Source organism: Mycobacterium sp. E787 (assembly GCF_001668725.1).
In the GTDB taxonomy this organism is placed as follows: Bacteria; Actinomycetota; Actinomycetes; order Mycobacteriales; family Mycobacteriaceae; genus Mycobacterium.
Window position 1 is genome coordinate 55,987 of sequence record NZ_LZKL01000025.1, and the last position, 111,970, is coordinate 167,956.

Below are 111,970 nucleotides of genomic sequence, written 5' to 3' on the forward strand. Positions count from 1 at the left end.
GTTCACGGCGTCCGCCGAGACGTTTCCGCTGATGCGGACGGTGGTCTGGCCGCTGATCTGGTCGCGCCCCTCGGCCTTGGCGTCGGTGAAGTTCGCGAGCACGTTGGGCAGGCCGGTGTCCGGGCTGAGGATCGCCGAGGGATCGTAGACCTGGGAGGCCGGACCCACGTCGGTCATCGTCTTGTCGCCCGGGTTGAGGGCGTTGGTGTACAGGTCACCGCCCACGACGACGAAGTCCGCACTGATGTCCTGGCCGCCGAGAGTGATCTGGGCGTTGCCCTGCGCCGCGGTGCTCGGCGACGTGGTGAGGTCACCGGACAGACTCCGCACGGCCAACCCCGGGATCTTCCCGTTCACCGTCAGCACCAGGTGCGCGCTCTTCAGGTTCTTGGTGGCGTCGGTGGACTGCTTGACCAGCGTGGCACCGTCGGGCAACGGGCCGCCGCTTTTCGACGAGCTGAAGGAGCAGCCCGCAACCAGGGCGGCGGCGAGGCCTAAGAAGGCAAGGACGGCCGACAGACGGTGGGGGGTTTGCATACCCTGCATCGTAGAGGGTGCTGGTGACCGGCTTTCGGAACGCGGGGCCCGCTTCGGCGCGCATCGGCCCGTTAACCTGGTGCAATGTTCACCGGAATTGTCGAGGAGCTCGGGGAGATCACCGGCCGGGACGTCCTGGCGGACGCCGCGCGGCTGACCATTCGCGGGCCCGTGGTGACCGCCGACGCCGGCCACGGCGATTCGATCGCCGTCAACGGCGTGTGCCTGACGGTCGCCGAGCTGAAGCCGGACGGCCAGTTCACCGCCGACGTGATGGGCGAGACCCTCAACCGGTCCAACCTCGGCCAGCTGGAGGTCGGCAGCCGGGTGAACCTGGAGCGCGCCGCGGCCATCAACAGCCGGCTGGGCGGGCACATCGTGCAAGGCCACGTCGACGGCACCGGCCGGGTGGTGGACCGCACACCGTCCGAGCACTGGGAGGTGGTGCGGATCGAGGTTCCCGCGTCGGTGGCCCGCTACGTCGTCGAAAAGGGGTCGATCACGGTGGACGGGATCTCCCTGACGGTGTCCGCCCTGGGATCCGAGCCGCAGGAGTGGTTCGAGGTGTCGCTGATCCCGACGACGAGGGAACTGACCACCCTCGGCCGGGCCCCGGTCGGCACGCAGGTGAACCTCGAGGTCGACGTCATCGCCAAGTACGTCGAGCGGTTGATGGCAGATAAACGCTGGTCACGAGCATAAACCGCCAAGGTGTCGTGCAGCGAGGCGGTAAGCCTGTCCCACTCGACGACCGTCGGCTCAAGGACACGCTGCTGCTCGTTGGACGTCACGCTATTGGCCCTGAGCTGGCCCTGCGCTGCAGTTGACGGCCTCGGCAATCCGGGTCTGTGGCCAGGCCATACGTCACCGGGCTCGGTGGCCATTTCCGTGACCGTTCAGGTAACGGCGCTGCAGCCGTGCGATAAGAATCTGTGCTTCGGAAATGTCTTGCCGCAGCGCGCCAGCTTCGCTCCGGATGGCGGACGCCCGTCCGTCCGTGCCGACTTCTTGATCTTCAAGCCACGCCAGCCGGTGGCTCATCGCGTGCAATTGCTCGCGCAACGCGCGGACCAGCTCCACAGCCTGCGCGACATCGCATGCATGGGCGTCGCCGGGCAGCGCCAGGCTCAAGCTGCGGCCGAAGCCCCATTCACGCATAACGCTCAAGCGTTCGCTCAGCGCCGATGAGCGCCTAGGGGCTTACGGCTTACGCGCCTAGGGCCATATGGCCCGTGGCGGCACGGCGAAATCGCAAAGTTCTCGGCAGGTTTTTCCTACACCGGCAGCTGAGCAGCAATCTCTTCTCAGCGACCCTAACGGGCAGTTGGGCCGTACTTCCGCAGCTTTTATGCGGCGGCCGGCGCTGATTTCAGCACCTTCGCCCAACCCTTCCGCGGGTTCCCCCGCTTTGCTTGAGCCGATGCCACACCTTTGGAATGCATGTTCCAATTCCCAGCTCAGCTAGGCGAATGCACTTGTTGGGCGGCGCTGCGCGAAGTTGAAGGAGGCCGCTGACAGCGGCGGGTTTCGCCTTGGCAGCGGCCTGCTTCCAACTCAGTGGTTTACAACGAGCGCCAGACGGGGCCGTCCCAGTAACCCCAGTCGTTCGCACCGGGGTTCCACACGACCTGGGCCCAGGGTGCCCACGGCGGAGGCGGCGGCATCGGCCGCGCCCACGGCGGGGGCGCACCGTAACCGGCCGGACCGCCGTAGTTGTCGTCCCAGTCACGGCAGTTGTTCCAGTTCTGGTAGGGGCCCCACCCGGGGTCCCACTGGTCGCCCGGGCACCAGTGGTGGTGATACATCGGTGCCGGGGGAGGAGCCGCCTGGGCGACGCCCGAGGCCAGCCCCAGCATGGATGCGGATATTGCACCGGCGGCCGCCGTGCCCACGCACAGGCGACGCCACAGTGGTGTCTGCGTTTCGGTATTCATGCCTCTCAGACTTCCCTATAGAAGAAGCCGAAAACGCCTCGCACCGCCGAGCCCCGCATCTCACACGTTCTACCCAGCCGCGGCACACGTGCGGCTTACGTCGCGCGCCGCTCACCCACCGATCGCGACCACCCTTCGCCAGGGAAAACCGTGGCAATAACCGCGCCGCCGCGGTGGTTCATACTGAATGCAACACTTGGGCTTCCCGGTGGGCCCCTACGAGAGCAGGCAGCAACGTGACGAGGTTGGACTCCGTCGAGAGGGCGGTTGCCGACATCGCGGCCGGCAAGGCCGTCATCGTCATCGACGACGAGGACCGCGAGAACGAGGGCGACCTGATCTTCGCCGCCGAGAAGGCGACGCCGGAGCTGGTGGCGTTCATGGTCCGCTACACCTCGGGGTACCTGTGCGTGCCCCTGGACGGCGCGATCTGCGACCGGCTGGGGCTGCTGCCGATGTACGCGGTGAACCAGGACAAGCACGGAACCGCCTACACTGTCACGGTCGATGCGAAAAACGGTGTGGGAACGGGGATTTCGGCCTCCGACCGGGCCACGACGATGCGCCTGCTCGCCGATCCGGCCAGCATCGCCGAGGATTTCACCCGGCCCGGTCACGTGGTTCCGTTGCGCGCCAAGGACGGTGGGGTGCTGCGCCGGCCGGGCCACACCGAGGCCGCCGTGGACCTCGCCCGGATGGCGGGGCTGCAACCCGCGGGCGCGATCTGCGAGATCGTCAGCCAGAAGGACGAGGGCTCGATGGCCCAGACCGACGAGTTGCGGGTCTTCGCCGACGAGCACGACCTCGCGCTGATCACCATCGCCGACCTGATCGAGTGGCGGCGCAAACACGAGAAGCACATCGAGCGGATCGCCGAGGCGCGGATCCCGACCCGGCACGGCGAGTTCCGCGCGATCGGCTACGCCAGCATCTACGAGGACGTCGAGCACGTCGCGCTGGTGCGCGGCGAGATCGCCGGGCCGAACGCCGACGGCGACGACGTGCTGGTCCGCGTGCACTCCGAGTGCCTGACCGGGGACGTGTTCGGCTCCCGTCGCTGCGACTGCGGGCCGCAACTCGACGCCGCGATGGCCATGGTCGCCCGCGAGGGGCGCGGCGTGGTGCTGTATATGCGCGGCCACGAGGGCCGCGGCATCGGCCTGATGCACAAACTGCAGGCCTACCAGCTGCAGGACGCCGGCGACGACACCGTCGACGCCAACCTGAAGCTCGGATTACCGGCCGACGCAAGGGATTACGGTATCGGCGCGCAGATACTCGTCGACCTCGGGGTGCGCTCGATGCGGCTGCTGACCAACAACCCGGCCAAGCGGGTCGGGCTGGACGGATACGGGCTGCACATCATCGAGCGGGTGCCGCTTCCGGTGCGCGCCAACGCGGAGAACATCCGCTACCTGATGACCAAGCGCGACAGGATGGGGCACGACCTGGTGGGATTGGACGACTTTCACGAATCGGTGCATCTGCCGGGCGAATTCGGCGGTGCTCTGTGAGCGGTGGCGGGGAGCCCGAGCTACCCGCGCTCAACGCGTCCGGCCTGCGGGTCGCCATCGTGGCCAGTACCTGGCACGCCCAGATCTGCGATGCGCTGCTGGCCGGCGCGCGCAAGGTGACCGCCGAGTCGGGCGTCGAGGACCCGACGGTGGTCCGCGTGCTCGGTGCGATCGAGATCCCGGTGGTGGCGCAGCAGCTGGCCACCAATCACGACGCCGTCATCGCCCTGGGCGTCGTAATCCGCGGTGAGACACCGCATTTCGAGTACGTCTGCGATGCGGTGACGCAGGGGCTGACCAGGGTCGCACTGGACGCGTCGACGCCCGTCGCCAACGGGGTGCTGACCACCAACACCGAGGAGCAGGCGCTGGCCCGCGCCGGGCTTCCCGCGTCGGCCGAGGACAAGGGGGCCCAGGCCGCCGGTGCCGCGCTGACCGCCGCGCTGACCCTGCGTGACCTGCGCGCCCGGTCGTGAGCGCGCCGGACGGCTGGGATGTGGAGCTGCGCCCACACCGGACTCCGGTGTTCGTCTATGCCGCGGCGTTTCTGATCGCGGCGGCGCACATCGTGGTGGGCCTGCTGCTCAAGATCAAGTCCAGCGGCGTCATCTTCCACACCTCCGACCAGGTGGCCATCGCCGTGCTCGGCCTGGTGATCGCCGGAGGTGTGCTGCTGTTCGCGCGGCCGCGGCTGCGGGTGGGTCCGGCCGGCCTGGCGGTGCGAAACCTGTTCGGCTACAGGGTGATTCCCTGGGCCGACGTGGTGGGCGTGTCGTTTCCCGCGGGGAGGCGGTGGGCGCGCGTCGACCTGCCCGACGACGAGTACGTTCCCCTGATGGCGATCCAGGCCGCCGACCGGGAACTCGCCGTCGACGCCATGGACACCGTGCGGTCGCTGCTGGCGCGCTACCGGCCGGACCTGCGGGCCTAGCGTTTCAGGCGTCGGCGGGGGTGGCGGCCGTGTGGGTGTCCAATACTTTCGTGTTGGGTATTGGTTGGTGTCGCAACACAGTGCGGCGTGAATGTTTTGCTTCGAGTGGTTGTAGAAGCCGGACTCAGCCTTCGCAGGCGATGCCGTCGTTGTCCCGGTCTAGCTTCTGCTGGTAAGCGGGGTCGCCCCTCGGAATGTTGTACCGGCCATCCTTGTGGGCCTCGGTGCAACTCTTGTAAGGCGGCTCGGCGGGGGCTGTAGGTGCGACGGATACGCCGATGCCCACGATTGCGGCTACCGCACCCATACTGGCCATGAGCTGGCGAAATGTCATTGGGCTCCATGCTCTCTTCCGTTAATGATCGATGAGGAGCTTAGGAAGGGGTTTGATTGTCGGTGGGGCGGAGTCTGCGATCTCATATGACACTCATAGAAGTTCGTGGCCGACCAAACTCGGTGCGGCCGGCGGGCCATGTCGGCGTGAACGAACGTGACTACGCAGAAGCTTGGAAGGGAATTCCGGTTTCCTCTGAAAACCAGGAGATGGCCACGAGGCCGAAGCCTATCCCGAAATATGCTGCACAGCAGCATGCTTCGAGTGATTCTCGTTCGCGGCCTTCGAAGACCTCAGGCGTCGTAGAACAGCGTCCCGGTATTGAGCGGGCTGTACGAGAGGTAGATCGGGATGGTCTCGAATGGCGAATTGCCGGTATTGAATAGGCCGTTCGCCCCGCTGACCACAACCGGGGCCGTGGGGGCGGCGCCGACCGTTTCGTGGTAGATGGCGACGTTGTTGGCGGTGTAGACGGTCAGCGTCGTTCCCTGCGGAACGTAGCCGCCCACCGAGCCGGTGCCCAGCGACGCGGGGATGTCTCCCCACAGGCCACCGGAATCCACGAACGCGTCGTTGACGGTGACCGCGGTGCCGCCGTTGACCGACACCTTCAGCGTGGTCACGGGCGCGCCCGACGACGAGGTGAGGGCGGTCAGCGGGTTGGCGCCGAACTGCGCGCTACCCGCGGGCTCGTTGAGGAGCACACCCTGGCCGAGGGTGTCCGGCAGGGCTTGCACGGGGCTGGTGGACAACGGCCCGACCAGATTGCTCCCGCCGATGCCCAGAACGGGAAGCCCGTCGGTGACCGGCAAATTCGTTGACATGCCGTTCTGCGTCTGTGTCACGGAGGTGACGACGGCAACCTGGGTCGGCTGGCTGACGATGCCGTTCCCGAAATTGACGGATGCCGAATACGTTGTGTACTTCTCGGTCAGGGTGTTTCCGCCGTCGCCGTAGGTGACGGTGCCGGTCCCGGTGGGCGTGCCCAGGGTCGCGAAATTGACGTCTTGCGGCGGAACGACCAGACCTCGAGATCCGGTGTCGAAGATCACCTGCGAGTTCGGCCCGCCGGCGATGGAGACGTCGACGTAGGGTCGGTTGATTTGCTGGTCCACCTGCACCGGGATGGTGGGCGCACCGCCGGTGCCGCCGGCGGCTCCGGGCAGGCCCAACATCCCGGCGGCGCCGCCGGTGCCGCCGGGACCGCCCGCGACCCCGCCTGGGCCGCCGGAAACCCCGCCGGTCCCGCCCGCGCCGCCGTTGCCGACGAGCGAGCCGCCGCGGCCGCCGATACCGCCGAGGCCGCCGAGCTCCCCGCCCAATCCGCCGGGGCCGCCGTTGCCGAACCACACCGCGCTGCCCCCGGCGCCCCCTGTGCCGAAGGGGCCGCCGATCCCGCCCGCGCCGCCGTTGCCCCAAAGCAAGCCGCCGGTGCCGCCGGGCCCGCCGGGCGCGTCCCAGCCGCCCATGCCGCCGGTGCCACCGAAGCCGATCAGCCCGGCCGGACCGCCCGGGCCGCCGGCTTGCCCGGTCGTTCCCGACCCGCCGCTGCCGCCGCTGCCCAGCAAGATACCGCCCGGCCCGCCGGCCTGCCCCGTCCCCGGCGCCCCGTTGAGGCCGTTGCCGATCAGCGGGCGCCCCACCAGCAGCTCGGTGGGCAGGTTGATCGCCCCCAGAACGTCCTGCCCGAGGAGCTGCAGCGGGTTGGTGCCGGCGGCCTCGGTCGCCGCATACGCGCCCGCGCCCGTGCTCAGCGCCCGGACGAACTGGGCGTGAAACGCCTCCGCCTGCGCGCCGAGCGCCTGATAGTCCAGGGCGTGGCCGGAAAACAGCGACGCGAGGGCGGCCGACACCTCGTCGCCGGCGGCCGCCACCACGGCGGTGGTCGAGGCCGCCGCCGCCCGGTGGGCCGCCGCCACCGACGATCCGATGCCCGCCAGGTCGCCGGCCGCATCCGCGACGAGTGCCGGCTCGATCAGCAACGACATTCTTCGACCCCCAGCGCTACCGGCCGCCCAGCGATACGCGGATGGTAATCCGCCGCAGCGACGAATTTCGCAGTTTTCACGGCCTGCCGCCGGGCTTTCCCGGTGCCCGTGCGACGGCTACTAGCCTGGGAACGTGCCAGATCCCGCAACGTATCGCCCCGCGCCCGGGTCCATCCCGGTCGAGCCCGGCGTCTACCGGTTCCGGGACGCGCACGGGCGGGTCATCTACGTCGGCAAGGCCAAGAGCCTGCGCAGCAGGCTGACGTCCTACTTCGCCGACGTCGCCGGCCTACATCCGCGAACCCGGCAGATGGTGACCACCGCGGCCAAGGTCGAGTGGACGGTGGTCAACACCGAAGTCGAGGCGCTGCAGCTGGAATACAACTGGATCAAGGAGTTCGATCCGCGCTTCAACGTCCGCTACCGCGACGACAAGTCCTACCCGGTGCTGGCCGTCACGCTGAACGAGGAGTTTCCCCGGCTGATGGTCTATCGCGGCCCGCGCCGCAAGGGTGTTCGCTATTTCGGCCCGTACTCCCATGCCTGGGCGATCCGCGAGACGCTGGATCTGCTCACCCGCGTCTTCCCGGCGCGTACCTGCTCGGCCGGAGTCTTCAAGCGGCACAAGCAGATCGACCGCCCGTGCCTGCTCGGCTACATCGACAAATGCTCGGCCCCCTGCGTCGGCCGGGTCAGCGCCGAGCAGCATCGCCAGATCGTCGAGGACTTCTGCGACTTCCTGTCCGGCAAGACCGACCGGTTCGCGCGCGACCTGGAGCAGCAGATGAACGCCGCTGCCGAGGAACTCGACTTCGAGCGGGCCGCGCGGCTCCGCGACGACCTCGGCGCGTTGAAGCGGGCCATGGAAAAGCAGGCGGTGGTGCTCGGCGACGGCACCGACGCCGACGTGGTCGCCTTCGCCGACGACGACCTGGAGGCCGCGGTGCAGGTATTTCATGTCCGCGGCGGCCGGGTGCGCGGCCAGCGCGGCTGGATCGTCGAAAAGTCCGGGGATCCGGGCGAATCCGGCGAGGAGCGGTTGGTCGAGCAATTCCTGACGCAGTTCTACGGTGAGCAGGCCGAACTGGACGGGGCCGCCGACGAATCCACCAATCCCGTGCCCCGGGAGGTGCTGGTGCCGTGCCTGCCGTCCAACGCCGACGAGCTGACCGCCTGGCTGTCCGGGCTGCGCGGGTCGCGGGTCGCGCTGCGGGTCCCGCGGCGCGGCGACAAGCGCGCGCTGGCCGAAACCGTGCAGCGCAACGCGAAAGAGGCGCTGCAGCAACACAAGCTGAAGCGGGCCGGCGACTTCAACGCCAGATCGGCTGCGCTGCAGAATATTCAAGAGGCGCTGGGGCTCGCGGATGCGCCGCTGCGCATCGAATGCGTCGACATCAGCCACGTGCAGGGCACCGACGTGGTGGGCTCGCTGGTGGTGTTCGAGGACGGCCTGCCGCGCAAGTCGGACTACCGCCACTTCGGCATCCGGGAGGCCGCCGGGCAGGGACGCTCCGACGACGTGGCCTCCATCGCCGAGGTCACCCGCCGCCGGTTCGCGCGGCACCTCAACGAGCAAAAAGACCCCAATATGCTTTCCCCGGAAGGGAAATCGCGCCGCTTCGCCTACCCGCCGAATCTGTTCGTCGTCGACGGCGGTGCGCCGCAAGTCAACGCGGCATCGGCCGTGCTCGACGAACTCGGCATCACCGACGTCGCCGTCATCGGCCTGGCCAAGCGGCTGGAGGAGATCTGGGTGCCGTCGGAGCCCGACCCGATCATCATGCCCCGCAACAGCGAGGGCCTCTACCTGCTGCAGCGCGTGCGTGACGAGGCGCACCGGTTCGCCATCGCCTACCATCGCAGCAAGCGATCCAAGCGAATGACCGCCTCGGCGCTGGATTCGGTGCCAGGATTGGGGGAGCATCGCCGCAAGGCGCTGGTAACCCATTTCGGATCGATAGCCCGCCTCAAGGAGGCCACCGTCGACCAGATCACCGCCGTTCCGGGCATCGGCGTGGCCACCGCCACGGCCGTCCTCGAGGCGCTGCGACCCGCGCCACCGGAAGTCGCCGAATGACAAGCCAGGACGAGTTCACCAACAACCGCCCGGGCGACGCCTACCCCGAAGACGGGGCCGGCATCGACGTCGTGCTGGTGACGGGGTTGTCGGGCGCCGGGCGGGGCACGGCGGCCAAGGTGCTCGAGGACCTCGGCTGGTACGTGGCCGACAACCTGCCGCCCCAGCTGATCACCCGGATGGTCGATTTCGGGCTGGCCGCGGGTTCGCGGATCACCCAGCTGGCGGTGGTGATGGACGTGCGGTCGCGGGGATTCACCGGCGATCTCGACGAGGTGCGCACCGAACTGGCCACCCGCAACATCACCCCGCGCGTGGTGTTCATGGAGGCCTCCGACGACATGCTGGTGCGCCGCTACGAACAGAACCGCCGCAGCCATCCGCTGCAGGGCGAGCAGACGCTGGCCGAGGGCATCGCCGCCGAACGCCGGATGCTGGCGCCGGTCCGCGCCACCGCCGACCTGATCATCGACACCTCGACGCTGTCGGTGCGGGGCCTGCGGGAGAGCATCGAGCGGGCGTTCGGCGGCGAGACCGGCGCGTCCACCAGCGTCACCGTCGAGTCCTTCGGCTTCAAGTACGGCCTGCCGATGGACGCCGACATGGTGATGGACGTCCGGTTCCTGCCCAACCCGCACTGGGTCGACGACCTGCGCCCGCTCACCGGCGAGCATCCCGCGGTGCGCGACTACGTGTTGGGCCAGCCCGGCGCGGAGGAGTTCCTCGACGCTTACCATCGTTTGCTGAACCTGGTTGTCGACGGCTATCGCCGGGAGGGCAAGCGTTACATGACGGTCGCCATCGGCTGCACCGGCGGCAAGCATCGCAGCGTCGCGATCGCCGAGGCGTTGATGCAGCTGCTGCGGGGCAACCCGCAGCTGGCCGTGCGGGTGCTGCACCGGGATCTGGGTCGCGAATGAGCTCGGCGACAAACAAGGGCATCGTCGCGCTGGGGGGTGGGCACGGCCTGTATGCGACGCTGTCGGCGGCGCGCCGGCTGACGCCCCACGTCACCGCGGTGGTCACCGTCGCCGACGACGGTGGCTCGTCGGGCCGGCTGCGCAGCGAACTGGACGTGATCCCGCCCGGCGATCTGCGAATGGCCTTGGCGGCGTTGGCATCCGACAGCCCGCACGGGCGGCTGTGGGCGACCATCCTGCAGCACCGATTCGGCGGCACCGGCGCGCTGGCCGGGCACCCGATCGGCAACCTGCTGCTGGCCGGCCTCAACGAGGTGCTCGCCGATCCGGTCGCGGCCCTCGACGAGCTCGGCCGCATCCTCGGCGTGAAGGGCAGGGTGTTGCCGATGTGCCCGATCGCGCTGCAGATCGAGGCGGACGTGTCCGGCCTGGAGACCGACCCGCGGATGTTCCGCCTGATCCGCGGCCAGGTGGCGATCGCCACCACGCCGGGCAAGGTGCGGCGGGTGCGGCTGTTGCCGCCCAACCCGCCGGCGACCCGGCAGGCCGTCGACGCCATCATGGCCGCCGACCTGGTGGTGCTGGGGCCCGGATCCTGGTTCACCAGCGTGATCCCGCACGTGCTGGTCCCCGGGCTGGCCTCGGCGTTGCGGGCGACCACCGCGCGGCGGGCCCTGGTGCTCAACCTGGTCGCCGAGCCCGGAGAGACGGCCGGCTTCTCGGTGGAACGCCACCTGCATGTGCTGGCGCAGCACGCGCCCGGATTCACCGTGCACGACATCATCATTGACGCCGAACGGGTGACCGGTGAGCGCGAACGCGAGCAACTGCGCCGGACCGCGACGCTGCTGGAAGCCGAGGTCCACTTCGCCGACGTGTCCCGACCTGGTACACCTTTACATGACCCGGGCAAGCTCGCGGCGGCGCTCGACGGGGTCCGAGCGGGCCACACATCTGGTTTACAAGGTGGCCCGAAAGGCCCGGGAGCCCCTTCGGCGACCACCACGAACGAGATCCGCGTCGACGGCGAGAGAGGTGACGACGCGTGGCGATGACGACCGAAGTCAAGGACGAGCTGAGCCGCCTGGTGGTGAAGTCGGTCAGCGCGCGGCGCGCCGAGGTCACGTCGCTGCTGAGGTTCGCCGGCGGGTTGCACATCGTCGGCGGCCGGGTCGTCGTCGAGGCCGAGGTGGATCTGGGCAACGTCGCGCGCCGGCTGCGCAAGGACATCTTCGAGCTCTACGGGTACAACGCCGTCGTGCATGTGTTGTCGGCCAGTGGAATTCGCAAGAGCACGCGCTACGTGCTGCGGGTGGCCAACGACGGCGAGGCGCTCGCCCGGCAGACCGGCCTGCTCGACATGCGGGGCCGTCCGGTGCGCGGGCTGCCCGCCCAGGTCGTCGGCGGCAGCATCGCCGACGCCGAGGCGGCCTGGCGGGGCGCCTTTTTGGCGCACGGCTCGCTCACCGAGCCGGGACGTTCGTCGGCGCTGGAGGTCAGCTGCCCCGGCCCGGAGGCCGCGCTGGCGCTGGTCGGTGCGGCGCGCCGGCTGGGGGTCAGCGCTAAGGCGCGCGAGGTGCGCGGTGCCGACCGGGTGGTGGTGCGCGACGGCGAGGCGATCGGCGCCCTGCTGACCCGGATGGGGGCCCAGGACACCCGGCTGGTCTGGGAGGAGCGCCGGATGCGTCGCGAGGTCCGCGCGACGGCCAACCGGCTGGCCAATTTCGACGACGCCAACCTGCGCCGCTCGGCGCGCGCGGCGGTCGCGGCGGCCGCCCGGGTGGAGCGCGCGCTCGAGATCCTCGGCGACACCGTCCCGGACCATCTGGCCTCGGCGGGCAGGCTGCGCGTCGAGCACCGGCAGGCGTCGCTGGAGGAGCTGGGCCGGCTGGCCGACCCGCCGATGACGAAAGACGCTGTGGCCGGCCGCATTCGGCGGCTGCTGTCGATGGCCGACCGCAAGGCGAAAGTCGAGGGCATCCCGGACACCGAGTCGGCGGTGACGCCCGACCTCTTGGAGGACGCCTGATCGGGGGGCTACGGTTCTCCCATGAAGCGGCTTTCGAGTGTCGACGCGGCGTTCTGGTCCGCGGAAACCGCGGGCTGGCACATGCATGTGGGCGCGCTCGCGATCTGCGATCTCACTGATGCACCCGACTTCAGCTTTCAACGCGTTCGCCAGCTGATCATCGAGCGCCTGCCCGAGCTGCCGCAGTTGCGCTGGCGCGTCACCGGCGCACCGCTGGGGCTCGACCGGCCGTGGTTCGTCGAGGACGAGGAACTCGACGTCGACTTCCACATCCGGCGCATCGCGGTGCCCGCGCCGGGCGGCCGGCGCGAGGTCGACGAGCTGGTGGGTCGGCTGATGTCTTACAAGCTCGACCGCTCGCGACCGCTGTGGGAGCTCTGGGTCATCGAGAATGTAAAGGGCAACCGGGTCGCGACGCTGACCAAGATGCACCACGCCATCGTCGACGGCGTCTCTGGCGCCGGGCTGGGCGAAATCCTGCTGGACGTCACCCCCGAGCCGCGGCCGCCGAAAGAGGAGACGGTGGGATCGCTGGTGGGATTCCAGCTCCCCGGCATCGAGCGGCGCGCGGTGGGTGCTCTGGTCAATCTGGCGGTGAAAACGCCGTTTCGGATCACCAGGCTGCTGGAGCAGACGGTGCGCCAGCAGATCGCCGCTCTGGGCGTCACCAGCAGGCCGCCGGGCTACTTCGAGGCGCCCAAGACCCGATTCAACGCGCCGGTGTCACCTCACCGGCGGATCACCGGCTGCCGCGTCGAGCTGGACCGGGCCAAGGCTGTCAAGGACGCCTTTGGTGTCAAGCTCAACGACGTGGTGCTGGCCCTCGTGGCCGGGGCCGCCCGAGAGTACCTCCTGAAACATGACGAGTTGCCGGCCAAACCGCTCATCGCGCAGATCCCGGTCTCGACGCGCACCGACGAAAGCAAGAGCGACGTCGGCAACAAGATCAGCTCGATGACCGCATCGCTGGCCACTGACATCGAAGACCCCGCCGATCGGCTGAGGGCCATCCATGAAAGCACCCAAAGCGCCAAAGGTATGGCCAAAGCGCTTTCGGCGCACCAGATCATGGGCCTTACCGAGACCACGCCGCCGGGATTGCTGCAGCTGGCCGCCCGGGCCTATACCGCCACCGGGCTGTCGCGCAACCTGGCCCCGATCAATCTGGTGGTGTCCAATGTCCCCGGCCCGCCCATGCCTCTTTACATGGCCGGCGCCAAACTGGAGTCGCTGGTGCCGCTCGGCCCGCCCGTCATGGACATCGCTTTGAACATCACCTGCTTCTCGTACGAGAAATACCTGGACTTCGGATTTGTCACCACCCCCGAAGTCGCCAATGACATCCACGAGATGGCCCGCGCCGTCGAGCCGGCGCTGACCGAGCTGGAGAAGGCCGCCGCGCGGGAGTGATCGCCGGCAACGTCCGGTAGCCGAGCGGGCTTTTCGCGATCACCGACGACATGTCGGGACTTTCTGCCCTAGTGCCTGCCCGCCCCGAGGCCGTAACTAGAACAAGTTACAGTTCGCATTTTATGCCGCTGTACAGCAGGAACAATGACATATTGGCCGAGATTGCAACGTTCTCTAGCCTTGTGACCAGCTCGCCCCGGAGGTAAGCAGTGACGTCCATTCAAGTACTCGATGCTCAATCCGTCTTGGCCGCCGTCGACGACCTGCTGCCCAAGCTGAGGCAGCGCGCGCCGGAGACGGAGGAGCTGCGGCGGCTGCCGGACGCGACGGTCAGCGAGCTGCAGGAGATCGGCTTCTTCCGGCTGCTGCAGCCGGCGCAGTGGGGTGGCATGCAGTGCGATCCGACGGTGTTCTTCGAGGCCGTCCGGCGGCTGGCCAGTGCGTGCGGGTCTACCGGGTGGGTGGCATCGATCCTCGGCGTGCACAACTGGCACGCGGCGCAATTCGACCAGCAGGCCCAGCAGGACGTGTGGGGCGAGGACCCGAACGTGCGGATCTCCTCGTCGTACGCCCCGATGGGCGCCGGTCAGGTGGTCGACGGCGGTTATCTGCTCAATGGCTCGTGGCACTGGTCGTCGGGTTGCGACCACGCCACGTGGACCTTCGTCGGCGGCCCGGTGATCAAGGACGGCCAGCCGGTCGACTTCGGCAGCTTCTTGATCCCCATCGGCGACTACCGCATCGACGACGTCTGGCACGTCGTCGGCCTGAAGGGCACCGGCAGCAACACCCTGGTGGTCAAGGACGTGTTCGTGCCCCGGCACCGGTTCCTGTCCTACAGGTCGATGAATGACCACACCGCCGGCGGGCTGGTGGTGAACACCGATCCGGTCTACCGAATGCCATGGGGCACCATGCATCCCACCACGATCACCGCCCCCATCGTCGGGATGGCCTACGGCGCCTACGATTCCCACGTCGAACATCAAGGCAAGCGGGTGCGCGCGGCGTTCGCGGGCGAGAAGTCCAAAGAGGACCCCTTTGCCAAGGTGCGCATCGCCGAGGCGGCCAGCGACATCGACGCCGCGTGGCGGCAGCTGATGGGCAACGTCGGCGACGAGTACGCGTGCCTGCTGGCGGGTCGGGAAGTCCCGTTCGAGCTGCGGGCCCGGGCCCGTCGCGACCAGGTGCGTGCCACCGCCCGCGCGATCGCCGCGATCGACCGCTTGTTCGACGCCTCGGGCGCCACCGCGTTGGCCAACAGCAGCCCCATTCAACGGTTTTGGCGCGACGCGCACGCCGGCCGGGTGCACGCCGCCAACGATCCCGAGCGGGCCTACCTGATCTTCGGCAATCACGAATTCGGGCTGCCGCCCGGCGACACGATGGTCTGACACCCACAGGAGACAGCGATGACCTGCCCGCACCTTCCCCCCGGTTTCGACCCGACCGACCCGGACATCTACGCCGAGCGCCTGCCCGTCGAGGAGCTCGCCGAGTTGCGCCGCAGCGCGCCGATCTGGTGGTGTGACCAGCCCATCGGCAAGGGCGGTTTCAACGACGGCGGCTTCTGGGTGGTGACGAAGCACAAGGACGTCAAGGAGGTGTCGCTGCGCAACGACGTCTTCTCCAGCTGGCTCAACGGCGCCATCCCGCGTTTCGCCGACGACATGAGCCGCGAGGACATCGACTTGCAGCGGTTCGTTCTGCTCAACATGGACCCGCCGCACCACACCCGGCTGCGCAGGATCATCTCCCGCGGGTTCACGCCGCGCGCGATCGGCCGGCTGCGCGACGAGCTCAACGAGCGGGCGCAGGTCATCGCCAAGACCGCCGCGGCGGAGGGCACCGGCGATTTCGTGGAGCAGGTCGCGTGCGAGCTGCCGCTGCAGGCCATCGCCGGGTTGCTGGGGGTGCCGCAGGAGGACCGCGGCAAGCTGTTCCGGTGGTCCAACGAGATGACCGGCGCCCAGGATCCGGAGTACGCGCACATCGATCCCAAGGTGTCGTCGGCGGAGGTGCTGGCCTACGCGATGAAGATGGCGGAGGTCAGGGCCGAGAACCCTTGCGACGACATCGTTTCCACGCTGCTGCAGGCGGACATCGACGGCGAGAAGCTTTCCGACGACGAATTCGGGTTCTTCGTGATGATGCTGGCGGTCGCCGGCAACGAGACCACCCGCAATTCGATCACCCAGGGCATGATGGCGTTCGCCGACTTCCCGGCCCAGTGGGAGCTGTACAAGAAGGAGCGCCCGGAGACCGCGGCGGACGAGATCGTACGGTGGGCCACCCCGGTGACGGCGTTCCAGCGCACCGCCAAGGAGGACACCGAACTGTCGGGGGTGACGATCAAGAAGGGGCAGCGGGTGTTGATGTTCTACCGCTCGGCCAACTTCGACGAGGACGTGTTCACCGATCCGTTCGAGTTCGACGTCTTACGTAACCCCAACCCGCACGTCGGATTTGGCGGCACCGGCGAGCACTACTGCATCGGCGCGAACCTGGCGAAGTTGACGATCAACCTGATGTTCAACGCCATCGCCGACCACATGCCCGACCTCACGCCCGTCTCGAAACCGGAGCGGATTCGGTCGGGATGGCTCAACGGCATCAAGCACTGGCACGTCGACTACACCGGTGGGTGCCCCGTCGCGCACTGATCGGTTCGGCTACCGGGGCTGCTCGACCTTCGTCCGCAGGTTCTCGTCCACCTCGGTGTGCCAGTGCTTGTTGGCGGCCGTGGTGTCGACCTCGTACTCGAAGCGGTCGGTCATCTCCGGCGTCACGTCGGCCGCATCCACATAGAACTGCTGATACCAGCGGCGCAGCTGATAGACCGGGCCGTCCTCTTCGACCAGCAACGGGTTTTCGATGCGGGTCTTGTGCTTCCAGATCTCGACGTCCTGCAGGAAGCCCATGCTGACGCCCTCGGTGAACGCCTTGGACAGCTTCTCGGTGTCGGCCTCGTCCATGCCCGCGGGCTTTTTCACGATGATGCCCCAGTGCAGCATGAAGGAGTTCTGCGTGACGGGGTAGTGGCAGTTGACCAGGATCGACTCGACTTTGTAGCCGCCGTAACTGTTGTGCAGCCAGTTGATCATGAACGACGGGCCGAAGTAGGAAGCCTCGGAATCGAGCAACTGCTCACCGGTGTAGTGCGACCCGCCGAGGTGGACGTCGGGCCGGCCGACGGTGCGCAGGTATTGCGACGCGATGTGGCCCTCGAAGACGTTCTTGAAGTACGTCGGGAAGCCGTAGTGCACGTAGAAGAAGTGCGCCATGTCGACGATGTTGTCGACGATCTCGCGGCAGTTCGAGCCTTCGATGAGCTCACTGCGCCATCGCCAGTCGGTCCATGCGTCACTGGCGGCCTCGGGGATGTCGGGGATCTGTAGTTCCGGTGACGGTGGGTTGCCCTCGTGGTCATGCCAGACGAACAACAGACCGTTATGCACCTCGGTGGGCCAGGTGCGGGTGCGCGCCATTCGCGGGGTGCGCTTGGCGTAGGGCACCTCCTTGCACCTGCCGTCGCCGCCCCACCGCCAGTCGTGAAACGGGCACGCGACGGTGTCGCCCTTGACGACGCCCTGCGACAGGTCACCGCCCATGTGACGGCAGTACGCGTCGAGGACCCGCAGGTTGCGTTCGGTGTCGGCGAAGACGACCAGCTTGGTGCCGAAGATGTTGACCGCGTGGGGCTTGCCGTCGAGGAAGTCCTTGGCCACGCCCAGGCAATGCCACCCGCGGGCGAACCGGGTCGGCAGCGTGCCGACGTCGATTTCCCGGACGCCGACCCCGGCGGTATCGATACTCACTTCGCGCCTCCACGTGCTCAGCGACTAGAACACGTTATAGTTTCGCCTCTGCGATGCGAACATCGATGCAGGCGAAAGCCCCTAAAGATGTGACTTATGGCCCTAGGTGATCACCGCGTGGGACTCGGCCTCCCACCGCGCCGAGCGTGGGGGTTATGCACGGCTTTCCCGAAATTTTCGTCCATATCACCCACGCTCGGCGGATGAAGTCCTAGTCGCGTTCGGGCGGGTTCGTCGCGTACACCCACGACAGGAAGCGCCCGACGGCCTCGGCGGAGCGGTGCGCCCGCGGGGAACTGAAGATGTCGAAAGCGTGTTGGGCGTGCGGCAATTCGGCGTACGCGACCGGGGACTTCGACACCGCGCGCAATTCCTCGACGAACTCCTGCGCCTCCCCGACGGGGATCAGCGAGTCGTCGCGGCCGTGCAGCACGAAAAACGGCGGGGCGTCGGCCCTGAGCTCGCGGATCGGCGACGCGTCGTGGTAGATGTGCCGGTGCGTGGCGAATTTCCGCTTGACGACGAACTTTTCGAGCAGCCCGACGAACTCGGGACGACCCTCGCCCTGGGTGGAGAACCAGTCGTAGCGCCCGTACACCGGAACCGCGGCGGTCACCGAGGTGTCGGCCTCCTCGAAGCCCGGCTGGAATTTGGGGTCGTTGGGGGTCAGCGCCGCCAGCGCGGACAGGTGGCCGCCGGCCGAGCCGCCCGTGATCGCGACGAAGTTCGGGTCGCCGCCGAAGCGGGCGATGTTCTCCTTGACCCAGGCCAGCGCCCGCTTGACGTCGACGATGTGGTCGGGCCAGGTGTGCACGGGGGACACCCGGTAGCCGATCGACACGCACACCCAGCCGCGGGCGGCCAGGTGGCTCATCAGCGGGTAGGCCTGGGGACGGCGCATCCCGATCACCCAGGCGCCGCCGGGGACCTGCAGCAGCACCGGCGCCTTACCGTCGCGCGGCAGGTCGCGGCGCCGCCAGATGTCGGCCAGGTTGGCGCGCCCGTGTGGGCCGTAGGACACCACGTTCGTCTTCTCGACATAGCGCCGGCGCGCCACGGTGTTGCCCAGCGGCAGGCTGCGCCGACCGCTGCGGGTGGGCTTCGTCTGCGGCAGCGCCTCCAGCGCCTCGGTGTAGTCGTGCCCCAACTGCTCGCGCAGGCCGGCCTCCAGCACCGGGCCCGGCGTGGTGACGCCGCGATAGCGGATCACCCCCAGCATGGCCCAGGACGCGGCCGTCATCGCCAGCGCCGCCTTGCCGCGTCGCCCGGCGAAGTCGCCACGACGCCCCCGTCGCAGCGCGTCCACCAGCGAGGCGGAAAAGTAGACCCCCGGCACCTCCGACGTCGGCCAGCCGAACCAGAACACCAGCACGGTGCTGTACCCCTTGCGGGCCAGCGGGCGTAATCCGTTGGCGGCGTTGGCCAATTCCAGTGCGGCGCGCGCCAGCGGCCTCGGCTGCCTGAAGCTGAATCGCATCAGCCGCCGACCCGGGCCTGCAACTCGTTGCGGAGGATCTTGCCGGTGCTGCCGCGGGGCAGCTCGTCGAGGACGGCGATCTCGCGGGGGACCTTGTAGTTGGCGAGGTTGTCCCGGACGTGCTGCTTGAGCGTGTCGGTGGTGGCGTCCGCGCCCGGGGCCAGCACCACGAAGGCCGCCAGCCGCTGGCCGTAATGCTCGTCGTCCACGCCGATCACCGCGGCCTCCGCCACGTCAGGATGCGCCGCCAGCGTCTTCTCCACCTCGATCGGGTAGACGTTCTCGCCGCCGGACACGATCATCTCGTCGTCGCGGCCGACCACGAACAGCCGCCCGGCGTCGTCGAGGTACCCGACGTCACCCGACGACATGAAGCCGTCGTGGAAGTCTTTGGTGGTGCCGGACGTGTAGCCCTCGAACTGGGTGTCGTTGCGCACGTAGATGGTGCCGACCTCGCCGGTGGGCAGCTCGTTGAATTCGGGGTCCAGGATGCGGATTTCGGTTCCCTCGGCGGGCCGGCCCGCGGTGTCGGGCGCCGCCCGCAGGTCCGCCGGGGTGGCGGTGGCGATCATGCCGGCCTCGGTGGCGTTGTAGTTGTTGTAGATCACGTCGCCGTACTGGTCCATGAACGCGATGACGACGTCGGGGCGCATCCGCGAGCCGGACGCCGCGGCGAACCGCAATGACTTGCAGTCGTACCGGTTTCGCACCTCGGCGGGCAGCTCCATGATGCGGTCGAACATCACCGGCACCACGGCCAGGCCCGCCGCCCGGTGGCGGTCGATGAGGTCCAGGGTGGCCTCGGGGTCGAATTTGCGCCGGGTCACCACGGTGCACGCCATCGACGCGGCGAAGATCAACTGGGAAAAGCCCCACGCGTGGAACATCGGCGCCACGATCACGACGGTCTCTTCCGCCCGCCACGGCGTGCGGTCCAGGATCGCCTTGAGGGTGCCGACCCCGGCGTTGCCGCCAGTTTGGTTGGCGCCCTTGGGCGTTCCGGTGGTGCCGGAGGTCAGCAGGATCATCCTGCCCTTGCGTGCGGTGCGGTGCGGCCGTTGGCCGGCGTGATCGGCGATGAGCCGCTCGACCGTCGGCTCGCGCGCCCCGCCGTCGGTCCACGCCAAGATGCGGGTCGCGTCCGGCTTGTCGGCCAGCGCGCGGTCCACCGTCTCGGTGAACTCCTCGTCGTAGACCACGGCGTCGACGCCTTCGCGATTGACCACGTCGGCCAGCGCCGGCCCGGCGAACGACGTGTTGAGCAGCACCACATCGGAGCCGATCCGCGCGGCGGCCACCACGGCCTCGACGAAGCCGCGGTGGTTGCGGCACATGACCCCGACGACCTTCGGTTGGCCCGAGGGCAGGCCCTGCAGCGCCGCGCCGAAGGCGTTGATCCGCTCGTCGAGCTGCCGCCAGGTCAGCGTGCCGAGTTCGTCGATGAAGCCGGGACGGTCCGGGCAGCGCGCCGCCGCGCTGGCGAAGCCCACGGTCATGCCCAGGCCCTCGCGGCGCATGGCGGCGGCCATTTTCAGGTAGCGGTCGGGGCGCATCGGCGCGATCATCCCTGCGCGCCACAGGGTGCCCAGTACCCCGAGCGCCTGATTGATGGGGGATGCCACGGCTCAGCCCAGGATCGGGAAGCGTCGCTTGGCGGCGAGCTCGGTGAGGGCCTGCTGCATCACCGACCGCACGTGCTCGTCGACCTCGTCGACGTCGGGGTCGTCACCGAACCGCGCGGCGATGTCGATGGGTTCCAGCACCCGCGTGACGATCTTGGTGGGCAGCGGCACGTTGGGCGGGACGACGGCGCTCAGCCCGAACGGGAAGCCGAACGACACCGGCAGAATTGCGCTGCGCAGCAAGCGCTTGACGCCCAGCCGTTCGGCCAGCCAGGTGCCGCGGGTCAAGTAGAGCTGGGTCTCCTGACCGCCGATGGACACCGCGGGGACGATGGGCACCCCGGCCTCGATGGCCGTGCTGACGTATCCCTTGCGGCCGTTGAAGTCGATGACGTTCTCCGAGAGCGTCGGACGGTAGGCGTCGTAATCGCCGCCGGGAAACACGACCACCACGCCGCCGGACCGCAGGGCCTTGGCGGCGTTCTCCCGGTTCGCCCGGATGTAACCGGTGCGCCGAAAGAGCGAGGCCGTGGGGCCGGTCATGAGGATGTCGTGGCTGAGCGTGTAGACCGGCCTGTCGTAGCCGAATTTCTCGTAGAAGTGAACGCTGAAGATCGGGACGTCCATGGGGAACATGCCGCCGGAGTGGTTGCCGACCACCAGCGCGCCGCCCGGCGGGAATGAATTCAGGCCGTGCACCTCGGACCGGAAGTACGTCTTCAAAAACGGGCGCATCACGCCCATCAGGCGCCGGGTCAGACCGGGGTCGAACTTGTCGATGTCCTCGATGTCTGGGCTGTCGCTGTCGCTCACATGTCTCCTTGTGGCTCCGGCGGGGCAGCATCGCCCCGTCGAGTCCCTCGATGGTAACGACCGAGGCGGGGGCCGCCGGCGTGATGTTTTGCCCGATTTAGTACCCAAGGCGGGTTTGGGCCAACCTACCGCGGAGGTATCCACTGCCCGGGCAGATGGTGCCGGTCGGAACGGGGGAGGCCAATTCACGATGCGGTGTTGGGGAAACGTTCGTTTTCTGGCCTGTATTGCGTCCCGGGCCTATGGCGCCGGTGCGATCGGGGGGTTATTGTTACCTCTCGCCAAACACCCAACTGCCAGCTGAAAGGGCCGAAATGGACGTCGCCGGTTTGTCCGACGAGCGCGGCACCCGCTTGGCTGCTGGGCACGGTTCGAGCGGTGTTCGGGACCGACGCGGGGGCAGGCCCCGCAGCAGCGCGGTCCGCCCAGGCCCCGTCAATGTCCGTCAAGGAGGGGCCATGCCTTCGGTGACCATCAACCGACCCGCCCGCGATGTCATGTCGGCTGCGGCGGTCGAGACGGCGGACCACCGCCAGGCCGACTACTTCCGCCGGTTGCTCGCCCAGAGCCGCCGCCACATCGACCACCGGCTCGGTGAGTACCAGAAGGCGATCGTGACCGCCGAAGCCGCCGGGGACGCGGAGGGCGCCGGCAGCCTTCGGCGCATGGCGCGGGCCGAAGAGCAGGATCGCCGAACCCTGGACGACCTGCTGGAAAACCTGCAGCGGCGATTCCCGCATCGGGCGCGGCCCGCATCCCGGTAACGCCGGGGCCGTCGGCGCCCCGATCAGGTTGCGCGGCAGCGATTCTCATTGACCCATACCGTCGGGTGCAGCGCTGCCGATAGATTGTATCCGCCAGCTGGTTTCACCTCCGACGGGAATGAGGCCGCCCATGGGATTCATGTCACCGGAGCTCCCGGACGTCGACCCCGACACCTGGCGGGCGTTGCCACGGGCAACGCGACTGCAGGTGGTGACCCGGCATTGGGCGGAACACGGCTTCGGCACCCCGTCCGCGGTGTACCTGCTGTACCTGCTCAAGATCGCCCTGTACGTCGCGGTGCCCGCCGCGATCATCTCGCTCACCCCGGGGCTGGGTGGGCTGGGCCGCATCGGCGACTGGTGGGCGCAGCCGATCGTGTATCAGAAGTTCGTCGTCTTCACGCTGCTGTTCGAGGTTCTCGGCTTCGGGTGCGGGTCGGGCCCGCTGACCGGGCGGTTCATGCCGCCGGTCGGCGGATTCCTGTACTGGTTGCGGCCCAACACGATTCGGCTGCCGCCCTGGCCGGGCAAGGTGCCGTTCACCGGCGGCGACACCCGCACGGTCGTCGACGTCGTCCTCTATGCCGTTGTGCTGGGCGGCGGCGTGTGGGCGCTGCTGTCGCCCGGCCCCCTGATCGACCCCGTCCGGGTCGCGCCGACGATCGTCGCGCTGGCGGTGTTGGGTCTGCGCGACAAGACCATCTTCCTCGCCGCCCGCGGCGAGCACTACTGGCTGAAGCTGATCGTGTTCTTCTTCCCGTTCGCCGACCAGATCGCGGCATTCAAGATCATCATGCTCGGGTTGTGGTGGGGCGCGGCGACTTCCAAGCTCAACCACCATTTCCCCTACGTCGTGTCGGTGATGACGAGCAACAACGCGCTGCTGCGGAGCAGGCTGTTCAACCCGCTCAAGCACGCCCTGTACCTCGACCCGGTCCACGACCTGCGGCCGTCGTGGTTGCCCAAGGTGATGGCGCACGTCGGCGGCACCACGGCCGAATTCCTGGTCCCCGGGATCCTGGTGTTCATCGCCGACGGGCACCCGTGGCGGTGGTTCCTGATCGCGTTCATGGTGATCTTCCACCTCAACATCCTGTCCAACCTCCCGATGGGCGTGCCGTTGGAGTGGAACGTGTTCTTCATCTTCTCGCTGTTCTACCTGTTCGGTCACTACGGCGGGATCCACGCCGTCGACCTTTCCTCGCCGCTGCTGCTCGCCATTCTGATCGTCGCGCTCGCCGTGGTGCCTATCGCGGGAAACCTGTTCCCGCAGAAGATTTCGTTCCTCCCGGCGATGCGCTACTACGCGGGGAACTGGGCCACGAGTGTGTGGTGCTTCCGCGCGGGCGCCGAGGACAGGATCGAGGCAAGTGTCGTGAAGAGCTCTGCGCTGGTGGTGAATCAGCTGGCCAAGCTCTACGACGCGAACACCGCCGAGATCATGAGCGACAAGACGGCCGCCTTTCGCGCGATGCACACTCACGGCCGCGCGCTCAACGGATTGCTGCCGCGCGCGATCGACAACGAGGCCGACTACAGCATCCGCGAGGGGGAGATCGTCGCCGGGCCCCTGGTCGGATGGAACTTCGGCGAAGGCCACCTGCACAACGAGCAGCTGCTCGAGGCGGTGCAGCGGCGCTGCGGATTCGCCGACGGGGACGTCCGCGTCATCGTGCTCGAGGGCCAACCGATCCACATCCAACGGCAGTGGTACCGCATCCTGGACGCCAAGGCCGGGCTGATCGAGGCGGGCTACGTCGAGGTCGCGGACATGCTGACCCGCCAGCCGTGGCCCGAGCCCGGTGACGAGTTCCCCGTCCACACCGCCACGCAGCGCGCCGCCCGTTGACGGTCGATCGGCTGTGGCGGCTCGCCGTGGCCAAACCGTGACAGAGATTTGACCAATTACGTACGCGCCCTTGCCCTTCCGCTGGTCACGGCACGTTTAGCATCCCTATTACAACTGTGTCAGTTGAAAGGGAATGTGAGCCATGCGGGCGGTTGTTCGGTGTGCGCTTGCCGTCGTCGGGATCGCTGCCAGCGTGGCTGCGGGGCCCGCCGACATCCGCTTCACCGCGGCGAGCCGGCCGTACGGCTCGGCCATCGCGTCGATATTGCCCGCGCGGGGCTCCGTGGTGGGGGTGGCGCACCCCGTGGTCGTGACCTTCAGCGCGCCGGTCGCCGACCGGCATGCCGCCGAGCGCGCCGTCCACGTCGCATCGGCGCCCCCGATGACCGGCAGGTACGAATGGCTCGACGACGACGTGGTGCGGTGGGTTCCCGACCGGTACTGGCCGGCGCACAGCACGGTGGCGCTCTCGGTGGGCGGCGTGGCCACGCAATTTCAGACGGGGCCCACCGTCCTCGGCGTCGCCAACATCGCCGATCACACGTTCAGGGTGAGCATCGACGGGGTCGACTCGGGACCGCCGCCGTCGCTGCCGGCGCCGCACCACCGGCCCCACTGGGGTGAAGCGGGCGTGCTGCCTGCCTCGATGGGCAGGCCGGAGTACCCGACGCCGGTCGGCTCCTACACCGTCCTGTCCAAGGAACGCACGGTGATCATGGACTCGAGCAGCGTCGGTATCCCCGTCGACGATCCCGACGGTTACCGGATTCCGGTGGACTACGCCGTCCGCATCACCGGCCGCGGCCTCTTCGTCCATTCGGCCCCGTGGGCCGTCAACGCGATGGGACTGGAGAATGTCAGCCACGGCTGCATCAGCCTGAGCCCCGAGGACGCGGAGTGGTACTTCAACACCGTCCACGTCGGGGATCCGGTGATCGTCGAGGACCGCCAACAGCCGGCCCCACAACCGGACCCGCAACGGCAGAAGCCGCCGCTGCTCTGGGAGGCTCCGCCCAGCTGACGTGCGAATGCGCGCGTTGCCGGACCCCCGCATACGAAACGGACCCGCTGTAGCTAACCAGCGGGTCCGTCAGGCGCGGAACCGACCTCAGTGCGCGGGGCCGGGTGCGATCGGCTGGCCGGGCGCGGGACCCCCGGCCGGCGGCGCGGCGACCGGGTCGCCCTTACCGGTCCCGGCCATGTCGATGATGGGAGCAGCGGCCGGCGCCGCGCCCTCGACGGGACCACCGGCCAGCGCGATCAGCGGAGCGCCGACCGGGACGACCGGCACCGGCGCACCCACGGGGATCGGCGCACCCACGGGAATCGGCGCACCTATCGGAACGGGCGCACCCACGGGGATGGGGGCGCCGACCGGAACCGGCGCACCCACCGGAACCGGGGCACCCACGGGCACCGGCGCACCCACGGGCACCGGCGCGCCGACGGGCACGGGCGCGGCGGCAGGCACCGGCGGCCCGAGCGCGATCAGCGGAGCACCGGCCGGCACCACCGGAACCGGCCCGGGCGCGACCACCGGAACACCGGACATGTCAGTGAGCGGGGCGCTACTCGTGCAGACCGTGGCGGCCGGTGCCGGTCCGCCGGCCGCGGGTGCGCCGGCCGCCGTTCCGCCCGCCGCGGGTCCGACCGCTCCCGGCGCGCCCGCGACCAGCGGTCCACCGGCGGCCGCCGGTCCGCCCGCTGCGGGCGCGCCCGCCTCGCCCGACTGTCCCTGGATGCACGCGTAGCCACCGGTTTTGAGCGGGGCGGCCGCCACATCCGGGCTCAACGCTATAGCGGCCCCGCACAGCCCGGCGATGGCGCCAACCGTGATGTTGAACCGATCAAAGCCCGTCATCAACCTCGACTCCTTAAGCATTCGCAATCAAATCCGGCAGCGTGACCGCACAGCCACACCGCGGCCGTGTCGAATGTATGGCTTGCCGTCGCTATTGGACACGCGACGATTCGGGGGCTTATCGAACCGATACAAAGGAGACACGCTCCGGTGACCGCAGCCGAGTGAACCTGGCCAGGGGCGGTGCAGGAGCCCGCGCTGTTACCGGCGCGCGGCGGCGCTTCCTGCTGATCTAGGCTGACGACGAGCGCGTAATCAGCGGACTCACGAAGACATCAGACGACAGGGAGAGACCAGTGACTGTCCGAGTAGGGATCAACGGCTTCGGTCGAATCGGACGCAACTTTTACCGGGCCCTTCTGGCTCAGCAGGAGCAGGGCTTGGGCAGTCCGGGGGCCGATATCGAGGTGGTGGCGGTCAATGACATCACCGACAACGCCACGCTGGCGCATTTGCTGAAGTTCGACTCGATATTGGGCCGCCTGCCCTACGACGTCACGCTGGAGGGCGAGGACACCATCGTGGTCGGCGCCACCAGGATCAAGGCGCTCGAGGTGCGCGAGGGTCCGGCGGCCATGCCGTGGAGCGACCTCGGCGTCGACGTCGTCGTGGAGTCCACGGGGTTGTTCACCAACGCGGCCAAGGCCAAGGGGCACCTGGACGCCGGCGCCAAGAAGGTGATCATCTCCGCGCCGGCCACCGATCCCGACATCACCATCGTGCTGGGCGTCAACGACGACAAGTACGACGGCAGCCAGAACATCATCTCCAACGCCTCCTGCACCACCAACTGCCTGGCGCCGGTGACCAAGGTGTTGCAGGACGAGTTCGGCATCGTCAAGGGCCTGATGACCACCGTTCACGCCTATACCCAGGACCAGAACCTGCAGGACGGCCCGCACAAGGACCTGCGCAGGGCGCGGGCGGCGGCGCTGAACATCGTGCCGACCTCCACGGGGGCGGCCAAGGCGATCGGGCTGGTGATGCCCGAGCTCAAGGGCAAGCTGGACGGGTATGCGCTGCGGGTGCCGATCCCCACCGGTTCGGTGACCGACCTCACCGTCGAGCTGTCCAAGGCCGCCGGCGCCGAGGACATCAACGCCGCGTTCAAGGCCGCCGCCGAGGGACGGCTCAAGGGCATCCTGAAGTACTACGACGCACCGATCGTGTCCAGTGACATCGTCACCGACCCGCACAGCTCGATCTTTGACTCCGGGCTGACCAAGGTGATCGACAACCAGGCCAAGGTGGTGTCCTGGTACGACAACGAATGGGGCTACTCCAACCGCCTCATCGACCTGGTCGCGCTGGTCGGCAAGTCGCTGTAATCGTGTCTGTACCAAGCCTGGAAGACCTTCTGGCCGAAGGGGTTTCGGGCCGCGGCGTGCTGGTGCGCTCCGACCTGAACGTCCCCCTCGACGAGGACGGCGCCATCACCGACGCCGGCCGCATCAGCGCGTCCGTGCCGACGTTGCGGGCGCTTCTCGAGGCCGGCGCCAAGGTCGTGGTCACCGCGCACCTCGGCCGTCCCAAGAACGGGCCCGACCCGAAGTTCTCGCTGGCGCCGGTCGCCGCGGCGCTCGGCGACCAGCTCGGCCGGCACGTCCAGCTGGCCGGCGATGTCGTCGGAGGTGACGCGCTGGCCCGTGCCGAGGGGCTGACCGACGGCGACATCCTGCTGCTGGAGAACATCCGCTTCGATCCGCGAGAAACCAGCAAGGACGACGGCGAGCGGTTGGCGCTGGCCCGGCAACTGGCCGAATTGGTCTCGCCCGACGGCGCTTTCGTCTCCGACGGCTTCGGGGTGGTGCACCGCAAGCAGGCCTCGGTGTACGACGTGGCCACCCTGCTGCCGCACTACGCCGGCACGCTGGTGGCCGAGGAGATCCGGGTGCTGGAGCAGCTGACCAGCTCGACCAAGCGCCCCTACGCGGTGGTGCTCGGCGGGTCGAAGGTGTCCGACAAGCTCGGCGTGATCGAGTCGCTGGCGACGAAGGCCGACAGCATCGTGATCGGCGGCGGCATGTGCTTCACTTTCCTTGCCGCACAGGGTCTTTCGGTGGGCACCTCGCTGCTCGAGAACGAGATGGTCGACACCTGTCACAGGTTGTGCGAGACGCACGCCGACGTGCTGCACGTACCGGTGGACATCGTCGTGGCGGAGAAGTTCGACGCCGACTCGCCACCCAAAACCGTGGCGGCTGACCGGATTCCGCAAGACAGGATGGGCCTCGACATCGGCCCCGAATCGGTCCGGCGGTTCGCGGCCCTGCTGTCCAACGCGCAAACCATCTTCTGGAACGGCCCGATGGGCGTGTTCGAGTTCCCGGCCTTCGCCGCGGGGACCAGGGGCATCGCCCAGGCGATCGCCGAGGCGACGCGCAAGGGCGCGTTCAGCGTGGTGGGCGGCGGGGACTCCGCGGCCGCGGTGCGCGCGCTCGGCATCCCCGAGGGTGACTTTTCGCACATCTCCACCGGCGGCGGCGCGTCGCTGGAGTACCTGGAGGGCAAGACGCTGCCGGGCATCGAGGTGCTGGGCCGGCCGCAGCCTTCTTGAAGCCAAGTTGAGCCAAGCGAAGGAGACTCGTGAGCCGCAAGCCACTGATCGCCGGCAACTGGAAGATGAACCTCAATCACTTCGAGGCCATCGCGCTGGTGCAAAAGGTCGCGTTCGCGCTGCCGGACAAGTACTACGACAAGGTCGACGTCACGGTGCTCCCGCCGTTCACCGACCTGCGCAGCGTGCAGACCCTGGTGGACGGCGACAAGCTGCGGCTGACCTACGGCGCCCAGGACCTGTCGCCGCACGACTCGGGCGCCTACACCGGTGACATCAGCGGCGCCTTCCTCGCCAAGCTCGGCTGCAGCTTCGTCGTGGTCGGGCACTCCGAGCGGCGCACGTACCACCACGAGGACGACGCGCTGGTGGCCGCCAAGGCGGCCGCCGCGCTCAAGCACGAGCTCACCCCGATCGTGTGCATCGGCGAACACCTCGACGTCCGGGAAGCCGGCAATCACGTGCCGCACTGCGAGGAGCAGCTACGCGGCTCGCTGGCGGGCCTGTCGGCCGAGCAGCTCGGCAAGGTCGTCGTCGCCTACGAGCCGGTCTGGGCGATCGGAACCGGCCGGGTGGCCAGCGCGTCCGATGCTCAAGAGGTGTGCGCGGCGGTCCGGAAGGAGTTGGCCTCGCTGGCGCCGCCGGAGGTCGCCGACGCCGTGCGGGTGCTCTACGGCGGCTCGGTGAACGCCAAGAACATCGGCGACATCGTCGCGCAGGCCGACATCGACGGCGCCCTGGTCGGCGGCGCGTCGCTGGACGGCGAGCAGTTCGCGACGCTGGCCGCCATCGCCGCCGGCGGGCCGCTCCCGTGACGGCGCGGCGGCCCCGGTAGGCTTGCCCCCATGCAATTGGCTCTGCAGATCACCCTGGTGGTCACCAGCATCCTGGTGGTGTTGCTGGTGTTGCTGCACCGCGCCAAGGGTGGCGGCCTGTCGACGCTGTTCGGCGGCGGCGTGCAGTCGAGCCTGTCCGGGTCGACGGTGGTGGAGAAGAACCTCGACCGGCTGACGGTGTTCATCGTGGGCATCTGGCTGGTGTGCATCATCGGCATGGCCCTGCTGATCAAGTACCGCTGACCCCGCTGGCCGCGCGCGCTTCGCTCGACGCGGCGCGGTCGATCCCGCTGCGGACGTCGCCGGCTCGATATTCGATGCGGGACAGATCCCGGCGCTCGGACGAACGCAGTTGCCACGGCACGCTGGTGACCATGACGCCCGGCTCGAAGAGCAGGCGCCCCTTGAGCCGCCACGAGCTCTGGTTGTGCAACAGGTTCTCCCACCAACGGCCGACGACGTATTCGGGGATGTACACGTTGATGACGTCCCGGGGCGCGCCGTTGCGCAGCCGCTTGATGTAGTCGACGACGGGTCGGGTGATCTCGCGATAGGGCGATTCGATGACCTTCAGCGGTACGTCGACGCTCAGGTTCTCCCAATCCTCGACCAACGCCGTGGTATCGGGTTCGTCGACCTTCACCGTCAACGCGGTGAGCGTGTCGGGATTGGTCGCCCGGGCGAACATGACCGCGCGCAGGGTCGGCTTGTGCCAACTCGAGACCAGCACGATCGCATGCACCCGGCTCGGCCGGACCTGCTCGTCTTCGTCCTCGATGCGCAGCTCCGAGCCCACGGCGGCGTAATGCCGTCGGATGCCCGTCATCAGCAGGCACAGCACCGGGATCGCGATCACCACAAGATAGGCGCCATGGGTGAATTTGGTCACCATCACCACGACCAGGACGACACCGGTGAGGCAGGCGCCGAACGCGTTGATGGCCCGCGCGCGGTTGACCTTGAGCCGTTGCGCTCGGGTGTCGGCGTCGCGCAGTGCGCGGTTCCAATGCCACACCATGCCCGTCTGGCACAACGTGAAAGAGGTGAACACGCCCAGGATGTAGAGCTGGATCAGCCGGGTCGTCGAACCATCGAACGCGTAGATCAGCCCGCCGGCGATCGCGGCGAGCAGAAGGATGCCATTGGAAAACGCGAGCCGGTCACCGCGGGTGTGCAGTTGCCGCGGCAGGTAACGATCCTGCGCGAGGATCGAGCCCAGGAGCGGAAATCCGTTGTAAGCGGTGTTGGCGGCCAGGATCAGGATCAGCGCCGTCGCGGCCTGCAGGTAGTAGAACATCACGCTGTTGTTGCCGAACACCGCGGCGGAGATCTGCGCGATCACCGTGCGCTGCGGGTCCCGGTTGCAATCGCCGTGAAACCCGATGAGATCGCAGGTGTTTTCCACGACACGCGTGTGCGCGATCAACGCCAGCGCGGTCACGCCGACAAACATCGTGATCGCCAGCGCTCCCATCGCGGACATCGTCCGTGCGGCGTTGAGCGCCTTGGGTTTCCGGAACGCCGGCACCCCGTTGGAGATCGCCTCCACGCCAGTGAGCGCGGTGCACCCGGACGAAAACGCGCGCAGCGCCAGCAGGGCGATCGCGAGCAGGGTGAGGCCCGACTGCTCGGCGTGGATGCCGTAGTGTGCGCTCTCGGCCTGCGGCGCGTCGCCGAGAAGAGTGCGAACCACGCCGATGACGATCATCAGCAGCACGCCGGCGACGAAGGCGTAGGTCGGCACGGCGAAGGCCCGGCCGGACTCGCGGACGCCACGGAGGTTCATCGCGGTCAACACCAGGATGAACCCCAAATTGACCGCTACCCGGTACGGATTCAGTTCGGGCACAGCGGAAATGATGTTGTCCACCCCCGCCGCGACGGACACCGCCACCGTCATGACGTAGTCCACCAGCAGCGCAGCCGCCACCACCAGCCCCGCGCGCGGCCCCAGGTTCCGGGAGGCGACCTCGTACGACCCGCCACCGCTGGGATAGGCCTGCACCACCTGCCGGTAGGACAACACCACGACGGCGAGCAGCAGCACCACCGCGGCGGCGATCCACGGCGTCAGGTACAGGTAGCTGAGGCCGCCGAGGGTCAGGATCAACAGGATCTCTTGTGTGGCGTAGGCCACGGAGGACAACGGGTCGCTCGCGAAGATCGCCAAGGCGATTCGCTTGGGCAACAGCGTGTGGTGCAGTCGGTCGCTGCGAAAAGGCCGACCCACGATCAGGCGCTTGACCAGCGAAGTCGGTGACGACACGGTAGGAGCGTAGTGGCGAATCCGCGCACGCGACCGCCGAGAGCCGTAGAGATTCCGTAAAAGTTCGGCCCGGGACCGTCTAGCTTTCGCAAGCGCCGCCTCCGCGGCCGGGCCGCCGTCGTAACATGCGCCGCCTCGGCGGGCGCACGACGTGTTTCGCACCGATACTGGACGCATGGCTGAGGGTCCCGACACCGCGCTGGAACCGATCGGCGCCGTCCAGCGCACCCGGGTGGGCAGGGAGGCGACGGAGCCGATGCGCGCCGACATCCGGCTGCTGGGCACGATCCTCGGCGACACCGTGCGAGAGCAGAACGGTGACGAGGTGTTCGATTTGGTCGAACGCGCGCGGGTGGCGTCCTTCCGGGTGCGGCGCTCCGAGATCGACCGGGCGGAGATGACGCGGATGTTCGACGGCATCGACATCCACCTGGCGATCCCGATCATCCGGGCGTTCAGCCACTTTGCGCTGCTGGCCAACGTCGCCGAGGACATCCACCGCGAGCGCCGGCGGAAGATTCACGTGGCCGCCGGCGAGCCCCCGCAGGACAGCACCCTGGCCGCGACCTACGCGAAACTGGATCTGGCCGAGCTGGATTCGGGCACGGTGGCCGCCGCCCTGAGCGGCGCCCTGGTGTCGCCGGTGATCACCGCCCATCCCACCGAGACCCGCCGGCGCACCGTGTTCGTCACCCAGCACCGGATCACCGAGTTGATGCGGCTGCACGCCGCCGGGCACACCGAGACCGATCACGGCCGCAACGTCGAGCTCGAGTTGCGCCGCCAGGTGCTCACGCTGTGGCAGACCGCGCTGATCCGCCTGTCGCGGCTGCAGATCACCGACGAGATCGAGGTCGGCCTGCGCTATTACCCGGCCGCGCTGTTCAAGGTGATCCCGCAGGTCAACGCCGAGGTGCGCGGCGCGCTGCGCACCCGCTGGCCTGACGCCGACCTGCTCGCGGCGCCCATCCTGCAACCCGGCTCGTGGATCGGCGGTGACCGCGACGGGAACCCGAACGTGACCCCCGACGTCGTGCGGCGCGCGACCGGCAGCGCCGCGTTCACCGCGCTGGCGCATTACCTGGCCGAGCTCACCGAGCTGGAACAGGAGCTGTCCATGTCGGCGCGACTGATCACGGTCACCGCCGAGTTGACCGCGCTCGCCGAGGGCTGTGACGACAAGGCTCGTGCCGACGAACCCTACCGGCGGGCGCTGCGGGTGATCCGGGGCCGGCTCACCGCGACGGCCGCCGAGATCCTGGACCGCCGACCGCAGCACGAACTCGACCTGGGCCTGCAGGCGTACTGCGCGCCGGGCGAACTGCGGGCCGACCTGGACGTGGTCGACGCCTCGCTGCGCACGCACGGCGCCGGTCTGCTGGCCGACGATCGGCTGGCCCGGCTGCGAGAAAGCGTGCACGTCTTCGGGTTTCACCTGTCGGGTCTGGACATGCGGCAGAACTCCGACGTGCACGAGCAGGTGGTCGGAGAGCTGCTGGCCTGGGCCGGGGTGCACCGGGACTACGGCTCGTTGGCCGAGGACGAACGCGTCGGGCTGCTGGCCGGGGAGCTCGCCATCCGGCGCCCGCTGGTCGGCGACCGCACCGCCCAATTGTCCGAGCTGGCCCGCGGCGAGCTGGGCGTCGTCGCGGCGGCGGCCCGCGCGGTCGAGCGTTACGGCCCGGCGGCGGTGCCCAACTACGTCATCTCGATGTGCCAGTCGGTGTCGGACGTGCTGGAGGCCGCGATCCTGCTCAAGGAGGCCGGCCTGCTGGACGCCTCGGGTCCGGAAACCTATTGCCCCGTGGGCATTTCACCGCTGTTCGAGACGATCGACGACCTGCACAACGGGGCGTCGATCTTGCAGGCGATGCTCGACCTTCCGCTGTACCGGTCGCTGGTCGACGCCCGCGGCGGATGCCAGGAGGTCATGCTCGGCTACTCCGACTCCAATAAGGACGGCGGCTACCTGGCCGCCAACTGGGCCGTCTACCGGGCCGAGTTGACCCTCGTCGAGGTGGCCCGCAAGACCGGTATCCGGTTGCGGCTCTTCCACGGTCGCGGCGGCACCGTCGGCCGCGGCGGCGGCCCCAGCTACCAGGCGATCCTGGCGCAGCCGCCGGGGGCGGTGAACGGGTCGCTGCGGCTCACCGAGCAGGGCGAGGTGATCGCCGCCAAGTACGCCGAACCGCAACTGGCGCGGCGCAACCTGGAGAGCCTGGTGGCGGCCACGCTGGAATCGACGCTGCTGGACGTCGAGGGCCTGGGCGAGGCCGCGGAGCCGGCCTACGCGGTGCTCGACGAGGTGGCGGCCCTGGCGCACCGGGCTTACGCCGAATTGGTCCACGACACACCGGGTTTCGTCGACTACTTCAAGGCATCCACCCCGGTCAGCGAGATCGGGTCGCTGAACATCGGCAGCAGGCCGACCTCGCGTAAGCCCACCGAATCCATCTCCGACCTGCGCGCCATCCCGTGGGTGCTGGCCTGGACGCAGTCGCGGGTGATGCTGCCGGGCTGGTACGGCACCGGATCGGCGTTCGAGGAGTGGATCGCGGCCGGCCCGGAAAGCGAAGGCGAGCGGGTGAAGGTCCTGCACGAGCTGTACGAGCGGTGGCCGTTCTTCCGCAGCGTGCTGTCGAACATGGCGCAGGTGCTCGCCAAGAGCGACCTGGGCCTGGCGGCCCGCTACTCCGAACTGGTGGCCGACGAATCGTTGCGGCGCCGGGTGTTCGACAAGATCGTCGACGAGCACCGGCGCACCATCGCCATGCACAAGCTCGTCACCGGCCACGACGACCTGCTCGCCGACAACCCGGCGCTGGCCCGGTCGGTGTTCAACCGCTTCCCATACCTGGAGCCGCTGAACCACCTCCAGGTCGAGTTGCTGCGCCGCTATCGATCCGGCGACGACGACGAATTGGTGCAGCGCGGCATCCTGCTGACGATGAACGGCTTGGCGAGCGCGTTACGCAACAGCGGATGACGGGCATCCACGTGGAATGGAACCGGCACAGGTGGCGCAGAACACCGTCTTCGAACGACTCGCCCGGGCCGGGTATGTCGTCAACGGGCTGCTGCACCTGATCGTCGGCTACCTCGCCTTCCGGATGGCCTTCGGCGACGGCGGCACGGCCGATCAGACCGGTGCGCTGGCGACGCTCGCGGCCAAACCGGGCGGTCCGGTCGCGCTCTGGGTCGCCGCGGCCGCCCTGCTGACGATGGGCCTCTGGCGGCTCGTCGAGACGGCCCTCGGCCGGTCCTACGACCGCAAATCCGAGGACGCGTCGTCAAGCGTGTGGGACCGGGCGAAGGCCTTCGGACTGGCCGCGGTCTATCTCGCGTTCGCCTATTCGGCTTTCGGGTTCGCGCGGGGTGCGGGAAGGCCGGCCGATCAACAGAATTCGAGCATCAGCGCCCGCCTGATGCAGACCACCGCCGGCACCCTTGCGCTGATCGCGTGCGGCGTGATCATCGTCGGCATCGGCGCCTATCACGTCTACAAGGGCGCGAGCCGCAACTTCGTCGGAGACCTCAAGGGCAAGTCGGGTGGCCTGGTGCGACGGCTCGGCGCGGCCGGCTATGTCGCAAAGGGCACGGTGATCGCCGTCACCGGGGCGCTGATCGTCGTCGCCGCCTGCCGCTCGGAACCGAAGAGGGCCACCGGGCTCGACGGGGCGCTGAAAACCCTCGGCGCGCAGCCCTACGGGGCGGCGTTGTTGATCGCGGCCGGCGCGGGAATCATCACGTACGGCCTGTACAGCTTCGTCATGGCCCGATCCACCAAGATGTAGGGCTAGCGGTTGCGCAACCGGTCCAGCATGCCGCGCACGGCGTGCTCGGTCATCGACAGCGGCGACATCATCGTCTCGCCCACCTTCACCATGTCGTCGATCCGCTGCACGATGGCCTCCACCGGCTCGACCAACACGATCAGCCGCTTGGCCAGATCGTCGAGGCTGGCCAGGGTCCCGTCCAGGTGATCCAGCCCAGCCTCCATGCGCTCCACGGTGGCGTTCAGGTTCGACAGCGAGCTGTTGAGCTCCGTCATCGTCCTGCTCAGGCCGTCGAGGACGTCCTCGACCTGTTCGACGGTCTTGTCGGCGTTCAGGGCGGCCTGGGTGAGGGTCTTGATCCGGCTTCGCTCGGACCCACCGCGCACGGTTCTGTCTGCCATGACTGAATTATGACTCCGACGCCTCAGCCGGGAAGCTTGGACGCGGCCTCTCGGTCGAGCAGCCAGAGCGTGGTCTCGCGCCCGATGGCTCCGGCCGCGGGCACCGACGCCGGCGCGGCGCCGCCGATGGCGGCCGCCGCCGCCTCGGCCTTGCCCGCCCCGGACACCATCAGCCACACCTCGCGCGAGCGCTGGATCGCGGGCAGCGTCAACGTGATTCGCTGCGGCGGCGGCTTGGGGGAGTCCTCGACGGGAAGCACCATGCGCGTCGTCTCCCGCACTGCGGGCGTGTCGGGGAACAGCGAGTTGATGTGGCCCTCGGGCCCCATCCCCAGCAGGTGGACGTCGAAGTTGGGCACCGGCTCGCCGGTTTCGGCGTTGGCGGCCAGCAACTGCTCGTAGGCCAGCGCCGCGGCGGCGAGATCGGCGCCGAACTCGCCATCGCTGGCGGGCATCGCGTGCACTTGGCTCGACGGGATGTCGATGTGATCGAGCAGGGCTTCCCGCGCCTGCTTGTCGTTGCGCTCGTCGTCGTCCTCGGGCACGTAGCGCTCGTCGCCCCAGAACAGATGGACGGTGGACCAGTCGATCGGCTGATCTCTGAGGTGTCTCAGCAGCCCGATGCCGTTGCCGCCGCCGGTCAGCACGATCAGCGCCCGTCCCCGGGCCGTCACGGCGGAGTGAATGGTATCCACCAGGCGTCCGCCCGCGGCTTCGACCAGGGCGTCGCCGTCCGGAAAAACCTCGACTTCGGGACTCATACGTACTGCACCTTCTCGATCCCTTCGAGCGCGGCAAAATAGATTTCGTCGGCGTCCAGCCGCCGCAGGTCCTCGGCCAGGCATTCACCGGTTTCCCTGCGCGCCAACGGAACCAGTGCGTCCGGCTTGGCGGTCCGGCTGAGCGTGGCCGTCCTGCCGTCCTGCGGCCTGCTCAAGACGACGGTCTCGCTCTTGCGTGTCAGCTCGACCTTGAGGTCGCCCACCGCGCGGCGCACCGGGCCGTCGATCCGGCTGGCGAGCCAGCCCGCCATGATGTCCAGGGCGGGCTCGGACTTCAAACCCGACACCAGGGCCGACTCGATCGGTTCGTGGGGCGGCTGGTCGACGGTGGAGGTCAGCAGCGCCCGCCAATAGGTGACACGCGCCCAGCACAGGTCGGTGTCGCCGGCGGTGTATCCGGGCAGCCGGCTCTTGATCGCCGACAACGGGTCGACGCCGTTGGTGGCGTCGGTGATGCGGCGGATCGCCAACTTGCCCAGCGGGTCTCGGGCGGGCACCTCCGGGGCGATGTCGGGCCACCACGCCACCACCGGGATGTCGGGGAGCAGGAAGGGAATGACCACGCTGGACGCGTGGCCGGCCAGCGGACCGGACAGCGTCAGGATCACCACCTCGCCGGCGCCGGTGTCGCCACCGGCGCGCAGCTGCGCGTCCAGCCGGGCTTCGTCGGCGTACGGATCGCCCCGCATCGTGACGATGATCCGGCTGGGGTGTTCGTGGCTGGCGGCGTTGGCCGCGGCGAGCGATTCCTCAAGCATGTCTTCGCTGTCGGGCACGATGATCAGCGTCAGCACCCGCCCCATGGTGACGGCGCCCACCTTCTGGCGAAGCTCGTCAAGTTTCTTGTTGACCGCGTTGGTGGTGGTGTCGGGCAGATCGACAATCATTGGCGCCGCTCCTCAGCATCACTGCGTTCTGCATCGTCGCCGGCGCGGATCATGGCCGCCGCCATTCCCGGCCCGTGCGGCGCAGCATCTCGAACGCCGACTCCGGACCCCAGGTGCCGGCCTCGTACGGGTCGGGCTTGCCGTGCGACGCCCAGTTCTCCAGCACGGGATCCAGTATCTCCCAGGCCAATTCGACCTCTTCGTTCACCGGGAACAGCGACGGCTCGCCCAGCAGCACGTCGAGGATCAGCTGCTCATAGGCCTCCGGTGATTCCTCGGCGAATGCCGAGCCGTAAGAGAAGTCCATGTTGACGTCGCGGACCTCCATCGCGGTGCCCGGCACCTTGGAGCCGAACCGCAGCGTTGTGCCCTCGTCGGGCTGCACGCGGATGACCATGGCGTTGGCGCCCAGCTCGTCGGTCATTGTGGCGTCGAACGGCAGGTGCGGCGCGCGCTTGAAGATCAGGGCGATCTCGGTCACCCTGCGGCCCAGGCGTTTTCCGGTGCGCAAGTAGAACGGCACGCCCGCCCAGCGGCGGGTGTCGACCTCGAGCGTGATCGCGGCGAACGTCTCGGTGGTGGAGTCTTTGGAAAACCCCTCCTCGTCCAGCAGCCCGACGACCTTCTCGCCGCCCTGCCAGCCGCCGGTGTACTGGCCGCGGCTGGTGGTCTCGTCGAGCGGTTCGGCGAGCTGCGTCGCCGAGAGCACCTTGATCTTCTCGGTCTGCAGCGCAGCCGGATTGAAGCTCACCGGCTCCTCCATCGCGGTCAGCGCCAGCAGCTGCATCAGGTGGTTCTGGATGACGTCGCGGGCGGCGCCGATGCCGTCGTAGTAGCCGGCCCGGCCGCCCAGCCCGATGTCCTCGGCCATGGTGATCTGCACGTGGTCGACGTAGTGGGCGTTCCAGATCGGGTCGAACAACTGGTTGGCGAATCGCAGCGCCAGGATGTTGCGGACCGTCTCCTTGCCCAGGTAGTGGTCGATGCGGAACACCGCCTCCTCCGGGAAGACGGCGTTGACGGTTTTGTTCAGCTCGCGGGCGCTATCCAGGTCGTGGCCGAACGGCTTTTCGATGACCACCCGGCTCCACCGGTCGCCCTGCGGCCGGGCCAGACCGGACTTGTGCAGCTGCTCGCACACCACCGGGAAGGCGTTCGGTGGGATCGCCAGGTAGAAGGCGTGGTTGCCGCCGGTGCCGCGCTCGGCGTCGAGCTTCTCCAGCGTCTCGGCGAGCCGGGCGAACGCCTCGTCGTCGTCGAAAGCGCCCGGCACGAAACGGAATCCCTCGGCCAGCCGCTCCCAGTTCTCCTCCCGGAACGGCGTGCGGCAGTGCTCCTTGACGGCCTGGTAGACCACCTTGCGGAAGTCCTGGGTCTGCCAGTCCCGGCGGGCGAAGCCCACCAGCGAGAAGGTCGGCGGCAGCAGCCCGCGATTGGCGAGGTCGTAGATCGCCGGCATCACCTTCTTACGGGCCAGGTCGCCGGTGACGCCGAAGATCACCATGCCGCACGGGCCGGCGATCCTGGGCAGACGCTTGTCCTGCTTGTCCCGCAACGGGTTCCGCCACGGCGTGGCGCCCCCCCGAGGGTCCGCTTTCGAGTTCGCAGGCGTCATTTGCCGTTGGAGTCCAGTTGCTTCTGTGTCTCTTCCAGCAGCTCCGACCAGGACTCCACGAACTTGTCCACGCCCTCTTTCTCCAGGACGATGAAGACATCGGTCAGGTCGACGCCGACGCCGGCCAGCTTGTCGAACACCTCCTGGGCGGCCGAAGCGGTGCCGGTGACGGTGTCGCCCTTGATGTCGCCGTGATCGGCGACGGCGTCAATCGTCTTCTCCGGCATGGTGTTGACCGTGTTCGGCGCTACCAGCTCGGTGACGTAGAGCGTGTCGGAGTAGTCGGGGTTCTTGACGCCCGTGGAGGCCCACAGCGGGCGCTGCACCCGCGCGCCGTCGGACTTGAGCGCCGCGTAGCGATCACCGCCCTTGAAGACCTCCTCGTAGGCGGCATACGCCAACCGGGCATTGGCCACCCCGGCCTTGCCGCGCAGCCCGAGCGCCTCCTCCGATCCGATCTTCTCCAGCCGCTTGTCGACCTCGGTGTCCACCCGCGACACGAAGAACGACGCCACCGAATGGATCTTGGACAGGTCGTGGCCGGCTTCGCGGGCCTTCTCCAGCCCGGCCAGGTAGGCGTCCATCACCGCGCGGTGCCGCTCGACGGAGAAGATCAGCGTGACGTTGACCGAAATCCCTTCCGCCAGAACGGAAGTGATGGCCGGGATGCCGGCTTCGGTCGCCGGGATCTTGATGAACAGGTTGGGCCGATCGACGATCTTCCACAGCTCGACGGCCTGCGCAACGGTCTTGTCGGTGTCGGCGGCCAGCCGCGGGTCGACCTCGATGGACACCCGGCCGTCGACCCCGTCGGAGCCCTCCCACTGGGGACGCAGCACATCGCACGCGCTGCGCACGTCGTCGGTGGTCACCGTGCGCACGGTGGCGTCGACGTCGGCGCCGCGCTCGGCGAGCTCGGCGATCTGACCGTTGTAGGAATCGCCCTCGGCGAACGCCTTCTGGAAGATCGACGGGTTGGTGGTCACGCCGACAACGCTCTTGGTGTCGATCAGCTCCTGCAGGTTGCCCGACTGCAGCCGCTCGCGCGACAAGTCATCCAGCCACACCGATACTCCCGCCGCGCTCAGCGCCGCGAGGTTAGGGTTCTGACCGGCCATGTGAATCACCCTTTCTCAGTTGTCCACTACCTGTTCCGCGGCGGCAGCGACGGCTTCGGCGGTAAAGCCGAATTCACGGAACAACGTCTTGTAGTCGGCCGATTCGCCGTAGTGCTCGATCGACACGATCCTGCCGGTGTCGCCGACCAGCTTGTGCCAGGACTGCGCGACCCCGGCCTCGACGGCCACCCGCGCCGACACCGACGGTGGCAGCACGCTGTCCCGGTACTCCTCGGGCTGCGACTCGAACCACTCCACGCACGGCATCGACACCACGCGGGCGACGATGTCCCTGTCGGCCAACAGGTTTCGCGCCTCGACCGCGAGCTGAACCTCGGAGCCGGTGCCGATCAGCACGACGTCGGGCTCGTCGCCGCCGTCGTCGCCGAGGATGTAACCGCCCCGCCCGACGCCCTCGAAGCTGGTGCCCTCCAGCACCGGGACGCCCTGGCGGGTCAGGATCAGGCCGACCGGTCCGCTGCCGTTGCCGCGGGCCAGGATCGTGCGCCAGGCGTAGGCCGTCTCGTTGGCGTCGGCCGGGCGCACCACCGACAGGTTCGGGATGGCGCGCAGCGCCGCCAGGTGTTCGATGGGCTGATGCGTCGGGCCGTCCTCGCCCAGGCCGATCGAATCGTGGGTCCAGACGTAGATGGTGTCGATGTCCATCAGCGAGGCCAGCCGCACCGCCGGGCGCATGTAGTCGGAGAACTGCAGGAACGTGCCGCCGTAGGCGCGGGTCGGGCCGTGCAGCACGATGCCGGACAGGATGGCGCCCATCGCGTGCTCACGAACGCCGAAGTGCAGGGTGCGGCCGTACCAGTCGGCGGTGTAATCCTTCGTCGAAATCGACGGCGGCCCAAACGATTTGACGTTGTCCATGGTGGTGTTGTTGCTGCCCGCCAGGTCGGCCGAGCCGCCCCACAACTCGGGCAGCTTCGGGCCCACCGCGTTCAGCACCTTGCCGGACGCCGCGCGGGTGGCCAGGGGCTTGTCTTCCGGCGTCCAGGCCGGGACGTCCGCGTCCCAGCCGTCGGGCAGCTGCTCGGCCGTCAACCGGTCCAGCAGCGCCTTGCGGTCGGGTTCGCGCTGCGCCCACGCGTCGAACTCGGTTTGCCACTTCTCGTGAGCTTCCTTGCCCCGGTCCACCAGCTTGCGGGTGTGGGCGATGACGTCGTCGCGCACCTCGAAGTTCTTGTCGGGGTCGAAGCCGAGGATCTTCTTGACGGCCGCGACCTCCTCGTCGCCGAGGGCCGCGCCGTGGGCCTTCCCGGTGTTCATCAGCTTGGGCGCCGGGTAGCCGATGATGGTGCGCAGCTCGATGAACGACGGCCGGTCGGTGACGGCCTTGGCGTTGGCGATGGCCTCCTCGATGCCGACGACGTTCTCGCCGCCCTCGACCCGCTGCACGTGCCAGCCGTAGGCCTCGTAGCGCGCCGCGGTGTCCTCGCACAGCGCGATGTTGGTGTCGTCCTCGATCGAGATCTGGTTGTGGTCGTAGAACACGATGAGGTTGCCCAGCTGCTGCACGGCCGCCAGCGACGACGCCTCGGACGTCACCCCCTCCTCGATGTCCCCGTCGGAGGCGATCACGAAGATGAAGTGATCGAACGGGCTGGTGCCCGGCTCGGCGTCCGGATCGAACAGGCCGCGCTCGTAGCGCGACGCCATCGCCATCCCGACCGACGACGCCAGGCCCTGGCCCAGCGGGCCGGTGGTGATCTCAACGCCCTTGGTGTGCCGGAACTCCGGGTGCCCGGGCGTCTTGGACCCCCAGGTGCGCAGCGATTCGATGTCCGAGAGCTCCAGACCGAACCCGCCGAGGTACAGCTGGATGTACAGCGTCAGGCTGCTGTGCCCGGCCGACAGCACGAACCGGTCGCGGCCCAGCCAGTAGGTGTCGCTGGGGTCGTGGCGCATCGTGCGCTGAAACAGGGTGTAGGCCAGCGGGGCCAGGCTCATCGCCGTCCCCGGATGACCGTTGCCGACTTTTTGCACCGCGTCGGCGGCGAGCACCCGGATCGTGTCAACCGCAGCCGAATCGATCTCGGTCCAGTCGTCGGGCAGGTGCGGTTGGGTCAGCGTGGAGATCTCTTCGAGTGTGGTCAAGACTCTGTCCTTGGGGTCATCGAGCTGATCAATCCCACCCTAGTGCGGGAGCGCCGGCTAATGCAGTGCAGGATCCGGGTACCCGCGGCCGGGCGGTGCGAAAATACGCGCCCGTTGCCTGCGCTTTGCAATTCGTTCGGAATTCTCGGAAGAATCTGCCTGAATGGACCCTGCGGGTCGGCTGCCGGTGGCCCGCGGTCTACCATCGTGCGTAGTAGATGCTGCGCGCTGCTGCGACCCCGAGGAGTTAATGCGTGAGCGTTCGCGGGCGCGTCGCGCCGAGTCGAGAAGCACCGAGCCGAGGCCATGGCGCCGCCCGGCGACAAGCCGGGCCCGAGAGCGGCCCGGTGCGGGGCGGGGCCATCGGCACAGTGCTGGCGTACCTGGCGCTGACCAAGCCGCGCGTCATCGAACTGCTGCTCGTCACCGCGATACCCGCCATGCTGCTCGCCCACCGCGGGACCGTGAACCCGCTGCTGATCCTCGACACCCTGATCGGCGGAATGCTGGCCGCCGGCGGCGCCAACACGCTCAACTGCGTGGCCGACGCCGACATCGACAAGGTGATGAAGCGCACCGCGCGCCGGCCGCTGGCGCGGGCCGCGGTGCCGACGCGCAACGCCCTGGTGCTGGGGCTGGTGCTCAGCGTTGGTTCGTTCTTCTGGCTCTGGTGGACGACGAACCTGCTGTCCGGGCTGCTCGCCGTCGCCACCATCGCGTTCTACGTGTTCGTCTACACGCTGTTGCTCAAGCGCCGCACGTCGCAAAACGTCGTGTGGGGCGGGGCGGCCGGTTGCATGCCGGTGATGATCGGCTGGTCGGCCGTCACCGGCACCATCGGCTGGCCGGCGCTGGTGATGTTCGCGGTCATCTTCTTCTGGACGCCGCCGCACACCTGGGCGCTGGCGATGCGCTACAAGGACGACTACAAGGCGGCCGGGGTCCCGATGCTGCCCGCGGTGGCGACCGAGCGTCAGGTCACCAAGCAGATCCTGATCTACACCTGGCTGACGGTGCTCGCGACGCTGGCGCTCGCGCTGGCGACCGGCTGGCTGTACGCGGCGGTCGCCTTCGTGGCCGGGGCGTGGTTCCTGGCGATGGCCCACCAGCTCTACGCGAGCGTGCGCGGGGGCGAGCCGGTCAAGCCGTTGCGGCTGTTCCTGCAGTCGAACAACTACCTGGCGGTGGTCTTCTGCGCGCTGGCGGTCGACTCCGTCGTCGCGCTGCCGACGCTGCTCTAGTCGATCGCCGAGCAGTCGCAAAAGCCCCTCATTCCGCCCCGAAAAGAGGGCTTTTGCGTCTGCTCGCGCTCTGAAAGCTAGGGCAACAGCACGATCGAGCCCGTCGTCTTGCGGCCCTGCAGGTCCTGATGCGCCCGGGCCGCTTCGGCCAGCGGGTACCGGCCACCCACTTCGATCGTGAGGCCGCCGGCGGCGATCGCGTCGAAGAGTTCGCCTGCGCGCCAATGAAACTCGTCGCCGGTCCGGATGAAGTGCGCCAGCGACGGCCGGGTCAAGAACACCGACCCGGCGGCGTTGAGGCGCTGCGGGTCGAAAGGCGGGACGGGCCCGCTGGCCGCACCGAACAGCGCCAGGGTGCCGCGGACGGCCAGGCTGGCCAGGCTGGCGTCGAACGTGGTCTTGCCCACACCGTCGTACACCGCCGCCACCCCCGCGCCGCCCGTCAACTCGCGGATCCGCTTGCCGAACTGTTCCGCGTCGTCGGGGTAGGAGAGCACCTCGTCGGCGCCGGCCTCCTTCGACATCCGCGCCTTCTCAGGCGTGGAGACCGTGGTGATGACCCGCGCGCCGAGCAGCCGGGCCCACTGCGTCAGGATCAGCCCGACGCCCCCGGCGCCGGCGTGCACCAGCACCGTGTCCCCGCTTTGCACCGGATACACCGACTTCAGCAAATAGTGCGCCGTCAGGCCCTTCAGCATCACCGAGGCCGCCACGTCGGACGTCACGCCGTCGGGCACCTTCGCGGTCAAAGACGCCGGGGCGGTGGCGAATTCGGCGTATCCACCGGACATTGCGGCGGCGGTGCCCACCCGGTCGCCCGCGCTGAACCCGTCGACCCCGTCGCCGGTGGCGACGACGGTGCCGGAGGTCTCCTGGCCGAGGATGAACGGCAACTCCCGCGGGTACTGACCGGAGCGGAAATAGGTGTCGATGTAGTTGACGCCGATCGCCTCGGCCTTGATCAAGACCTCGCCGGGACCGGGCGTGGGTTCGGGGACGTCGACGTAGCGCAGGACTTCGGGGCCGCCGGTTTCGCTGATTTCGATTGCGTACATGGGGATATCATGCCCGGGCATGAAGCTGGCCCGACCGGACGTCTTCCATCCGCGGATCGTGCTGGCGGCCGGTCCGCGATACCGCGACGACGCCGGGCTGCCGGCCGCGCTGCGAAAGCGCGGGCTGCACGCCCGCTGGCTGCCCTGGGACGATCCCGACACACTCGGCGCCGACCTGGTGATACTGCGCGCCACCGCCGGCGATCGGCGCGACGAATTCCTCGGCTGGATCCGCCGCGTGCGCCACCTGCTCAACCCGCCCGACGCCGTCGCGTGGAACCTCGGCGTGCGCTACCTGCGCGACCTGCAGGACGACGGCGTGCCGACGGCCCCGGGCGGGACGGCGGACTCGGCGTTGATCTTTCTGAGCGGGGAGCGGTCGCACGCCTGGCCGGTCGAGCCGGAGTTCGAGTCGTGGGACCTCGGTTACGCCGCGATCGCCTCGGCCGCGCGACGCTGCGGAATGCGAACGCGCGAGCTGCTGTATGCGCGCGCCGACCTGGCGGGCGATCGGCTGGTGCGCCTCGACCTCGTGGCGCCGTCGCTGGGTTGGTCGCACCTTGACATCGACACGCGTGAGCACGCCCAGCGCGAGTTCGCGCTGGGCGTGGAGTCAGCCTGCGAGCGCCTGGGGCTGGGCCCGCTCTCGCATCGAGGCCCATAGCGCCGCCGTCGCGGCGGTGCAGGCCGCCGCACCGGCGACGTGCACCGCGACGAGCGCGGCGGGCACGCCGGTGAAGTACTGCGCGGTGCCGACCGCGGCCTGCGCGCACACCAGCGCGAGCAGCACGCCGAGCCGCAGCAGGATGGGCCGGGCGGCGCGCACCGCCAGCAGCCCGAAGCCCAACCCGACCAGCAGCGCCAGGTAGGAGACCAGCAGCGACGAGTGCGCGTGCACCAGCGTGGTGATCTCGACCTCGAGCCGCGGCACCGTCCGGCTGGGGCTGCGGTCGCCGGCGTGCGGGCCGGCGGCGGTGACGAGCGTGCCGGTGACCAGCACGGCCGCCAGGTTCAGCGCGCTCAGCGCGGTCAGCGCGCGCAGCGGCCGCGCCACCCGGTCGCGGGCCACCCCAGCGTCGGGTTCGCCGATCTTGACGTAGAGCAGCACCGACAGCCACACCATCGTCATCGACGTCAGCAGGTGGATGGCCACCGTCCACCACAACAGCCCGGTGCGGACGGTGATGCCGCCGATCACCGCCTGCACCACCGTCGACACCGGCATCAGCCACGCGTAGACCAGGACCTCGGTGCGACGGCGAGCCCGGGTCACGGCCAGCACGGCCAGCACGGCGGCGATCACCACCGCGAAGGTGATCATCCGGTTGCCGAACTCGACGGCCTGATGAATCCGCGGCACCTCCGCGTGGGCCACCGGGGTGAAGCTGCCCGGGAAGCACTGCGGCCAGGTGGGGCAACCCAGGCCCGACGCGGTGACGCGCACGATCGCGCCGGTGACGGCGATGCCGCCCTGGGTCAGGATGACGAGCGCGGCGACGGCCCGCTGGACGCGCAGGCTCGGGTCGGGGAGCAGGTCGACCAACCGCCGCAGCGTTCGTCCGGGCACCGCCCGATGGTAAGCCAACGAAAACTACGGGCTGTAGTACGGTCCGCCGGCGCCCAGATATAAACCTCGCACACGCGCGCCGGCGTGTCGTCGCAAACGTTTACGTGTCGCGGCCACGCGAGCCGCCCCCGCGTCAGGTGAAGCGGAACCAGCGCCGCGCGGCCAGCGCCGCCGTCGCGCCCCACACCGCCAGGACGACGACGCCGAACCAGTCCACCGACAAGGCCATCGCCTGCGACAGCGCCTCGGTCAGCGCGCCCGACGGGGTGAGCCGGGCCGCCCACTTGACCCCGACCGGGATCATCCCGGTTTCCAGGGTCAGCGCGCCCAGCCCCGCGAACACGAACCACATCAGGTTGGCGACCGCGAGCACGATCTCGGCCCGCAGCGTCCCGCCGAGCAACAGCCCGAGGGCCGCGAAGCCCGCGGTGCCCAGCGCGATGACCGCCGCGCCCAACAGCAACGCCGCCGGGGCCGGCCGCCAGCCTAGCGCAAACCCGATGGCGCCCAACAGGATTGCCTGCAAGAACACGACGGTCACCACCGCCAGTGACTTGCCCGCGATGATGCCCCAGACCGGCAGCGGGGTGGCGCCGAGCCGTTTGAGCGCCCCGTAGCGGCGATCGAACGCGACCGCGATGGCCTGCCCGGTGAACGCGGTCGAGATGACGGCCAGGGCCATGATCGGCGGAACGAAGGTGGCGGCGCGGTTGTGCCCGAACGAGCCGAAGGGCAGCAGCGTCAGCCCGATCAGCAGCGTGATCGGGATGAACATGGTGAGCAGCAGTTGCTCGCCGTTGCGCAGCAGCAGCTTGAGCTCGAGGCCGTACTGCGCGGCGAGCATCCGGGGCACCGCGTTGGGCCGCGGGTCGGGGGTGAAGGTCCCCGCGGGAAAGACGCCGGTTTCGGTCTTGTTGTCTGTCAAGGCCGCAACTTCCTGCCGGTGAGGTCGAGGAAGACGTCCTCGAGGCTGCGTTGCTCGACGCGCATGTCGGTGGCCAGCACGTCGATCTGTGCGCACCACGCCGTCACCGTCGCCAGCACCTGCGGGTCGACCGGGCCCTCGACCAGGTACTCGCCCGGGGTCACCTCGGTGACCTTGTAGTCCTCGGGGAGGGCGGAGGCCAGCAGGGTCAGCTCGAGGCGCGGGGGCGCGCTGAACCGCAGCTGGTCTTTGGCGCCGGCGCGCATGAGCTCCGTCGGTGTGCCCGAGGCGACCGTCACGCCGTGGTCGATGATGACCAGGCGGTCGGCGAGCTCCTCGGCCTCTCTGAGCTGGTGTGTGGTCAGCACCACCGTCACGCCGTCGCGGCGCAGTGCGTCGATCAGCTCCCAGACCAGCAGCCGCGCGTGGGCGTCCATGCCCGCGGTGGGCTCGTCGAGAAACACCAGTTCGGGGCGGCCGACGAGCGCACAGGCCAGCGCGAGCCGTTGCTGCTGGCCGCCGGAGAGCCGCCGATAGGTGGTGCGGGCCGCGTCGGTGAGGCCCAGCGTGTCGAGCAGCCACGCCGGATCCAGGGGGTCGGCGGCGTAGGAGGCCACCAGGTTGAGCATTTCGTCGGCGCGCGCCGCGGGATAGCCGCCGCCGCCCTGCAACATCACCCCGATGCGTGCGCGAAGGCGGGCGTTGTCGGCGATCGGGTCCAGGCCGAGCACCTCGATGGTGCCCGCGTCGGGGCGCACGAAGCCCTCGCACATCTCGACCGTCGTGGTCTTGCCGGCGCCGTTGGGGCCGAGCAGCGCGAGCACCTCGGCCGCGCGCACCTCCAGATCGAGGTTGGCGACGGCCTCGATGGCGGCCGCGCCGGACCCGTAGCGCTTGGTGACCCCGCGCAGCCGCACCACCGTGTCGGGCGTTCCGGGGAGCGTGCTCACGTGGAATCAGCGTAGGCGTCGGGTGCCGCTTCGGAACTGGGGGTCTCGGCGGCCACCGGGGCGGGTGGCGCAATGACCGCCTCCCCGTTGCTGTCTGGGCTCATCGGCGGGAGCTGGCGCCACGGCAGGCGGGTGTAGGTCAGTGCGATCAGCCCGAGCACGATGACGCTGCTCGCCAGGGTGGCGTCCACGATCTGAAACAGCGCGAACCGGTCGCCGTTGGCGGTGGGGCCGAAGATTCCCACGATCAGGGTGATCACGATGACCGCCACGCGGAAGCCGGTGCGGGTGGCCCACGCGGCCAGCGGGATGATCGCCCACAGCAGATACCACGGCTGCACAACGGGAAACAGCAGCACGGTGATGCCCAGTGCGACGCCCAGGCCGCCGATCGGGTGCAACCGGCCGCGGAAGACCGCCACCAGCAGCCAAGCCACCATCACGGTGATGATCAGCACACCGATGGCACGGGTGAGCCCCAGCACCGCGGTGGTGTGGTCGCCCAGGCCCAGGAGAATCCCCACCTGCCCGGTCCCGAGCGCCAGCAGCGTCGGCGGCGACATCCAGCTGCGCACGACGTTGGCGGTGCCCAGGGTGTAGATCCAGCCGAACCCGAGCCCGCTGGCCCAGCCGACGAGGGCCGTCACGGCCAGCGACAGCCCCGCCATGGCGCCGCCGGACAGCAGCAGGGCCCGCACGCTGCCGCCACAGCGGTAGGCCAACGCCATCGTGACGAAGCCGAGCGCCAGCAGCGACGGCAGCTTCACCTGCGACGACAGCGTGATCAGGATCGCTCCGAAGAGGAGCATCGCCAGCGGTTCCCAGCCCGAGCCCGGCCGCCACGACGCGGGAAACAGCCGCGGAGAGTCAATGCCGCGCAGCGCGAACTCGGCGCCGGCCAGCATCAGTCCGAGCATCAGCGCCTCGTTGTGCACGCCGGCGACCAGGTGCATGATCAGCAGCGGATTGGCCGCGCCCAGCCACAGGGCGCTGACCTCGGCGACGCCGCACCGCCGGGCCAGCCGGGGGGTGGCCCAGACGATCAGGCCCACGCCGGCCAGCACGACGATGCGGTGGCAGAGCACCGCGGCGACGATGTTTTCCCCGGTGATCGACGAGATCCCGCGTCCGATCCACAGGAACAAGGGACCGTAGGGCGCCGGCGTCTCGCGCCACAGGGTGGGGACCGACAGCGTGAACACGTGCCCCAAGCCGAGCCCCGAGGCCGGACCCACCTTGTACGGGTCGAGCCCCTCCAGCGAGATCTGGCTCTGGGCCAGGTAGGAGTAGACGTCCTTGCTGTACATCGGCGGCGCGGGCAACAAGGGCAGCACCCACAGCAGCAGGGTGCGGTCCAGGTCGCCGCGCGACATCCGCCGTTTGCCGAGCGCGAACCGGCCGAGCATCAGCCAGGCGAGGGCCATCATGACCGCCCCGGTCGTCGTCATCGTCAGCGACACGGTCTGGATGCGCGACGGCAGGTTGAGCAGCCGGACCCCGAAGGTGGGGTCCTGCACGACGGGCCGGGCCCCGGCGCCCAGCGCGCCGATCGCCATCAGGACGGTGCCGGTGGCGCCGAACAGCCGGGTGCGGCGCAGCGTGGTGAGCTCGGTATCGTTCAGCGGCGAACCCACCGCTTGCTCGTCGCCGTGCAGGCTGGCGATCGACGAGCTCAGCGTGTGGTGGCGCGCTGCCATCAGAGCAGCGTAGCCGTCCGGCCCTGCGGCGATTGCAAGCGCGGCGTAGCCGGGCGCCGCGGGTCGCCGAGCGTTGCACGAGTGTGACCAGCGCAACGTGCGGACAGGGGAGCCTTGGTAGACCGATCCCCGGAATTGCGTCACACTGGTGTTGTGAAAATCCGAACCAGCCTCGACGAGGCAACCGCGGCCGGCGCCGCGGTTCCGGATGGTCACACCCGGCGCGCCATCGTGCGCCTGCTGCTGGAATCCGGATCCATCACCGCCGTTGAGATCGGCGACCGGCTGGGCCTGACGCCCGCCGGCGTGCGCCGCCACCTCGACGCGCTGATCGACGCGGGGGACGCCGAGTCGGTGGCCCCCGCCGCGTGGCAACAGGCGGGCCGCGGGCGCCCCGCCAAGCGCTTCCGGCTGACGGCGGCGGGCCGGGCCAAGCTCGACCACGCCTACGACGACCTGGCGGCCGCGGCGATGCGCCAACTGCGGGAAATCGGCGGGGAGGACGCCGTCCGCACGTTCGCCCGGCGCCGCATCGACGCGATCCTGGGCGACGTCCAAGCGGCGGACAGTCCCGACGACGCGGCGGTCGAGGCCGCCGCCGAGCGGGTCGCCGGCGCGCTGAGCAAGGCGGGCTACGTGGCCACCACGGCCCGGGTCGGCGGGCCGATCCATGGGGTGCAGATCTGCCAGCACCACTGCCCCGTGTCGCACGTCGCCGAGGAATTCCCCGAATTGTGTGAGGCCGAGCAGCAGGCCATGGCCGAGGTGCTCGGAACCCACGTGCAGCGGTTGGCGACCATCGTCAACGGAAACTGCGCCTGCACCACCCACGTACCACTTACTGTTCCGGTTTCCAAGGCGCCCAGCCCGCGTCGCGAAACCACCAGCATCGAAGGAGCGTCGTTATGACCCTCACGCCCGAGGCCAGCAAGACTGCAGCCGCGCCGCTGACCCAGGAGGAGGCCATCGCCTCCCTGGGCCGGTACGGCTACGGCTGGGCGGACTCCGACGTCGCCGGCGCCAGCGCGCAGCGCGGGCTGTCCGAGGCGGTGGTGCGCGACATCTCGGCGAAGAAGAACGAGCCCGAGTGGATGCTGCAGACCCGGCTCAAGGCGTTGCGGATCTTCGACCGCAAGCCGATGCCGACGTGGGGCTCCAACCTCGAGGGCATCGACTTCGACAACATCAAGTACTTCGTGCGCTCCACGGAGAAGCAGGCCGCGACGTGGGACGACCTCCCGGAGGACATCCGCAACACCTACGACCGGCTGGGCATTCCGGAGGCCGAGAAGCAGCGCCTGGTGGCCGGCGTGGCGGCCCAGTACGAGTCCGAGGTCGTCTACCACCAGATCCGCGAAGACCTTGAGGCGCAAGGGGTTATCTTCCTCGACACCGACACGGGCCTGCGCAAGCACCCGGAGATCTTCAAGGAGTACTTCGGCACCGTGATCCCGGCGGGGGACAACAAGTTCTCCGCGCTGAACACCGCGGTGTGGAGCGGCGGGTCGTTCATCTACGTGCCGCCGGGCGTGCACGTCGACATCCCGCTGCAGGCCTACTTCCGGATCAACACCGAGAACATGGGCCAGTTCGAGCGGACCCTGATCATCGCCGACGAGGGCTCCTACGTGCACTACGTCGAGGGCTGCACGGCCCCGATCTACAAGTCGGACTCGCTGCACTCGGCGGTGGTCGAGATCATCGTGAAACCCAATGCGCGCGTTCGCTACACGACCATCCAGAACTGGTCGGGCAACGTCTACAACCTGGTCACCAAGCGGGCGCGGGCCGAGGCCGGCGCCACCATGGAGTGGGTCGACGGCAACATCGGCTCGAAGGTGACCATGAAGTACCCGGCGGTCTGGATGACCGGCGAGCACGCCAAGGGCGAGGTGCTCTCGGTGGCGTTCGCCGGCGTGGACCAGCACCAGGACACCGGCGCCAAGATGCTGCACCTGGCGCCCAACACGTCGAGCAACATCGTGTCCAAGTCGGTGGCGCGCGGCGGCGGGCGCACCTCCTACCGCGGCCTGGTGCAGGTGAACAAGGGCGCGCACGGGTCGCGCTCGAGCGTGAAATGCGATGCGCTGCTGGTCGATACGATCAGCCGCAGCGACACCTACCCCTACGTCGACATCCGCGAGGACGACGTCACCATGGGCCACGAGGCCACCGTCTCGAAGGTCAGCGAGAATCAGCTCTTCTACCTGATGAGTCGCGGCCTGACCGAGGACGAGGCGATGGCCATGGTGGTGCGCGGCTTCGTCGAGCCGATCGCGAAAGAGCTGCCGATGGAGTACGCGTTGGAGCTCAACCGGCTGATCGAGTTGCAGATGGAGGGCGCGGTCGGATGACCGCTGCGATCAACAAGGGAGAGCTGTTCTCCTCGTTCGACGTCGACGCATTCGAGGTTCCGCACGGACGCGACGAGCTCTGGCGGTTCACCCCGCTGCGCCGGCTGCGCGGGCTGCACGACGGCTCGGCCAACGCCACCGGCAAGGCGCGCATCGATGTCAGCGAACAGCCCGGTGTCCACATCGAGACCGTCCGCCGCGGTGACGAGCGGCTTGGGCTGGGCGGTGCTCCCGCCGATCGGGTTGCGGCCCAGGCGTTTTCGTCGTTCAACTCGGCGACACTGGTCACCGTCGGCCGCGACAAGCGGATCGCCGATCCGATCAACGTCACCGTCACCGGACCCGGCGAGGGCGCCGTAGCCTACGGGCATCTGCAGATCCGCGTCGAGGAGCTCGCCGAGGCGGTGGTGATCATCGACCAGCGGGGCAGCGGAACCTACGCCGACAACGTCGAATTCGTGGTCGACGACGCCGCCCGGCTCACGGTCGTATGGATCGCCGACTGGGCCGACGACATGGTGCACCTGTCCGCCCACCACGCGAGGCTCGGCAAGGACGCGGTGCTACGGCACGTCGCGGTGACGCTGGGCGGTGAGATCGTGCGGATGTCGGCCAATGTGCGGTTCTCCGGCCCCGGCGGGGACGCCGAACTGCTGGGGCTGTACTTCGCCGACGACGGGCAGCACCTCGAGTCGCGGCTGCTGGTGGACCACGCGCAGCCCGACTGCCGCTCGAACGTGCTGTACAAGGGTGCGCTGCAGGGGGATCCGGACTCCGCGCTGCCCGACGCGCACACCGTGTGGGTGGGTGACGTGCTGATCCGCGCCGAGGCCACCGGCACCGACACCTTCGAGGTGAACCGCAACCTGGTGCTGACCGACGGCGCGCGCGCCGACTCGGTGCCCAACCTCGAGATCGAGACGGGGGAGATCGCCGGCGCCGGGCACGCCAGCGCCACCGGGCGTTTCGACGACGAACAACTGTTTTACCTGCGTTCGCGCGGCATCCCGGAGGACCAGGCGCGCCGCCTGGTGATCCGCGGGTTCTTCGGGGAGATCATCTCGAAGATCGCGGTGCCCGAGGTGCGCGAACGCCTGACCGCAGCCATCGAACACGAACTGGCCCTTACGGAGAAATCACCCCTATGACGACCCTGGAAATCAAGGACCTGCACGTCAGCGTCGACGACCCCAACGCGCCGGAGGGGGAACGGGAGATCCCCATCCTGAAGGGCGTGGACCTGACCGTGAAATCCGGTGAGACGCATGCGTTGATGGGACCCAACGGTTCCGGCAAGTCGACGCTGTCGTACGCCATCGCCGGGCACCCCAAGTACCGCGTGACGTCGGGCTCGATCACGCTGGACGGCGAGGACGTGCTGGCGATGAGCGTCGACGAGCGCGCCCGGGCCGGCATCTTCCTGGCCATGCAGTATCCCGTAGAAGTGCCCGGTGTATCGGTGTCGAACTTCCTGCGCTCGGCGGCCACCGCCGTGCGCGGCGAGGCGCCGAAGCTGCGGCACTGGGTCAAAGAGGTCAAGGGGGCGATGACGTCCCTGGAGATCGACCCGGCGTTCGCCGAGCGCAGCGTCAACGAGGGCTTCTCGGGCGGCGAGAAGAAGCGCCACGAGATCCTGCAGCTGGAGCTGCTCAAGCCCAAGATCGCGATCCTCGACGAGACCGACTCCGGTCTGGACGTCGACGCGCTGCGGGTGGTCAGCGAGGGCGTGAACCGCTATGCCGAGTCCGAGCACGGCGGCGTCCTGTTGATCACGCACTACACCCGCATCCTGCGCTACATCCACCCCGAGTACGTGCACGTGTTCGTCGGCGGCCGCATCGCCGAATCCGGCGGACCGGAGCTGGCCGACGAACTCGAGCAGAACGGCTACGTTCGCTTCTCCCCCGCAAGCGGGAGGGACCCCCAGCAAGCGGCGGCAACAGGGGCGTAGCCATGCTGGATGTTGCGGCGATTCGCGCCGACTTCCCGATCCTGAAGCGGGTGATGCGCGGCGGAAACCAGTTGGCGTACCTGGATTCCGGTGCGACGTCGCAGCGCCCCGTGCAGGTGCTCGACGCCGAACGGGAATTCCTGCTCACCTCCAACGGCGGGGTGCATCGCGGCGCCCACCAGCTGATGGAGGAGGCCACCGACGCCTACGAGCAGGGCCGCGCCGACATCGCGGCCTTCGTCGGCGCCGACGCTGAAGAGCTGGTGTTCACCAAAAACGCCACCGAGGCGCTCAACTTGGTGTCATATGTGCTGGGCGACAACCGTTTCGAGCAAGCCGTCGGGCCCGGCGACGTGATCGTCACCACCGAGCTCGAGCACCACGCCAACCTGGTTCCGTGGCAGGAGCTCGCCCGGCGCACCGGCGCCGCATTGCGCTGGTACGGCGTCACGGACGACGGCCGCATCGACCTCGACTCGCTGCAACTCGACGAGCGTGTCAAAGTCGTTGCCTTCAGCCATCATTCCAACGTGACCGGCGCCCTCGCGCCGGTCGACCAGCTGGTTGCCCGCGCCCGGGCGGTGGGCGCGTTGACCGTGCTGGACGCGTGCCAGTCGGTGCCGCACCGGCCGGTCGACTTCCACGCGCTCGACGTCGACTTCGCGGCGTTCTCCGGACACAAGATGTTGGGCCCCAACGGGATCGGGGTGCTGTACGGCCGCGGCGAGCTGCTGTCGACGATGCCCCCGTTCCTCACCGGCGGGTCGATGATCGAGACGGTGACCATGGCCGCCTCTACCTACGCCCCGACGCCCCAGCGCTTCGAGGCAGGCACTCCGATGACCTCGCAGGTGGTCGGATTGGCGGCCGCCGCAAGATATCTCGCGGCGATCGGCATGGACGCCGCCGAAGCCCACGAACGCGAACTTGTCGCCGCGACCATCGAGGGTCTGTCCGGCATCGACGCCGTGCGCATCATCGGCCCCACCTCGCTGGAGAACCGCGGCTCGCCGGTGTCGTTCGTGGTCGACGGCGTGCACGCGCATGACATCGGGCAGGTGCTCGACGACGACGGCGTCGCCGTGCGCGTCGGGCACCACTGCGCGTTGCCGCTGCACCGCAGGTTCGGGCTGGCGGCCACCGCGCGGGCGTCCTTCGCCGTGTACAACACCGCCGACGAGGTCGAGCGCCTCGTGACCGGCGTGCGACGGGCCCTGGATTTCTTTGGGAGAGACTGACGTTGCGCCTCGAGCAGATCTATCAGGACGTGATCCTCGATCACTACAAGCATCCGCAGCACCGCGGGCTGCGGGAGCCGTTCGATGCCCAGGTGCACCACGTCAACCCGGTCTGCGGTGACGAGGTCACGCTCCGGGTGACGTTGTCCGACGACGGCGAAACCGTCGCCGACGTCTCGTATGACGGGCAGGGCTGTTCGATCAGCCAGGCATCGACCTCGGTGCTGACCCAGCAGGTGATCGGTCACAGCGTCGGAGAGGCGCTCAAGACCACCACCGCATTCACCGAGATGGTGTCCTCCCGCGGCACCGTCGAGGGCGACGAGGACGTCTTGGGCGACGGCGTCGCGTTCGTCGGGGTCGCCAAGTACCCGGCGCGGGTGAAGTGCGCGCTGCTCGGGTGGATGGCGTTCAAAGACGCGCTGGCCCAGGCCAGCGCAAGCTTCGAGGAGGACCAGAAATGAGCGAAACCACCGCACCGGGCGACGAATTCCTCGCCGATGTCGAGGAGGCGATGCGCGACGTCGTCGACCCCGAACTGGGCATCAACGTCGTCGATCTGGGGCTGGTCTACGGCCTGAACGTGGAAGAGGGCGACGAGGGAACCGTCGCCCTGATCGACATGACGCTGACGTCGGCGGCCTGTCCGCTGACCGACGTGATCGAAGACCAGTCGCGCAGCGCGCTCGTCGGCAGCGGCCTGGTCGACGACCTGCGGATCAACTGGGTGTGGAACCCGCCGTGGGGCCCGGACAAGATCACCGAGGACGGCCGCGAGCAGCTGCGCGCCCTCGGCTTCACCGTCTGATCCGGCCGCCGCTGAGCCGATGGCGCCGGACGGCTTCGCCTGGCTGCGCCGCGCCCGTCTAGAGGTGGAAGGGCAGGTGCGGTAGGTGCGGCAGGTGGTGATGCGGGTGCCCCATCGGCGGGCAGGCCTCGAGGCTGATCGTCATCGCGTGCAGCACGCCGGCGTCCTGGGTGCCCTGGGCGCCCATGCACTTGCCGTTCGTGATCGCCTGGGAGTCCGACTGCGTCTGCTTCTGGTAGGACGTCGAGTTCGCGACCGTCACGGTCGTGGGTGTCGGTTGGGGACCGATGCCGTTGACCGCGATGGTGTTACCCGACACCGAGCTGACCGTGCCGTAGAACCCGGCCGGTGGCGGGCACTTGCCGTCGACGGCTGAGGTGACGGTCACGGCCTGCGCGGTGATCGAGCCCCCCGTGGGCGCGCTCTGCGGGGTGGCGCGCACGTTGACGCAACTGCCGGGCGTGACGTCGGTCAGCTGAGCCGGGGTGACCTCGACCACCCTCGTCGAGGGGGAGAAGTCCACCGTGGCGGACCCCGTCCGCGTCCTGAGCTGGATGGTGCCGCCCGACACCGACTCGACCAGGCCCTCGACGTAGTCCTTCGGGGCGGGGGGCGGCGGGGGAGCCGGCGGCGAGGGCGTGCCCGGCGCGGGGCCGGGCGGCAACGCCGTCACAGTCGGCTTGTTGCTGTTGCTCGCGGTGTTATCGGAGTGGCACATGGCGACGCTCAACGCGATAACCGCGATGACGCCGACGATCGCGACCTGCGCCAGGCGAGGCTTGACCGTGCTGGCAGACATCGACGTGGCTCCGATCGTGAGTTGTAGGCCTTATTGGATACCCACGGGAAACTCGTTTCCATGAGTTCATCCGAGATTTGTGGTGTGAATCTCGGGCCGCCGGGCAAAGGGCAAGAAAGGGCTTTGGCCCCTAAGGAATGTGAGGGGCACGCACTTACCGTCATAGCGGCGCCGACGCTAGGAGAAGCCGCTCAATGCCGATCGTGACCCCGTGGCCGTCTTCGCAACCGGGTCTCCCGGCGCACAGCCGAAAGAACGCGTGCCGCGCATGAACGCCGCGACGCCCGGCCCGGCACCCACGCGCAAAGGGGCGATCACTGTCGCCGGCGCGACAGCCATCGGCGTCGGCGGGATGATGGGCGCCGGGCTCTACACGCTGCTCGGGCTGGCGTCGACGACCGCAGGGGTATGGCTGCCGGTCGCCTTCCTGATCGGCGGCGTCGTGTCGATGTTCAGCGTGTACTCCTACGCCAAGCTCGGGGCGCGATACCCCAGCCGCGGAGGCGCGGCGCAATTCCTGGTCCGCTGCTTCGGCGACGGCGTGATCGCGGGCGGCCTCAATATCTTTCAGTTCCTCGGCTGGATCATTGCGATGGCGCTGTACGCCGCGGGGTTCGCCGGCTACGTCCGGGCCCTGCTGCCGTGGGACATCCCGGGCTGGTCGGAGAAGGCCATCGGCATCGGGCTGATCGTCGTCGTGGTGCTCGTCAACCTCGTGGGCAGTAAGTTCGTGGGCCGCTCGGAGCTGTTCGTTGTCAGCATCGAGCTGGCGATCCTGGTTGCCTTCGTCGGCTTCGGACTGGCCAAGAGCGATCCGGGGCGCTTCGGCCACAACGATGATCACAGGTTCATCGGCGTGCTCTTCGCGGCCGGCCTGCTCTATGTCACCTATGAGGGCTTCGGCGTCGTGACGAATTCGGCCGGCGATATGCGCGACCCCGCCTGGGAGCTGCCCCGGGCGATGTTCTCGGCGCTGGGCATCGTGATCACGGTCTACCTACTGGTCAGCGCGGTGGTGGTGATGACGATGACGCTGCCGGCCATAGAGGCCAATTCCGGACATGTGTTGTCCGAGGCCGGCCGCGAGGTTTTCGGCCGGGCCGGATTCATCGTCATCGGGCTCGCCGCGCTGCTTGCGACCGCTTCCGGCGTCAACGCCACCATGTTCGGCGACACCAACCTGGCATTCGTCGTGGCCCGGACCGGCGAGCTGCCGCGCGGCTTTGCCCGCGGCGTGTGGCACGGCGGCACCGGTGGACTGTTCATCGCCGCCGCGCTGACCGCGGCGTTCGTGCTGTTCTTTCCGCTCGCCGCGGTGGGCCAGATGGCCAGCCTGGCGTTCTTGATCGTCTACGGCACCGTCAGCGCAGGACACCTGCGGGTGTGGCGCGACACCGGCGCCAAGAGGTGGCTGCTCGTCACCGCCGTGGTGCTCAACCTGGGCCTTTTCCTCCTGCTGCTGGGCTACAGCATCCACACCGGCCCGCCGAGCACCTGGATCACGCTGATAGCCGTCCTGGCGACCAGTTTCGTCGTCGAGTATGGCTACCGGCGGCGCACGGGTCGCCGCCTGAAGCTGGATGCAGCCAGCCAACCGGCCTAACCACGACTCCCGTCGCGGCGCCCACCACCGCGGTCACCCGTGCGGCTTGCCCCCGCACTTGCCGTCGTTGGCCGCGCGCACCGTGATGCTGGTCGCCTGCAGCGCTCCGGCGTTGTCCATCGTCCCGCGGGCGTTGAGGCACTTGCCCTGGGTGACCGCGTCGGGGGTGGCGGTGGTCATCTTCGAGTACTTGGTCTTATCGTCGACCGTCACGGCCGTCTGGGTGGTGTTACCGCTGGCGTCGCTGCCCGCGACGCTGATGGTGTTCCCCGTCACGGACGCGACTGAGCCGCGCACGGGCTGCGGCTTCGGGGGCGCCGGCGTCGGCGAGCCCGAGGGTGCGGGCTCGCTGGAACCGGGGCCGGACGCCGGTCCGGGTTGCTTGGGCTTCGGGCAGGTGCCGTTGACGGACGGGCTGACCCTCACCGATGCCGCGGTCACCGGCTGCCCGTTTTGGGCTTCCCGGGTGGGCTGCACGGTGACGCAGCTGCCCGAGGTGACGTCGCCCAGCGTGGCCGGCGAGACCTCGGTGATCTTGGTCGTCGAGGTGAAGTTGACGGCGGCGTTGCTCTTGTCTTCCTTCGTGACCTGGATCGAGTTCCCCGCGACGGACGCGATCAGGCCGCTCACCTTGGCCTCGTTCTGGGCCTGCGCCGGCGAGGTGGTGGTGGAGGTCACTGTGGACGTGGATGTCGACGTCGACGTCGGAGCCGATTTGTTCGACGAGCCGCACGCCGCGACGGACAAGGCGGTGACGCCCGTGACCGCGAGGATGGCCAGCCGGGTGAGCCGGGGCGCGGGACAGCTTGCTGAGATCAACGTTTCCCCCATTCGTGAGTCGGACCACGAAAAGATGTACCCGATGGAGCTGTGGCCGAGCTGTGTAACGCGCGGTCAGAACGCGTCTTCGGGGACGCGCATGATGTCGTTGTCGATGGACTCGATGACCCTGCGCTGCGCGGCCAACCTGGGCAGCACGTTCTTGGCGAAGAACGTGGCGGTCGCGACCTTGCCCTGGTAGAAGTGCTTGTCGCTGCTCGACGTCGTGTCGGCCAGCGCGCGGCGCGCGATGCCGGCCTGGACCAGCAACCGCCAGCCGATGAGCAGGTCACCGACCGCGAGCAGGTAGCGCACCGATCCCAGCCCGACCTTGTAGATCTCGGTGGGGTGCTGGGAGGCCGACATCAGGTATCCGGTCAGCGCGCCCGTCATCGCGGTAACTTCGTCGAGTGCGGCTTGCACCAACTCGGCCTGCGGCTTCAGCTCCTCGTCACAGGTGTCGATGGTGCGGCTGATCTGAGCCGTCAGGAATTGCAGCGCATGGCCGCGGTCGCGCACGATCTTGCGGAAGAAGAAATCCAGCGCCTGGATGGCGGTCGTGCCCTCGTAGAGCGAATCGATCTTCGAGTCGCGGATGTACTGCTCGATCGGATAGTCGACCAGGAAGCCCGAACCCCCCAGCGTCTGCAGCGATTCGGTCAGCACCTCGTAGGCCCGCTCGGAGCTCACGCCCTTGACGATCGGCAGCAGCAGGTCGTCGATGCGATGCGCCATGTCCGGATCGGCACCCGAAACCCGTTGCGCCACATCGGGATCCTGATGGGCGGCGGCATACATGTAGAGCGCCCGCAGGCCCTCGGCGTACGCCTTCTGGGTCATCAGGCTGCGACGCACGTCGGGGTGATGGATGATCGTGACCCGCGGGGCGGTCTTGTCCGCCATCTGGGTGATGTCGGCGCCTTGTACCCGCTCCTTGGCGAACGCCAGGGCGTTCAGGTATCCGGTGGACAGGGTGCCGGCGGCCTTCACGCCGATCGTCATGCGGGCCTGCTCGATCACCGTGAACATCTGCGCGATCCCGTTGTGCACGTCGCCCACCAGGTAGCCGACGGCGGGCACATCGCCGTCGCCGAAGGTCAATTCACACGTCGGCGAGGACTTGATGCCCATCTTGTGTTCCAGCCCGGTCGCGAAAACGCCGTTGCGGGAACCGAGTTCGAACGTCTCGGGGTCGAACAGGTACTTGGGCACATAGAACAGGCTCAACCCTTTGGTGCCCGGGCCGGCGCCCTCCGGCCGGGCCAGCACGAGGTGGAAGATGTTCTCGGCGGTCTCGCCGACGTCACCGCCGGAGATGAACCGCTTGACGCCCTCGATGTGCCATGTGCCATCGGGTTGCTGGATGGCCTTGGCGCGGCCCGCCCCGACGTCGGACCCGGCGTCGGGCTCGGTGAGCACCATGGTGGCCTGCCAGCCGCGCTCCACGCCCGCGGCCGCCCACCGCCGTTGCTGCTCGTTGCCCTCTTCGTAGAGCGCCTGGGCCATGAACGGGCCGAAGTTGAAGAAGTTCGCCGACGGGTTGGCGCACAGGATCATCTCGTTGACCGCCCAGGCCAGCGGGGGCGGCGCCGGCATGCCGCCGATCTCCTCGGCCAGCCCCAGCCGCCACCACCCGGCCTCCTTGATCGCGTGCACCGTCTTGGCCAGCTCGTCGGGCACGCTGATCGTGTGCTCAGCGGGGTCGAAGACCGGCGGATTGCGGTCGGCCGCGGCGAACGATTCCGCGACCGGGCCCTCCGCCAGGCGAGCGGCTTCGGCCAAAATCGTGCGGACGGTGTCCTCGTCGAGGTCGCCGTAGCGTTCGGTGCCAAGGACGGCGCCGATTTCGAGAACGTCGAACAGGTTGAACTCGAGATCGCGGACGTTAGCGATGTAGTGGCCCAACGCGATTCCCTCCCGCCCGATTGGTCAGCGCCAAGTCTGTAGGACGCGGGAAAACGTACGCAACCGTAAGTAGGAGGGCCGCTACCCGGGCGCGCCGTGCGCGCCGAACAGGAGCCCGCCCGTGCCGCCGACACCGGGGTTGTGGGGAGGCACGGCGCCGGGGGCGTTGCCGCCGTTGCCGCCGTTGCCGACAAGTATCGCGTTGCCCCCGTTGCCGCCATCGCCAGTCACCGCTCCGCCGGGGCCGCCGTTGCCGCCGTTGCCGAACAACCCGGCCTGGCCGCCCGTCCCCCCGTTGCTCGTGCTTCCGCCGCCGCCACCGGCGCCGCCGTTGCCATAGAAGAACCCGGCGTTGCCGCCGGCGCCACCGCCGCCGAAGGACAGCGAGTCACCGCCGGTGCCCCCGAAGCCGAACAGGAGCGCCCTGCCGCCTGCGCCGCCCCCGGCGGCTCCGGCGCCGCCCGCACCGCCATTGCCCCACAGCAGCCCGCCGTTCCCGCCGGCCCCGCCGGTCCCGCCGGGCACGCCGGCGCCGCCGATGCCGCCACTGCCGAGCAGGCCGGCGTCGCCGCCCCTGCCGCCCGGCCCGCCATTACCTCCGTTTCCGAACAAGATTCCGCCACCCTCGCCGGCCTGGCCGATCGCGGTGCCGTTGTTTCCGTTTCCGATCAGGGGGCGGCCGATCAGCAGTCGGGTGGGCTCGTTGATCAGGTTGAACAGCGGCTTCAAGGGGTTGGTGCCGGCCGCTTCTGTGGCGCCATACGCTGCCGCGCCGCCAAGCAGGTTCTGCACGAATTGGTCGTGAAACGCCGCGGCCTGGGCGCTCAGCGCCTGATAGGTCTGGGCGTGCGCGCCGAATACGGCGGCGATTGCGGCCGACACCTCGTCGGCCCCCGCGGCGGCCACGGTGGTCGTCCGGGCCGCCACGGCCGAATTAACCTCATTGATTGTCGAACCGATGCGCGCCAGATTCCCGGCGGCCCCCGACAACAATTCCGTGTCCGCGACCAAAAATGACATCCCGCACCTCCTGCTGAAGCGGCGACGACGGCAAAAGCCTAACGCGATTTTGCAGCTGTGGGCGGTCTTTATTTGTCATCTGTTTAACTGGTGAATTCGATTGCACACGTATACATTTCACACAGTGTCGAATTGCAATCGAGGGGAGCCGAGGACCGCCGTAAATCGGGTGGTTCGACCGATGTAGCGATCGTTCTCGTCGCTGTGCCACCCGGTCGGGGCACGCTGGCCGACCGGCCCCTGCCGATATGGGAACATCGTGCCCACGAGCGACGTTAGGGGACTTGTGACAACACGCGATCTCACTGCTGAGAAGTTCAACGAAACCATCGAGGGCAACGACATCGTCCTCGTCGACTTTTGGGCGTCTTGGTGCGGTCCGTGTCGCCAGTTCGCGCCGACCTTCCAGGCGTCATCGGAGCAGCACCCCGACATCGTCTACGCCAAGGTCGACACCGAGGCCGAGCAACAGCTCGCGGCGGCCGCCCAGATCAGGTCCATTCCGACGCTGATGGCCTTCAAGAAGGGCAAGCTGCTGTTCAACCAGGCCGGAGCGCTGCCGCCGGCGGCCCTGGAAGACCTGGTACAGCAGATCAAGGCCTTCGACGTCGATGCCGCCGAGGCCGAGCAGGCCTGACCGGTCCGGCTACAGCGCGGCGCCGCTGCACAGCGGCGCCAGCGCGGTGCGGCCCTCGGCAACGCGGACGTAGAGGGATTTCAGCGTCTCGAGGTAACGGGTGACCGACTCGCGCGCGACCGGGTTGTTGGGGAAGAACACCATGGCGTGCGTCTCGTTTTCGTAGCGGTTGACCCGCAGGTCGAATCGAGCCGGCACCCCGCCGTCGTGGTGGATCTTGATGTTCGACCCGCCCCACTCGGACTTGACGATGGTGGACAGCGGAGGGCTGCTGGCGTCGAGGTGGAAGAGCAGCGGGACGCGCCTGTCGGGCATCCGCAGCCACGGCGCCAGTTCCAGCACACGACTGAACGGGACATTCGCCAGGGCTTTGCCCGAATCAAACGACTTCTGCGCGGCGCGGGCGGTGTCGCCGAACGATGATGCGTTGACCGGGATGGTGATCGGGACAAAGCCGGTGAACCACCCGATCGTCAGGAACTCCGCCCGGCTGCTGCGGGTGTCGCACGCGACAAGGCCGTAATACGTTTCGGCACCGGTCAATTCGTATTGGGCGAGCGCAGCGCACGCGAACACGCCGCCGCTGAAACGCGCGCCCGCGGCGATACAGGCGGATTCGAAGTTGGCCGTCTGCCGTTCGTCCATCACCGGCACGAACATCAGGTCGCAGGACCCCGAACCGTCGCCGAGCGATACCGGACACTCCGGAAGGGTTCCGTCATTGCTTTCGAAGAAGTCGACCCAGCCACGCACTTGCGGGGAGTCCAGGGTGAGGGCGGACGTGTACTCGTGTTGCCGCACACAGTAATCCGTGTAGCTACCCGGGGTGGGCAGCGCCGGCGGCGCCCCGCCGGCGAGCAGGGACGTGTACATCAGATAGAGCTCGAGGCGGATCGCGCCGAGGAACTGCGCGTCGATGTAGATGTGGTCGATCGCAAAGCAGAAGGTGAAGTGGTCGGCGCGCTGAATGATCGCAAACCTGAAGCAATCCCAGTCCAGGGGCGTCGGCGTGGCAACGATGTGCTCCCGGAAATCCTCCGGCGTCATCTCGCCGTGCCTGATCGGAACGCATTGAATGTCGCCGGGATTGGGAAGCGTGTGCCGAACGATGCGGTCGCCATCGGCAAACTCGAACCAGCTGTGATAGGTGTCATGCCGCCGAAGGTGCGTGTTGATGACGTAGGTGAGGACTCGAATGTCGCACTTGCCGGGCATGTCCCAGCTGCCGATGCACAGCCGCGACATATCCACCCCGCGGCTGGCGTGGTCGACGAAGTTATGCAGGTGCCGGGCTTGCTGATGGCTGGCCGGCACGGCGCTTACCGGAGCTCGCCGGATCTTGGCAAGCGAGGCGGGTGAGGGATGCCAACAGACAACCGAACCCGGCTCCGGCGCCCATTCGTCGAGGGCCCCGAAAGCCTCTTCTCCTGGGATGAACACATTCCCTCCCTATCGCTTCACCGCCTCGGCATAGCGGATTCATAGACTCGCCGACATTCGATTATTCGCGCACCCACCTCCACTGGTCGGAACTTGTTGCAACCCAGCGCATTCCACGCCAACGTCCGTGTCACTGTCGCGCGCGCGGCCCACCCCGGCCGTGTCGGCGAGCCATAGCCGACACGTATCCAACGGTGGCTAAAGGTAGCAGACCAAACGAACCCACGTGGGGCGTTTCGAAGACATTTAATGTAGGCGCCCACCGCCGTCACCACGACCCGGTTGCTCGCCACGCACGCCGGCCCAATCGCCCGGAACCGGAACCGCGACCCACCCCGGTCGCGGTAAAGTCGCGCCCATGTGGGGCACCGTGCTGGCATTGGCGCTGGTCGCCGGTGTGGACCCGGGACGCATCGGCATCGCCCTGCTGCTGTTCTCGCGGCGACGGCCGGTGCTCCATCTGGTCGCATTGTGGCTGGGCGGGCTGGCGGTCGGCGTCGCCCTTGCCCTGGGCGCGCTGTTCGGGTTGCACGACGTCGTGCTCGGGGTCATGGACAGGGTGGAGCTCGCCACGTCGAACTCCACGGCCGGCCGCATCCAGATCGCGATGGGCGTGTTCGCGCTGGTGCTGGCCGCGCTGATAGCGATCGGCTTTTCGGTGCGTCAACCGGCGGCGCCCGCCGGCGGCCCGTCGCAACCGGCCGGCTCGACGGCGCTCGCGCGGTTGTCGACGCGCGCCCTGGAGGCGCTGCGCGCCGGGCCGCCCTGGATCACCTTCCTGGTCGGGGTCGGCATCACGACCGATTTCCGGTACCTGGCGGCGCTCACCGTGATCCTGGCGTCGGGCGCCGCCCTCGGCACCCAGGTCACCGCGGCCGCGGCATACACGCTGGTCGGGCTGGCGTTCGCCGAAATCCCCCTGGTCTGCCACCTGGCGGCGCCGGAGCGGACCGGCGCGGTGATGTCGCGCGTGCACGATTGGGTGCAGGCCCGCAGGCGGGCCGCCCTGGGGCTCGTCGTGGCGGCGCTGGGCGTTTTCCTGATGACCGCGGGCCTGGGCCACGTCTGAGCCCGGGGGCGTTCGGGCACGCGTTACCTTTCACGGGTGAGTCTGGTACTGGTAGAGCAACCGCGGCCCGGTGTCGCGCTGATAACCCTCAATCGGCCCGAGCGGATGAATTCCATGGCGTTCGACGTCATGGTCCCGCTCAAAGAGGCCCTTGAGCAGGTCACTTACGACAATTCCGTGCGCGTCGTCGTGTTGACCGGGGCGGGTCGCGGATTCTCTTCCGGCGCCGACCACAAGTCCGCGGGCACCGTGCCCAACGTCGACGGGTTGACCCGCCCGACGTATGCGCTGCGGTCCATGGAGGTCCTCGACGACGTCATCCTGGCGCTGCGGCGCCTGCATCAGCCCGTGATCGCCGCGGTCAACGGCGCCGCGATCGGCGGTGGGCTGTGTCTGGCGCTGGCCGCCGACATCCGGGTGGCCTCGACCAGCGCTTACTTCCGCGCCGCGGGCATCAACAACGGCCTGACCGCCAGTGAGCTGGGATTGAGCTACCTGTTGCCCCGGGCCATCGGGTCGTCGCGCGCGTTCGAGATCATGCTGACCGGCCGCGACGTCACCGCCGAGGAGGCAGAGCGGATCGGGCTGGTGTCGTGTCAGGTGCCGGAGGGGCAGCTGCTGGACACCTGCTACGCCATCGCCGCACGAATCGCGGCTTTCTCACGGCCGGGGACCGAGTTGACCAAGCGCACACTGTGGAGCGGGCTCGACGCCGGTAGCCTGGAGGGGCACATGCAAGCCGAAGGCCTGGGACAGCTCTTCGTCCGCCTGCTCACCGCCAACTTCGAAGAAGCGGTTGCCGCGCGCGCAGAGAAGAGGCCGCCGGTGTTCACCGACGACAAATAGCCAGCTAGGAGAGCAATCGTGATCACGGCCACGGACCTCGAGGTCCGCGCTGGTGCGCGCATTCTGCTCTCCCCGGACGGACCGGACCTGCGCGTGCAGCCCGGTGACCGCATCGGGCTGGTCGGCCGCAACGGCGCGGGCAAGACCACCACCCTGCGCATCCTGGCGGGCGAGAGCCAGCCGTATGCGGGATCGGTGGTCCGCAGCGGCGAAATCGGTTATCTGCCACAGGATCCCAAGGAAGGCGATCTCGACGTGCTGGCCCGCGACCGGGTCTTGTCGGCGCGCGGATTGGATGTGCTGCTCACCGACCTGGAGAAGCAGCAGGCGCTGATGGCCGAGGTCGCCGACGACGACGCGCGGGACCGGGCGATCCGTCGCTACGGGCAGCTGGAGGAGCGGTTCGTGGCGCTGGGCGGGTACGGCGCGGAGAGCGAGGCCAGCCGCATCTGCGCCAGCCTCGGCCTGCCGGAACGCGTGCTGACGCAGCAGCTGCGGACGCTGTCCGGCGGGCAGCGCCGCCGGGTGGAGCTCGCGCGCATCCTGTTCGCCGCGTCCGACACCGGCGCCGGATCGTCCACCACGCTGCTGCTGGACGAGCCGACCAACCACCTCGACGCGGACTCGATCGGCTGGCTGCGGGACTTCCTGCGCGGCCACAGCGGCGGGCTGGTGATCATCAGCCACAACGTCGAGCTGCTCGCCGACGTCGTCAACCGGGTGTGGTTCCTCGACGCCGTGCGCGGCGAGGTCGACGTCTACAACATGGGCTGGCAGAAGTACCTGGACGCCCGCGCCACCGACGAGCAGCGCCGGCGCCGGGAACGCGCGAACGCCGAGCGCAAGGCCGCGGCGCTGCGCACGCAGGCCGCGAAGCTCGGCGCCAAGGCGACCAAAGCCGTTGCGGCCCAGAACATGTTGCGCCGCGCCGACCGGATGATGGCCGCGCTGGACGAGGAACGCGTCGCCGACAAGGTCGCGCGCATCAGGTTCCCGACCCCGGCCGCGTGCGGGCGCACACCGCTGACGGCCTCGGGGTTGAGCAAGGCGTACGGATCGCTCGAGGTGTTCGCCGGTGTCGACCTGGCCATCGACCGCGGCTCCCGCGTGGTCGTGCTGGGCCTCAACGGGGCGGGGAAGACCACCCTGCTCCGCATCCTGGCCGGCGTCGAGAGCCCCGACACGGGGGCCGTCGAGCCCGGACACGGTTTGCGGATCGGCTACTTCGCGCAGGAGCACGACACCCTCGACAACGACGCGACCGTGTGGGAGAACATCCGGCACGCCGCGCCCGACACCGGCGATCAGGAGTTGCGCGGCCTGCTCGGCGCCTTCATGTTCAGCGGTCCGCAGCTCGACCAGCCCGCGGGGACGCTGTCCGGCGGCGAGAAGACCCGGCTCGCGCTGGCCGGTCTTGTGGCGTCCACGGCCAACGTGTTGCTGCTCGACGAGCCGACCAACAACCTCGATCCCGCGTCGCGCGAACAGGTGCTCGATGCGCTGCGCAGTTATCAGGGCGCGGTGGTGTTGGTGACGCACGACCCGGGCGCGGCCGAGGCCCTCGACCCACAACGCGTCGTGCTGTTGCCCGACGGCACCGAGGATCACTGGTCCGACGAGTACCGGGATCTCATCGAGCTGGCCTGACGCCAATTTCGACCAAAGCCGCCCGCGACCGGCAACGGCTTCTTACGCTATGTGCCTGGGGGCGCAGTCCGGGGGCGGAGGGTCTCAACCACACTTCGGCTCGGCGCGCGAGTCCACGCGAGCGTAGCGTCACTGCGAAATCAAGTCCCCTCATTCGCAGTGGCGTTGCGTTTGCGCCCCGGATTACCAGAACCGTTGCGCCGCACGGACTTTTCCACCAGGTCGAGGACGGCGGCCAGTCGCCCGGGGTCCTCGCCGGACGCCAGCCGGGCCACCAGGCCGTCGAGCACCAGTTCCAGGTAGCACTGCAGGACGTCGCCGGGGACGTCGTCGCGCACCCGGTGCGCCTCCTTCTGCCGGCGCAGCCGATCGGTGGTCGCCGCCGCCAGTTCGGCGGAGCGCTCCGCCCAGCCCCGGCTGAACACCGGGTCGTTGCGCAGCTTGCGGGCGATCTCCAACCGGGTGGCCAGCCAGTCGAACTGGTCCGGCGCGGCGAGCATGTCGCGCATCACCTGGATCAGACCCTCGCGGGACGCCACCTCCGCCATCCGCTCGGCGTCCTCGTGCGCCAGCGCGAAAAACAAAGCGTCCTTGTCCCGGAAGTGATGGAAGATCGCGCCCCGCGACATCCCGACCGCCTTTTCCAGCCGACGGACCGTGGCCTTGTCGTAGCCGTACTCGGCGAAGCAGCGACGGGCACCGTCGAGGATCTGGCGGCGGCGAGCCGCCAGATGGTCCTCGCTGACTTTGGGCACAGGCGCTGTCGGCTATGACTTGAGCATGTTGCGCAGCACGTACTGCAGGATGCCGCCGTTGCGGTAGTAGTCGGCCTCGCCGGGCGTGTCGATGCGCACCACCGCGTCGAACTCGACCGGATCGCCGGACTCCTTGGCGGCCTTGACATGCACCGTCTTCGGCGTCTTACCGTCGTTGAGCGCCTCGATGCCGGTGATGTCGAACACCTCGGTGCCGTCCAGCCCGAGGTCTCCCGCCGTCTTGCCCTCGGGGAACTGCAGCGGGATGACGCCCATGCCGATCAGGTTGGAGCGGTGAATGCGCTCGAACGACTCGGCGATCACCGCCCGCACGCCCAGCAGCAACGTGCCCTTGGCCGCCCAGTCGCGCGACGAACCGGACCCGTATTCCTTGCCGCCCAGCACCACCAGCGGAATGCCTTGTGCCGCATAGTTTTGCGCGGCGTCGTAGATGAACGCCTGCGGGCCGCCGTCCTGGGTGAAGTCGCGGGTGTAGCCGCCGGCGACGTCGTCGAGCAATTGGTTGCGCAGCCTGATGTTGGCGAACGTGCCGCGGATCATCACCTCGTGGTTGCCGCGCCGCGAACCGAAGGAGTTGTAGTCCTTGCGGTCGACGCCGTGCTCGTCGAGGTACTGTGCCGCCGGGGTGCCCGGCTTGATGCTGCCGGCGGGCGAGATGTGGTCGGTGGTCACCGAGTCGCCGAGCAGGGCGAGCACGCGGGCGCCGGTGATGTCCTTGATCGGCTCCGGGTCGGCCGACATGCCCTCGAAGTAGGGGGGCTTGCGCACGTACGTCGAGTCCGGGTTCCACTCGAAGGTGTTGCCGCTGGGCGTCGGCAGGTTGCGCCAGCGCTCGTCGCCCTTGAACACGTCGGCGTAGTTCTTCGTGAACATCTCCTGGCTGATCGCCGACGCGATGGTGTCCGACACGTCCTTCTGCGACGGCCAGATGTCCTTGAGGAAGACGTCGTTGCCCTCCTTGTCGGTGCCGAGCGGCTCGCTCTCGAAGTCGAAGTCCATGGTCCCGGCCAGCGCGTAGGCGACCACCAGCGGCGGCGACGCCAGGTAGTTCATCTTCACGTCCGGGTTGATGCGGCCCTCGAAGTTGCGGTTGCCGCTCAGCACAGCCGCCACCGAAAGGTCGTTGTCGTTGATCGCCTTGGAGATCTCGTCGGGCAGCGGGCCGGAGTTGCCGATGCACGTGGTGCAGCCGTAGCCGACCAGGTAGAAGCCCAGCTTCTCCAGGTAGGGCCACAGGCCGGCCTTGTCGTAGTAGTCGTGCACCACCTGCGAGCCGGGCGCCATCGTCGTCTTCACCCACGGCTTGGAGGTCAGCCCCTTCTCCACGGCGTTGCGGGCCAGCAGGGCCGCGCCGAGCATCACCTCCGGGTTGGAGGTGTTGGTGCACGACGTGACCGCGGCGATCACCACCGCGCCGTGGTCGAGCACGAACTCGCCCCGTTCGTCGGACTTGACCGTCACCGGGTTGCTCACCCGGCCCTTCGCGTGCCTGGCGGCCGACTCCACCTTGGGCGCGTCGTCGGCATGCCCGTTCTCCAGCGCCCCCGGGTCGCTGGCCGGGAACGACTCGTCGACCGCCTCGTCCAGCTTCGAGTAGTCCTTCTTGTCGGGGTCGTCGCCGACGTAGCCCGGAATCTGTTCGCGGAACGTGGCTTTGGCGTCCGACAGGGCGATGCGGTCCTGCGGTCGCTTGGGCCCGGCGATCGACGGCACCACGTCGGACAGGTCGAGTTCGAGGTACTCGGAGAAGGCGGGCTCGCGCTTGGGGTCGTGCCACATGCCCTGCTCCTTGGCGTAGGCCTCGACCAGCGCGAGCTGCTCGGGCTTGCGGCCGGTGAACTTCAGGTAGGAGATGGTCTCCTCGTCGATCGGGAAAATCGCTGCGGTGGAACCGAATTCGGGGCTCATGTTGCCCAGGGTGGCGCGGTTGGCCAGCGGTACCTCGGCCACGCCCTCGCCGTAGAACTCGACGAACTTGCCGACCACGCCGTGCTTGCGCAGCATCTCGGTGACGGTCAGCACCACGTCGGTGGCCGTGACGCCGGCCTGGATCTCGCCGGTCAGCTTGAAGCCGACGACCCGCGGGATCAGCATCGACACCGGCTGACCGAGCATCGCGGCCTCGGCCTCGATGCCGCCCACGCCCCAGCCCAGCACCCCGAGGCCGTTGACCATCGTGGTGTGGGAGTCGGTGCCCACGCAGGTGTCGGGGTAGGCCACCCCGTCGCGCTCCATCACGACGCTGGCCAGGTACTCGATGTTGACCTGGTGCACGATGCCGGTGCCCGGCGGCACCACCTTGAAGTCGTCGAATGCGCCTTGGCCCCAACGCAAGAACTGGTAGCGCTCGCCGTTGCGCTGGTATTCGATCTCGACGTTGCGCTCGAAGGCGTCGGCCCGGCCGAACAGGTCGGCGATCACCGAGTGGTCGATGACCAGATCGGCCGGCGCCAGCGGATTGACCTTGGCCGGGTTGCCACCGAGGTCGCCGATGGCCTCGCGCATGGTGGCCAGGTCGACGATGCACGGCACGCCGGTGAAGTCCTGCATGACGACGCGCGCGGGCGTGTATTGGATCTCAATGCTGGGCTCCGCCTTGGGATCCCAGTTCGCGATGGCCTCGATGTGGTCCTTGGTGATGTTGCTGCCGTCCTCGTTGCGCAGCAGGTTCTCCGCCAGGACTTTGAGGCTGTAGGGGAGTTTCTCGGTGTTGGGGACGGCGTCGAGCCGATAGATCTGGTAACTCTTGTCGCCGACCTCGAGGTTGTCGCGGGCTCCGAACGAGTTCACAGAATCAGTCACTTCAACTCCCAAGGATTAAGTTCTCCCGCCGACGGGCCATGTCGGCGGCGGTGCTACTTTAACAGTACGCTTGTCCTGCATTACGGGCGGCACCCCATGGTCCAGTCTTGTCGCGTGCGCCGCGCGTTTAAACCCCTGGAACCGAAGTCGCGTACGGGCGGGCCGCTCGCCGAGACATAACACACCGCGACCGGGATCGGCGCGTCGTGTGCGAGGTTTACGTGTCGTGGAAAGCCGCGCGCGATGCGGCCGGGTGAAGTCGCGTACGGTGCCTGTAGCGCTGGGGTGCCAACGGGCAGGAGGGACACATGACCGGTCACGATTCCGTCGTGCTGCCGCTCTACATTCCGCAGGACGTCGACATGACGGCGATCAAGGCTCAGGTCGCCGCCGCCGGCGTCAGCGCGCCACCCGAGGCCATGCCCGGCCTGCTCGATGTGGTCAACCAGGCGCACGCCGACGGCATCAACCTCAAGATCGTGCTGCTCGACCACAACCCGCCCAACGACACGCCGTTGCGCGACATCTCCACCGTGGTCGGCGCCGACTACCACGACGCCACGGTGCTGACCCTCAGCCCCAGCTACGTCGGCACCTACAGCACGCAATTCCCGCGCGTCACCCTCGAGGCCGGCGAGGACATCGCCAAGACCGGTAATCCGGTGGTCTCGGCGCAGCACTTTTTGCACGAGCTGCAGTCGCCGGAATTTCCCTGGACAGGCCTGACCATATTTCTCTTGATCGCCGTCTTCGCGGCGGCCGCCGGCACCCGCTTCCTGCAGTTGCGCAGCCGCCGCGCAGCAACGCCGGCCGGTGCCCCCGGAACAACGGAGCAAGCGCCCACTAACGGCGCCTGACACGGGCATCCGGGTCGGGCCACCGCCTCGATCGGACGCCCGCGGCCCCCCGCGGCAAACGGGCCAGGTCACCATTCGGTCACATTAAACGCACGTCCAGAGTGCAGTTTGTGACTAACGTTTCCACGGCGTCTTATGTGACGTACGGTGCAAATGATGCCCGTGTTGTTCCTGGCGCTTTCTAGATATCCCTGCCTGGCGCCGCCCGTCCGCGTTGAGCCGTAGGAGACCTGAGCCGAATGAGACGTACCCGCTGGGGCTTCTCCTCGCGACCGGCCGCCCGGCTGGTCCGGCCGGTCGTACCGTCGCTGCTCAGCGTGGCGATGCTGGTGTGCACACCGGGCCTGGCGGACGCCGACCCCGCCGCCGACAGCCTGGCCGCCCTGATCGCCAACGTGGCCAAGGCCAATCAGCGCCTGGAAGACCTGACGGCCGAGATTCAGACGGAACAGGAAAGCGTCAACAAGGCCCTCGTCGACGTCGAGACCGCGCGGGACAACGCGGCCGCCGCTCAGCACGACCTGGAGGCCAGCCAGCGGTCGGTCACCGACGCCAACGCCGCGATCGCCGCCGCGCAGCACCGGTTCGACACGTTCGCGGCGGCCACCTATATGAACGGCCCGTCGGGCGGCTACCTGTTGGCGAGCAGCCCGGAAGACATCATCGCGACCGAATCGGCCGCCCGGACCCTGACCGCCAGTTCCCAGGGGGTGATGGACAAGCTGCAGCGGGCCCGCACCGAGCAGGTGAACAAGGAGTCCGCGGCCCGGCTGGCCAAGCAGAAGGCCGACAAGGCCGCGGCCGACGCCAAGGCCAGTCAGGACGCCGCGGTGGCGGCGCTCACCAACTCCAAGCAGAAGTTCACCGAACAACGCGAGCAGGCCGCGCGCCTGACCGCCGAGCGCGATGAGGCGCAGGCCAAGCTCGAGGCGGCCAAGCTGCAATGGTCGGCGGGCAAGGGCGGCGCCGCTGTCCCCGCCTCGGGCGACCGGTGGGATCCGGGCGCCCCGGCCGGTGCGTCGCCCGGTCGCGGACGGCAGTGGGACGGGCTGTGGGACCCGACGCTGCCGATGGTGCCCAGCGCCAACGTGCCCGGTGACCCGATCGCGGTGATCAACCAGGTGCTGGGCATCTCGGCCACGTCGACGCAGGTCACCGCCGGCCTGGGCCGCAACTTCCTACAACAACTCGGCATCCTCAAGCCCGACGACACCGGCATCACCAACGCCAACCCGGGCGCGACCGCCGGGCGGATCCCGCGGGTCTACGGGCGGCAGGCCACCGAGTACGTGATCCGCCGCGGCATGTCGCAGATCGGCGTGCCCTATTCCTGGGGCGGCGGCAATGCGGCCGGGCCGAGCAAGGGCATCGACTCCGGCGCCGGCATCACCGGGTTCGACTGCTCGGGCCTGGTCCTCTACTCGTTCGCCGGCGTGGGCATCAAGCTGCCGCACTACTCCGGTTCGCAGTACAACCTGGGCCGCAAGATCCCGTCGGCGCAGATGCGCCGCGGCGACGTCATCTTCTACGGCCCGGGCGGCAGCCAGCACGTGACGATCTACCTCGGCGACGGTCAGATGCTCGAGGCCCCCGACATCGGTTTGAAGGTCCGCGTTGCTCCCGTGCGCACCAGTGGGATGACGCCCTACGTGGTCCGCTACATCGAATGGTGACGACCGAGTACTGAACGAGGAGCTATGCGGCACAAGCGTTTTCGCCTGATAACCCTGGCCTGGGTCACCGCGATGGTGGCCGGGCTGATGTTGGCTGTCGCCGCCCCGGCACCCCCGGCCGTCGCCGATCCCGGGCAGTGGGACCCGACGCTGCCGGCCACGATCAGCGCCGGCGCCCCGGGCGATCCGCTCGCGGTCGCCAACGCGTCCTTACAGGCCACCGCCCAGGCCACCCAGACCACGCTGAACCTGGGTAAGCAATTCCTCGGCGGCCTCGGGATCAACCTCGGCGGCGATCCCGCCCCTGCCGCGGCGACCCCCACCAATCCCGGCGGCAAGATCCCCCGCGTCTACGGCCGGCAGGCGATCGAGTACGTGATCAAGCGGATGGGGTCGCAGATGGGCGTGCCGTATTCGTGGGGCGGGGGTGCGCTGGACGGGCCCAGCAAGGGCGTCGGCGATGGGGCCAATATCAACGGGTTCGACTGCTCGGGCCTGATGCGGTACGGCTTCGCCGGGGTCGGCGTGCTGATCCCGCGGTTCTCCGGTGACCAGTACAACGCCGGACGCCACATCCCGCCCAACGAGGCCCGGCGCGGCGACCTCATCTTCTACGGGCCGAACGGTGGCCAACACGTCACGATGTATCTCGGCAACGGCCAGATGCTCGAGGCGTCGTCACTGGCCGGCAAGGTCACCGTGAGCCCGGTGCGCAAGCCGGGCATGACGCCGTTCCTGACTAGGATCATCGAGTACTGATCGCGGCGCCGGCGAGCCATCAGCCGGGCGAGCGTCGACGGAAACCGGCAGGCCTGGAATAGTTGGACGAGGGCACGTCGCTGCCCGGCAGTCGTGTCCGAATGAGCGTGGAGGGTTCTTGATGACATCAGCAGGTGGGCCGCCCCCGGGCGCCAGCAGTTACCCGGGCCAGGGCGGGCCCTCCGGCCCGCCCGCCCACGAAGCGCCTCCCGGCGGCGGTAATGGCCTGGCCGCCGAGGTGCACACGCTGGAGCGGGCCATCTTCGAGGTCAAACGGATCATCGTCGGCCAGGACCAGCTCGTCGAGCGGATGCTGGTGGGCCTGTTGTCCAAGGGCCACGTCCTGCTCGAGGGCGTGCCCGGCGTCGCCAAGACGCTGGCCGTGGAGACCTTCGCGAAGGTGGTCGGCGGGACGTTCGCCCGCATCCAGTTCACCCCCGACCTGGTGCCCACCGACATCATCGGTACCCGGATCTACCGGCAGGGCAAGGAGGAGTTCGACACCGAGCTCGGGCCCGTGGTGGTCAACTTCCTGCTCGCCGACGAGATCAACCGCGCGCCGGCGAAGGTGCAGTCGGCGCTGCTCGAGGTCATGCAGGAGCGCCACGTGTCGATCGGCGGCAAGACCTTCTCGCTGCCCAACCCGTTCCTGGTGATGGCGACGCAGAACCCGATCGAGCACGAGGGCGTCTACCCCCTGCCGGAGGCGCAGCGCGACCGCTTCCTGTTCAAGATCAACGTCGGCTACCCGACGCCCGAAGAGGAGCGGGAGATCATCTACCGGATGGGCGTCAAGCCGCCGGTGCCCAAGCAGATCCTGAACACCGACGACCTGCTGCGGTTGCAGGACATCGCGTCCAACGTGTTCGTCCACCACGCGCTCGTCGACTACGTCGTGCGCGTCGTCACCGCCACCCGTCACCCCGAGCAACTCGGCATGAACGACGTCAAGACCTGGATCTCGTTCGGCGCCTCCCCGCGTGCCTCGCTGGGCATCATCGCGGGCGCGCGCTCGCTGGCGCTGGTCCGGGGCCGCGATTACGTCATCCCACAGGACGTCGTGGAGGTCATTCCCGACGTGCTGCGGCACCGGTTGGTGCTCACCTACGACGCGCTCGCCGACGAGATCTCGCCGGAGATCGTCATCAACCGCGTGCTGCAGACGGTGGCCCTGCCTCAGGTGAATGCCGTTCCGCAGCAAGGCCATTCGGTGCCGCCGGTGATGCAGACCGTGGCGGCCAGCGGTCGGTGACCGATGACAAGCCGGCGGTGCGCCATCCGCCCTCGTTCCAGCGGGGGCAGATCGACGACCCGAAGCTCACCGCGGCGCTGAAGACACTCGAGCTCACGGTCAAACGCAAGCTCGACGGGGTGCTGCACGGCGACCACCTCGGCCTGATCCCGGGGCCGGGCACGGAGCCGGGGGAGTCGCGCGAGTATCAGCCCGGCGACGACGTCCGCCGGATGGACTGGGCGGTGACCGCCCGCACCACGCACCCGCACGTCCGGCAGATGATCGCCGACCGCGAGCTGGAGACGTGGATGGTGATCGACATGTCGGCGAGCCTGGACTTCGGCACCACGGTCTGCGAGAAGCGCGACCTGGCGGTGGCGGCCGCGGCGGCGATCACCTACCTCAACAGCGGCGGCGGCAACCGGATCGGCGCGCTGGTCGCCAACGGCGCGACGATGACCCGCATCCCGGCGCGTTCCGGGCGCCAGCACGAGCAGACGCTGCTGCGTACCATCGCGACGACGCCCAAGGCGCCGGTCGGGGTTCGTGGCGATCTGGCGACGGCCATCGATGCGCTGCGCCGGCCGGAACGCCGCCGCGGAATGGCCGTCATCATCAGCGACTTCCTCGGCCCGATCAATTGGATGCGCCCGCTGCGGGCGATCTCGGCCCGACACGAGGTGCTGGCCATCGAGGTGCTCGACCCGCGCGACGTCGAGCTGCCTGACATCGGCGACGTGGTGTTGCAGGACGCCGAAACCGGCGTCACGCGGGAGTTCACCATCGACGCGCAGTTGCGTGACGACTTCGCCAACGCGGCCGCGGCGCACCGCGCGGAGGTGTCCCGCACGGTCCGCAGCTGCGGGGCCCCGGTGCTGACGCTGCGCACCGACCGCGACTGGATTGCCGACATCGTGCGCTTCGTGGAATCCCGTCGGCGGGGGGCGCTGGCGGGGCGGCAGTGACGTTGCCGCTGCTGGGCCCGATGTCGCTGTCGGGCTTCGCGCACTCGTGGTTCTTCCTTTTCCTTGTCGTGGTGGTCGGGTTGGCCGCGCTGTACATCGTGCTGCAGCTGGCGCGGCAGCGGCGGATGCTGCGGTTCGCCAACATGGAGCTGCTGGAAAGTGTTGCCCCGCAACGGCCGTCGCGATGGCGGCACGTGCCGGCGATCCTGCTGGTGACCTCGCTGGTGCTGTTCACCATCGCGATGGCGGGGCCGACGAACGACGTCCGGATTCCCCGCAACCGCGCGGTGGTGATGCTGGTGATCGACGTGTCGCAGTCGATGCGCGCCGCCGACGTCCCGCCGAACCGGATGGCGGCCGCTCAGGAGGCCGCCAAGCAGTTCGCCGACGAGCTGACCCCGGGAATCAATCTGGGGCTGATCGAGTACGCGGGCACCGCGACCGTGCTGGTGTCCCCGACGACCAACCGGGACGCGACCAAGAACGCGCTGGACAAGTTGCAGTTCGCCGACCGCACCGCCACCGGGGAGGGCATCTTCACCGCGCTGCAGGCCATCGCCACGGTCGGCGCGGTGATCGGCGGCGGCGACACGCCGCCGCCGGCCCGGATCGTGCTGTTCTCCGACGGCAAGGAGACTATGCCGACCAACCCGGACAACCCGAAGGGCGCCTTCACCGCCGCGCGCACCGCCAAGGACCAGGGCGTGCCGATCTCGACGATCTCGTTCGGCACGCCGTACGGGTTCGTCGAGATCAACGACCAGCGCCAGCCCGTTCCGGTCGACGACACCACCATGAAGAAGGTCGCCGAGCTTTCCGGTGGGAATTGGTACAACGCCGCGAGCCTGGCAGAGCTGAAGGCCGTCTACGCGTCGCTGCAGCAGCAGATCGGCTACGAGACGATCAAGGGCGACGCCAGCGCGGGCTGGCTGCGGCTTGGCGCGCTGGTGCTGGCGCTCGCGGCGCTCGCGGCGCTGCTGATCAACCGGCGCCTGCCGACCTGACGTTTCCCTCTCGCCGAGCGTCTTGCTCGGGTCCGCGAGCGTAACCAGGTTGCGGTTTCTGGCTTTGGTTTTCGCGGTGTGGTTACGCTCGCGAGGCGCGCGCGTCGGCCACGCGGTGGATTATGTCGACGGGGTGGTCCTCGGCGACGACCCTGACCACAATCCAGCCGTAGCGGCGCTCCAATTTCTCAAGCCGGTGGATGTCCTTGACGTAGTGGTAGCGACTGGATTGGTGTTGGTCGCCTTCATACTCGGCGGCGACCTTCAGGTCCTCCCAACCCATGTCCAGATAGGCGTCGGGCCAACCCCATTCGTTGCGAACCACGATCTGGGTCTGCGGCCGCGGGAAGCCCGCTCGCACCAACAGCAGGCGCAACCATGTCTCCTTCGGTGACTGCGCTCCGCCGTCGACGAGCGGGAGAGCCAGTCGTGCCGCCTTCATGCCCCGCCGGCCCCGGTACCGATCGACCAATTGGTCGATGTCGATCATCTTCAACTCGGTCGCCTGCATGAGGGCGTCGACGGCGGCGATGGCGGTGTCGGTCGGATGCCGGCGCGCGAGGTCCAGCGCCGTCCGGGCCGGCGTCGTCACCCGAATGCCGCCGACGACGGCGATCTCGTCCGGCTCGATGCGCTCGTCCCAGACCCGCACGCCCGCGAAACGGCGATGGTTGGTGTGAATGATCTCGGCGGGCCGCGAAGCGTCGATCCACTTTGCGCCGTGCAGCGCGGAGGCGGAGAAGCCGGCAAGGACGCCGCGCCGTCGCGAACGCAGCCAACATGCCTTGGCCCGCAGTACGGCCGTCAGCTCGGCATCTCTCGGCACATAGACGTCTTTGTGCAGCGACACATACCCGCTGCGCAGCTCGTAGGGAGTCAATGCGCCGGCGGCCAGGGCCTCACTGCCCAGGAACGGATCTTTCATGGCCGAGAGTGTGCTGAGTCACACCGACAAAGCCTCGCGAGCGTAACCGCACTGCGAGAATCCGGCCCGAAATTCGCAGCCCGGTTACGCTCGCGGGCTGGCAGGGGGGAGATGTCGGCTGCGCGTAACCCAGGCGATAGGTTGGCGGGGTGACTGATACAGCCACCGAGAACAGCACCGAAAGTGCTCCCGACTACGGCAGACCCGCATTCGTATCCCGTTCGGTCCTGGTCACGGGCGGAAACCGGGGGATCGGTCTGGCGATCGCGAAGCGGCTCGCCGCCGACGGCCACAAGGTGGCCGTCACGCACCGCGGATCCGGGGCGCCCGAGGGCCTGTTCGGCGTCGAGTGTGACGTCACCGACAACGACGCCGTCGATCGCGCCTTCAAACAGGTCGAGGAGCACCAGGGCCCGGTCGAAGTGCTGGTGTCCAACGCCGGCATCTCCAAAGACGCCTTCCTGATCCGGATGACCGAGGAGCGGTTCGAAGAGGTCATCAACGCGAACCTCACCGGGGCATTCCGCGTCGCCCAGCGGGCGTCGCGCAGCATGCAGAAGAAGCGGTTCGGCCGCATCATCTTCATCGGGTCGGTGTCCGGCATGTGGGGGATCGGTAACCAGTCCAACTATGCGGCCGCCAAGGCCGGCCTGATCGGCATGGCGCGCTCGATCTCCCGGGAGCTGTCGAAGGCCGGGGTGACGGCGAACGTGGTCGCCCCCGGCTACATCGACACCGAGATGACCCGCTCGCTGGATGAGCGCATCCAGGCGGGCGCATTGGAATTCATCCCGGCGAAGCGGGTCGGCACCGCCGCCGAGGTCGCCGGGGCGGTCAGCTTCCTGGCTTCCGAGGATGCGACCTACATCGCCGGCGCGGTCATCCCGGTCGACGGCGGCATGGGCATGGGCCACTAGGTTGTGGGCGGCGACCCCCAGCGCCCGACGCCGCCGGGCTTGTGATCGCCACTGAGGAACGATAGGACGGACATGGCAGGACTGCTCGAAGGCAAACGAATTCTGGTCACCGGGATCATCACCGACTCGTCGATCGCTTTCCACATCGCGCGGGTGGCCCAGGAGCAGGGGGCCGAACTGGTGCTCACCGGGTTCGACCGGCTGCGGCTGATCCAGCGCATCGCCGACCGGCTGCCGAACAAGGCCCCGCTGATCGAGCTCGACGTGCAGAACGACAAGCACCTGGAGACCCTGGCCGACCGGGTGACCGAGGTCATCGGCGAGGGCAACAAGCTTGACGGCGTGGTGCATTCGATCGGCTTCATGCCGCAGACCGGGATGGGTATCAACCCGTTCTTCGACGCGCCGTACGAGGACGTCGCCAAGGGCATCCACATCTCCGCGTATTCGTATGCCTCGCTGGCCAAGGCGCTGCTGCCGATCATGAATCCCGGCGGCGGCATCGTCGGCATGGACTTCGACCCGTCGCGCGCGATGCCGGCCTACAACTGGATGACCGTCGCCAAGAGCGCGCTGGAGTCGGTGAACCGGTTCGTCGCCCGCGAGGCCGGCCGGTACGGCGTGCGCTCGAATCTCGTTGCCGCGGGCCCAATTCGGACGCTGGCGATGAGCGCGATCGTCGGCGGCGCGCTCGGCGAGGAGGCCGGCGCCCAGATCCATCTGCTCGAGGAGGGCTGGGATCAGCGCGCGCCGCTGGGCTGGAACATGAAGGACGCGACACCGGTCGCCAAGACGGTGTGCGCGTTGTTGTCCGAGTGGCTGCCGGCCACGACCGGGACGGTCATCTACGCCGACGGCGGCGCCAGCACCCAATTACTGTAAGCCGCAATGAACTTCGACGCGGTCCTGCTGCTGTCCTTCGGCGGGCCGGAGGGGCCCGAGCAGGTGCGGCCGTTCCTGGAGAACGTCACCCGGGGCCGCAACGTGCCGCCGGAGCGCCTCGACGACGTCGCCGAGCACTACCTGCATTTCGGCGGGGTGTCGCCGATCAACGGGATCAACCGCGCCCTGATAGCCGAGCTCGAGCAGGAGCTCGACGTGCCGGTGTACTTCGGCAACCGCAACTGGGAACCATACGTCGAGGACACCGTCAAGGCGATGCGCGACGAAGGCATTCGGCGCGCAGCCGTGTTCACCACATCGGCGTGGAGCGGGTACTCCGGCTGCACCCAGTACGTCGAAGACATCGCCCGGGCCCGCCGGGCGGCCGGGCCGGACGCGCCCGAATTGGTCAAGCTGCGGCCCTATTTCGATCACCCGCTATTCGTCGAGATGTTCGCCGGCGCGGTGGCGGCGGCCGCGGCCACCACGCCCGGCGACGCGCGGCTGGTGTTCACCGCGCACTCGGTGCCGGTGGCCGCCGACGAGCGCTGCGGTCCCCGGCTGTACAGCCGCCAAGTCGCCTATGCCGCAAGGCTGGTCGCGGCCGCCGCCGGATACGGCGATTACGACCTGGCCTGGCAGTCGCGATCGGGGCCTCCCCAAGTCCCTTGGCTGGAGCCCAGTGTGGAGGACCACCTGTCGACGCTCGCCGGATCGGGTACCAAGGCCGTGATCGTCTGCCCGATCGGGTTCGTCGCCGACCACATCGAGGTGGTGTGGGACCTCGACCGCGAGTTGGCCGCTCAGGCCGAGGCGGACGGGATGGCCTTCGCCCGGGCCGCCACCCCCAACGCCGATCGTCGCTTCGCCCGGCTGGCCGCGGATCTGGTCGACGAACTGCGCTCAGGCCGGGCGCCGACCAGGGTCAGCGGACCCGACCCGGTGCCGGGCTGCCTCGCCAGCGTCAACGGCGCGGCGTGCGCTCCGCCGCATTGCGTTGCGCGGCAACAGGACCAGGCTTAGCGGCGATCGCGAGCGCGGCGAGCCGGGCGAAGCGGGTCGCCGCCATCAGGCTTAGTCCGCCCAGGCCGAGTGCAGGATCGCGGTGACCGCGGCCATCCGCGCCGAGCGCACCACCGTGGTCAGCGGTCGCAGCGCATCGGTGGCGATCCGCGCCTGCGACGACGATTGCGCACCGATCCCCGCGACGATGCGATCCGTCGGGGACTCGGACACCCGGCTGAGCCCGGCGCTGACCGCGATGATGGCGTCGACGTGCGCGGCGTTCTCCAGCACCCGCAGCGCGCGCGACGGCGCATGATCGGGAATGCGGTGTTGCCGTGACGATTCCAGCAACTGCTCGACGAGTCCCCGTGGATCGTCCACATCGGATGCGGCGGCTCCCACCCCGATCGCGCCGAGCGCATCGGCGGCCGACCGCACGGCCGAGCGCAGCGAGTACTCGGCGTCGCCGAGTTCGTGGTGTTCCAGCACCGGCGCACCGGGCAGGGAGTACACCGTCCAGGACAGCCCGCACAGTTCGGGCAAGCCCGCGTCGTCGGCCTCGTCGAGGTCGCCGTAGCTGAACTCCGGAACCAGGCCGACGGCGGTGGCCGGGTCGTCGGGATTGGCGATGATGACCGCCTCGCCGGCGGCCAGGGCGTCGGATTCGAACTGGGTTCCCGGGGCCAGGCCGCGCACGTCGCCGGGCACCGGCAGAACGATGTTGACGGTCCCCCGCAAACGGTCGGGGGCCGACGACCCCGCCGGCCGGCCGACCGCCGCGCGCAGGGTTTGCAGCAGCGTGACGGTGCCGGCGTCGTGGACATCGGGCCACGGCAGGCCGGTGTGGCCCGCGGCGACCGCATCATACGCGGTGACCGATTGCTTTGGCGCCCAAACGGATAACGCGTCCAAGACGTCGTCGGGCGCCGCCTTGCCCGCGAGCCAGGCGTTGGCCCACAGGGACAGCGAGACACTGGGACACCACATGATCTCGGAGTGTAGTTGTTCGATCCGGCAAAGGCGGATTACGCGTATTCTGACCGCATGCCCGCCGCGGTGATCTGGCTCATATTCGCGCTGGCGCTCGCCGGTGGGGAGGCGCTCACCGGCCATATGTTCTTGCTGATGCTGTCCGGCGGCGCGCTGGCCGCCGCCGGGAGCAGCTGGCTGCTCGGCGGGCCCGTGTGGATCGACGCGGCGGTGTTCCTTGTGATCTCGGTTCTGCTGCTGGTCGTGGTGCGGCCGGCGCTGCGGCGGCGGCTGACCCCGCCGAGGGTGTTGCCGACCGGCATCGAGGCGCTGCAGGGCAAGAACGCGCTGGTGCTCGAGCGCGTCGCACGCGATGAGGGCCAGGTGAAGCTGGACGGCCAGGTGTGGACGGCGCGGCCGGCCAACGAGGACGACGTCTACGAACCCGGCGACCGGGTGACCGTCATGCAGATCAATGGCGCCACGGCCGTGGTGTTCAAGGGCATGTAATACCTCTGGAGAAAACGGGAGGAAGCGATGGCTGGAATTGCTCTGCTGGTGGTGGCGCTGGCGCTGGTGATCTTCGGGATCATCGTGGTGGCGAAGTCGGTCGCGCTGATCCCGCAGGCCGAGGCCGCCGTGATCGAACGCCTGGGTCGTTACAGCCGCACGGTCAGCGGGCAGCTGACGCTGCTGGTGCCGTTCATCGACCGCGTCCGCGCGCGGGTGGACCTGCGCGAGCGGGTGGTGTCGTTCCCGCCGCAGCCGGTGATCACCGAGGACAACCTGACCCTCAACATCGACACCGTGGTCTACTTTCAGGTCACCGTCCCGCAGGCGGCCGTCTACGAGATCAGCAACTACATCGTCGGCGTCGAGCAGCTCACGACCACCACCCTGCGCAACGTGGTCGGCGGGATGACCCTCGAGCAGACGCTGACCTCCCGCGACCAGATCAACGGCCAGCTGCGCGGCGTGCTGGACGAGGCCACCGGGCGCTGGGGCCTGCGGGTCGCGCGCGTGGAGCTGCGCAGCATCGACCCGCCGCCGTCGATCCAGGCCTCGATGGAAAAGCAGATGAAGGCCGACCGGGAAAAGCGGGCGATGATCCTGACCGCGGAGGGCATGCGCGAGTCGGCGATCAAGGAGGCCGAGGGCCAGAAGCAGGCGCAGATCCTGGCCGCCGAGGGCGCCAAGCAGGCCGCCATCCTGGCCGCCGAGGCCGACCGGCAGTCGCGGATGCTGCGCGCCCAGGGTGAGCGCGCCGCGGCGTATCTGCAGGCGCAGGGCCAGGCCAAGGCCATCGAGAAGACGTTCGCCGCGATCAAGGCCGGCCGGCCCACTCCCGAGATGCTGGCCTACCAGTACCTGCAGACGTTGCCGGAGATGGCACGCGGCGACGCCAACAAGGTGTGGGTGGTGCCCAGCGATTTCAGCGCCGCGCTGCAGGGCTTCACCAGGCTCCTGGGCACGCCGGGCGAGGACGGCGTGTTCCGGTTCCAGCCTTCCCCCGTCGACGACGTGCCCAAGCACCAGGCCGACGACGACGCCGACGTCGCCGACTGGTTCTCCACCGAGACCGACCCGGCCATCGCCCAGGCGGTGGCGAAGGCCGAGGCGATAGCCCGCCAGCCCGTGGACGGCCAGCCGGGGACGCCGCCCGAGTTGACCCAATAGGCTGGGCGCATGAGTGCGCTGACTTCACCGAAAACCTATGCGGGACTTGCCGCCTTCCACGCCGTCGACGCGGTTGCCTGCGGATTTCAGGTGGCCCCCATCAAGAAGGTTCTGGACGACCTCGGAGTCCCCGACGAGATCCGCCCCGTCCTGCCGGTGGTGAAGGCGGCCGCCGCGATCGGGTTGCTGTCCGTCACCCGTTTCCCCACGCTGGCAAGGCTGACGACGGCGATGCTGACGTTGTACTTCACCCTGGCCGTCGGTGCGCACATCCGGGCGCACGACAAGTTCGTCAACACCATCCCGGCGGCGGCGTTCCTGGCCACCTTCGCGGTGATGACGGTCAAGGGCCCGGATAACAGCTGAGTCCGATGGTGGCGACCCGCTACGCCCGGCTTCGCCGCGCTAGCGATCGCCACCGCCGCAACGCAATTCGACCATCGGCAGTGGGCTTCCGGTGTCGGTGATCGGCGCGCCGAGCGTGCTTTCCAGCACCGGGCGGAACCGCTCCCACGCCCCGGGATGGCGTTCGCGGTAGGCGGCCAGCGTGCGGTCGGTCTCCTGTTGGCCGAGCACGCGCGCGGTGGCGCGCCGCGGCGCACGGCTGCCGACGTAGACCCGGACCCGCGGGTTGGCCTCAATGTTGCGAAACCACTGGGCCTTTCGGCCGAAGCCCGACGCGACGACATAGACGTCGGTGGCGGGACGATCGACGACCTCCAGCACCGCGTAGCGCGGCGTGCCGGACTTGCGGCCGATGTGTTCGAGCATCAGGATTCGCGAGCCGAACAGCGCACCCGCGCGGGACTGGTAGATCCAGACCGGCGCGCGCACAAAGCGGCGGGAACGCAGCAACCGTGCGCCGATCGCGGTGAAAATCGATCCGTTCGCAGTCCGCCCCATGGCCGCGATTGTCCTCCACATGGCGGGGTCGTCGCATAGTTGCGAACCGTTGGGGGTAAGTCATGTACCCAATGAGTCGAAAAGCGGGTGACGGACGCGGCGGGGCCCCGGTGGCCGATGCCCGCGCCACGCATCGGTCGATCCAGGGCACCGCGATCGGCAACTTCATGGAGGCCTACGACTTCACCCTGTTCAGCCTCGTCGCCACCATCCTGGCGCAGAAGTTCTACCCGGGAGAGAACTCCGGCGCGGGCAACCTCATCGCCACCTTCGGCACGATGACGGCGGGGTTCGTCGTCCGGCCGCTGGGCGGCTTCATCTTCGGGCCGCTCGGCGACCGCATCGGGCGCAAGCCCGTGCTGGTGATGACCATCTCGCTGATGGCGGTCTGCGGTGCCGCGACGGGTGCCCTGCCCGGCTACCACACCATCGGGGTCTGGGCGCCGATCCTGCTCACGGTCGTCCGCGTCGGCCAGGGGCTTTCCTCCGGTGGGGAGTACGCGGGCGCGATGACCTTCATCGCCGAGCACGCCCCGGACCACAAGCGCGGGATGCTGGCCGGATTCCTGCCGGTGGGCACGCTGGGCGGCTTCGTGGTGGGCGCCGCGCTGGTGACGGGCCTGCAGACGGCCTTGCCCACCGCCGACATGCTGAACTGGGGCTGGCGCATCCCGTTCCTGCTGGCCGCGCCGTTCGGCCTGGTCGCGGTGTACCTGCGCTCGAGGATCGACGAGTCGCCCGGCTACGAGAAGGTGCACAAGGTCGCGCTGCCCGTCTCCGTCCGCACCCAGTTCGTGCTGACCGTCGTGCGGCAGTGGAAAGGGCTGCTGATCTGCCTTGGCGTGGAGCTCGCGGTCACCGACACGAGCTACATGGTCAGTGGTTACGTGCCCACGTACCTGAAAAAGACCGCGGGCGTGGGGGACACCGCGGCGCTGGTCATGGTCCTGATCGTGCTGGCGGCCTTGACGGTCGGCGTGCTGTTCGTCGCGATGCTCTCCGACCGAATGGGCATCAAACCGCTGATGTGGACGGGGTGCGGCTTGCTCATCGCGGTGTCGCTACCGGCCTTTACCCTGATGCGGTTCGGCGGGGCGTATCCCATCAAGTTCGCCGGTGTGCTGCTGGTCGGCCTGCCCATGATGTTCTTGAGCAGCCTCGAGCCGGCGATCCTGCCCGCGCTGTTTCCCACCAACGTGCGCTACGGCGCGGTGTCGATCGGGTTCAACATCGCCGTGTCGGCCTTCGGCGGCACCACCCCGCTGATCGCCGAGACGCTGGTCACCGGCACCGGCAATCCGATGATGCCGGCGTACATGCTGATGTTCGCCGGAGGGGTCGGCGCGGTCACCCTGATCTTCGCCCCGGAGGTGGCCGGCAAGCCGCTGCTGGGCTCCGGGGCCGCCGATCTGATCGGAACGCGGCGCGGCGGCGGGGGCAAGGGCGCGGCGGGTGTGGGCGCCGCGGTGCCCGACACCGGCGGGGCCGGATAGACGCCACCCTGCCTATCCGGCGAAAGTCGCTTGACGTGCTTGACGGTGTAGCATTGTCATGCTTGACGCGATCTCGAGACCGGGAGTGGCGATGACGGACCTGGCGGTGCTGGAGCGGGAGATCATGCGGTCGGTCAGTCGCAAGGTGCATGATCGGCTGCGCAAGGCCGCCGCGGCAGAAGTGAGTCCCGAGGCGTTCGGCGATGCGGAAGCCATCGCCGAAGCCATGGTGGCGGCGCTGCCGTTGGGCCACGTGTTCGATGAGGTGTCCGGACCCTTTTACGACACCGCCGGGCTCGCCCGCTGGCTGGGGGTGTCGCGGCAGGCGCTGCACCAGAAAATTGCGCGCCATGCGCTGCTGGCCTGCCCGCTGGCCGACGGCGGAGTGGTGTATCCGGTATGGCAGTTCCTCGAGAGCGGCGCGACGATTCCGTCGCTGGGCGAGGTGCTGACGACGCTTGCGCAGGGCACCGACGACGCCTGGATGATGGCGTTGTGGATGCGCGCGCCCAGCGATCAGCTCGACGGCGAGCGCCCGAGTGAGTGGTTGCGCGAGGGGTGTGACCCCGAGCGGGTGATTGCGATGGCGCGCGAGGTGGCGGCGGGCTGGCGCGCGTGAGTGGTTCGCGCCAGCGGCCCGCGCTCGGCCTCCCGCCGCCGGCGCTGGCGGCGTTCCCCCGGACGCGGCTGAAGGACGACGTGCCGCTGTATCGGGCACACGCCGTCAACAAGTCTCCCTGGTGGTTTTCCTCCGACCTCTCGGGCCGGTTCGATCTGCCCTCGCCCAACGGAACCTGTCACCTCGCAACCGATTTGGCGACTTCCCTGCGGGAGCGGTTCGGCCACGACCTGGTGCGCCAGGGGCTGGTCACGTTCAAAGCGGCTGCGGGAACCCAGGTTTCGAAGCTCCGGATACCGGCGCCACGCTGGCTTGCCAATACCTGCGCGCGGAATGCCGTCGACTTCGGCATGACCCGCGAGATCGGAACATGCCCGAACTATGACATCCCGCAGGCCTGGGCCGCGGCCTTCTGGGGCACGGGCAGGCACGCGGGCGTCCGGTATCAGACCCGGTTCACGACCGGGCCGACGCCCAACGCGGTCGCGTTGTTCGACGACGCGGGGCAGCACAACTGGCCCACCGACCCTGCCGCGCTCGGCGGTGTGCAGGCATGCGTTCAGGCCCGCATCAAAGTAGAGCATCCGCCCGGCCGGCGGCAGGTGCGGATCGTGCCACCGCCGACGACTCGGCGGCGGAATGTGAAGCGAACCTGAAGAAAGCGGCTTACCGGGCCGGTCGCGCCAACGCGACGCTCACAATGGGGCATGGCGAGTTCCCCGGGCGCGGCCAGGCGCCCCAGCGTCGGCATTCCGCGCGTGCTGGTGGTCGAGGATTCCGAGACCATCCGCGAAATGGTCCGCGAGGCGCTGACCGACGCCGGCTACCACGCCGACGCCTGTCGCGACGGCGACGGTTTGGAGGAGGCGCTCGACGGCCTGCGCCCGGACCTGGTGGTGCTCGACGTGATGCTGCCGGGGCGCGACGGGTTCGAGCTCATCGACGTGGTCCGGGATTGGGGCGACGCCGGGATCGTGCTCATCACCGCCCGCGACGGGTTGCACGACCGAGTGCGTGGCCTCGACGGCGGCGCCGACGACTACGTCGTCAAACCGTTCGAGCTGGCCGAGCTGGTGTCGCGAGTGGGCGCGGTGCTGCGCCGAAGGGGACGGCTGCCGCGGGCGCTGCAGGTCGGCGACCTGGTGCTGGATGTCGACGCCGGGGTCGCGGTGCGCGCGGGTCACGAACTGGACCTGACCGCCACCGAGCTGCGGCTGCTGCACTTCCTGGTGCAGCAGCGCAGCCGGATCGTGAGCGCCGGCCAGATCCTGAACGCGGTGTGGGGCTACGACGCCTACGACCCCAACCTGGTGCAGGTGCACATCAGCGGGCTGCGGCGCAAGCTCGAGGCTCACGGCCCGCGGATCGTGCACACCGTCCGCGGGATGGGCTACCGCCTGCAGGCCCGCCCATCATGACGGCCGCCGCCGACCCCGTGACGCCGACGCCGTCGCTGCGGCGGCGGGTCGTCGTGGTCGTCATCGGGCTGCTCGCCGTCTTGCTGGTGATCCTCGGGGTCGTCATCGACGTCGGCCTGCGCGCCCAGGCCCGGCGCGACCTCCACGACCGGCTGCTGGCGGCCACGTCGCGCGCCGACGCGCTGGCCCTCGCGCGCACCCCGCCGCAGCAGATCGCCGCCCAGCTCAACGGCGGCGGGGTACGAGCGCTCGTGATCACCGCCGACGGCACCGCCTACGGCGACCCCGCGATCAGCCCGGACGCCACGGCAGGCGCGTTCGTTCCGCCGCCCGGGCCACCGCCGCCACCCGGCATCCCCACTCCCCCCGGCGGGTCCGGGACGCCCCCGTCGCCGCCCGCGCCAACCCGATGAACGAGCAGGAGAAAAGATCATGAAAATCAAGCGACTCATCGCCGCTTCCATGCTCGCGGGCGCCCTGGGGGTTGCCGCGACGGGCTTCGGTGCCGCCGTGGCCACGGCCGATCCCCCGCCGCCGCCACCGGCCCCGGGGCAACCCGGCCCGCCGCCGCCGGGGCCCGCGGGTCCGGGTGGACCGTTCGACGCGCCGCCGCCAGGTCCGGGCGGACCGTTCGGGCCGCACCCGGACGGACCGTTCGGGCCGCACCCGGGCGGACCGCCCCCGGCCCCCGGGTTCTAGACCCGCTGCGCGCCGGCCGCGCCCACCGGCAGGCTGAGCCGGAACTGCGCCCCGCCCTGGTGGGGAAGGCACGTCAGCTCGCCGCCGTGGGCGCGCGCCAGCGCGCGGGCGATCGGTAGGCCCAGCCCCGCGCCGCCATGGTCGCGGGATCGCCCGGCGTCTAGGCGCACCAGCCGTTCGAAGATGCGGTCACGCTCCTCGTCGGGAACCCCCGGGCCGGTGTCGGTCATGGTCACCTCGGCGGTGTGGCCGCTCGCGGACAGCTCGATGGTGATGGCCCCGCCCGCGGGGGTGTACCGGCGGGCGTTGTCGAGCAGGTTGGCCAGGATCTGCGCCAGCCGGTGCGGGTCGGCCCTGACCTCGAGCCCGGCCAGGCCGGTCCGTACGACGGTGACTCGTGGCGCCAACAGGGCCGTCCGGTCGGCCTCGGCGTCGACCAGGGCGGCGAGGTCGGCATCGTGCAGGTCAAGCGGCAGCCCGGCATCGATGCGGCTGAGATCCAGCATGTCGCCCACCAGACGTCCGGCGCGGCGGGCGTCGGACAGCAACAGGTTGGCGCGGCGGTGTTGAGCGCGCGCCTCGTCGCCCTGGTCCTGTGCGGCGTTGCTGACGAGTTGTTCCGCGGCGACCTGGATCCCGGCGATCGGGGTGCGCAGCTCGTGGGCGGCGTCGACGAGAAATCGCCGGGTGGCCGCCTCGGCGCGCCGGGCGTCTTCGGCCGCGAGCCGGGCCCGTCGCTCGGAGGCTTCCAGCGCTTCCAGCATTCCGTCGAAAGCGCTTGCGGCGCGGCCCAATTCGGTGTCGGTGCGCTGGGGGCGCAATCGCCGGCCACGGTCACCGGTCGCGATGTCGGTGGCCAACGCGGTCAGCCGGTCCAACGGCCGCAGCGCAACCCGGCTCACCGCCATCAACAGCAGCGCCGCCAACAGCAGCGTGACCAAACCCGCACCGATCATCAGCTGACGCAGCTGGCGGGTCACCTGGGTGGTCTGCGTGGTGTCGGCCACCAAGATCAGCCGGCTGCCGGCGGGCAGGGGATGCACCAGCTCGGTGGCGGTGGCATCCGGTGGCATGGGCGGTGCGCCCGGCGGCGGGGGCGGGTAGCCCGGCGGCGGAGGAGGGGCCCAAAGGCCGATCAGGGTGGCGGCCCCGAAGGCCCCGACGACGAGGCCGGCCAGCCCGGTGCCGACCGCGACGCCGACGGGATGCCGGTGGAGGACCGACGACGCGGGCGCCGGTTCCGGATAAGGCGCCGGGGTTGCCGGCTCGGGGGTGTGGGTGGATTCCTCGGCGGTCAATGTGCCTCCTTGTCGCTGACGTGATGCCGGCGACGCTAGGAAGCGGAGCTGAAGTCAAGCTGAAGAGCGGCGCTCGCGGCGCGGATCTTCAGGCCGGCTTCAGAATTGGGCGGGCACGGGGGGATTGCGCCGGTGGTGCTGCCGGTAGTGACGGATCTCGAAGACCAGCCCGGTCACGCCCAGGCTGCCCGTGCACAGCGACACCAGGAGCAGCATCGGGCTGGGGTGACCGGCGAGGGCGTCACCGAGGATCACCACGGCGGCGGTGCCGGGCAGCAACCCGGCCACCGTGGCCAGCGTGTAGGGCGCCAGGCGGACGGCCGAGGCGCCGGCGGCGTAATTGATCACCGAGAACGGCACGGCGGGGATCAGCCGCAGCGACAGGATGGCCAGCCAGCCGCGGGCGCGCAGGCGTTCGTCGACGGTGTGGATCGATCGGTGCCGAACCAGGCGGTTGAGCTGCCAGCCGGCCGCGCGCACGAGCAGCAGGGCCAGCACCGCGCTGGCGGTGCTGGCGACCACCGCGATGCCCACGCCCAACAACGGCCCGAACAGCAGCCCGGCCGCCAGGGTGAACGCCGTGCGGGGGACCGGCACCACCGTGGCCACCACGTGCGTGCCCAGGAAGGCCAACGGGAACCAGGGACCCACCGATTCCGCCCAGTCCCGCATCTGCACCGGCGTCGGCAGCGGAAGCCAACTCGCCGCCACGATCAAGACTGTGATACCGACCACTGCCGCCAGCGCCCGCGGTCGGGCCAGCTGCCGCGCCGCCGCGCCCAACGCGGCGCGGAGATCACGCAGGGTGCCGGTGATTTTGCAGGTGGCGGAAACCGTCACGCCTGTCAAGGGTACGGGCCGGAGGTGAATTATCCGTTTCCCGAGACGGGTGTTTCACGTCCGTCCCGGGACAACGCCCTCGAGGCCCGTTCCCGCGCGGTTTTTAGCCGGGAGCCCCGATCAATTAGCCTCATTAGTACGTGGCAGAGCCCCATTTGCTGGGAAAAAGGGAGCAATCGGTGTCCATTGATGTACCCGAGCTCGCCGACCTAGAACAGGTTCGCGGGCGTTGGCGCAACGCGGTCGCCGGTGTGCTGGCCAAGAGCACCCGCAAGGATCCCGAGCAGTTGGGGGACGAGCCGGAGCGCCTGCTGGAGACCCCGACGTACGACGGGATCGCCATTCGCGCGCTCTACACCGCGCTGGACGAACTGCCCGAAGCGCCGCTGCCCGGCGCGTGGCCCTACGTACGTGGCGGCGACGCGCTGCGCGACGTCAACGCGGGCTGGAAGGTGGCCGAGGCGTTCCCCGTTGCCGGCGGCGTCCCGGACAACGATGCGGTGCTGGCCGCGCTGAACGAGGGGGTGGGCGCGCTGCGGATCCGGGCGGGCAAGTCCGGGGCGGCGCCCGGGGAGCTCGCGCGGCTGCTCTCGGGCGTGTACCTGGACCTGGTGCCCGTGATCCTCGACGCCGGCGCCGACTACCCCGAGGCCTGCGACGCCCTGCTGGCGCTGGTCGACAAGCTGGGCCCGGACCAGCGCAAGGCCCTGTCCGTCGACCTGGGCGCCGACCCGCTGACCGCGACGCTGAGCGGCCGCGAGACCCCGCCGGTTGAGCAGGTGCTCGCGGTGGCGAGGCGTGTGGCCGGGAGCCACGGCGTGCGGGCGATCACCGTCGACGGTCCCGCCTTCCACAACCTCGGCGCCAACGCCACCTGGGAGCTGGCCGGCTGCATCGCGGCCGCGGTGGCCTACCTGCGGTTGCTCACCGACTCCGGGATCACCGTCGCACAGGCGTTGCGGCAGATCAGCTTCCGGCTGGCCGCCGACGACGACCAGTTCCTGACGATCGCCAAGCTGCGCGCCGCGCGCAGGCTGTGGGCGCGGGTCGCCGAGGTGGTGGGCGACCCCGACGGCGGCGCGGCCGTCGTCCACGCGGAGACGTCGCTGCCGATGATGACCCAGCGCGATCCGTGGGTGAACATGCTGCGCGGCACCGTGGCCGCCTTCGGCGCGGGAGTCGGCGGCGCCGACACCGTGCTGGTGCTCCCGTTCGACACGGCCATCCCGGGAGGGTTTCCCGGTGTGGCGAACGGCTTCTCGCGCCGCATCGCGCGCAACACCCAGCTGTTGCTGCTGGAGGAGTCACACGTCGGGCAGGTGCTCGACCCGGCCGGCGGGTCGTGGTTCGTCGAGGACCTCACCGAGCGGCTGGCCGACCAGGCGTGGCGGCAGTTCCAGGACATCGAGGCGCGCGGCGGGTTCGCCGACGCCCGCGACCACGTCGGCGAGCAGATCGCCCGCGTCGCCGCCCGGCGCGCCGACGACGTCGCGCATCGGCGCACGGCGATCACCGGCGTCAACGAGTACCCGAACCTCGAGGAACCGCCTCTGAAGCAAGGGGATTCGTCATCGGCGGTCCGGCGCTACGCCGCCGAGTTCGAGGCGCTGCGGGACCGGTCGGACGCGTACCTGGCCCGCACCGGCGCGCGCCCGAAGGCGCTGCTGCTGCCGCTGGGCCCGTTGGCCGAGCACAACGTCCGGGCGACGTTCGCGGCCAACCTGCTGGCCTCGGGCGGCGTCGAGGCGATCAATCCCGGGCCGGTCGACGCCGCCGGCATCGCGGCGGCCGTGACGGCAGCGGGATCGCCGGCGGTGGCCGTCATCTGCGGCACCGACAAGCGCTACCACGACGAGGCGGCGGGCGCTGTCGAGGCGGCCCGGGCCGCCGGTGTCGCGACGGTCTACCTGGCCGGACCCGAGCAGGCGCTGGCAGACGACGCCCCCGACCGCCCGGATGAGTTTTTGACCGCGAAAATCAATGCGGTGCAAGCCTTGTCGGACCTGCTCACGCGATTGGGGGCGTAGCCGCTATGACGATGACGACACCCGCGATCGGCAGCTTCGCCGACGTCCCGCTGCGCGGCGAACGCGACGTGCCGCGGCCCACCGAGTCCACCGTGGAAGAGCAGGTCGCCGCGGCCGCGTCGGCGCACGGCTATGCGCCCGAGCAGTTGCGTTGGCACACGCCCGAAGGCATCGACGTCAAGCCGGTGTACATCGCCGAGGACCGCGCCGCCGCGGTGGCCGAGGGCTACCCGCTGAACAGCTTCCCCGGCGAACCGCCCTTCGTGCGCGGCCCCTACCCGACGATGTACGTCAACCAACCCTGGACGATTCGCCAGTACGCCGGGTTCTCCACCGCGGCGGATTCCAACGCGTTCTACCGGCGCAACCTGGCCGCCGGCCAGAAGGGGCTGTCGGTGGCCTTCGACCTGGCCACCCACCGCGGCTACGACTCCGACCACCCCCGCGTCCAGGGCGACGTCGGAATGGCGGGCGTGGCAATCGATTCCATCCTCGACATGCGCCAGCTGTTCGACGGCATCGACCTGTCCGCGGTGTCGGTGTCGATGACGATGAACGGCGCCGTGCTGCCGATCCTGGCGCTGTACGTGGTGGCCGCCGAGGAGCAGGGCGTGCCGCCGGAGAAGCTGGCCGGCACCATCCAGAACGACATCCTCAAAGAGTTCATGGTGCGCAACACCTACATCTACCCGCCAAAACCGTCGATGCGCATCATCTCCGACATCTTCGCCTACACCAGCGCCAGGATGCCGAAGTTCAACTCCATCTCGATCTCCGGCTACCACATCCAGGAGGCCGGGGCCACAGCGGATTTGGAGCTGGCCTACACGCTGGCCGACGGCGTCGACTACATCAAGGCGGGCCTGGACGCCGGCCTGGACATCGACAAGTTCGCGCCGCGGCTGTCGTTCTTCTGGGGCATCGGCATGAACTTCTTCATGGAGGTCGCCAAACTGCGGGCCGGCCGGCTGCTGTGGAGCGAACTGGTCGCCGGGTTCGGCGCCAAGAACCCCAAATCGCTGTCCCTGCGCACGCATTCGCAGACCTCGGGCTGGTCGCTGACCGCCCAGGACGCCTTCAACAACGTCGCGCGCACCTGCATCGAGGCGATGGCCGCCACCCAGGGCCACACCCAGTCGCTGCACACCAACGCCCTGGACGAGGCCCTGGCGCTGCCCACCGACTTCTCCGCGCGGATCGCGCGCAACACCCAGTTGCTGCTGGCGCAGGAGTCGGGCACCACCCGGCCGATCGACCCGTGGGGCGGCTCCTATTACGTGGAGTGGCTGACCCACCGGCTCGCGCAGCAGGCCCGCGCGCACATGGCCGAGATCGCCGAGCACGGCGGCATGGCGCAGGCCATCGACGACGGCATCCCCAAGATGCGCATCGAGGAGGCCGCCGCGCGCACCCAGGCCCGCATCGACTCGGGCCAGCAGCCCGTGATCGGGGTGAACAAGTACCAGGTCGACGAGGACCAGGAGATCGAGGTCCTCAAGGTCGAGAACAGCCGGGTGCGCGCCGAGCAGCTGGCCAAACTGCAAGAGCTGCGGGCGAATCGGGACCAGAAGGCCGTCGACGCGGCGCTGGCGGAGCTGTCCCGCGCCGCTGCCGCCACCGGACGGGCGGGCGAGGACGGGCTTGGCAACAACCTGCTGGCGCTGGCCATCGACGCGGCCCGGGCCAAGGCGACCGTCGGGGAGATCTCCGACGCGCTGGAAAAGGTGTATGGCCGTCACCAGGCGGAGATCCGTACCATCGCCGGGGTCTACCGTCACGAAGCCGGAAAGGCCACCAACATCGCCACCGCCACCGAATTGGTCGAGAAATTCGCCGAGGCCGACGGACGCCGGCCGAGGATTCTGGTGGCCAAGATGGGTCAGGACGGCCACGACCGCGGCCAGAAGGTGATCGCAACCGCGTTCGCCGACATCGGGTTCGACGTCGACGTCGGGTCGCTGTTCTCCACGCCCGAAGAGGTGGCCCGCCAGGCCGCCGACAACGACGTGCACGTCATCGGGGTGTCCTCGCTGGCGGCCGGGCACCTGACGCTGGTGCCGGCGCTGCGCGACGCGCTGGCCGAGGTGGGACGGCCCGACATCATGATCGTGGTCGGCGGCGTCATCCCGCCCGGCGACTTCGACGAACTCTACGCCGCCGGGGCGGCCGCGATCTTCCCGCCCGGCACGGTGATCGCCGACGCCGCAATCGGCTTGCTGCACAAGCTCGCCGAGCGGCTGGGCTATGACCTGAGCCAGTGACGTCGGCAATGCTTCGCGCGAACGTGACGTCATGGCGGGAATCGGCCCGTTTTTTCGCCGTGACGTCACGCTCGGCGCGTGCCACATGAAGGGCTCCGTCGAGGACTTGGCCAAGGCCGTTCTCGGCGGCGACCGCGCGGCCCTGCCGCGGGCCATCACGCTGCTGGAGTCCACCCGCCCCGACCATCACGAGAAGGCGCAACGGCTGCTGCTCGAGTTGACGCCTCACTCCGGCAACGCCCACCGTGTCGGCATCACCGGGGTCCCCGGGGTGGGCAAGTCCACCAGCATCGAGGCGCTCGGCATGCACCTGATCGACCAGGGCCACAAGGTGGCGGTGCTGGCCGTCGACCCGTCGTCGACGCGCACCGGCGGCTCGATCCTCGGCGACAAGACCCGGATGGCGCGGCTGGCGGTGCACCCCGACGCCTACATCCGCCCGTCGCCGACGTCGGGCACGCTGGGCGGGGTGGCGAAGGCCACCCGGGAAACCATCGTGCTGTTGGAGGCCGCGGGGTTCGACGTGATCCTGGTGGAGACCGTCGGCGTGGGCCAGTCCGAGGTGGCCGTGGCGAACATGGTGGACACCTTCGTGCTGTTGACCCTGGCGCGCAGCGGCGACCAGCTGCAGGGCATCAAGAAGGGCGCGCTGGAGCTGGCCGACATCGTGGTGGTCAACAAGGCTGACGGGGAGCATCTCGCCGAGGCGCGGAAGGCCGCGCGTGAACTGTCCGCGGCGATCAGGCTGATTCATCCCGGCGAAACACTGTGGCGGCCACCGGTTCTCACGATGAGCGCGACGGAGGGAACGGGCCTGGCCGAGCTGTGGGAGACCATCGAGCGCCATCGCCGGGTGCTCGCTGACGCCGGTCAGCTCGACGAGCGCCGGCGGGCCCAGCAAGTCGACTGGACCTGGCAGATGGTCCGCGACGCCGTCCTGGACCGGGTGCTGTCCAACCCGGACGTGCGCAAAATCCGCGCCGACGTGGAACGCCAGGTCAAGGCGGGGGAGCTCACCCCGGCGCTGGCGGCGCAGCAAATACTCGAGGCCGCGTCGGATCAGTAGCCGGCCCGATCTCAGCCGGCCGGTGGGTTATGCCCTTGGTCCGTGATGATCGTCTGCAGCAGGTCGACGATCTGCTGCTGCCCGGCGGCCGCGGCGTCGAACTTGCCCCGCATCTCGCTGACTCTACGGTCGACGTGCTCCCGGAGGCCGCCGAACTCGAGAGCGGTGACGCGGGATTCAAGATTCCCGGAGTCCACAACCGGAGCGTATCCCTATCCGCGGGTACCCCACGTCCCCTTTTCCCCAGATCTCGGCCCCGGCGAGGAGATGGCGCCAGCCCCTGCGCAAAATCCGCGCCGACGCGCCGTGCCAGGTCACGGCCGAGACGGCGGGCCCACTCGGGGATTCCGCAAATAAAGACCGTCTCGCGGGGTCTAACGGAAAGGTAACTAAGTGGCTTTTTGCCCTACAGAAGGTATGAATTCTTAGTAACTTTGAGACTGTGACAATGGAGTCCCGGGTTGATCGCCGCGCGGTCCCTGTCCACGATGGTCCCGACGCAGGTCATCGTGTGTCCGGCGCGGCGGACCCACATTTCGCATGCGTCGTTCGTGCTTTTTCCACCATGTTCCCCGCGCGCCGGTTCGGCGGCGGGGCGCTGGCCGTGTACGTCGACGGTCAACCTGCCGTGGACGTATGGACCGGCTGGGCCGACCGGGGCGGTCAGGTGCCGTGGTCGGCCGACACCGCGCCGATGGTGTTCTCGGCGACCAAAGGCATGGCGGCCACCGTCATCCACCGGCTCGCCGACCGCGGGCTCATCGACTACGAGGCCCCGGTCGCCCTGTACTGGCCGGAGTTCGCGGCCAACGGCAAAGCCGAACTGACCGTGCGGCAGCTGATGAGGCACCAAGCCGGGCTGTCGGGCCTGCGCGGCGCCACTCAGGAAGACCTGCTGGACCACGTCCGGATGGAAGAGCGGCTGGCGGCGGCGTCGCCCGGACGCCTGCTCGGCAAGTCCGCGTATCACGCGCTGACCTTCGGCTGGCTGATGTCCGGGCTTGCCCGGGGCGTGACCGGCAAGGGTATGCGCACGCTGATCCGCGAGGAGCTCGCCGAGCCGTTGGGCACCGACGGGATGCACCTGGGCCGGCCGCCGGCCGAGTCCCCGACGCGGGCGGCGCAGATCATCATGCCGCAGACCATCATCGACAACCCGGTCCTCAACTACGTGACGCGCAAGGTCGCCAACGAGCTGTCCGGCGGATGGCGGTCCATGTACTTCCCGGGCGTGATCGCCGCCGTCCAAGGCGATATCGCGCTGATGGACGGCGAGATCCCGGCGGCCAACGGGGTGGTGACCGCGCGGGCGCTGGCGCGGATGTACGGGGCGATCGCCAACGGCGGCGAGATCGACGGCACCCAGTTCCTGTCCCGTGAACTGGTTGCCGGCCTCACCGGCCGGCGGAGCCTGCGCCCGGACCGAAACCTGTTCGTGCCGTTGGCTTTCCACTTGGGTTACCACAGCCTGCCCATCGGCAATGTGATGCCGGGATTCGGCCACGTCGGGCTGGGCGGTTCGGTCGGCTGGGCCAACCCCGCGGAGGGCGTGGCGTTCGCGCTGGTGCACAACCGGCTGCTGACCCCGTTCGTGATGACCGATCACGCCGCATTCGTCGGGATCTACAAGCTGATCCGCGACGCCGCCGCGAAGGTACGCAAGCGCGGTCTGCAGCCGGTGACCGAATTCGGGGCGCCGTTCTCAGAGCCAGGCGCAGTCGCCGGCTAGGGCCGGCCGACGAGAAACTCCCAGGCGTAAGCGGAGTTTGGCCTAGCCACGGCTTGTCGTCGGTAGCTCCTCACGCGAGGTCGTGCGATGTAGATTGGCCCGTTTGCTGAAAACGCCCATGCTCGAATAGACCGTGCTCGTACGCTCCAACCGACGGGATCCATCCACGTACGTATTTGCTCTTGTCGTGGTTCAACCCTTGGGGGCAAGGTTTGAGGCAAGGGGCCGGAGGGGGAGTCTGGCATGGTAGGTCAACCCGATAAGCGCATCTGCATCATCGGCGGCGCCGGGCACGTAGGGCTTCCATTGGCGCTAGTGCTTGCCGACGAAGGTTTCAACGTCGACATCCTGGACACCAACGCGAGCGCCCTGAAGACGATCATGGCCGGCCGAATGCCCTTCGTCGAGCACGGCGCCCAAGATCTGCTCAAGCGGTTGTTGCCGACCGGGCGCATCTCGGCGACCACCGATTCGTGGGCAGTCAGAAACTCCGACATCGTGATCTGCGTCGTCGGGACCCCGGTGGACGAGTACCTGACGCCGCAGGCGCACACCTTCTTTCGGATCATCGACGAGATCAGCCCGTACTTTCATGACGGGCAGACGCTGGTGCTCAGGAGCACCGTCTACCCCGGGTTGAGCCAACGGGTCCACGACATGTTCGCCGAGCGCGGGATCGGCGTTCACGTCACGTTCTGCCCCGAGCGCATCGCGCAGGGCCACTCGATCCGCGAGCTCCGGGTCATTCCGCAGATCATCAGCGGCTTCGACGCCGAAGGGCGCCGGATCGTCCGCGAGCTCTTCTCGCGGATAACCAGCGAGATCATCGAGGTGGAACCGCAGGAGGCCGAGCTCGCCAAGCTGTTCTGCAACGCCTACCGCTACATCCAGTTCGCGGTCGCCAACCAGTTCTACCTGCTCAGCCGCGAGGCCGGGCTCGACTTCGACCGCGTGCATCATGCGGCCACCTTCAAGAACAGTCGCGTCGACAGCCTGCCCAGGGCCGGGCTGGCGGCCGGTCCCTGCCTGCTGAAGGACACCATGCAACTCGCCGCGTTCAGCAACAACAACTTCATGCTGGGGCACGCGGCCATGCTGATCAACGAGGGCCAGCCGCAGTTCATCGTGAACATGCTCAAGCGGCGGGTCAATCTGCGCGACAAGACCGTTGGCCTTCTCGGCATGACGTTCAAGGCGGATTGCGATGACACGCGCGACTCGCTGAGCTTCAAGTTGCGGCACCTGCTCATGCTGGAGGCTAAGAAGGTGATGTTGCACGATCCGTTCCTGGACGGCCCGGATTACTACGCGCTCGACGCGGTTTTGGGCCGTGCCGATGTCATCGTCATCGGCGTGCCCCACTCGATCTACCGGGGTCTGCAGATCCCGGGGGACAAGATCGTCGAGGATGTCTGGGGCTGTCTGGACGTCAGCGAGGTCGAGGCGGACGCGGCGAACGGGGCCACGTTGGCGACCCTGGGTATGGGAACACCGGCCCCGTGAAGGTTCTCGTAACGGGCAGCGCCGGATTCATCAACGGCTACGTTGTCGACGAGCTGCTACGCGCCGGCCACGAGGTGGTCGGCATCGACAACTACTCCAAGTACGGCAAAGTCAAGAAAAGCTACGACGATCATCCCCGGTACCAGTTCGTCGAGGGTGACGTCAAAGACCTGGATCTGATGTTCTCGCTGATCGAGGGCTGCGACCAGATGGTGGCCAGTGCGGCCCGGATCGGCGGCATCACCTACTTCCACGAGTACGCCTACGATCTGCTGGCCGAGAACGAACGCATCGCCGCCGCGCACTTCGACACGGCGATCTACGCGTATCGCAAGGGCTGGCTCAAGAAGATCAACGTGATCAGCTCGTCGATGGTGTTCGAGAACGCCACCGTTTTTCCGACACCGGAGAAACACATCACCGAATGCCCGCCCCCGACAAGCACTTACGGCTTTCAGAAGCTGGCCTGCGAGTATTTCGCGCACGGAGCATATGAGCAGTACGGCCTGCCGTATACGATCATCCGGCCGTTCAATTGCGTGGGCACCGGCGAGCAGCGGGCGATCGGTGGCCGCGAAATTCCCAGCGGGAACGTGAAACTCGCCATGAGCCATGTCGTCCCCGACCTCATCCAGAAGGTGGCGAAGGGCCAGGATCCCCTGCGCATCCTCGGCGACGGCACGCAGGTGCGGCACTACACGTACGGCGGCGACCTGGCGCGTGGCATTCGTACCTGCATGGAGCACCCGGCCGCGCTGAACGGGGACTTCAACCTTTCGACGCCCGAAGCCACCACCGTGCTGGAACTGGCGGAGGTGATCTGGAAAAAGATGCGGCCCGACGCCCAGTTCCGCTACGAGAGCGATCCACCGTTCGAGCACGACGTCCAACTGCGCTCACCGGACGTGCACAAGGCGTCGGAGGTGCTCGGCTTCGAGGCGACGACGACGCTCGAGTCCATGCTGGACGAGGTCATACCCTGGGTGGCCAACGCCGTCGATGCCGGGACCATCTGACGTGCAACCGTTGTCGCAATGAACCGTCATGCGTATCGCGGGTAAGCCCGACCTTCAGCAGCTCTACCGGAATCGCTTCGGCCACGCCCGCGAATCGCGGTCAGCCATCTGGGCGGTATTGGTGCGGGATTTCTTCCAGGCGTGGATCAGCCGCAGCGATACGGTGGTCGACCTCGGCTGCGGCTACGGCGAGTTCCTGAATCACGTGAGCGCCGCGCGCCGGATCGGTGTCGATCTCAATCCGGAGAGCGCGAGCATGCTGGAACCCGGCGTCGAATTCCATCACGGTCGCGCCGACGACCTTGGCTTTCTCGAGGAGGAATCGGTCGACGTCGTCTTCACGAGCAACTTGCTGGAGCATCTGCGTAGCAAGGAGGAAGTCGAGCGGACGGTCGCCGCGGCCCGCCGAGTGCTCAAGCCGGGCGGGCATTTCATCGCGATGGGACCGAATATCCGTTTCGTTCCGGGTGATTATTGGGACTTCTGGGATCACACGGTGCCGATCAGCGACCGCTCCCTGACCGAGCTGCTGGTGTCGTGCGACTTCGAAATCCTGGAAAGCTACGACCGTTTCCTGCCGTACACGTCGTCGTCGCCGCTGCCGCAGGCGCCGGTCCTGGTGCAGTTGTATCTGCATTCGCGGGCGGCGTGGCCAATCCTGGGCAAGCAGTTCGTGATTCGCGCACGCAAGCCCACCCCACGGTCCGACGCAGACGACCAGCGCCTGGTGAGCGTGGTCATCCCCGTTTACAACGAGGGCGAAAACATTCAGCTCTGCATCAGGAGGCTCACGGAGGCGCTGGCCGAGACGCGGCACGAGCTGCTCGTGTGTTACGACTTCGACGAGGACAGCACGCTGCCGGCGCTCGCCGCCATGCCCGGCAAGCCGGCCACGGTGCGGCTGGTGCGTAACTCGCTCGGCAAGGGCGTGGCCAACGCGTTGATCGCCGGCTTCGCGGCGGCGCGCGGCGACGTGGTGGTCACCAGCATGGCGGACCTGTCGGATCCACCCTCGGTGATTCCGTTGATGGCGGCCAAGATTCGCGACGAGGGAGCCGACGTCGTCAGCGGGTCGCGCTACATGCCCGGCGGTAACCAGCGCGGCGGGCCTCGGGTGAAGACGCTGATGTCGCGGACCGCCGGACTCAGCCTGCATTACGTCGGCCGCATCCGGACCCACGACGCCACCACGAACTTCCGCGCCTATAGCCGCCGTTTCCTCGACGACGTCCCCGTGCAGAGTGGGCGCGGGTTCGAGGTGGGGCTGGAGCTCACGACGAAGGCGCACCTGCTCGGGTACCGGGTCGACGAGGTTCCCAGCAGCTGGGATGACCGGACCGCCGGCGACAGCAAGTTTGATCTGGTCGGCTGGCTGCCCGCGTATCTGCATTGGTACGGGTTGGCCATGCGCCGACCTATGTTGCAGTGGACGGGCGGCGGCCTGGCCTCGCTGGGGGCGCTTCAGCTGCTGCGGCGGTACAGGGGAGGCGGGCTACCGTCCGCCTGGGAGCGGAAAGCCTTGTGGTCGAGATGATTTGGCCCAGCGGGGGAGCGTAGTGAGATGCCTGAACACGTCGATGTGATGCCGAAAGCCGCGGCGGCAAGCCTGGAGGGGCGACCGAGCGCGGCAGACGGAGTAACCCTGAAGATTTCGCAGGACGCACCGCGGGACGCACGGCGACGGCGGAACGACACGATCGCCCTGCTGGCGGCGGTCGCCTGCATTGTCCTCGGTGTCAAGCTTCTCGTCATTGCGGTCCTCGGTTCACCGGTGCCGCTATCGGATCAATGGGACGGAGAGGCGATCCTTTATTCGCGGTACTTGCGGGGCGCGCTTTCGTTCGCTCAGCTCTTCGCGCCGCATAACGAACATCGCATCGTCGTTTTCCGCATGCTCGCGCTGCTGCACTTGGAGCTGGCCGGCGAGTGGAACACGCGCCTCGAGATGATCCTCGGCGCGATTGTTGATACCGCCGTGATCACCTGGTTCACGTCGCTACTGATGCCCCTCGTCTCGTCGCGGCGTCGGATGCTTCTGGGGTGTTTCGTTGCATTCCTGTTTGCGTTTCCGATCTTCGAGAACTCCCTGTGGGGGTTTCAGGACCAGGTGTATCTGGCGTTGTTGTTCGGCATTGCGGCGCTGGCTGCATTCGCCAGCGCGTCTCCCTTCTCCGCGCGCTGGTTTTGCGGGCTGATCGCCGCGATCCTCAGTTATTTTTCGTTTGCGACGGGGGTGGCCACGATCCTCGCCGCCGCTGTGCTGGTGGGCTTGCAGATCGCGACCAACGCGAGAAAGCGCTGCCGTCGTGAGTTCGCCGGCGTCATCGTCATCGCATCAACCGGCCTGGCGATAATCCTCTGGGCGTCGTCGAGCGCGCACCCGCTGAGCACACCGTGGACGGTGATCGAGGGATTGTTCCTGCTCGGCGCTTGCGTCATGGCCGCGCTACTCCCGATGGCCTGGTTCTGCTGGCACACCGTGTCGAAGCGCCCGGCGATCTCGGACCGCGCCTGGCCGGTGATCGGTATCGCGGCATGGCTCGTGATCCAGCTCGGCCTGCTCGCCTACGGCCGTGGGGCCGCCATCGCGGTGCGGTACATGGACGCCATCATGCTTGTATATCCACTAGGGCTAATGGCGATGTTCGCACTTGCCGACAGAGCGCGTGCCTCACGCTTTAGCCGATACACGCGTCCTGTCGCAATGGCGTGGGTGTTCACCGTAGTAGTGGCCTTCGCGCTCTTGGGCTACTACGGGGCGGTGCTCGGCGCCATCGATTGGAGCAAAGCGGCACGCGAAGAGACAGCCAAAATCCAGACCTACCTCGCCACAGGAAACGTCGACTATCTCAAGTCGACCGGTCGGGGCGGCCACGGGATAGAGCTGTCTTACCCGTACCCCGGACATCTGGCGGAGGTTCTAGGAGACCCCAATGTCAGGGCTATCCTGCCACCGGAAATCCGACCCAGCGATGCCGACAACGTCGGGGCACGCAACCGCATGTTGCTCAAAGGTTCATTAGCCGGTGCGACAGCCACTGCAGTCCGATTCATCTTCTCGGTGGGCCCCGCATTGCTAGCGCTAGGGGTGGGGCTCTTCTTCGGAGTCGAGGCGCAACGAAGCTTTCGCGCGCTGAAGGGACACCAAGGGTGGCATCGGCGACCTGACGCGGAACGCACCTCATGACGCCGGGCCTCGGTGCGTCGAAATGGGTGGTTCGCTCGGCTGACATACCCGGTAATGCCGGTGACATTTGAGGTGGTGCACCACTCGCGCCGAGTTGTTTGGGATGACCGATCACATCTCGGTGTTCAATCAAGGACCTTCGTAGCGGGCCGCTAGGAGACAGCAAGATCTCGAATTTCGGCCGGGATGGGCAAATCTGGATTATGCTCCGGGCGATTGGGGCGCCGACAGGCTATGCGGCCGCTAAGAGGTGGCGGAGGAGTTGGGGGAGCCGCGTGTATCGGCCACTTGAGACGCTGCGACGATTCGTGCCAGCGACCCGGCAGGCGGGACCGGAGGAGGTCAGCCGGGTAATGAGCACCTCGCCAGATGGCGATGCTACTGAGCTGCCGCATGAGGCGGCGCGAGCTGACCAGGACAAAACTCGCTCGATGCGTTGTCGATTCGATGATGTCGGTGGCAGTGGTGTTATATCCGAGCCGGTCGATGACACCCAGTCCAGCGGTGCGACTGCAGCGCCGGCAGGACGATTTGTTCGCTTCCTCGACCTGTTTGGGCGGCCTCGAGCGTTATCGGCCATCGTCGTTCTGGCAGCGCTCATCGCTCTGCCCACGGTGCTAATAGGCTTTTTCGCGGACGACTACAGTCTTATAGCTGAAGTTGAGCACAGCGTTCCTGCATTTGCGCATCACTCGCCGGTCGATCTTTATCGTTTTGCCGACGACCGCGTCGAACTTGAACGTCAGATCCGCAACGGGCCGCTTCCGTGGTTCACGGATCCTGGCTTCAGAATGCACTTTTTCCGACCTTTGACGAGTCTCTTGTTCACCTTGGATCACGCCGTTTGGGGCCACTTCGCGGCGGGCTATCACGTCACATCTGTTCTCTTGTACGCGGCGCTCGTGTTATCTGTAGGCCTTCTCTTTCGCGCCACACTCGGTGTCCGGAAACCAGGGCCCGCTGCGGTTACGGCGGGGCTTGCAGCGCTGCTCTTCGCCGTCGAAGCGTTTCACAGTGAGCCCGTCGGCTGGATCTCATCCCGCCATGTCCTGGTCGCCGCTATACCCGCGGTGCTAAGCCTTGTGGCACATTTGCGATACCTACGTGACGGATGGCGTCCAGGCGGATGGCTGGGCCCACTCGGCGTCGTCGCGGCCTTGCTGAGCAGTGAGACTGGCCTGGGCGCGGTCGCGTGCTGGTTCTGTCTCGACGCACTCGGTCCAGCGCCACCGGAACGGTCATCGCCGCGTTCTCGATTGCTTGCCAGCCTGCCGGTAATTGCAATCGCCGCCGGCTACGTCGGGATGTACACCTTCTTTAAGTTCGGCGCTGCCGGCAACATCTACCGCGGCCCCACCAGCGACCCACTTGGCTTCTTAGAGGCGGCGGCTGTGCGAGTTCCTACATTGGCCGGCTTCTCGCTGACGGGCTTTATTCCGGATTTACCACCGATCGGTTCCATGGTAATTGGTTTTGCTGCTTGCGCCGTGGCTTTCGGGCTCTACATGTTGGCCCGGCCTGCGATTTCCATCGATGAGCGAGTCACTCTACGTTGGTTGCTACCGGGAGCGCTACTGTCGATGGTCGTGGCTTCGGCTGGCGCTCCAAGCCCCCGCCTACTCCTTTTCCCCAGCATCGCAACTGCTTTCTTACTCGCAGTCTTCGTTTACCGCGGCGTCCAGGTACTCGCTAACCCCGGCCGTCGAAGATTACTTCGTGCCGGTTGCTATGCAATCGTGGCTCTGCACATGGTCGTTGCCCCGATCGAATTCTTAGTCGCCACTGCTCAGCTAGCCGATGTAGCCCGGCGGGGGAGCAACATCTTTTGGAACGCCGAGATCGATCACTCGGTGACGACCCACGTAATGGTATTGGCTGCACCAGATGCACACGCAGCGTTCTACCCCGCGGTGGTGGCCGAGGCGCTCGCGCCTCACACCACGAGTGCCTGGCAAATACTGTCCATGGCTAACGGCAACCATCGCTTTACCCGCACCGGGGCGGCAAGCTTCCGTCTCGACGTGATCGGCGGCGCCGCAACGTATAACCCAAGCGAGGAAATGTTTCGTTCGTCCCGGACGCCCGTTCGTGTGGGCGACCTCGTCAAACTCAGTGGCGCTACCGTGACTGTCCTTGCGGTCGATGGGCCGGAGCCCACCTCGATTGAGATAACCGTCGACGTTCCTCTCGATAACTCCGCGCTTGCCCTCTTAAGCTGGCGCGACGGACGCCTTGTCCGTCTGGTTCCGCCCCCGGTGGGCACCAGCATCAATCTTCCGTGGAGCCGTGCGATTTCAAAAAGTTGATGACCCTGGCGGCTCAGAGCACCGAGGCAGCAGTCCTCGCAATCAAGATGGCGGGGTCGAAGAAAAGCTACGCCTCCTGGGTGGTGCTGATCGATCAGATCCGTCAACGGCAACATTGATGCGGTACCTATCTAGCTTCATAGGGAATCTCCACCACGATCGAGTCCAGACCAGCACGAATCAGCGCTGTGGGGAACGCCGCGCGCGGCCGACGTAATCGCGTCTAGCTCAGGAAATCCCGCGAGCCCAGAGCCGAAAAGACGCAGGTCGTCGATAACGATAGTGATGCCCGCCGGAGTTACGTCTGCGAGCCGCCGGAGCGTTGACTCGGCTGGCTCCATCTCCTCACCCTCGGCCGTACCGGCACCGGAGAAGTGGCCGTTGAGGAATACCAGCGGTGGAGTCGGACAGTTCGCAACCACCTTTGGGATTTCGACAAGGGAGTCGCCGTGGACAAGAGTGACTTTGGTTTCATGGCTGAACCGCTGCTGGGCTGCGGCGAACAGTCCGTCGTGTAGCTCTACTGAGATCACCTGATCCACATGCGGAACGAAGAAAGCGGTCGTTTCGCCCCTGTAGGTTCCGGCCTCGACGAAGATCCGATGCCCGCGCGCCTGCAAAGCATGGAGTAGATGGCGCTGCTTTGCGATCGCGGGTGGAGAAACGAGATACTCGCCGTGAAACCAGGCATATGCAGCCGCGCGGCGGGTGGGTTCCAAAGAGGTCGTTTTGCGGCCCAGATTCAGCGCGGTGCCCCGCAAGCTATCCATGATCCTCGACATAACGGTGACAGTAACCGCGGCCCGTGCGTCGGAGGTCCAACCGTGTCATCGCGTGCCTGAAGGGACGATAGATGACTCGAATGATTGGACGCCGGGGACAAAGCCTAAGCGATGACCATCATGCAGGCATCGACTTGGCGATCGCGACTTCGAGCGCCACGGTCGGCTGGTGGGGCCCATCTTCGGCAGGTTCATGCTGAGGCTGGTCGGGTTGAGACGTCACCATTCAATGATCGCGGTTACGTCGCATGCGGATTAACTTCCGCCAGACACTCAGCTCTCGACGAAACATCTCCGATACCGACACATTGATGAACACCGGCAGCCGCTTTTTCAGCTCCTCGTCTTCCTTCTTGCTGACGCCGGAGACGTCGTTGTAGTTGGCAATAGTCATGTCCATGTAACGGGCGACGACCGCTGGGTTTGAAAAGCAGCGGATGTTGAAGTCCCAGTCAGCCCAGACCCGGTAGCGCAGGTTATATGGTCCTATACCAGCGAAGAGCTCACGCCGGTAGAAGATTGCCTGGTGACAGATGTTCTGTTCGAATAACAGACGGTCGAGGTCGAAAGCACCTGCGTAGCGGGAAGACTTCGATCGCAGCATCACGTCCCCATACACTATGTCGCTGGGGTCGTGTTCTCTAATGAAAGTGGCCACTCGGGTCAGGGTGTCATCAGCGTAGAGGGTGTCGTCTGCGCCCAGGAAGAATAACCAAGCTCCGGAGGCCAGCTCGACGCCGTGGTTCATGGCGTCGTAGGGGCCTCGATCTGGGCCCGAATGAATGATCAGTCTCCCACTGAGGCGCGCGGAGTAGCTATCGGCGATCTCGAGGGTCCGGTCTGTGGAGCCACCGTCGACAACGACCAGGTCGAAGTCACTACAGGTCTGTCGGGCAATGCTATCAAGGCAAGCAGGCAGGGTGTCTGCCACGTTGAATGTGGGAACGATGATTGAGAACAGCGGCGCGTCCAAAGCGCTACTCACTTAGTCATTCTCACGGAAGAAGACGCCGTCGGCCTGCAACGTTCGCCCATTGCGCATGTCGGTAAAGCAGGGCCGCAACCCCGTCGGCGTGAAGCCCAACGAATACGCGGTGTCGAGTGCCTCGCGAATCAGCATGCCTCCTTCGTACAAAGGCACGAAGGACAGTTCAAGTTGTACGCCGACGCAGTGGTCTCTCAACGTTGCACTGCAGCCGGCGAGCACCTGCTTTTCGAACCCTTGAACGTCGATCTTCAGAAAAATCTTGTCGTTCGGTCGCAGAAATTCCGACGCTACCGAATCAAGCCGGCGTACTGGGACCTCCTCGACGCCAACATAATTGGCCGGTGGATACGCATCCTGGTGAGCTTGCAGCATCGGCAGTACGGAACTGCTTTCGCCGGCGTTGCCTGCGACATTTATCGAGATGGTGCCATCGGTATCACCCAGCGCGGAGCGCCTGCACTCCCACAGCGGATCGGTCGAGGCTCTGCGCTCGAGGAGCGAAAACGGCTCGGACAGCGGCTCGAACGAAACGATCCGGGCCGTGTAGCCCGCGGCGCGCAGATCACTAGCGTACTGGCCCGAGTTGGCGCCCACATCAATAACCGTAGTTACCTGATGCGATTCCAGTTGGCATAGAAGATTTCGCTCCCAGTCCAGCTGAGGCTGATACCACGTCAGGTCGATGCCGGCGCGACGCGCGATTTTTCGAGCGCGCTGCATCAAGCTCATTTCAACTCCTTAACGCGTCGACGTTCTCGCGATACCACGTCACCGTTGCAGCGATGCCATCACGTAGCGCGATTTCAGGATGCCACCCCGCGCTCGTGAGGACCGAGACGTCTAGAAGTTTGCGCGGTGTTCCGTCCGGTTTGGTTGGATCCCAGTGTGTTTCGCCGTGGTAGCCTACCGCGGCTGCGACCATTTCGGCGATCTCACTGATGGTGTGGTCGATGCCAGTACCCACGTTGACGTGGGAAGGTCCGTCGAAGTGTTCCAACAAATACAGGCATGCACTCGCCAGATCATCGACATGCAACAGCTCACGGCGGGGAGTGCCGGTGCCCCAATTCATCACTTCCTGCGCACCACTGGCTTTGGCCTCGTCATACCTTCGGATGAGTGCCGGCAGCAGGTGCGAATCGGATGGAGAGAAGTTGTCGCCTGGTCCGTACAGGTTGGTTGGCATCGCGGCGATCCACGACAGGCCATATTGACGCCTAACGGCCTGCACCTGAAGAATGCCAGCGATTTTGGCAATCGCGTACGCGTCGTTGGTCGGTTCCAAAGGGCCGGTGAGGAGCGCCCTCTCCGGGATAGGCTGCGGAGCCATTTTGGGGTAGATGCACGAGGAGCCAAGGAAAAGGAGCCGCGGCACCCGCGCCGCCGCGGCAGCGTCGAGCAAATTGACCTGGATCTGGAGATTCTCTGACAAAAATTCAGCAGGATACGTGTTGTTGGCCATGATGCCGCCGACCCTGGCCGCCGCGTCGATGACAACCCGAGGCCTCGATTGAAGAAGGAAGTCGAACGTCGCGTCCCGATCCGTCAAATCGAGTTCCTTGCGCGACTGCAGCAGGAGATTGGTGAAGCCCGCTGCGCGAAACTTGCGTAGCAGGGCCGACCCAACTAACCCGCGATGCCCCGCGATGTAGACCGGACCCGAACGGTCTAGCTTGACAATAGGTGTGTCCGCGTTCATGCGCGGCCCGCGAGCATGGGCTTGTCAATCCACGGCTTGCCCTCGCATTCCAGTGCGGCGATGTCAGCGTCGACCATGATCCGCGCGAGTTCGCCGGTGTGGATCGAAGCCTTCCAGCCCAGTACCTCAGAGGCCTTCGTCGCGTCCCCAATGAGCGAGTCCACCTCCGTGGGTCGGAGATAGCGTTGGTCGAATTTCACATGCTTTTGCCAGTCCAGATTCGCGTGCTCGAATGCGGCCTGCGCGAACTCGCGCACGGTGAAGCCACGCCCCGTCGCAAGTACGAAGTCGTCGGGCTCGTCCGTCTGCAGCATCCGCCACATTCCCTCGACATACTCTGGGGCGTATCCCCAGTCGCGAACTGCGTCCAAATTGCCCATGTAGACGTCAGTTTGGATACCGGCCCTGATACGTGCTACAGCTCGAGTGATCTTTCGGGTCACGAATGTCTCACCGCGTCGCGGGGATTCGTGGTTGAACAAGATACCGTTGACGGCAAATAAGCCGTACGCTTCTCGATAATTCCTCGTGGCCCAATATGAGTAAACCTTGGCCGCGCCATATGGTGATCGCGGATAGAACGGCGTCAGTTCGTTCTGAGGTGGCGGCGACGCGCCGAACATCTCCGACGAAGACGCCTGATAGTAGCGGCACTGCACCTTGGAAAGACGGACGGCTTCTAGCAGTCGCATGGATCCCATGCCGGTCGTGTCGCCGGTGTGCACTGGTTCGTCGAAGCTGACCCGCACGTGCGATTGCGCCGCGAGGTTATAGACCTCGTCGGGTTCGATGGTGCCGAGCAAAGTCACTAATCGGGTCCCGTCGATGAGATCTCCATAGTGCAAGAACAGCCGTGGATTCGGCTCGTGGGGATCAACGTAGAGATGATCGATGCGCGACGTGTTGAATGTCGAGGCACGACGGATGAGCCCATGGACCTCATACCCCTTGCGCAGCAGCAGTTCTGCGAGGTAGGAGCCATCTTGTCCGGTAATTCCGGTTATGAGCGCTCGCTTCACGGGATTCTCACTTCTGTCGAAGAACTGGTCGCCACGCTTCCCCATGATTGGCCATATCGCTCCATTTTGTGGCACAACTGCGGGTGCCGCCGTCATGTCATCGTAGATGGCGCGCTCACGCCTGGACGAAAACCTTGGTCGAGTACGGACGTCTTACTGGCTCCTCAAGCCGACAGGGTTGACGCGGCATCCCCAGCCGGATGCAGGCGAGACAAATACGCCCTATGCATGTCATGAAAGCCTATCGCGCCGCAGGCGAGCATGGGCGAACTCAGCAACGGGCGCCCGGGCGACCGTCTTCACGCGTGCCCAGCGCTGCGGCCCGAATACTGCTGCTCGGAAGGCCAGAGCCAACCATGTAAGTGGCCATCGCATTCCGGCGATGACGCGGATCGAGGTCGGCGACGCCGGGTCGACGATAAGCGAAGTAAGAATCCGCAGCTGGTCAAGCCAGTTGCGCCCCGCTTTGACGATGTGCATCGATTCCGTCGTCGCCGTGTGGGTGCGCACCGACAGCTCTTGGGGCAGGAAGCAGACCGTCGACCGCACCATCAAGCGATACCAGAAATCTAGATCGACAAGCTGGTATATGTCGCTCCGAAACCCCCCGATGTCGAGTCCAAGCTGACGGCGGAACATCACACAAGTCGGTTCGCCGATCCAATTGCCCGCGCCGCCGCGCACAATGTGCTGCGCGACAAGCCAAGTTCCACGGTTCCGTTCGCGAAGCCGGAAAAAGTGTTTGTGCGCGGGACCAACTCGACGGCGCCACGGCAGGTTTTCGTCTTGAGCCACCCGCCTCGGGGCGAAGGCCAGTCCCACAGCGGGGTCGCCGAAGCAGGGAGCGAGGGTCTTAAGTGCCCCGGGAAGCAACCAGTC

Annotated in this window: 99 protein-coding genes and 3 pseudogenes (1 of these 102 cut by a window edge); 61 read left to right on the top strand and 41 right to left on the bottom strand. The window is 68.1% G+C overall.

All coding sequences use genetic code 11. The features are described from left to right. Positions 1–537, bottom strand: partial view of an LppX_LprAFG lipoprotein gene (locus A5705_RS04385; RefSeq protein WP_067880777.1) — the 5' portion only. It extends 177 nt beyond the left edge of the window; the window shows 537 of its 714 coding nt (coding positions 1–537); its start codon is at positions 535–537; the stop codon falls past the left edge of the window. Positions 538–621: 84 nt separating this feature from the next. On the opposite strand from A5705_RS04385, the gene A5705_RS04390 reads away from it, so the two are divergent. Next, entirely contained in the window at positions 622–1,239 is a 618-nt protein-coding gene (locus tag A5705_RS04390) for a riboflavin synthase (protein ID WP_068275663.1), read from the top strand. 162 nt (positions 1,240–1,401) lie between these two features. Here A5705_RS04390 and A5705_RS04395 read toward each other — a convergent pair whose 3' ends face one another. Both A5705_RS04395 and A5705_RS04400 read right to left on the bottom strand, forming a co-directional pair. Further along, complete coding sequence (locus A5705_RS04395; RefSeq protein WP_068275665.1) at positions 1,402–1,695, bottom strand: hypothetical protein; 294 nt, start codon at positions 1,693–1,695, stop codon at positions 1,402–1,404. Between the two features lie 404 nt (positions 1,696–2,099). After that, positions 2,100–2,471, bottom strand: a complete 372-nt coding sequence (locus A5705_RS04400) for a hypothetical protein (protein WP_068275667.1) — start codon at positions 2,469–2,471, stop codon at positions 2,100–2,102. 236 nt (positions 2,472–2,707) lie between these two features. Between A5705_RS04400 and A5705_RS04405 the strand changes: the two genes are divergently transcribed. From A5705_RS04405 to A5705_RS04415, 3 genes are read left to right on the top strand one after another with little or no spacing between them, the layout of a single operon-like run. Then, complete coding sequence (locus A5705_RS04405) at positions 2,708–3,985, top strand: bifunctional 3,4-dihydroxy-2-butanone-4-phosphate synthase/GTP cyclohydrolase II (protein ID WP_067880786.1); 1,278 nt, start codon at positions 2,708–2,710, stop codon at positions 3,983–3,985. Beyond that, positions 3,982–4,461 carry a 6,7-dimethyl-8-ribityllumazine synthase gene (ribH, locus tag A5705_RS04410; RefSeq protein ID WP_067880789.1) on the top strand — a complete coding sequence of 160 codons (480 nt, stop codon included), beginning with the start codon at positions 3,982–3,984 and terminating at the stop codon, positions 4,459–4,461. The genes A5705_RS04405 and ribH overlap by 4 nt, the downstream gene beginning before the upstream one ends. After that, complete coding sequence (locus tag A5705_RS04415; protein ID WP_067880792.1) at positions 4,458–4,916, top strand: PH domain-containing protein; 459 nt, start codon at positions 4,458–4,460, stop codon at positions 4,914–4,916. Before ribH ends, A5705_RS04415 begins: the two co-directional genes overlap by 4 nt. 124 nt (positions 4,917–5,040) lie before the next feature. Here the strand turns inward: A5705_RS04415 and A5705_RS04420 are convergent, their stop codons facing one another. Beyond that, complete coding sequence (locus tag A5705_RS04420) at positions 5,041–5,223, bottom strand: excalibur calcium-binding domain-containing protein (RefSeq protein WP_068275819.1); 183 nt, start codon at positions 5,221–5,223, stop codon at positions 5,041–5,043. Between the two features lie 320 nt (positions 5,224–5,543). Next, positions 5,544–7,238 (bottom strand): PecA family PE domain-processing aspartic protease, encoded by a 1,695-nt coding sequence (locus tag A5705_RS04425; protein ID WP_068275669.1) that lies wholly within the window; start codon positions 7,236–7,238, stop codon positions 5,544–5,546. 133 nt (positions 7,239–7,371) lie between these two features. Here A5705_RS04425 and uvrC point away from each other — a divergent pair, with 133 nt between their 5' ends. The 7 genes from uvrC (at position 7,372) to A5705_RS04460 (ending at position 16,337) form a co-directional block, all read left to right on the top strand. Beyond that, positions 7,372–9,315, top strand: coding sequence for an excinuclease ABC subunit UvrC (uvrC, locus tag A5705_RS04430; protein ID WP_068275673.1), 1,944 nt, complete (start codon positions 7,372–7,374; stop codon positions 9,313–9,315). Beyond that, the gene (gene rapZ / locus A5705_RS04435) at positions 9,312–10,235 is read left to right on the top strand and encodes an RNase adapter RapZ (protein WP_068275676.1); all 924 of its coding nucleotides are present in this window, start codon (positions 9,312–9,314) and stop codon (positions 10,233–10,235) included. The genes uvrC and rapZ overlap by 4 nt, the downstream gene beginning before the upstream one ends. Further along, entirely contained in the window at positions 10,232–11,290 is a 1,059-nt protein-coding gene (locus A5705_RS04440; RefSeq protein WP_068275679.1) for a YvcK family protein, read from the top strand. Before rapZ ends, A5705_RS04440 begins: the two co-directional genes overlap by 4 nt. After that, on the top strand, positions 11,287–12,264 hold the full coding sequence (gene whiA / locus A5705_RS04445) for a DNA-binding protein WhiA (protein WP_108637241.1): 978 nt from the start codon (positions 11,287–11,289) through the stop codon (positions 12,262–12,264). Before A5705_RS04440 ends, whiA begins: the two co-directional genes overlap by 4 nt. A gap of 21 nt (positions 12,265–12,285) precedes the next feature. Next, positions 12,286–13,674 (top strand): wax ester/triacylglycerol synthase family O-acyltransferase, encoded by a 1,389-nt coding sequence (locus A5705_RS04450; protein ID WP_067880811.1) that lies wholly within the window; start codon positions 12,286–12,288, stop codon positions 13,672–13,674. Between the two features lie 209 nt (positions 13,675–13,883). After that, on the top strand, positions 13,884–15,068 hold the full coding sequence (gene hsaA, locus A5705_RS04455; RefSeq protein ID WP_068275685.1) for a 3-hydroxy-9,10-secoandrosta-1,3,5(10)-triene-9,17-dione monooxygenase oxygenase subunit: 1,185 nt from the start codon (positions 13,884–13,886) through the stop codon (positions 15,066–15,068). Positions 15,069–15,086: 18 nt separating this feature from the next. Continuing rightward, positions 15,087–16,337 carry a cytochrome P450 gene (locus A5705_RS04460; protein ID WP_067880817.1) on the top strand — a complete coding sequence of 417 codons (1,251 nt, stop codon included), beginning with the start codon at positions 15,087–15,089 and terminating at the stop codon, positions 16,335–16,337. 9 nt (positions 16,338–16,346) lie between these two features. On the opposite strand, the gene A5705_RS04465 is transcribed toward A5705_RS04460, so the two are convergent. From A5705_RS04465 to A5705_RS04480, 4 genes are all read right to left on the bottom strand, one after another. Continuing rightward, positions 16,347–17,492 carry a Rieske 2Fe-2S domain-containing protein gene (locus tag A5705_RS04465; RefSeq protein WP_067880820.1) on the bottom strand — a complete coding sequence of 382 codons (1,146 nt, stop codon included), beginning with the start codon at positions 17,490–17,492 and terminating at the stop codon, positions 16,347–16,349. A gap of 211 nt (positions 17,493–17,703) precedes the next feature. Then, the gene (locus tag A5705_RS04470; protein WP_068275690.1) at positions 17,704–18,969 is read right to left on the bottom strand and encodes an alpha/beta hydrolase; all 1,266 of its coding nucleotides are present in this window, start codon (positions 18,967–18,969) and stop codon (positions 17,704–17,706) included. Next, complete coding sequence (gene fadD12, locus A5705_RS04475) at positions 18,969–20,591, bottom strand: acyl-CoA ligase FadD12 (RefSeq protein WP_067880826.1); 1,623 nt, start codon at positions 20,589–20,591, stop codon at positions 18,969–18,971. The genes A5705_RS04470 and fadD12 overlap by 1 nt, the downstream gene beginning before the upstream one ends. Before the next feature lie 3 nt (positions 20,592–20,594). Continuing rightward, complete coding sequence (locus A5705_RS04480; protein ID WP_067880829.1) at positions 20,595–21,404, bottom strand: 1-acyl-sn-glycerol-3-phosphate acyltransferase; 810 nt, start codon at positions 21,402–21,404, stop codon at positions 20,595–20,597. Between the two features lie 458 nt (positions 21,405–21,862). On the opposite strand from A5705_RS04480, the gene A5705_RS04485 reads away from it, so the two are divergent. From A5705_RS04485 to A5705_RS04495, 3 genes are all read left to right on the top strand, one after another. Beyond that, entirely contained in the window at positions 21,863–22,168 is a 306-nt protein-coding gene (locus A5705_RS04485; protein WP_231982362.1) for a hypothetical protein, read from the top strand. Between the two features lie 130 nt (positions 22,169–22,298). Then, positions 22,299–24,017 carry a DUF3556 domain-containing protein gene (locus A5705_RS04490; RefSeq protein ID WP_067880835.1) on the top strand — a complete coding sequence of 573 codons (1,719 nt, stop codon included), beginning with the start codon at positions 22,299–22,301 and terminating at the stop codon, positions 24,015–24,017. A gap of 142 nt (positions 24,018–24,159) precedes the next feature. Then, positions 24,160–25,038, top strand: a complete 879-nt coding sequence (locus A5705_RS04495; protein ID WP_082956293.1) for an Ig-like domain-containing protein — start codon at positions 24,160–24,162, stop codon at positions 25,036–25,038. A gap of 87 nt (positions 25,039–25,125) precedes the next feature. On the opposite strand, the gene A5705_RS04500 is transcribed toward A5705_RS04495, so the two are convergent. Then, positions 25,126–25,878, bottom strand: a complete 753-nt coding sequence (locus A5705_RS04500; RefSeq protein ID WP_068275697.1) for a beta-xylosidase — start codon at positions 25,876–25,878, stop codon at positions 25,126–25,128. 296 nt (positions 25,879–26,174) lie between these two features. Between A5705_RS04500 and gap the strand changes: the two genes are divergently transcribed. The 4 genes from gap to secG are packed head-to-tail and all read left to right on the top strand — an operon-like array spanning position 26,175 to position 29,514. Beyond that, a complete protein-coding gene (gap, locus tag A5705_RS04505; RefSeq protein WP_067880841.1) occupies positions 26,175–27,206 on the top strand; it encodes a type I glyceraldehyde-3-phosphate dehydrogenase in 1,032 nt (343 codons plus the stop codon). Positions 27,207–27,208: 2 nt separating this feature from the next. Continuing rightward, on the top strand, positions 27,209–28,435 hold the full coding sequence (pgk, locus tag A5705_RS04510; RefSeq protein WP_067880844.1) for a phosphoglycerate kinase: 1,227 nt from the start codon (positions 27,209–27,211) through the stop codon (positions 28,433–28,435). A gap of 29 nt (positions 28,436–28,464) precedes the next feature. Beyond that, entirely contained in the window at positions 28,465–29,250 is a 786-nt protein-coding gene (tpiA, locus tag A5705_RS04515) for a triose-phosphate isomerase (protein ID WP_068275700.1), read from the top strand. 30 nt (positions 29,251–29,280) lie between these two features. After that, positions 29,281–29,514, top strand: a complete 234-nt coding sequence (gene secG / locus A5705_RS04520; RefSeq protein ID WP_066929551.1) for a preprotein translocase subunit SecG — start codon at positions 29,281–29,283, stop codon at positions 29,512–29,514. On the opposite strand, the gene A5705_RS04525 is transcribed toward secG, so the two are convergent. Beyond that, positions 29,501–31,537, bottom strand: coding sequence for an APC family permease (locus A5705_RS04525; RefSeq protein ID WP_068275702.1), 2,037 nt, complete (start codon positions 31,535–31,537; stop codon positions 29,501–29,503). The genes secG and A5705_RS04525 overlap by 14 nt on opposite strands. A 175-nt stretch (positions 31,538–31,712) precedes the next feature. On the opposite strand from A5705_RS04525, the gene ppc reads away from it, so the two are divergent. Both ppc and A5705_RS04535 read left to right on the top strand, forming a co-directional pair. Next, the gene (gene ppc / locus A5705_RS04530; protein ID WP_068275704.1) at positions 31,713–34,523 is read left to right on the top strand and encodes a phosphoenolpyruvate carboxylase; all 2,811 of its coding nucleotides are present in this window, start codon (positions 31,713–31,715) and stop codon (positions 34,521–34,523) included. 16 nt (positions 34,524–34,539) lie between these two features. Further along, positions 34,540–35,331: a DUF1206 domain-containing protein gene (locus A5705_RS04535; protein ID WP_067880856.1), complete on the top strand. Its 792-nt coding sequence runs from the start codon at positions 34,540–34,542 to the stop codon at positions 35,329–35,331. A 2-nt stretch (positions 35,332–35,333) separates the two neighbouring features. Here A5705_RS04535 and A5705_RS04540 read toward each other — a convergent pair whose 3' ends face one another. Genes A5705_RS04540 through tkt form a run of 6 tightly spaced genes read right to left on the bottom strand, consistent with a single transcriptional unit; the run spans position 35,334 to position 42,222 of the window. Further along, on the bottom strand, positions 35,334–35,714 hold the full coding sequence (locus A5705_RS04540; RefSeq protein ID WP_067880859.1) for an ATPase: 381 nt from the start codon (positions 35,712–35,714) through the stop codon (positions 35,334–35,336). Between the two features lie 23 nt (positions 35,715–35,737). Further along, entirely contained in the window at positions 35,738–36,475 is a 738-nt protein-coding gene (pgl, locus tag A5705_RS04545; RefSeq protein WP_068275707.1) for a 6-phosphogluconolactonase, read from the bottom strand. Next, the gene (opcA, locus tag A5705_RS04550) at positions 36,472–37,383 is read right to left on the bottom strand and encodes a glucose-6-phosphate dehydrogenase assembly protein OpcA (RefSeq protein ID WP_067880864.1); all 912 of its coding nucleotides are present in this window, start codon (positions 37,381–37,383) and stop codon (positions 36,472–36,474) included. The genes pgl and opcA overlap by 4 nt, the downstream gene beginning before the upstream one ends. A gap of 49 nt (positions 37,384–37,432) precedes the next feature. After that, positions 37,433–38,998 (bottom strand): glucose-6-phosphate dehydrogenase, encoded by a 1,566-nt coding sequence (zwf, locus tag A5705_RS04555; protein ID WP_068275709.1) that lies wholly within the window; start codon positions 38,996–38,998, stop codon positions 37,433–37,435. Next, complete coding sequence (tal, locus tag A5705_RS04560; RefSeq protein WP_067880870.1) at positions 38,995–40,116, bottom strand: transaldolase; 1,122 nt, start codon at positions 40,114–40,116, stop codon at positions 38,995–38,997. Before tal ends, zwf begins: the two co-directional genes overlap by 4 nt. Positions 40,117–40,131: 15 nt before the next feature. Next, entirely contained in the window at positions 40,132–42,222 is a 2,091-nt protein-coding gene (tkt, locus tag A5705_RS04565) for a transketolase (RefSeq protein WP_067880873.1), read from the bottom strand. Positions 42,223–42,476: 254 nt separating this feature from the next. On the opposite strand from tkt, the gene A5705_RS04570 reads away from it, so the two are divergent. Beyond that, the gene (locus tag A5705_RS04570; RefSeq protein ID WP_082956294.1) at positions 42,477–43,463 is read left to right on the top strand and encodes a heme o synthase; all 987 of its coding nucleotides are present in this window, start codon (positions 42,477–42,479) and stop codon (positions 43,461–43,463) included. A 77-nt stretch (positions 43,464–43,540) separates the two neighbouring features. On the opposite strand, the gene A5705_RS04575 is transcribed toward A5705_RS04570, so the two are convergent. Further along, positions 43,541–44,518 carry a quinone oxidoreductase gene (locus A5705_RS04575; protein WP_068275715.1) on the bottom strand — a complete coding sequence of 326 codons (978 nt, stop codon included), beginning with the start codon at positions 44,516–44,518 and terminating at the stop codon, positions 43,541–43,543. A gap of 19 nt (positions 44,519–44,537) precedes the next feature. Here A5705_RS04575 and A5705_RS04580 point away from each other — a divergent pair, with 19 nt between their 5' ends. Next, positions 44,538–45,182, top strand: coding sequence for a hypothetical protein (locus A5705_RS04580; RefSeq protein WP_068275718.1), 645 nt, complete (start codon positions 44,538–44,540; stop codon positions 45,180–45,182). Here A5705_RS04580 and A5705_RS04585 read toward each other — a convergent pair. The 4 genes from A5705_RS04585 to mptB form a co-directional block, all read right to left on the bottom strand. After that, a complete protein-coding gene (locus A5705_RS04585) occupies positions 45,132–46,085 on the bottom strand; it encodes a heme A synthase (protein WP_068275723.1) in 954 nt (317 codons plus the stop codon). The genes A5705_RS04580 and A5705_RS04585 overlap by 51 nt on opposite strands. Before the next feature lie 133 nt (positions 46,086–46,218). Further along, positions 46,219–46,929 (bottom strand): ABC transporter permease, encoded by a 711-nt coding sequence (locus A5705_RS04590; RefSeq protein ID WP_231982364.1) that lies wholly within the window; start codon positions 46,927–46,929, stop codon positions 46,219–46,221. A gap of 77 nt (positions 46,930–47,006) precedes the next feature. Continuing rightward, positions 47,007–47,960, bottom strand: coding sequence for an ABC transporter ATP-binding protein (locus A5705_RS04595; protein ID WP_156763029.1), 954 nt, complete (start codon positions 47,958–47,960; stop codon positions 47,007–47,009). After that, a complete protein-coding gene (gene mptB / locus A5705_RS04600) occupies positions 47,957–49,657 on the bottom strand; it encodes a polyprenol phosphomannose-dependent alpha 1,6 mannosyltransferase MptB (protein ID WP_067880893.1) in 1,701 nt (566 codons plus the stop codon). The genes A5705_RS04595 and mptB overlap by 4 nt, the downstream gene beginning before the upstream one ends. A gap of 114 nt (positions 49,658–49,771) precedes the next feature. On the opposite strand from mptB, the gene A5705_RS04605 reads away from it, so the two are divergent. From A5705_RS04605 to A5705_RS04635, 7 genes and pseudogenes are all read left to right on the top strand, one after another. Further along, positions 49,772–50,566, top strand: coding sequence for a metalloregulator ArsR/SmtB family transcription factor (locus A5705_RS04605; RefSeq protein ID WP_082956295.1), 795 nt, complete (start codon positions 49,772–49,774; stop codon positions 50,564–50,566). Continuing rightward, positions 50,563–52,011 (top strand): Fe-S cluster assembly protein SufB, encoded by a 1,449-nt coding sequence (gene sufB, locus A5705_RS04610; RefSeq protein WP_067880900.1) that lies wholly within the window; start codon positions 50,563–50,565, stop codon positions 52,009–52,011. Before A5705_RS04605 ends, sufB begins: the two co-directional genes overlap by 4 nt. Beyond that, positions 52,008–53,159, top strand: a complete 1,152-nt coding sequence (sufD, locus tag A5705_RS04615) for a Fe-S cluster assembly protein SufD (RefSeq protein ID WP_067880903.1) — start codon at positions 52,008–52,010, stop codon at positions 53,157–53,159. The genes sufB and sufD overlap by 4 nt, the downstream gene beginning before the upstream one ends. Beyond that, positions 53,156–53,962 carry a Fe-S cluster assembly ATPase SufC gene (sufC, locus tag A5705_RS04620; RefSeq protein WP_067880906.1) on the top strand — a complete coding sequence of 269 codons (807 nt, stop codon included), beginning with the start codon at positions 53,156–53,158 and terminating at the stop codon, positions 53,960–53,962. The genes sufD and sufC overlap by 4 nt, the downstream gene beginning before the upstream one ends. Positions 53,963–53,964: 2 nt before the next feature. After that, on the top strand, positions 53,965–55,200 hold the full coding sequence (locus A5705_RS04625) for a cysteine desulfurase (RefSeq protein WP_067880909.1): 1,236 nt from the start codon (positions 53,965–53,967) through the stop codon (positions 55,198–55,200). Further along, positions 55,197–55,683 (top strand): annotated as a pseudogene (gene sufU, locus A5705_RS04630) (Fe-S cluster assembly sulfur transfer protein SufU); the annotation flags it as partial. The gene A5705_RS04625 and the pseudogene sufU, both read left to right, overlap by 4 nt. After that, on the top strand, positions 55,661–56,008 hold the full coding sequence (locus A5705_RS04635; RefSeq protein ID WP_067880915.1) for a metal-sulfur cluster assembly factor: 348 nt from the start codon (positions 55,661–55,663) through the stop codon (positions 56,006–56,008). The pseudogene sufU and the gene A5705_RS04635, both read left to right, overlap by 23 nt. 58 nt (positions 56,009–56,066) lie before the next feature. Here A5705_RS04635 and A5705_RS04640 read toward each other — a convergent pair whose 3' ends face one another. Further along, entirely contained in the window at positions 56,067–56,807 is a 741-nt protein-coding gene (locus A5705_RS04640; RefSeq protein ID WP_067880918.1) for a DUF5666 domain-containing protein, read from the bottom strand. Positions 56,808–57,018: 211 nt separating this feature from the next. On the opposite strand from A5705_RS04640, the gene A5705_RS04645 reads away from it, so the two are divergent. Next, a complete protein-coding gene (locus A5705_RS04645) occupies positions 57,019–58,410 on the top strand; it encodes an APC family permease (protein WP_231964346.1) in 1,392 nt (463 codons plus the stop codon). A gap of 33 nt (positions 58,411–58,443) precedes the next feature. On the opposite strand, the gene A5705_RS04650 is transcribed toward A5705_RS04645, so the two are convergent. From A5705_RS04650 to A5705_RS04660, 3 genes are all read right to left on the bottom strand, one after another. Continuing rightward, the gene (locus A5705_RS04650) at positions 58,444–59,241 is read right to left on the bottom strand and encodes a DUF5666 domain-containing protein (RefSeq protein ID WP_231964347.1); all 798 of its coding nucleotides are present in this window, start codon (positions 59,239–59,241) and stop codon (positions 58,444–58,446) included. Positions 59,242–59,304: 63 nt separating this feature from the next. Then, positions 59,305–61,134 carry an acyl-CoA dehydrogenase gene (locus A5705_RS04655; RefSeq protein ID WP_067880920.1) on the bottom strand — a complete coding sequence of 610 codons (1,830 nt, stop codon included), beginning with the start codon at positions 61,132–61,134 and terminating at the stop codon, positions 59,305–59,307. 81 nt (positions 61,135–61,215) lie between these two features. Then, entirely contained in the window at positions 61,216–62,154 is a 939-nt protein-coding gene (locus tag A5705_RS04660) for a PE family protein (RefSeq protein ID WP_068275729.1), read from the bottom strand. Positions 62,155–62,440: 286 nt separating this feature from the next. Here A5705_RS04660 and trxA point away from each other — a divergent pair, with 286 nt between their 5' ends. Next, a complete protein-coding gene (gene trxA / locus A5705_RS04665; protein WP_067880925.1) occupies positions 62,441–62,791 on the top strand; it encodes a thioredoxin in 351 nt (116 codons plus the stop codon). A gap of 9 nt (positions 62,792–62,800) precedes the next feature. Here trxA and A5705_RS04670 read toward each other — a convergent pair whose 3' ends face one another. Continuing rightward, a complete protein-coding gene (locus A5705_RS04670) occupies positions 62,801–64,231 on the bottom strand; it encodes a condensation domain-containing protein (RefSeq protein ID WP_231964348.1) in 1,431 nt (476 codons plus the stop codon). 358 nt (positions 64,232–64,589) lie between these two features. On the opposite strand from A5705_RS04670, the gene A5705_RS04675 reads away from it, so the two are divergent. Genes A5705_RS04675 through A5705_RS04685 form a run of 3 tightly spaced genes read left to right on the top strand, consistent with a single transcriptional unit; the run spans position 64,590 to position 67,793 of the window. Next, on the top strand, positions 64,590–65,300 hold the full coding sequence (locus tag A5705_RS04675) for a GAP family protein (RefSeq protein ID WP_067880931.1): 711 nt from the start codon (positions 64,590–64,592) through the stop codon (positions 65,298–65,300). Between the two features lie 36 nt (positions 65,301–65,336). After that, positions 65,337–66,146, top strand: coding sequence for an enoyl-CoA hydratase (locus A5705_RS04680; RefSeq protein ID WP_067880934.1), 810 nt, complete (start codon positions 65,337–65,339; stop codon positions 66,144–66,146). Between the two features lie 18 nt (positions 66,147–66,164). Next, positions 66,165–67,793, top strand: coding sequence for an ABC-F family ATP-binding cassette domain-containing protein (locus A5705_RS04685; protein WP_067880936.1), 1,629 nt, complete (start codon positions 66,165–66,167; stop codon positions 67,791–67,793). Positions 67,794–67,933: 140 nt separating this feature from the next. Here the strand turns inward: A5705_RS04685 and A5705_RS04690 are convergent, their stop codons facing one another. Then, entirely contained in the window at positions 67,934–68,548 is a 615-nt protein-coding gene (locus A5705_RS04690) for a TetR/AcrR family transcriptional regulator (protein ID WP_067880939.1), read from the bottom strand. Positions 68,549–68,560: 12 nt separating this feature from the next. Further along, a complete protein-coding gene (gene acnA, locus A5705_RS04695) occupies positions 68,561–71,371 on the bottom strand; it encodes an aconitate hydratase AcnA (RefSeq protein WP_067880942.1) in 2,811 nt (936 codons plus the stop codon). Between the two features lie 308 nt (positions 71,372–71,679). Here acnA and A5705_RS04700 point away from each other — a divergent pair, with 308 nt between their 5' ends. The 6 genes from A5705_RS04700 to A5705_RS04725 all read left to right on the top strand — a co-directional run bounded on the left by A5705_RS04700 (position 71,680) and on the right by A5705_RS04725 (position 77,863). Further along, on the top strand, positions 71,680–72,228 hold the full coding sequence (locus A5705_RS04700) for a DUF6676 family protein (protein WP_067880945.1): 549 nt from the start codon (positions 71,680–71,682) through the stop codon (positions 72,226–72,228). A gap of 239 nt (positions 72,229–72,467) precedes the next feature. Next, the gene (gene ripA / locus A5705_RS04705) at positions 72,468–73,901 is read left to right on the top strand and encodes an NlpC/P60 family peptidoglycan endopeptidase RipA (protein ID WP_067880948.1); all 1,434 of its coding nucleotides are present in this window, start codon (positions 72,468–72,470) and stop codon (positions 73,899–73,901) included. 24 nt (positions 73,902–73,925) lie between these two features. Further along, on the top strand, positions 73,926–74,660 hold the full coding sequence (ripB, locus tag A5705_RS04710; RefSeq protein ID WP_067880952.1) for an NlpC/P60 family peptidoglycan endopeptidase RipB: 735 nt from the start codon (positions 73,926–73,928) through the stop codon (positions 74,658–74,660). Between the two features lie 121 nt (positions 74,661–74,781). Further along, positions 74,782–75,912 carry a MoxR family ATPase gene (locus A5705_RS04715; RefSeq protein WP_067880955.1) on the top strand — a complete coding sequence of 377 codons (1,131 nt, stop codon included), beginning with the start codon at positions 74,782–74,784 and terminating at the stop codon, positions 75,910–75,912. Next, complete coding sequence (locus tag A5705_RS04720) at positions 75,909–76,859, top strand: DUF58 domain-containing protein (protein ID WP_067880958.1); 951 nt, start codon at positions 75,909–75,911, stop codon at positions 76,857–76,859. Before A5705_RS04715 ends, A5705_RS04720 begins: the two co-directional genes overlap by 4 nt. After that, positions 76,856–77,863, top strand: a complete 1,008-nt coding sequence (locus A5705_RS04725; RefSeq protein ID WP_067880961.1) for a VWA domain-containing protein — start codon at positions 76,856–76,858, stop codon at positions 77,861–77,863. Before A5705_RS04720 ends, A5705_RS04725 begins: the two co-directional genes overlap by 4 nt. A gap of 82 nt (positions 77,864–77,945) precedes the next feature. Here A5705_RS04725 and A5705_RS04730 read toward each other — a convergent pair whose 3' ends face one another. Further along, positions 77,946–78,788, bottom strand: coding sequence for a hypothetical protein (locus A5705_RS04730; protein WP_067880964.1), 843 nt, complete (start codon positions 78,786–78,788; stop codon positions 77,946–77,948). 149 nt (positions 78,789–78,937) lie between these two features. Between A5705_RS04730 and fabG1 the strand changes: the two genes are divergently transcribed. The 3 genes from fabG1 (at position 78,938) to A5705_RS04745 (ending at position 81,610) form a co-directional block, all read left to right on the top strand. Continuing rightward, positions 78,938–79,705, top strand: coding sequence for a 3-oxoacyl-ACP reductase FabG1 (fabG1, locus tag A5705_RS04735; protein WP_067880967.1), 768 nt, complete (start codon positions 78,938–78,940; stop codon positions 79,703–79,705). Between the two features lie 72 nt (positions 79,706–79,777). Continuing rightward, on the top strand, positions 79,778–80,587 hold the full coding sequence (gene inhA, locus A5705_RS04740; RefSeq protein ID WP_067880970.1) for an NADH-dependent enoyl-ACP reductase InhA: 810 nt from the start codon (positions 79,778–79,780) through the stop codon (positions 80,585–80,587). Between the two features lie 6 nt (positions 80,588–80,593). After that, entirely contained in the window at positions 80,594–81,610 is a 1,017-nt protein-coding gene (locus A5705_RS04745) for a ferrochelatase (RefSeq protein WP_067880973.1), read from the top strand. A gap of 51 nt (positions 81,611–81,661) precedes the next feature. Here A5705_RS04745 and A5705_RS04750 read toward each other — a convergent pair whose 3' ends face one another. After that, a complete protein-coding gene (locus tag A5705_RS04750) occupies positions 81,662–82,579 on the bottom strand; it encodes a hypothetical protein (protein WP_067880975.1) in 918 nt (305 codons plus the stop codon). Positions 82,580–82,636: 57 nt separating this feature from the next. Here A5705_RS04750 and A5705_RS04755 point away from each other — a divergent pair, with 57 nt between their 5' ends. From A5705_RS04755 to A5705_RS04765, 3 genes are read left to right on the top strand one after another with little or no spacing between them, the layout of a single operon-like run. After that, on the top strand, positions 82,637–83,071 hold the full coding sequence (locus A5705_RS04755; RefSeq protein WP_067880977.1) for an NfeD family protein: 435 nt from the start codon (positions 82,637–82,639) through the stop codon (positions 83,069–83,071). A gap of 27 nt (positions 83,072–83,098) precedes the next feature. Further along, the gene (locus tag A5705_RS04760) at positions 83,099–84,238 is read left to right on the top strand and encodes an SPFH domain-containing protein (protein WP_067880980.1); all 1,140 of its coding nucleotides are present in this window, start codon (positions 83,099–83,101) and stop codon (positions 84,236–84,238) included. A gap of 9 nt (positions 84,239–84,247) precedes the next feature. Further along, the gene (locus tag A5705_RS04765) at positions 84,248–84,604 is read left to right on the top strand and encodes a DoxX family protein (RefSeq protein ID WP_067880983.1); all 357 of its coding nucleotides are present in this window, start codon (positions 84,248–84,250) and stop codon (positions 84,602–84,604) included. Positions 84,605–84,643: 39 nt separating this feature from the next. On the opposite strand, the gene A5705_RS04770 is transcribed toward A5705_RS04765, so the two are convergent. Continuing rightward, on the bottom strand, positions 84,644–85,141 hold the full coding sequence (locus A5705_RS04770; RefSeq protein WP_068275731.1) for a nitroreductase family deazaflavin-dependent oxidoreductase: 498 nt from the start codon (positions 85,139–85,141) through the stop codon (positions 84,644–84,646). A 71-nt stretch (positions 85,142–85,212) separates the two neighbouring features. On the opposite strand from A5705_RS04770, the gene A5705_RS04775 reads away from it, so the two are divergent. The 6 genes and pseudogenes from A5705_RS04775 (at position 85,213) to A5705_RS26960 (ending at position 89,370) form a co-directional block, all read left to right on the top strand. Beyond that, positions 85,213–86,634: an MFS transporter gene (locus A5705_RS04775; RefSeq protein WP_231982363.1), complete on the top strand. Its 1,422-nt coding sequence runs from the start codon at positions 85,213–85,215 to the stop codon at positions 86,632–86,634. Between the two features lie 91 nt (positions 86,635–86,725). Continuing rightward, on the top strand, positions 86,726–87,253 hold the full coding sequence (locus A5705_RS04780) for a DUF2384 domain-containing protein (protein WP_082956296.1): 528 nt from the start codon (positions 86,726–86,728) through the stop codon (positions 87,251–87,253). Then, the gene (locus A5705_RS04785) at positions 87,250–87,909 is read left to right on the top strand and encodes a hypothetical protein (RefSeq protein WP_082956297.1); all 660 of its coding nucleotides are present in this window, start codon (positions 87,250–87,252) and stop codon (positions 87,907–87,909) included. Before A5705_RS04780 ends, A5705_RS04785 begins: the two co-directional genes overlap by 4 nt. A gap of 51 nt (positions 87,910–87,960) precedes the next feature. After that, complete coding sequence (locus tag A5705_RS04790; protein WP_068275741.1) at positions 87,961–88,671, top strand: response regulator transcription factor; 711 nt, start codon at positions 87,961–87,963, stop codon at positions 88,669–88,671. After that, positions 88,668–89,069 (top strand): annotated as a pseudogene (locus tag A5705_RS04795) (two-component sensor histidine kinase); the annotation flags it as partial. The gene A5705_RS04790 and the pseudogene A5705_RS04795, both read left to right, overlap by 4 nt. Positions 89,070–89,103: 34 nt before the next feature. Beyond that, entirely contained in the window at positions 89,104–89,370 is a 267-nt protein-coding gene (locus A5705_RS26960; protein WP_082956298.1) for a hypothetical protein, read from the top strand. On the opposite strand, the gene A5705_RS04800 is transcribed toward A5705_RS26960, so the two are convergent. Beyond that, positions 89,367–90,668, bottom strand: a complete 1,302-nt coding sequence (locus A5705_RS04800) for a cell wall metabolism sensor histidine kinase WalK (protein ID WP_082956299.1) — start codon at positions 90,666–90,668, stop codon at positions 89,367–89,369. The two genes, A5705_RS26960 and A5705_RS04800, sit on opposite strands and share 4 nt — an antisense overlap. Positions 90,669–90,767: 99 nt before the next feature. Further along, positions 90,768–91,508: a TVP38/TMEM64 family protein gene (locus tag A5705_RS04805; RefSeq protein WP_068275748.1), complete on the bottom strand. Its 741-nt coding sequence runs from the start codon at positions 91,506–91,508 to the stop codon at positions 90,768–90,770. A 179-nt stretch (positions 91,509–91,687) separates the two neighbouring features. Here A5705_RS04805 and mutA point away from each other — a divergent pair, with 179 nt between their 5' ends. The 3 genes from mutA to meaB all read left to right on the top strand — a co-directional run bounded on the left by mutA (position 91,688) and on the right by meaB (position 96,862). Next, positions 91,688–93,535, top strand: coding sequence for a methylmalonyl-CoA mutase small subunit (mutA, locus tag A5705_RS04810; protein WP_068275751.1), 1,848 nt, complete (start codon positions 91,688–91,690; stop codon positions 93,533–93,535). 5 nt (positions 93,536–93,540) lie between these two features. After that, a complete protein-coding gene (gene scpA, locus A5705_RS04815) occupies positions 93,541–95,796 on the top strand; it encodes a methylmalonyl-CoA mutase (protein ID WP_068275756.1) in 2,256 nt (751 codons plus the stop codon). A gap of 85 nt (positions 95,797–95,881) precedes the next feature. Further along, positions 95,882–96,862: a methylmalonyl Co-A mutase-associated GTPase MeaB gene (gene meaB, locus A5705_RS04820; RefSeq protein ID WP_068275833.1), complete on the top strand. Its 981-nt coding sequence runs from the start codon at positions 95,882–95,884 to the stop codon at positions 96,860–96,862. 11 nt (positions 96,863–96,873) lie between these two features. Here the strand turns inward: meaB and A5705_RS27665 are convergent, their stop codons facing one another. After that, a complete protein-coding gene (locus A5705_RS27665; protein WP_156763031.1) occupies positions 96,874–97,059 on the bottom strand; it encodes a hypothetical protein in 186 nt (61 codons plus the stop codon). A 251-nt stretch (positions 97,060–97,310) separates the two neighbouring features. Here A5705_RS27665 and A5705_RS04825 point away from each other — a divergent pair, with 251 nt between their 5' ends. The 6 genes from A5705_RS04825 to A5705_RS27670 all read left to right on the top strand — a co-directional run bounded on the left by A5705_RS04825 (position 97,311) and on the right by A5705_RS27670 (position 106,603). Beyond that, positions 97,311–98,591, top strand: a complete 1,281-nt coding sequence (locus A5705_RS04825; RefSeq protein ID WP_369829592.1) for a serine hydrolase domain-containing protein — start codon at positions 97,311–97,313, stop codon at positions 98,589–98,591. A 243-nt stretch (positions 98,592–98,834) separates the two neighbouring features. Further along, positions 98,835–100,094 (top strand): nucleotide sugar dehydrogenase, encoded by a 1,260-nt coding sequence (locus A5705_RS04830; protein WP_068275760.1) that lies wholly within the window; start codon positions 98,835–98,837, stop codon positions 100,092–100,094. Further along, a complete protein-coding gene (locus A5705_RS04835; RefSeq protein WP_068275772.1) occupies positions 100,091–101,110 on the top strand; it encodes an NAD(P)-dependent oxidoreductase in 1,020 nt (339 codons plus the stop codon). Before A5705_RS04830 ends, A5705_RS04835 begins: the two co-directional genes overlap by 4 nt. A 28-nt stretch (positions 101,111–101,138) precedes the next feature. Further along, complete coding sequence (locus tag A5705_RS04840) at positions 101,139–102,644, top strand: glycosyltransferase (RefSeq protein ID WP_068275779.1); 1,506 nt, start codon at positions 101,139–101,141, stop codon at positions 102,642–102,644. Between the two features lie 27 nt (positions 102,645–102,671). After that, positions 102,672–104,297 (top strand): hypothetical protein, encoded by a 1,626-nt coding sequence (locus A5705_RS04845; protein WP_068275782.1) that lies wholly within the window; start codon positions 102,672–102,674, stop codon positions 104,295–104,297. A gap of 353 nt (positions 104,298–104,650) precedes the next feature. Continuing rightward, positions 104,651–106,603, top strand: a complete 1,953-nt coding sequence (locus tag A5705_RS27670) for a hypothetical protein (protein ID WP_156763032.1) — start codon at positions 104,651–104,653, stop codon at positions 106,601–106,603. A 137-nt stretch (positions 106,604–106,740) separates the two neighbouring features. Here the strand turns inward: A5705_RS27670 and A5705_RS04850 are convergent, their stop codons facing one another. From A5705_RS04850 to A5705_RS04875, 6 genes and pseudogenes are all read right to left on the bottom strand, one after another. After that, complete coding sequence (locus A5705_RS04850) at positions 106,741–107,385, bottom strand: hypothetical protein (RefSeq protein WP_068275786.1); 645 nt, start codon at positions 107,383–107,385, stop codon at positions 106,741–106,743. A 226-nt stretch (positions 107,386–107,611) separates the two neighbouring features. Beyond that, positions 107,612–108,358 (bottom strand): glycosyltransferase family 2 protein, encoded by a 747-nt coding sequence (locus A5705_RS04855; RefSeq protein ID WP_068275836.1) that lies wholly within the window; start codon positions 108,356–108,358, stop codon positions 107,612–107,614. 12 nt (positions 108,359–108,370) lie between these two features. Continuing rightward, positions 108,371–109,102: an FkbM family methyltransferase gene (locus A5705_RS04860; protein ID WP_068275789.1), complete on the bottom strand. Its 732-nt coding sequence runs from the start codon at positions 109,100–109,102 to the stop codon at positions 108,371–108,373. Between the two features lies 1 nt (position 109,103). After that, positions 109,104–110,072, bottom strand: a complete 969-nt coding sequence (locus A5705_RS04865) for a GDP-L-fucose synthase (RefSeq protein WP_068275797.1) — start codon at positions 110,070–110,072, stop codon at positions 109,104–109,106. Beyond that, the gene (gene gmd, locus A5705_RS04870; protein WP_068275798.1) at positions 110,069–111,091 is read right to left on the bottom strand and encodes a GDP-mannose 4,6-dehydratase; all 1,023 of its coding nucleotides are present in this window, start codon (positions 111,089–111,091) and stop codon (positions 110,069–110,071) included. Before gmd ends, A5705_RS04865 begins: the two co-directional genes overlap by 4 nt. A gap of 231 nt (positions 111,092–111,322) precedes the next feature. Beyond that, positions 111,323–111,970: pseudogene (locus A5705_RS04875) on the bottom strand (glycosyltransferase family 2 protein); the annotation flags it as partial.

What these genes read in the sequence shown, in the direction of transcription:
- A5705_RS04390 (WP_068275663.1), top strand. Translation starts at nt 622, where the DNA reads ATGTTCACCGGAATTGTCGAGGAGCTCGGGGAGATCACCGGCCGGGAC.
- A5705_RS04395 (WP_068275665.1), bottom strand. Translation starts at nt 1,695, where the DNA reads ATGCGTGAATGGGGCTTCGGCCGCAGCTTGAGCCTGGCGCTGCCCGGC.
- A5705_RS04400 (WP_068275667.1), bottom strand. Translation starts at nt 2,471, where the DNA reads ATGAATACCGAAACGCAGACACCACTGTGGCGTCGCCTGTGCGTGGGC.
- A5705_RS04420 (WP_068275819.1), bottom strand. Translation starts at nt 5,223, where the DNA reads ATGGGTGCGGTAGCCGCAATCGTGGGCATCGGCGTATCCGTCGCACCT.
- A5705_RS04425 (WP_068275669.1), bottom strand. Translation starts at nt 7,238, where the DNA reads ATGTCGTTGCTGATCGAGCCGGCACTCGTCGCGGATGCGGCCGGCGAC.
- rapZ (WP_068275676.1), top strand. Translation starts at nt 9,312, where the DNA reads ATGACAAGCCAGGACGAGTTCACCAACAACCGCCCGGGCGACGCCTAC.
- A5705_RS04440 (WP_068275679.1), top strand. Translation starts at nt 10,232, where the DNA reads ATGAGCTCGGCGACAAACAAGGGCATCGTCGCGCTGGGGGGTGGGCAC.
- whiA (WP_108637241.1), top strand. Translation starts at nt 11,287, where the DNA reads ATGACGACCGAAGTCAAGGACGAGCTGAGCCGCCTGGTGGTGAAGTCG.
- A5705_RS04450 (WP_067880811.1), top strand. Translation starts at nt 12,286, where the DNA reads ATGAAGCGGCTTTCGAGTGTCGACGCGGCGTTCTGGTCCGCGGAAACC.
- A5705_RS04460 (WP_067880817.1), top strand. Translation starts at nt 15,087, where the DNA reads ATGACCTGCCCGCACCTTCCCCCCGGTTTCGACCCGACCGACCCGGAC.
- A5705_RS04470 (WP_068275690.1), bottom strand. Translation starts at nt 18,969, where the DNA reads ATGCGATTCAGCTTCAGGCAGCCGAGGCCGCTGGCGCGCGCCGCACTG.
- A5705_RS04485 (WP_231982362.1), top strand. Translation starts at nt 21,863, where the DNA reads ATGCCTTCGGTGACCATCAACCGACCCGCCCGCGATGTCATGTCGGCT.
- A5705_RS04490 (WP_067880835.1), top strand. Translation starts at nt 22,299, where the DNA reads ATGGGATTCATGTCACCGGAGCTCCCGGACGTCGACCCCGACACCTGG.
- A5705_RS04495 (WP_082956293.1), top strand. Translation starts at nt 24,160, where the DNA reads ATGCGGGCGGTTGTTCGGTGTGCGCTTGCCGTCGTCGGGATCGCTGCC.
- A5705_RS04500 (WP_068275697.1), bottom strand. Translation starts at nt 25,878, where the DNA reads ATGACGGGCTTTGATCGGTTCAACATCACGGTTGGCGCCATCGCCGGG.
- secG (WP_066929551.1), top strand. Translation starts at nt 29,281, where the DNA reads ATGCAATTGGCTCTGCAGATCACCCTGGTGGTCACCAGCATCCTGGTG.
- ppc (WP_068275704.1), top strand. Translation starts at nt 31,713, where the DNA reads ATGGCTGAGGGTCCCGACACCGCGCTGGAACCGATCGGCGCCGTCCAG.
- A5705_RS04535 (WP_067880856.1), top strand. Translation starts at nt 34,540, where the DNA reads ATGGAACCGGCACAGGTGGCGCAGAACACCGTCTTCGAACGACTCGCC.
- A5705_RS04540 (WP_067880859.1), bottom strand. Translation starts at nt 35,714, where the DNA reads ATGGCAGACAGAACCGTGCGCGGTGGGTCCGAGCGAAGCCGGATCAAG.
- pgl (WP_068275707.1), bottom strand. Translation starts at nt 36,475, where the DNA reads ATGAGTCCCGAAGTCGAGGTTTTTCCGGACGGCGACGCCCTGGTCGAA.
- opcA (WP_067880864.1), bottom strand. Translation starts at nt 37,383, where the DNA reads ATGATTGTCGATCTGCCCGACACCACCACCAACGCGGTCAACAAGAAA.
- zwf (WP_068275709.1), bottom strand. Translation starts at nt 38,998, where the DNA reads ATGACGCCTGCGAACTCGAAAGCGGACCCTCGGGGGGGCGCCACGCCG.
- tal (WP_067880870.1), bottom strand. Translation starts at nt 40,116, where the DNA reads ATGGCCGGTCAGAACCCTAACCTCGCGGCGCTGAGCGCGGCGGGAGTA.
- A5705_RS04575 (WP_068275715.1), bottom strand. Translation starts at nt 44,518, where the DNA reads ATGTACGCAATCGAAATCAGCGAAACCGGCGGCCCCGAAGTCCTGCGC.
- A5705_RS04580 (WP_068275718.1), top strand. Translation starts at nt 44,538, where the DNA reads ATGAAGCTGGCCCGACCGGACGTCTTCCATCCGCGGATCGTGCTGGCG.
- A5705_RS04590 (WP_231982364.1), bottom strand. Translation starts at nt 46,929, where the DNA reads ATGCTCGCCGCGCAGTACGGCCTCGAGCTCAAGCTGCTGCTGCGCAAC.
- mptB (WP_067880893.1), bottom strand. Translation starts at nt 49,657, where the DNA reads ATGGCAGCGCGCCACCACACGCTGAGCTCGTCGATCGCCAGCCTGCAC.
- sufB (WP_067880900.1), top strand. Translation starts at nt 50,563, where the DNA reads ATGACCCTCACGCCCGAGGCCAGCAAGACTGCAGCCGCGCCGCTGACC.
- sufD (WP_067880903.1), top strand. Translation starts at nt 52,008, where the DNA reads ATGACCGCTGCGATCAACAAGGGAGAGCTGTTCTCCTCGTTCGACGTC.
- sufC (WP_067880906.1), top strand. Translation starts at nt 53,156, where the DNA reads ATGACGACCCTGGAAATCAAGGACCTGCACGTCAGCGTCGACGACCCC.
- A5705_RS04625 (WP_067880909.1), top strand. Translation starts at nt 53,965, where the DNA reads ATGCTGGATGTTGCGGCGATTCGCGCCGACTTCCCGATCCTGAAGCGG.
- A5705_RS04635 (WP_067880915.1), top strand. Translation starts at nt 55,661, where the DNA reads ATGAGCGAAACCACCGCACCGGGCGACGAATTCCTCGCCGATGTCGAG.
- A5705_RS04640 (WP_067880918.1), bottom strand. Translation starts at nt 56,807, where the DNA reads ATGTCTGCCAGCACGGTCAAGCCTCGCCTGGCGCAGGTCGCGATCGTC.
- A5705_RS04650 (WP_231964347.1), bottom strand. Translation starts at nt 59,241, where the DNA reads ATGGGGGAAACGTTGATCTCAGCAAGCTGTCCCGCGCCCCGGCTCACC.
- A5705_RS04660 (WP_068275729.1), bottom strand. Translation starts at nt 62,154, where the DNA reads ATGTCATTTTTGGTCGCGGACACGGAATTGTTGTCGGGGGCCGCCGGG.
- A5705_RS04675 (WP_067880931.1), top strand. Translation starts at nt 64,590, where the DNA reads ATGTGGGGCACCGTGCTGGCATTGGCGCTGGTCGCCGGTGTGGACCCG.
- A5705_RS04700 (WP_067880945.1), top strand. Translation starts at nt 71,680, where the DNA reads ATGACCGGTCACGATTCCGTCGTGCTGCCGCTCTACATTCCGCAGGAC.
- ripA (WP_067880948.1), top strand. Translation starts at nt 72,468, where the DNA reads ATGAGACGTACCCGCTGGGGCTTCTCCTCGCGACCGGCCGCCCGGCTG.
- ripB (WP_067880952.1), top strand. Translation starts at nt 73,926, where the DNA reads ATGCGGCACAAGCGTTTTCGCCTGATAACCCTGGCCTGGGTCACCGCG.
- A5705_RS04715 (WP_067880955.1), top strand. Translation starts at nt 74,782, where the DNA reads ATGACATCAGCAGGTGGGCCGCCCCCGGGCGCCAGCAGTTACCCGGGC.
- A5705_RS04730 (WP_067880964.1), bottom strand. Translation starts at nt 78,788, where the DNA reads ATGAAAGATCCGTTCCTGGGCAGTGAGGCCCTGGCCGCCGGCGCATTG.
- inhA (WP_067880970.1), top strand. Translation starts at nt 79,778, where the DNA reads ATGGCAGGACTGCTCGAAGGCAAACGAATTCTGGTCACCGGGATCATC.
- A5705_RS04745 (WP_067880973.1), top strand. Translation starts at nt 80,594, where the DNA reads ATGAACTTCGACGCGGTCCTGCTGCTGTCCTTCGGCGGGCCGGAGGGG.
- A5705_RS04750 (WP_067880975.1), bottom strand. Translation starts at nt 82,579, where the DNA reads ATGTGGTGTCCCAGTGTCTCGCTGTCCCTGTGGGCCAACGCCTGGCTC.
- A5705_RS04755 (WP_067880977.1), top strand. Translation starts at nt 82,637, where the DNA reads ATGCCCGCCGCGGTGATCTGGCTCATATTCGCGCTGGCGCTCGCCGGT.
- A5705_RS04760 (WP_067880980.1), top strand. Translation starts at nt 83,099, where the DNA reads ATGGCTGGAATTGCTCTGCTGGTGGTGGCGCTGGCGCTGGTGATCTTC.
- A5705_RS04765 (WP_067880983.1), top strand. Translation starts at nt 84,248, where the DNA reads ATGAGTGCGCTGACTTCACCGAAAACCTATGCGGGACTTGCCGCCTTC.
- A5705_RS04770 (WP_068275731.1), bottom strand. Translation starts at nt 85,141, where the DNA reads ATGGGGCGGACTGCGAACGGATCGATTTTCACCGCGATCGGCGCACGG.
- A5705_RS04775 (WP_231982363.1), top strand. Translation starts at nt 85,213, where the DNA reads ATGAGTCGAAAAGCGGGTGACGGACGCGGCGGGGCCCCGGTGGCCGAT.
- A5705_RS04780 (WP_082956296.1), top strand. Translation starts at nt 86,726, where the DNA reads ATGACGGACCTGGCGGTGCTGGAGCGGGAGATCATGCGGTCGGTCAGT.
- A5705_RS04790 (WP_068275741.1), top strand. Translation starts at nt 87,961, where the DNA reads ATGGCGAGTTCCCCGGGCGCGGCCAGGCGCCCCAGCGTCGGCATTCCG.
- A5705_RS26960 (WP_082956298.1), top strand. Translation starts at nt 89,104, where the DNA reads ATGAAAATCAAGCGACTCATCGCCGCTTCCATGCTCGCGGGCGCCCTG.
- scpA (WP_068275756.1), top strand. Translation starts at nt 93,541, where the DNA reads ATGACGATGACGACACCCGCGATCGGCAGCTTCGCCGACGTCCCGCTG.
- meaB (WP_068275833.1), top strand. Translation starts at nt 95,882, where the DNA reads ATGAAGGGCTCCGTCGAGGACTTGGCCAAGGCCGTTCTCGGCGGCGAC.
- A5705_RS04825 (WP_369829592.1), top strand. Translation starts at nt 97,311, where the DNA reads ATGGAGTCCCGGGTTGATCGCCGCGCGGTCCCTGTCCACGATGGTCCC.
- A5705_RS04830 (WP_068275760.1), top strand. Translation starts at nt 98,835, where the DNA reads ATGGTAGGTCAACCCGATAAGCGCATCTGCATCATCGGCGGCGCCGGG.
- A5705_RS04840 (WP_068275779.1), top strand. Translation starts at nt 101,139, where the DNA reads ATGCGTATCGCGGGTAAGCCCGACCTTCAGCAGCTCTACCGGAATCGC.
- A5705_RS04845 (WP_068275782.1), top strand. Translation starts at nt 102,672, where the DNA reads ATGCCTGAACACGTCGATGTGATGCCGAAAGCCGCGGCGGCAAGCCTG.
- A5705_RS27670 (WP_156763032.1), top strand. Translation starts at nt 104,651, where the DNA reads ATGAGCACCTCGCCAGATGGCGATGCTACTGAGCTGCCGCATGAGGCG.
- A5705_RS04850 (WP_068275786.1), bottom strand. Translation starts at nt 107,385, where the DNA reads ATGTCGAGGATCATGGATAGCTTGCGGGGCACCGCGCTGAATCTGGGC.
- A5705_RS04860 (WP_068275789.1), bottom strand. Translation starts at nt 109,102, where the DNA reads ATGAGCTTGATGCAGCGCGCTCGAAAAATCGCGCGTCGCGCCGGCATC.
- A5705_RS04865 (WP_068275797.1), bottom strand. Translation starts at nt 110,072, where the DNA reads ATGAACGCGGACACACCTATTGTCAAGCTAGACCGTTCGGGTCCGGTC.